This is a genomic window from Serratia sp. CY33525, assembly GCF_052169115.1.
Taxonomy (GTDB): domain Bacteria; phylum Pseudomonadota; class Gammaproteobacteria; order Enterobacterales; family Enterobacteriaceae; genus Serratia; species Serratia sarumanii.
Map to the genome: position 1 here is coordinate 1 of NZ_JBJNLK010000003.1, position 112,211 is coordinate 112,211.

The following is a 112,211-nucleotide window of genomic DNA, read 5'->3' on the forward strand; positions in this document are numbered from 1 at the left end:
GCGTTCGTGCAGCGGCATTATGCGCATGAACACACGCCGTTGGCGGTTTCGCACGCTTTCCATTCGCCGATGATGGCAGCGGCAGCGGCGGCGTTTGGCGACGTGGTGAGTACGGTGGCATTGCGCGCACCGACGGATGGGGTGCGGTTTATTTCCACGCTGACGGGGGAAGCGGCGGCGGGAGGGCTGCAGACGGCGGAGTACTGGAGTGAGCAAATCACTCAGCCGGTGCGCTTCCTGCAGGCGGTGCAAACGTTGCTGGGGCAAGGCGGCACGCCGGACGGCGTGTTTGAAATCGGACCGGGTGCGACGTTGATCAACATGGCGAAGCGTATCGCGCCCGATGTGCGAACGCAGTGGGTCACCTCTAAAGATGAGTTTTATTTAAATTAATACAGGGAGTTACTTGTGAGTAAACGATCGCCTTTATTTAAACATAAGCCATTAGCTTGGGCTAAGTCGGAAGTGAAACCTGCGACGCACATCGATACGCCGATGGGAAAGGTGCCTGACCCGCTTTACACAACGATCTGGGTTGAGCAGGCCCTGCCTGAAATGGGAGAGGTGAACATCGGGCCCCACTTGCTGTTGTCGCGTCATACGGTGCCGCTGAACTTGCCGGAGGGGTGGATCGGTATGGTTGCCGTTGGGGCCGAGGCGGTAGGCGCCGTGCTCGATGAACAAGCGTGGCAGACCGTGGCGGTATTGAGCGAAGGGGAAGAGGAGGATGTCGCGCAGGCGTTAGCCGTGTTGCAGGCAAAACCTGTTCCGCGTTTAGTTCTGTTGAAGCGAACCGGCGCACTGGGTGATGCGGGGTTAAGCGGGTTGGTGCGCACGGCGCGGCAAGAACAACCGGAACGCGTGCTGCGGTATATCGAGTGCCTGCCGGAACAAGTGGCGCTGGCGCTGTCACTGTGTCTTCGTGAGGATATCGAGGAAGAATGCCGCCTTACTGAGTCAGGCGGCATGCAGTCGCCGCGGCTCCAACGCTACCAAACGCAGAAGTGCGACAGCGCGGGAATTCGGGCGGACGCCACCTATGTCATCAGCGGCGGGATGGGGGCGTTGGGGCAAGTCGTCGCCGGCTATTTGGCGAAACAGGGGGCGGCGCATGTACTGCTGCTGTCGCGAACCGCTTATTCCCCGGCGGATTTACCGACGTTGGGGGAAAACGTCGCGGTCGCCAGCCTGGCATGCGATGTGGCGGATCGTCGGCAAGTGGAGGCGATCCCCGCCTGGCTGAATGCGCAGGGTTGGCCGGCGATCTCTGGCGTGATTCATATCGCGGGTCTGTTGACCGATGGCACTTTGCTTAAGCAGACACCGTCAATGCTGGACAATGCGCGGGCTGTGAAAGTGAATGGCGCGCAACATCTGCATGACATCCTGGTGCCCGGCGATTTTATGGTGCTGTATTCCTCTGCCGCCGCGGCGTTCGGTTCCGTTGGTCAAGCGAGCTATGCGGCGGCGAATAGCGGCCTGGACGCTTTAGCGGAACAGTGGGCTCAGGCTGGAGAAAAAGCACTTTCGATTCAGTGGGGAGCCTGGTCTGAAAATGGCATGGCGGTGCGCCATGATGCGGTACGCCGCGCAGAAAGCGCCGGTTTTGGCGCCATCAGCAATACGCTGGGCTGTGAAATGCTCGACAAGCTTTTATCGTCGGACAGCGCCGGCACTTTCCTTGTCTCGCCGATAACATGGGCGCGCGTCAAACTCACAAGCCCGCTGATTGAAGGATTGAAACCGCGCCCGAGCGCTGCTCCGGCGGAGGGCGTCCAGGACGTTCGTCAGATGATACGCGAGGCCGTTTGGGAAACGGTCGGGGAATCGGTCGATGACGATGTCGCTTTGCTGGAGAATGGTCTGGACTCTTTGGGCAGCATGTCTTTGCGCAACCGGATAGCGTCCTCTTTGAAAATGGGGCTTCCTGCGACTTTCGCGCTTGAAAATCCCGATATCAACGCCATGGTGCGCTATGTCATGGCTGAACAACCGGCCATCGGCGCAGCCTTGTCTAACGCGCAGCCGGAACGCGCGACGCCGTCATTGCCGGTATTGGTCATTGGCGCCGGCGTCGGCGGGTTGGGCTTTGCGCGGCAGCTGGAGAAAAATGGCCTGTCCGTCGTGGTTCTCGAGAAAAACGACTGGGCCGGCGGGGTGTGGAAAAGCCTGGCGAATGATGATTCGAAGCTGCAAATAGACTCCCCTGCGTATGACTTCGACAGCAACCATCTGCCGTTAATCGGCGATCATCGGTGGAGTAAAGGATTTCCTGGCCGGGCCGAGATCCTCGAAGGGGCGGAGACGATCGCAGAAACATTGAAAGGGGACGTTATTTTCGGCTGTGAAGTGCGGCAGGTTGAAAAGAAAAGCGAGAACGAATACCTCGTCACTTATCTGAAAGATGGGAAGTCGCACAGCATGCTGGTGTCTGGGGTCGCGGCGATGACAGGGGGGTTGCATCGCCCGGTGCAGCATCGTTTCCCGGACGAAGAGCGTTTCCTCGGGCACGTTGGGCAGGGGATCAGCAACGATACCGCGGTCACGGTCTTTAACGGGGCTTCTGTGGTGATTGTTGGGCACGGCGCATTCGCTATAGAAAATATGCGTACAGCCCTGGAAAACGGCGCTAAGCACGTCACATTGTTATGCCGCCGTCGCAATCTCGTCCTGTCAACGTTTTGCAATTGGCTGCTCAACGCCAACAACGGCGTTATGCCGGTTGCCGACGTCGTCGAGATCATGCGTCCCTTTTATCAGGCATGCGGTATCGATATAGAAACGTTACCGTCGATCAGCCGCGACAAAAGCGGTGATCTGTTGCTCGACCAAACCACGGTTCCGCCGGGATCCGATCTGTTCTTCCTCGCCCAGATGCTGGGTAAACTCACCATCGTCGAGGATGAGGTCGCCAGGATGACCGACAATGGGGCCCTGACCCGGAAGGGGCAAGAGATTAAAGCGGATGTTTTCCTGAAGTGTTTGGGGTCGGATACGGACACCACTTTATTGCCGGGCATATTTGGCCAAGACATGGCGGTGAAAGGGCTTTGGATCAACGGCGATCCCAACCTCTTCACTTACAATGACGGGGCTCAGGTGCCAAGGAAAGTGCGAACGCTGCTTTGCTCCAGCTATGCATTCTTCGTACAAGCGTTTGCCCGCGCCTATATTCATTTCCGAGAGAATCCGTCGGCATTCACCAACTCCCTATCACGCATCATGACGGAGTCCCAAAAAACCACGAATGCGGAACGCATTTTTATGGAGCTATGGGATTTCATTGAGCCAGCCAAAAAAACAGTGGCCGCTCGTACCGCCGAGCTGTATCCCTTCGACCGCTTCCAGGTTGAACGCGAAAATGAATGGCGAAATTATGCTCAGCTGCTGGGCGCTTCAGAGGGCGAGATGACGGCGCTTTGGCAATTGCTGGAGCCCGCAATGTCGATATTGCACCGCCGCAATCCGGCTATGCCGGTAGAGAAGCGCTATATCCATAAGCGATTCGGGGCCATGTCCGTCTATGTCCCTCGACGTCGCCGGGTGTTGTTCCTGTCAGGTCAGGGAACGAATGCCCGGTTAGCGAAATCGCTGCTTGAACGCACGGGCTGGAGTGCTCGTACGGATCTTGAATTCGTCATCCCGGATGCGCCTTATGAAATGCCGGCGTTTACTAATGAAATTCAGCTGCAGCAAATTGGCTTAACACAGCTTGTCGAGAGCGGGGTATACGACACGCAAGGGAAATACAGAGAGTGGAAGGCGGGGTTCGAAAGACTGTGGGAAGAGTTCCATGGGACGGCGCCTCAAGAGATATCCGCGCAAGATCGAGACATATGGCGCTCAACGCTGACTTACGTTAGAGAGCTGACGCAAAATTACGGCCCTTTTGAGGGTATTGCAGGATTTTGTGAAGGTGCTGCAGTAGCGTCTGTAGCGTTGCATCTCCAGCATCTAGGCGAAGACTTGGGGTTGAAGGGCATTAAATTCTTCATTGCGATGTCACCCTGGCGTTCACCGATTCACGAACGTGATGGGTTATTCAATAAGGTGGGCGGATTGCAGCTACCTATGTTGCAGATTGTCGGCGATAACGATATGCCGGTCTTTCTCGCCGAAGCGCCGCATTTCAAACGCGGCTATGAAGGGGCGATGGAATATCGGCACACCGGACAGCATGTGTATCCGCCGTTAACGACGGCATTGGCGCAAAAGTTGAATCAGCTGATTATGCAGAGCGAGCAGTAGCCGTGAAATGACCCTCTCCAGGAAATGGATGCATGTTGGCGAGGGTCTTTTAAAAGGGGATATATGAAAGTTTACGCAATCTCGGATCTTCATATCGACTTTGATGGCAATGCCGAGTGGCTCTTTAATGCATTTGATGCTGACTATACTGAAGATGTGTTGATTGTGGCTGGTGATGTGAGCGATGAATTGAGCAGGCTTGAACAGTGCTTTACCTATCTGGCCTGCCGTTTCAAAAAGGTGCTCTTTGTGCCGGGCAATCATGAGCTGTGGGTTGTGCGCGATCGCATTCTTACATCGATTGAAAAATTTGAGCAGATTTGCCTGCTCGCTGAGCGGTGTGGCGTTTCCATGGATGTCTACCACCATGCCGGCGTATCAATCGTGCCTTTATTCAGTTGGTATGATTTTTCCTTTGCATCACCTACGGATAAATTGCTCAGCAGTTGGATGGATTTCTATGCGTGCAAGTGGCCCGATAATTGGGATTTACGGCACACGACGGATTTTTTCCTTGATAAAAACATCCCGCGACTCAATACGAAAAATGATGTTGTCATTTCTTTTTCGCATTTCTTGCCGTCCGCAAAACTGTTGCCAAATTTTGTTCCCGAGGCGTTTAAATATCTCTTCCCGGTGTTAGGTTCTGAAAAACTGTCGGAGCAGATTTCTATTCTTCAGCCAGATATGCATGTTTATGGCCATAGTCATATCGCCAGAAGTCTCAGAGTCGATGATATCGACTATGTAAATAACGCATTGGGATATCCAAGAGAAAGAGGTCTTGGAGGTAATGGACTGTATTGCCTATATAATTCTACGGAGATTGACCGCAAGGAGGCCGGTTGATATCGGGGGGAGGGGAATGATTTGAAAAGGACAGTGAGGTTGCATGCTCTTGTGGTAGTGTTACGAGCAGATTTATATTCTGCGCGAGTCTTCCTGATCAAGCATGACAATATAATATTGTTAATGAAAGAGTCACTGATAAGAAAGAAGGAAATAGAGTATGTTAGGAAGTAATAAAGACGTTGAGGGAGCTTGGTTTGCCGATCCGGCGCAAGGGAGAATTCCGGTTCAACTTTCTGATATAATAAACGATGTGTTATTGCCTGGCGGAATCCGCATATCGGAACCTCAACGAGAAGCTGAGAGCGGCGAGTATGGCGCCTGTCAGCTTGAAGTGGAAGGCAAGCGAGCATTATTCCGCGTCGCCAACACGACCCCAACTAAACTCGGCCAGTTTGTGACTATATGGAAAAGACCGCATGTGCAGGATGAGATTATGCCCATCGATTTTGACGATGGCATCGAGTTCGTATTGGTGAGCGTTTTTGACCATACTCATAGAGGATTCTTTATATTCAACAGACATGTGCTGGCGAAAAAAGGGGTCATGTCAGTTAAGGGCAAAGAAGGGAAAAGGGCCATTCGTGTTTATGCTCCTTGGGTTAAGCCCATTGTGAAGCAAGCTATTACAACGCAGAAATGGCAGTTGCAGCACTTCGTTTCAGCAACGTGCGGTGACGTGAATGCCAGCAAACTCAAGGCGCTGCTGACCATCGATAGCCTTTTCTAAAAAGACATGCGTATTTTGGCTGTTGAAAGCAGCCACATGTCGCGCAAGGGAAATTATCGGCGCCGCGTTGAACAGCGCTTCAGCGCTGGCCCGCAGGGTGAGGCCCTTGGCCGAATAATCGAACGCAGTTCGATGGAGAGTCCTGTCCCTGAAAAGCAAAAACCCAGCCATAGGCTGGGTTCTCTAAATATGGTGCCCGGACTCGGAATCGAACCAAGGACACGGGGATTTTCAATCCCCTGCTCTACCGACTGAGCTATCCGGGCAACGGGCAGCATTAAACCGTATTGGCCGATGGCCGTCAACGGCTTTATGCATGAAAGGCGTTAAAACGCGTCCGGTTGCTGGCTTTTCAGGCAAAGGGCGCAAAAATTGCGCCTGTTCAGGCTATCTCCTTGGGCTGGCGGCGCCGCAAGCGCGGCTCGCCTAGCTTAGCGCCCCGTTGCGGCGGCACTGCGCCACCTGCAAGATGTCTTCCGCCAGCCGTTTGGCGACCGATACGTCCTGGAGCTGGCGTTTTACCAGCAGTTTGCTCAGGCAGCCTTCCTGAATCAATTCCATTTGCTGGGCCACCATGTCGGCGTCGTCGGCGTCCATTTCGCGCAGCAGTTCGCGGGTCAGCTCCAGCGAGGTCAGCTTTTGCTGCTCCGCCAGCTGGTGGATCGGATGATCCGTTTCCGGGAAAAAGCTGCAGGCGGCGATAAACAGGCAGCCGGGATAGCGGTCGTGCTGCACGTATTCCGCCAGCACGTCATAGCGCGCCAGCAGTTTTTGCTGCGGGCTCAGGTTTTCATCCAGCAGCAGCTGGCGGCGCCAGGTGTCGATCTGTTGGCCGTGGTAGCGCAGGCAGTCGTACAGCAGCGCTTCGCGATCCGGCCAGAACCGTTTGAGATCGCCGGGCTGAACGTCGAGTTTTTCCGCCAGCATCTCTAATGTGGCGGTCGCCAGGCCCTGTTGTTCCAACAGGCCCAGCGCGGTATCAAGGACGTGTTCACGTTGCACTTGTGCTTCCTCCCATTCGCTTCCGATCTTCAGTGTCAGTTATCGCATCACTTTCTGCAAATGCGCGTTGAAGGCTTCTGCCTTCATAAAACCGGTGACCCGCTCGGCCGTCAGCTCCTGGCCCGCCGGATCGAAGAACAGGATCGTGGGTAACCCCAGTACCTGCAAATGCTTCAGCAGCGCCGCCTGTTCCGCGCCGTTGGCGGTGACGTCCGCCTGCAGCAGCACCGCGTTGGCCAGGCTCGCCTGCACCGCCGCATCGCTGAAGGTGTATTTCTCGAACTCTTTACAGGCCACGCACCAGTCGGCGTACAGATCCAGCATCACCGGCTTGCCGCGCGCCTGTTGCAGCGCCAGATCGAGCTGCTCGACGTTGTTGATGCGGGCAAAGGCCAGGTGTTGTTGAGCCGCCTGCTGCGCCTGATCGGCGCCGAAGGCCCAATCCTGCAGCGGCCGCGCGGCGATCACCGCCGCCGCCAACAGCAGCAGTTGCAGGGCGCGCGCCCAGCCGCGCGCGCTTCTCAGGCTCAGAGCGAAGGCCCAGCCGAAGAACGCCAGGCCGAGCAGGCTCCACAGACGCAGGCCCCACAGATCGCCGATCACTCGCTCCAGCAGGAACACCGGCAGCGCCAGGATGACGAAGCCGAAGGCCTCTTTCACGTACTGCATCCACGGGCCGCTGCGCGGCAGCAGGCGGTTGCCGAACAGGGTGACGATCACCAGCGGAATGCCCATCCCCAGCGCGTACAGGTACAGCGTGCCGCCGCCGGCCCACAGGTTACCGCTCTGGGCGATATACAGCAGGATGGCGCTGAGCGGCGCGGTGGTGCAGGGCGAGCAAATCAGCCCGGCCAGGGCGCCCATCAGGAACACGCCGGTCAGCGAGCCGCCGCGCTGGGTATTGCTCCAGTTCGCCAGCCGGGTTTGCAGCGCCGAGGGCAGCTGCAGGGAATAGAGGCCGAACATCGACAGCGCCAGTGCGATAAACAGCACCGACAGGCCGATCAGCACGTAAGGGTGCTGCAGCGCCGCCTGGAACTGCAGGCCGGCGGCGGCCACCACCAGCCCCAGCAGGGTGTAGGTGAGCGCCATGCCCTGCACGTAAACCACCGCCAGCGCCAGAATGCGGCCGCTGCTTTGCGGCCGGTCGCGGCCGAGGATGATGCCGGAGATCAGCGGGTACATCGGCAGCACGCACGGGGTGAAGGCGATGCCGATGCCGATCAGCAGCGCCCACAGCGGCGAGAACGGCAGGCTGGCCGGCGTAGCGGGCTGTTCGGTTGGCGCAGGGGCAGCCGCCGGGAGCGGGGCGACATCGCCGGCGCTGACGGCATCCAGCGGGATGATGCGGGTTTCCGGCGGATAGCAGAAGCCGGCCTCGGCGCAGCCCTGATAGGTGACGCTGAGGCTGGCGTTGGCCGCCGCCTGTTGCAGCGGCACCTGCAGATTCAGCTGCTGTTTGAAAATCGCCACTTCGCCGAAGAACTCGTCCTTGTGGCTCAGCCCTTCGGGCAGGGTAAAGGCGCCCAGCGTCGCTTGCTGCGGCACCAGTTTGATCTGCTGGCGATACAGGTAGTAGCCGGGGCGGATCTGCCAGTTCAGCGTCACCTGGCTGCCTTGCTGTTTGAAATCGAAGGCGAAGGCCTGATCGACAGGCACGAACTGGCTGCCGCCCTTCGGCGCGAACAGCGAAGCCTGCGCCGCCTGCGGCAGGAAGAACAGGCTGCACAGCAGCAAAATCAGTTTAAGGAAGCGTTGATCCATAACAGGTAGTCTTTATCTCCGGCCATCACCGGCAGCACCAGCAGCTCGGGCGTCTGGTAAGGGTGATGTTGTTTCAGGGTGTCGAGCAGGGCCTGCTGACGGCGGCGATCGCTTTTGAACAGCATCTGCACTTCGTATTCCTGTTCCAGTTTCCCTTCCCAGTAATACAGCGAGGTGGCGCCGGGCAGCAGCGTGGCGCAGGCCGCCAGCTTATCGCCCAAGACCCGCGCCGCCAGTTCCTGGGCGCTGGCTTCATCGGGTGCGGTACAGAGTATGACGACAGCTTCGCAATCAGACATCTTCAGCCCTCTCATCGGTTCGAATGGGCACTATACCCTGAAGGCGGATTGGCTAGAAGGCGAGTTTATCGCCAGAAGGAAAACCGGGGCCGCAGCCCCGGTCGGAGCGTTACAGCATGATGCTGCCGAGCAGGAAGCCGAATACCACGGCGAAGATCACGCCCATGGTGCCGGGAATGAAGAACGGATGGTTGAACACGAAGCGGCCGATGCGCGTGGTGCCGGTATCGTCCATCTGCACCGCGGCGACCAGCGTCGGGTAGGTCGGCAGGATGAACAGGCCGGAGACGGCGGCGAAGGAGGCGACGGCGGTCAGCGGCGACACGTTCAGCGCCAGCGCCATCGGCATCAGCGCCTTGGCGGTAGCGGCCTGCGAGTACAGCAGCGCCGAGCAGAAGAAGAAGATCACCGCCAGCAGCCACGGGTGCGCCTGAATGACGCTGCCGGCCGTCTCTTTGATCCAGTCGATGTTGGCCTGCACGAAGGTATCGCCCAGCCAGGCGACGCCGAGGATACAGATACAGGCGCTCATGCCCGCCTTGAAGGTGCTGGAGTTCAGTACCATGTCGGTGTCGACGCGGCACAGCAGGGTGGTCAGCGTGGCGACGCTCAGCATGATGATCAGGATGGCGTTGGTGGTGTTCATCAGCGGCTTGGCCACCAGGCCAAGGCCCGGGCTGTTGATGATGGCGTAAGCCACTACGCACAGCACGCCCAGCAGGAACAGCAGCACCGAGGCTTTGGCGCGCGGTTTGATCTCCAGCGCGTTGTTGCCGCGCAGGGTGATCAGGCCTTCTTCCAGGCGTTTCAGGTACACCGGGTCGTTAGACAGCTTGGAGTCGAACAGCCAGGTCACCAGCAGCGACATCACCAGCACGGCGCAGAAGGTGGACGGGATCACCACCATCAGCAGGTGCAGGTAGCTGACGCCGTGGCCTTCCATCACCGAAGACATGTATACCACCGCGGCGGAGATCGGCGAGGCGGTGATGGCGATCTGGGCGGACACCACGGCGGTGGACAGCGGCCGGCAAGGCTTGATGCCCTGTTCTTTCGCCACTTCGGCGATCACCGGCAGCGCCGAGAGCGAGATGTTGCCGGTGCCGGCGAAGATGGTCAGGAAGTAGGTGACGATAGGGGCGAGAATGGTGATGTGCTTGGGGTTCTTGCGCAGCAGCTTTTCGGTCTGCTGCACCAGGTAATCCATCCCCCCGGCGACCTGCATGGCGGAGATCGCCGCGATCACCGCCATGATGATGGAAATCACGTCGAAGGGAATGCTGCCCGGCTTGACGCCGATCAGCGCCAGGACCAGAACGCCCAATCCCCCCGCGAACCCGATACCGATACCGCCCAACCTGGCCCCTAAAAAGATGGCCAGCAGAACGATAACCAATTCCAAGGCTAGCATAGTGTTTACTCCTTAAAATGAGAGAAATTGAAAATCAAACGTTAAAATTTTGTGGGCGCCGGAAAGTAAAAAGGCACGCTATCCAGAGGATTTAGCGTGCCTTTCAGGGCTACCGGGTAGGTCTGTTATTGTTCATTTTCATCCGTATAGCGTTTGGCTTTATAGGCCGGGTGCATCAGGTTCTCCACGGAGAAGATGTCATCCAGCTCGGCTTCGGTCAGCAGGCCGCGTTCCAGCACCACTTCACGCACGCTCTTGCCGGTTTCGGCACAGATCTTCCCGACGATGTCACCGTTATGGTGGCCGATGAACGGGTTCAGATAGGTGACGATACCGATCGAGTTGAAGACGTAGTGTTCGCAGACTTCTTTATTCGCGGTGATGCCGTTAATGCATTTTTCCAGCAGGTTGTAGCAGGCGTTGGTCAGGATGTGGATCGACTCGAACATCGCCTGGCCGATCACCGGCTCCATCACGTTCAGCTGCAGCTGGCCCGCTTCGGCCGCCATGGTAACGCAAGTGTCGTTGCCAATCACCTTGAAACACACCTGATTGACCACTTCCGGCACTACCGGGTTCACTTTGGCCGGCATGATGGACGACCCCGCCTGCAGCTCAGGCAGGTTGATTTCGTTCAGGCCGGCGCGCGGGCCGGAGGAGAGCAGGCGCAGGTCGTTGCAGATTTTGGACAGTTTCACCGCCAGGCGTTTGAGCGCGCTGTGCACCATCACGTAGGCGCCGCAGTCGGAGGTGGCCTCGATCAGGTCTTCCGCCGGCACCACCGGCAGGCCGCTGACTTCCGCCAGTTTTTGCACCGCCAGCGGCTGGTAGCCTTCCGGGGTGTTGAGCGCGGTGCCGATGGCGGTGGCGCCCAGGTTCACTTCCAGCAGCAGCTCCGCAGTGCGGTGCAGGTTGCGGGTCTCTTCGTTCAGCAGCACGCTGAAGGCGTGGAACTCCTGGCCGAGGGTCATCGGTACCGCGTCCTGCAGCTGGGTGCGGCCCATTTTCAGGATGGTTTCGAACTCTTTCGCCTTGCGGTCGAAGCCTTCGCGCAGCTGGTTGATGGCGTCGATCAGCTTCTGGTTGGAGGCGTACACCGCGATGCGGAACCCGGTCGGGTAGGCGTCGTTGGTGGACTGGCACTTATTGAGGTGATCGTTCGGGTTCAGGTACTGGTATTCGCCTTTTTGGTGGCCCATCAGTTCCAGGCCGATGTTCGCCAGCACTTCGTTGGTGTTCATGTTCAGCGAGGTGCCTGCGCCGCCCTGGAACACGTCCACCGGGAACTGATCCATGCACTTGCCTTTATCCAGTACCTCGTCGCAGGCCTGGATGATCACGTCGGCGATTTTGCGCGGGATGGTTTTGAGTTCTTTGTTGGCCATCGCCGCGGCCTTTTTCACCATCACCATGCCGCGAACGAACTCGGGGACATCGCTGATTTTGCTGTTGCTGATGTAGAAGTTTTCAATCGCACGCAGAGTGTGGACTCCGTAGTAAGCGTCTGCGGGGACTTCACGTGTTCCTAACAGGTCTTCTTCGATACGAATGTTGTTTGACATGAGAACCTTCTCTATGTGTTGCTGCCGAATTAATAATGTGTCAGGTCAAGGCTAATAAGGGCACAGCCTAAATTAATGTTGCCGAAGGCTTGGGGCGTGAAACGATTAACCAAATCGCCCGTTGCTGCCCAGATCATATGCTGGTTGGTAAGAAATGACTGAATCCAGATCACCTTATGGTGTTTAAGGATATGCCCTTTTCCGGTTCTGTGACTTCTTTCACGTTTGTGAACTTTAGCAATAAAAACCGGCTCTCGGTTGAAATGGTGGGGGGATGCCCTCATTGTAATGGTGTCGGCCGTTTACGGCCTCTTTTTTCGCGCCGTCGCCCGTGGCGGCCGCGCTTTACCTACCGATAGGAGAACCAGGTGCGCTGGTTACCGCTACTGCTGATATTTCTGCTGGCTTACATAGAAATATCCATCTTTATCAAAGTCGCCGCCGTGCTCGGCGTGGCTGTCACCCTGCTGCTGGTGGTGTTCAGCTCCTGCGTCGGCATTTCGCTGGTGCGCAATCAGGGCATGAAAACCTTCGTGCAGATGCAGCAAAAACTGGCGGCCGGCGAAAGCCCGGCGGCGGAAATGGTGAAAAGCGTTTCGCTGGTGCTGGCAGGCTTCCTGCTGCTGATCCCGGGTTTCTTCACCGACTTCCTCGGCCTGCTGCTGCTGCTGCCGCCGGTGCAAAAATCGTTGACGTTGAAGCTGATGCCGCATCTGTCGGTTTATCGCCCCGGCGGTTGGACGGGCGGTGACGCCGCTAATGGCAACACCTTCGACGGCGAATTCCAGCGCAAGGACGACGAACGCTCGGTGCTGGAGCACCGCCCGGACGAGGAGCGCAAGCCTCACGATCGTTAAGCAAACGCGGCTCAGGCCGCGTTTTTTCTCTCTGTAGCACCCGCGCGGCCAAAAATGCGAAATTTTTTTCGTTAGCCCCCTTGAAGGGGGCTGGAACGCCCCCATCTCAAATGCCACGAGGCCGGTAATAACAACCATCCGGTGTACAACCCTAAATCTGATAGAGACCTTCTTACAGGAGAGCGTTCAATGAGTATTCGTCCATTGCATGACCGCGTTATCGTCAAGCGCAAAGAAGTTGAATCAAAATCTGCTGGCGGCATCGTCCTGACTGGCTCTGCGGCGGGTAAATCCACTCGCGGTGAAGTGGTTGCAGTGGGTAAAGGGCGTGTGCTGGAAAACGGCAACATCCAACCGCTGGATGTGAAAGTTGGCGATATCGTGATTTTCAACGACGGCTACGGCGTGAAAGCAGAGAAGATCGACAATGAAGAAGTGTTGATCATGTCCGAAAGCGACATTCTGGCAATTGTTGAAGCGTAATTGCGCTTTATCTTCTGAACTGAACGAGTTGAAGGGAAATACCAATGGCAGCTAAAGACGTAAAATTCGGCAATGACGCTCGCGTGAAAATGCTCCGCGGCGTGAATGTTCTCGCTGATGCAGTAAAAGTGACCCTGGGCCCGAAAGGCCGCAACGTAGTGCTGGATAAATCTTTTGGCGCTCCGACCATCACCAAAGACGGCGTTTCCGTTGCGCGTGAAATCGAACTGGAAGACAAGTTCGAGAACATGGGCGCACAGATGGTGAAAGAAGTGGCCTCCAAAGCGAACGACGCGGCGGGCGACGGCACCACCACTGCAACCGTACTGGCTCAATCCATCATCACCGAAGGCCTGAAAGCGGTTGCTGCAGGCATGAACCCGATGGATCTGAAGCGCGGCATCGACAAAGCGGTTGTCGCCGCGGTTGAAGAACTGAAGAAACTGTCCGTACCTTGCTCTGATTCCAAAGCTATCGCTCAGGTAGGCACCATCTCCGCCAACTCCGACGAAACCGTGGGTAAACTGATCGCGGAAGCGATGGAGAAAGTGGGCAAAGAAGGCGTTATCACCGTTGAAGAAGGCACCGGCCTGCAAGACGAGCTGGACGTGGTTGAAGGTATGCAGTTCGACCGCGGTTACCTGTCCCCATACTTCATCAACAAGCCGGAAACCGGTTCTGTTGAGCTGGAAAGCCCGTTCATCCTGCTGGCTGACAAAAAGATCTCCAACATCCGCGAAATGCTGCCGGTGCTGGAAGCCGTTGCCAAAGCAGGCAAACCGCTGCTGATCATCGCTGAAGACGTAGAAGGCGAAGCGCTGGCGACCCTGGTGGTCAACACCATGCGCGGCATCGTGAAAGTGGCTGCCGTTAAGGCGCCTGGCTTCGGCGACCGCCGTAAAGCCATGCTGCAGGATATCGCGACCCTGACTGCCGGTACCGTTATCTCTGAAGAGATCGGTCTGGAGCTGGAAAAAGCCACCCTGGAAGACCTGGGCCAGGCAAAACGCGTTGTGATCAACAAAGACACCACCATCATCATCGATGGCGTGGGCGACGAAGCGACCATCCAGGGCCGCGTTGCTCAGATCCGTCAGCAGATCGAAGAAGCGACCTCTGACTACGATCGTGAAAAACTGCAGGAGCGCGTAGCGAAACTGGCCGGCGGCGTTGCCGTTATCAAGGTTGGCGCAGCGACTGAAGTTGAAATGAAAGAGAAGAAAGCCCGCGTTGAAGACGCCCTGCACGCGACCCGCGCCGCAGTGGAAGAAGGCGTGGTTGCCGGCGGTGGCGTAGCGCTGATCCGCGTTGCAGGCAAAATCGCCGCGCTGAAAGGCGACAACGAAGACCAGAACGTGGGTATCAAAGTTGCGCTGCGCGCAATGGAAGCCCCTCTGCGTCAGATCGTGGTGAACGCCGGTGAAGAAGCTTCCGTTATCGCCAACCAGGTGAAAGCGGGCGAAGGCAGCTACGGCTACAACGCTTACTCCGAAGAATACGGCGACATGATCGCGATGGGTATTCTGGATCCAACCAAAGTGACCCGTTCTGCTCTGCAGTACGCGGCTTCCGTGGCTGGCCTGATGATCACCACCGAATGCATGGTCACCGACCTGCCGAAGGCTGACGCACCGGATCTGGGCGCAGCAGGCGGCATGGGCGGCATGGGCGGTATGGGCGGCATGATGTAATCATCCCCCACACGCTGGTGTGCTGAGAACCCCGGTCAAACGATCGGGGTTTTTTTTATCTTAAAAATCAATAAAAAGAATGTTTGTTTAGCTTGTTATTAGTTTATTGAATGAATTATTGCATTATTTTGCTTTTACCCTAAACCGTTGTCGTTTCGTACCGATATAGCCCCTACCGGGCGGGGAATTTTCCCTCGCCGGTGTGACTGTCAACGGAGACGACTTATGCTGAAAAATATGAAAATAGCCACCTGGCTGATGTTGATGCTGTTGCTGTTGGGCTTGATGCCCATGGGAACCGGCGCCATCGCCTTCTATTTCATGCAGCAAAACGGCAACAGCATCGGCAGGATGAGCACTTTCTCCGACGAGGAAGCGGCGCTGAACCGCAGTTGGCGTGCTTTGCTGCAAACGCAGACGCTGATCGACAACATGGCGTTCGAGCGCATGGCGCAGACGGACGCCGCCGATATCCGTAAGGGCATCACTGAGGCGCGTAACGAGCTGCGCAGCGCCGACGTTGCGTTCAACCTGTTTTGGGAGACGCCGGGCCTGACGGTATCGCGCCCGGATCTGGGCGAGGCGATGAAAACGGTCTATCTGGCGCAGCAGGCGGTGCTGAAGCAAGAGCTGACGCTGTTGGCCGACACGCCGCAGGCGGCGCTGATCGAGCGGCTGCACGCCATGGCCGCTGAGAAGCGCCAGGTGCGCCAGCGGCTGGATAGCCAGTTTGCCGACTACATGCGGGCCACGGTGGCCGCTCATCGTCTGGCGGTGGAGGCGGCGGTGCAGACACAAAAAGTCTTTGCACGCCTGCTGAGTGGCACCCTGGCGGCGATCCTGCTGCTGCTGGTCGCCGTGCAACGTGATTTCCGCCGGCGCTTGATCCTGCCGCTGCGCCAGATTGCCGAACACTTGCAAAAGGTTGGGCGCGGCGATCTGCGCAGCGAGATCGCGGTACGCAACAGCAATGAGATCGGCATGCTGTTCGCCAGCCTGCGGACGATGCAGCAGGAGCTGAGCGCCACCGTGCAGCAGGTGCGTGACGGCGTGGAGTCGATCAATCACGGTACGCACGAGATCGCCGTCGGCAACGCCGATCTTTCCAGCCGCACGGAAGAACAGGCCAGCGCGCTGACGGAAACCGCCGCCAGCATGGAACAGATCACCGCTACGGTGCGGCAAAACGCCGATAACGCCACCCAGGCCGCCGGCATGGTCAATCAGACCGCCGGCATTGCCCGCAACGGCGAAACGCTGATGGCCAACGCGGTCGACAAGATGCGGGCTATTAACGACAGCGCGCGCCAGGTGGGGGATATCACCAGCGTGATCGACGGCATCGCCTTCCAGACCAATATTCTGGCGCTGAACGCCGCCGTGGAGGCGGCGCGGGCCGGAGAACAAGGCAGGGGTTTTGCGGTGGTGGCCGGCGAGGTGCGCAATCTGGCGCAGCGCTGCGCGACCTCGGCCAAGGAGATCAGCAGTTTGGTCGACGGCGTAACCGGCGATATCGCCGTCGGCGTGCGCCTGGTCGAGCAGGCGGGCGAGACGATGAATGCCATCGTCGGCTCGGTGAACCAGGTGACGTCGCTGATGGACAACATCTCGTACGCGTCGGAAGAGCAAAGCAAGGGCATTGAGCAGGTCGGAGTGGCGGTGACCCAGATGGATCAGGTGACGCAGCAGAACGCCGCGCTGGTGGAGGAGGTGGCGACTACCGCCGTCGGCGTGGAGGAGCAGGCGGCCCTGCTGGCGCAGGCGGTGGCGGTATTCCAACTGGCGGAGGGGGAAACGCGTCAGGACGAAGCGCAGGCATCGGCGGCCGTTGCCGGTTGGGCATAACGCCGCCGCACTGTATTTGATGATATTTTTGCCGCCGGGGGCGATTTAGCTGGTAAACTGTTAAGTCATCAGCTGTCGCTCAAGACGTTGGCCCGCTCGCGTGGCAACGGATGCTTAAGAGATGGCATCGCTTTCTGATAAGCTTTTGCGTAATTCTCAACATCGAATGGGGAACAAGATGCGGATTAAAGCCTTACTGGGTCTCTCGGCAGCGATGCTGCTGGCGGGTTGCAGCACCACTCATGAACTGACCGCTGCGGGTCAGCAGATCAAGTTCACCGACAGCAAGCCGGCGGCGGAATGCCAGCTGCTGGGGGAAGTGACCGGCACCCAGAGCAACTGGCTGTCCGGCAACGGCGGTGAAGGCAGCTCCATGCGCGGGGCGGCCAACGATCTGCGCAACAAGGCGGCGGCCATGGGCGGCAACGTGATCTACGGCGCCAACAGCCCGAGCCAGAACCTGCTCTCCAGCTTCGCACCGCTGGACAGCAAAATGGTCGGCCAGGTTTACAAGTGCCCGTAAGGCGCTGAGGCCGCAGCCGCAAAGAGGTAAAAAAAGAGGAATGCCACGGCATTCCTCTTTTCGTTGGGGCATTTGGCGCACGTCACTCCTGCATCAGGCGCAGATCGATCGGCGTTTTGCTCGGTTCGCCGCCCACTTCGCGCGTCAGGCGCGGCACCAGATAACCGGACACCTTGCTCAGCAGCGCCTGCATGATGGCGCGCGCTTCATCGTCGCTAACCATGAAGTGCGCCGCGCCCTGCACCTTGTCCAGCACGTGGATGTAGTAGGGCAGGATACCGGCGTCGAACAGCGCGTTGCTGAGCGCCGCCAGCGTGTCGGCATCGTCGTTGACGTCGCGTAGCAGCACGCTCTGGTTGAGCAGCGTGACGCCGGCGAGACGCAGCTGCGCCATGGCGCTTTGCAGATCGCGGTCAATTTCGTTGGCGTGGTTGATGTGCGTGACCATCAGCACCTGCAGGCGCGAGGCCGACAGCAGGCGGCACAGCGCCGGCGTGATGCGCGCCGGGATCACCACCGGCAGACGGGTGTGAATGCGCAGGCGTTTCAGGTGCGGGATGGCCTCCAGCTCGCCGACCAGCCACTCCAGCTCGCTGTCTTTGGCCATCAACGGATCGCCGCCGGAAAAAATGATCTCGTCCAGTTCCGGGTGTTGGCGGATATAATCCAGCGCCTGCCGCCAGTTGTTCTTGTTGCCCTGATTATCCTGATAGGGGAAGTGGCGGCGGAAGCAGTAACGGCAGTTGACCGCACAGCCGCCCTTGACCAGCAGCAGCGCGCGATTGCGGTATTTGTGCAGCAGGCCCGGCACCACGCTGCGCTGCTCATCGAGCGGATCGGTGGTGAACCCTGGGGCGTTGATGAACTCCTCTCTGGCGGTCAGCACCTGGCGCAGCAGCGGGTCGTTGGCATCGCCGGGGCGCATGCGCGCAGCGAAGGCGCGCGGCACGCGCAGGGCAAACAGCCGGCGGGCATCGCGCCCCTGCGGCAGTTCCGGGTGCGTATTCAGTGACAAAAGCTGCAGTAATTCATCTGGATCGGTAATAACATCGGCGAGTTGATGCAACCAATCTTCTCTATGTGCCGTACTTTGGGTTATAATGTGTGCCATTTTTTTGGCTAAGCTACCAGTTCAAATATTCAGAGGGCCATCATGGCGACTTATTCTAGCAACGATTTCCGTCCGGGTCTTAAAATCATGTTCGAGGGCGAACCTTACGCCGTCGAAGCCAGTGAGTTCGTTAAGCCGGGCAAAGGCCAGGCGTTTGCACGCGTGAAAATGCGTCGTCTGCTGACCGGCACCCGCGTGGAAAAAACCTTCAAGTCTACCGATTCTTGCGAAGGCGCAGACGTGATGGACACCAACATGAACTACCTGTACAGCGACGGTGAGTTCTACCACTTCATGCACCCTGAGTCTTTCGAACAGCATCAGGTTGACGGCAAAACCGTCGGCGACGCGGCCAAATGGCTGCAGGATAACGCAGAGTGCATCATCACCCTGTGGGATGGCCGTCCAATCGCCGTTCAGCCGCCGAACTTCATCGAAGCGGAAATCACCGATACCGATCCTGGCCTGAAAGGCGATACCGCAGGGACTGGCGGCAAGCCGGCTACCCTGAGCACCGGCGCCGTGGTTAAAGTGCCGTTGTTCGTCCAAATCGGCGAAGTGATCAAAGTTGACACTCGCTCTGGCGAATACGTCTCTCGCGTTAAATAAGTTTCAAAGCAGAGGAACCCCCCGCGGTTCCTCTGTTTTATCCCATCCCCGTTCGTTGGCAGAAAACCCGCATGTTCAAGAAAACGTTGTTGGCCGTGCTCTCCCTGTTGTTCCTTTTCTCCCTTAGCGGTTGCAATACGTTTCGCGGTTTCGGCGAAGACGTGCAGCATCTCGGCGGCGCCATTTCGCGCACGGCCAGCTGATCCCGCCCTTTAACCCGATGTATTTGCGCCACAAAGCCGGTGGTGATTCCACTCCCTGCGCCAATTTTGACTAAGCTTAGAAAGCCGTACTTTTTCATCAACGACAAATAAGGACTTTCTTATGCTGAAGAAAAGTATTATCGCGATCTTCTCTTTGATGATTTTGACCTCGTTGACCGCCTGTAATACCACCCGCGGCGTGGGTGAGGACATTCAGGCCGGCGGCAAGGCCATTCAGCGCAGCGCGGAATAATCCGTTCTCCACCCGGCGGCGTTCCGCGTGCGGAGGGCCGCCGCATTTCCTCCTCTTGCCTGAGCGTTAACGCTGCTGCTATCCTGCCGCAGTGCGGGTGAGGTTACCCGCCGTTCTTCACCCCGCTGAACGGGACGACCCGTTTACGCGTCATTATATCGGGGACGACCCCAGTGGAAGGGAGGCCGTCTCATGGCCTGGATTATTCTGCTTATCGCCGGTTTGCTTGAAGTGGTTTGGGCTATCGGTCTGAAATACACCCACGGTTTTACCCGGCTGACGCCGAGCATCATCACCATCGCCGCGATGGTGGTCAGCATGTTGCTGTTGGCCAACGCCATGAAAACGCTGCCCGCCGGCACCGCCTATGCGGTGTGGACCGGCATCGGCGCGGTGGGCGCGGCCATCATGGGCATGGTGCTGTTGGGCGAGTCGACCAATATCGCGCGTATCATCAGCCTGTGCCTGATCGTGGTCGGCATCCTCGGGCTGAAGTTCAGCAGTCACTGATCGGCGGGCTGCTGCACCCAGATCAGCGCATCGGTGGCGAAACCGTAGCCTTTGGCCGTCTGCAATAAGCTGTCGCGTACGCCGGCGTCAAGCGTCGGGGTGCGCGACAGGATCCACAGATAGTCGCGGTTAGGGCCGCAAACCAGCGCGTAGCGATACTCCGGATCCAGGGCAATCACGTTATAGCCGCCATAGAAGGGGCCGAAGAACGACACTTTCAGCGCCGCGACCTGCGGTGAACCGATAAAGTAGGCTTTGCCTTCGCTTTCTTGCCATTGCTGTTTCTGCGGATTGAAGCCGCGATTGATGACTTTCAGCCCGCCGTCGGCGCGTGGGCTGTAGTGGGCGGTCACCCGCTGCAAACCGCGTTCAAAACGATGATCCAGACGCGCGATTTCGTACCAGGTGCCGAGATAACGCTGACTGTCGAAAGGGGTCACGACCTTGATGTCTTTGGGCGGGGAGACGCTGCAAGCGACGGAGAGCAGGGCGGAAAGCATGACGCTAAGCTTTGACCATAAACGCATCGGTGACTCCTGTTTACCGGGGGCGAGTAGACAGTGTAGCCGATGAGCAAAGGGCGGCCAACGGGCGTTGGCCGCCTGAGCGGTTTACAGGGTGACGACGCCGATAACGGTGACCACGCTGAGGATCGCCGCCAGACCGTAGAACACCCATTTGCCGGCCGGTACGTGGATCTTCAGATCGTGCATCGCATGGTGGATGCGGTGCAGGCCGCACCACAGTGGCAGAATGATCATCAGCAGCAGGAACAGGCGGCCGATCAGGCTCTGGCAGAACGCCAGCACGCGCTCGTAACCCAGTGCTTCACCGGGGAACAGCCCCAATGGCAGCAGAATACCGACCAGCAGCACGATGGCCGGTGCGACGATCGCGCCCCACATGCCGCCGGCGCCGAACAATCCCCAGAAAACCGGCTCGTCGGAGCGTTTAGGTGCTTGATTTATCATGTTTCCTCCGGATTAGATCAGGGCCACGGCCAGGATGACCACGCTGACGACGATGGTGACGGCCCACAGCCCTTTCACGATGGGGCCTGGCCCCATTTTCTCGCTGTTGACCACGATATTGGCGGCCTTCGGCGCCAAATCGAACCAGGTTTTGGTGTGCAGCGCCGCCGCCAGCAGGGCGACGACGTTGATCAACAGCACCAGCGGGTTCTGCAAGAAGCCGACGAAGCTGGCCCAGCTCTCGGCGCCACCCTTCAGCGCGAACACGCCGTAGAGCAGCACGATGCTGAACCAGACCGCCAGCACCGAGGTGCCTTCGCGCAGCATGTAGAAACGGTAAAAGCCGAGCTTTTGCCACCAGGTGGGCGTCATGGTGCGCACATAGGGCTTACGTTGAGTTGTCATGGCAATTTTCTCCCTTATTGCGGCTTCAGCATGGCGATCATGAAGTCTTTGGCGCTCTCCACCTTGCCCTGCTGGATGGCGGCGGCGGGATCGACGTGTTTCGGACAGACTTCGGAGCAATAGCCGACGAAGGTGCAGCTCCAGACGCCGTTTTGGCCGTTAAGCTGCGGCATGCGCTGTTTCTTGCCGTGGTCGCGGTTGTCCAGGTTGTAGCGGTGCGCCAGCGTGATCGCCGCCGGGCCGATAAACTCGGGATTGAGGCCGAACTGCGGGCACGCGGCGTAGCACAGGCCGCAGTTGATGCAGCCGGAGAACTGGTGATATTTGGCCATCTGCGCCGGGGTCTGCACGTTCGGGCCGTCTTCCGGCTTGCGATCGTTGCCGATGATGTAAGGCTTGATCGCCTCCAGGCTTTCGATGAAGTGGGTCATGTCGACCACCAGATCGCGCTCGATCGGGAAGTTGCCCAGCGCTTCGACCTTCATGCCGCCGACGTAATCGCGCAGGAAGGTTTTGCACGCCAGCTTCGGCACGCGGTTGACCATCATGCCGCAGGAGCCGCAGATCGCCATGCGGCAGGACCAGCGGTAGGAGAGATCCGGCGCCAGGTTATCCTTGATGTAGCCCAGCGCGTCGAGCAGCGAGGTCTGTTCGTCGTAAGGCACGGCGTAGGTGACGAAATGCGGCTCGGCGTCGCTTTCCGGGTTATAGCGCATGACTTCGATCTTCAGGGTTTGCATCTCAGCCATTTGCCTGCTCCTTATTCTTTTTCTCCTGCGCTTCGGCTTCTGCGCCGTAGACGCGTTTGGCCGGCGGCAGCTTGGTGATTTTCACGTCGCTGTATTCGAGACGCGGCGCGCCCTGCGGGTTATGGAACGCCAGCGTATGCTTGAGGAAGTTGACGTCGTCGCGCTCGGTGCAGCCTTCGTCCAGGCGCTGGTGAGCGCCGCGCGACTCTTTGCGGTTAAACGCGGAGTGCGCCATACATTCGGCGACGTCCAGGCCGTAGCCCAGCTCGATGGTGTACAGCAGATCGGTGTTGAACACGCTGGAGTTGTCGGTGATGTTGACGCGCTTGAAGCGCTCTTTCAGCTCCGCCAGCTTATCGATGGTTTTTTGCATCAGCTCCGGCGTGCGGTAGATGCCGCAGCCCTCTTCCATCGACAGCCCCATTTCGTCGCGGATCTTCGCCCAGTTTTCGTTGCCTTCCTGCTTCATCAGGTTGCTCAGGCGGGTTTCGACATCGCGGGTTTGCGCATCCAGCGCGCTGCCGTTGGCCGGCGCGGTTTCCAGCGCGCGACGCGCCGCGTGCTCACCGGCGACGCGGCCGAACACCACCAGTTCTGCCAGCGAGTTGGAGCCGAGACGGTTGGCGCCGTGCAGGCCGACGGAGGAGCATTCGCCGACCGCGAACAGCCCCTTGATGCGGGTTTCGCAATTCTGATCGGTTTCAATGCCGCCCATGGTGTAGTGCGCGGTAGGGCGCACCGGGATCGGATCTTTCACCGGATCGACGCCGACGTAGGCCTTGGCCAGTTCGCAGATGAACGGCAGCCGCTCCAGCAGCTTTTTCTCGCCCAGGTGGCGCAGATCGAGGTAGACCACGTCGCCGCGCGGGGTGGCGATGGTGCGGCCGGCGCGCCATTCGTGCCAGAAGGCCTGGGACACCTTGTCGCGCGGGCCCAGCTCCATGTATTTGTTCTTCGGCTCGCCCAGCGGGGTTTCCGGGCCCATGCCATAATCTTGCAGGTAACGGTAGCCGTCCTTGTTCACCAGGATGCCGCCTTCGCCGCGGCAGCCCTCGGTCATCAGGATGCCGGAACCGGGCAGGCCGGTCGGGTGATACTGCACGAACTCCATGTCGCGCAGCGGCACGCCGTGGTGGAACGCCATGCCCATGCCGTCGCCGGTAACGATGCCGCCGTTGGTGTTGTAGCGGTAGACGCGCCCGGCGCCGCCGGTGGCCATCACCACCGCATTGGCGCGGATCTGCACGCGGGTGCCTTCCATCATGTTGAGCGCCACCAGGCCGCGCGCCTGGCCGTCATCCACCAGGATATCCAGCACGAAGTGCTCGTCGAAGCGTTGAATTTGCGGGTATTTCAGCGAAGTCTGGAACAGGGTGTGCAGCATGTGGAAGCCGGTCTTGTCGGCGGCGAACCAGGTGCGTTCGATCTTCATGCCGCCGAAGCGCCGCACGTTGACCGACCCATCCGGTTTGCGGCTCCACGGGCAGCCCCACTGCTCGAGCTGGGTCATCTCGCGCGGGCACTGATGCACGAAGTGATCGACCACGTCCTGTTCGCACAGCCAGTCGCCGCCGGCGACGGTGTCGTGGAAGTGGTAGTCGAAGGTATCGTGATCCTGGGTGACGGCGGCGGAGCCCCCCTCGGCGGCGACCGTGTGGCTGCGCATCGGGTAGACCTTAGAGATCAGCGCGATTTTCAGTTGGGGATTGGCTTCCGCTGCGGCTATTGCTGCACGTAAACCAGCGCCCCCGGCCCCAATAATGGCAAGATCGGCGTTAAAGGTTTGCACTGCATTCCTCCAATGTTCTTGTTAAGAACGGCAAGTTAAATATCTATGCTTAAAATTTAGCGAGCTCTTCGGGTGCTAACTAATTGAACCGATTAATGTTGCTTAAAGGTTAAGGATAGATATCTCCCACCAATAATGGGGAATTAACTATACCTAAAGTTAAGTAGTCGAAATTTGATGTGATCGATTGTTTTGTCGATTAACGCTCGACCAACAGGCTTGCCTGCCTTTTCGCGTGTTCGGCGTGCTTTACCCTTTTTAACGCGCTTTTGTCGCCTATTTATCGGAAATTGGCGTTATGGCCGGTTGTGCATCGTGAAGAATTTGTTTGGCTGCAAGGATGCGAGTAGACTGCATCCCCTGTTTGATTTCGGAGTTAATTACCATGAGCGAAACGGCAAGCTGGCAGCCTAGTGCACCCATCGCCAATTTGTTGAAACGCGCAGCGATTCTGGCTGAGATCCGGCGTTTCTTCGCCGATCGTGGCGTGCTGGAAGTTGAGACGCCCACCATGAGCCAGGCGACGGTCACCGACGTTCACCTGTTCCCGTTCGAGACGCGTTTCGTCGGGCCGGGGGCGGCAGAGGGCCTGACGCTATACATGATGACCAGCCCGGAATATCACATGAAGCGCCTGCTGGCGGCGGGCAGCGGCCCGATCTACCAAATGGGGCGCAGCTTCCGCAATGAAGAAGCCGGGCGGCATCACAACCCGGAATTCACCATGCTGGAGTGGTACCGTCCGCACTACGACATGTACCGCCTGATGAACGAGGTGGACGATTTGCTGCAACAGGTGCTGGACTGCGAGAGCGCGGAGACCCTGTCCTATCAGCAGGCGTTCCTGCGCCATCTGGACATCGATCCGCTGTCGGCGGAGAAGGCGCAGCTGCGCGAAGCGGCGGCCAAGCTCGACTTGAGCAACATCGCCGATACTGAAGAAGACCGCGATACGCTGCTGCAGCTGCTGTTTACCGTGGGCGTGGAGCCGCATATCGGCCGTGAAAAGCCGGCGTTCGTTTACCACTTCCCGGCCAGCCAGGCGGCGTTGGCGGAGATCAGCACCGAAGACCACCGCGTGGCGGAGCGTTTTGAGGTGTACTTCAAGGGCATTGAGCTGGCGAACGGTTTCCGCGAGCTGACCGACGGCCGTGAACAGCAGCAGCGCTTCGAGCAGGACAATCGCAAACGCGCGGAGCGCGGCCTGCCGCAGCAGCCGATCGACTACAACCTGCTGGCGGCGTTGCAGCACGGCATGCCGGAATGTTCCGGCGTGGCGCTGGGCGTGGATCGCCTGGTGATGCTGGCGCTGGGCGCCGAGAGCCTGAGCGACGTGTTGGCTTTCCCGGTTGGGATCGCCTGACGTTTCAGGCGCAGAGAAAAGCAAAAGGGTCGGCATTTGCCGGCCCTTTTTTTATCGCGAGAACCGCTTACAGCCCCCCGGCGTCGCGCTTGGTGTTCGGCGCCGGCGTGGACGGCGGCGTACGGCCGTTGTTGGTCAGCCGCGACAGCGTCTCGGTGCGCACCTGGAACGGCGGGTACGGCAGCGTGATGCCGTGCTCGCGGTAGCCCGCCAGGATCAACTGGTGGATCTCGTGGCGCAACGGCATGCGGTGGCCCATCTCGGCGGCGTAAATACGCATCTCGAAGATCTGAATGCCCTGTTGCAAATCGACCAGGTAGACTTCCGGCACCGGATTGTCCAGCACCAGCGAACAGCGCTCGGCAGCGTTCATCAGGATCTTGGTCACCTCTTCGCTATTGGCCTCGCCCGGAGCCGGCACGGTCAGCACCACGCGGGTGATGGCGTCCGAGAGCGACCAGTTGACGAACTGCTCGGTGATGAACGCCTTGTTTGGCACGATGATCTCTTTGCGGTCCCAATCGGCGATGGTGGTCGCACGGGTATTGATCTTGGTTATCGTGCCGGTCAGGTTGCGGATCGTTACGGTATCGCCGATGCGGATCGGCTTCTCGAACAGGATGATCAGGCCGGAGATGAAGTTGGAGAAAATCTCCTGCATGCCAAAGCCGAGACCCACGCTGAGCGCGGTGACCACCCACTGCAGTTTCGACCATTCGATGCCGATCCAGGAAAAGCTGAGAATGGCGCCGAACAGCAACAGCAGGTATTTGGTGATGGTGGTGATGGCGTAACCGGTGCCCGGCGACAGATCCAGGTGCTGCAGCACCGCCAGTTCCAGCAGCGCCGGCAGGTTGCGCACCAGCTGCATGGTGATGATCAATACCAGAATGGCGATCAGCACTGCGCCGAGGGTGATCGGATGGGCGGTTTCCACGCCGTTGACCGTCGAGGTCACGTCCCACAGCGAGATATTTTCCAGGAAGCTGAAGGCGGAGTGGATCTCCGACCACAAAACGATCACCGACACCAGCGCGATCAGCGTCAGGATCGAACGCACCAGCCGCAGCGACTGGGCGCTGATGGTATCCAGGTCTATCTCTGAGTAGTCCATATCCACCGAACCTTCGGTGCTGTTCGGGGTATGCGAGGTTTCGTCTTCGCCGCGGGCGCGCTGGGCCAGAATGTCCGCGCGGCGCTGTTTGGCGCGGTCGAAGGCGATGCGTCGCCGTTGGATCAGCATCCAGCGGCGGATGATGTGGTAGACGACCAGCAGCAGGAACCAGATCGCCACCGAGGTTTCCAGGCGCGCCAGCAGCGCCTGCGCGGTGGTGAGATAACCGACGCTCGACGCCAGCGCCGCCAGCAGCGGCGCCGACAGCAGCAGCCCCCAGAAGGCGCTGTTGAGCATGTTGTCGCCGGAGCCGTTTTTATCCAGATACAGCGGGATGCCGGCGCGTTTGAGGCTGTGGGTGACCAGCGCCAGCGCCAGACACAGCAGAATGAAGCACAACCGCCCCAGCGTGTTGGCGAACTCACGCTCTTTCAGGCTATCGAAGGTGATCAGTGCCATGATCAGCGGCACGATCAGCCAGATCGACATCTTGTAGTAGCGCATGGCGCGCGAAACCTGCTTCGCCGGCCAGCGGAAGTGCACGATGAACAACCCTTGCGGGTGGGCGAAGGCGGCGCAGATCATGCAGATCCACAGGATCGGCAGCGTGGCGGTCACCCCTTTGCCGATCGCTTCCGCCACCGGGTAGTTCCAGGCGCTCTGCAGGCCGTAGCCGAGCGCGGCCCACAGCACCGGCAGCGGCATCGCCACCAGAATCGACCAGAACACGGTGCGCACCGTCAGGAAGAATTCGTCCTGCGTCACCTTGCCGACGCGGCTGCTGGCGCGCTCGAGGAAGGCGTGGTAGTGCTTGCGCGAACTGATGCTGAAAATCACCAGCAGCAGGGCGCCGAAGATCGGGATCAGCGTTTCGCGGCTGGTCACCATCATCATGAAGGCGCCGCCGAGCTGCGACAGCGTGTCCAGCGACAGAACGCGCGTCAGATCGTGCGCCACGTTGAGCGGATAAGAGAAGTTGATCGGATTGACGTCCGGCACCCAGAACAGATAGCGGTGGGTGGCGTCGCGAATTTCGTTCAACGCTTCGATCAACTGGGTGTTGGCCACCTTCAGCTTGGTCAGCTCGAGGATTTGGGTGTCGCAACCGGACAACAACGAGTTCAGCAGCTCGCGCTGGGTGCGCAGCTGGGCATCGACGATGCGCTGCTCCTGGTTGGTCAGCGCGCTGCCGTCGTCGCGCTTGAATTCGCGCTGCGACAGTTTTTCCAGCTGAGTTTCAAACTGCAGGCGCTGCACGCGCAGCTGGGCCATGTCGCCGTCCAGCTGTTGCGGCTTGGGCATTTCCGGCAGCGTCGCCACCTGGGCGCGCAGGGTTTCCCCCAGCGCCGACGACGAACCGAGCCACTGGGCCTGCTCGATGATGGTGCTCAGCGCCTGGCGCACCTGCAGCGTCTGCGCCGCCGCCTGCCGCTGCTGCGATGAAATCAGATCCATGCGCTGCGCCTGGCTGTTCAGCGCGGCGGACAGTTCGCGGTTGATCTGCAGCTGTTGGCTGATGCTTTTTGGCAAATCGCCGTTCTGCTCGGCCAGCTGCTCGGTTTTTTCCAGCGCCTGTTCTGCTTCGCGTTGGCGCTGGGCGTTGAGGTTGTTGCGCAGCGCCTGCAGCTGAACGTCTATTTTCTCGTGGCGCTTTTTATAGACTTCGGCGCGCATGCGCGCCAGCTCCTGCCGGTTGTTGGCCGACAGCTGCGCCAGTTCCAGCTCGTCCACTTTGGCCTTGCGCGCCGCGGCTTCGGTCTGCAGCAGGGCCAGGGCGGCCTGCGCGTACGGCGTGGTCGGGTTGGCGGGCTGCGCCTGCAGGCGGCGCTGCACTTCCGTCAGCGCACGGCGGGCGTCGGTCTGCTGCTGCGGCAGCTGGCCGAGTGAATCGCTGATTTCCCGCGTGCGATCCTGCTCTTGCTGCAGCAGGCGCGCCTGTTCCAGCAGCAGACTGCTGGTTTGCAGGATCTGCTGTTCCAACTCGGCGGCCGGCAGATCGTCGCCGTTCGGCAGGATCTTGTTGCTTTCCAGCACCAGCTGGCGGCGCAGTTCCTGCGTCATCTTCGGGAAATCGTCGATCACCCTCTGATACTGCTCGGAGCGAGTCTGCGACTCTTTACGCTCCGCCAGCCAGTTGAGGGCGCTTTGCAGCGCCTCGGTGGTCTCCGCCTGATTCGGCGCGTTTTTGCTGCTTTCCGCCTGCTTCAGCTCTTGCTTGAGCTGGGTCTCGGTCGGCAGGGGAGCGGCCAGCGCCGGTTGCCACAGCAGGCAACCGAGCAAAAGCGTGATGATCAGGCGCACGGCGTCGATTCCTTTAGAGCGGGGTCTGTGGTGTTTCAGCGGCGGCCGGGATTTCGGCGAACGCCTCACCCATGCGGGTGACGGTGCCGTTTTGCAACTGCGGCGCGAGCTGCACGCTGCCTGCGGTAAACAGATTGATCACCGTGGAGCCAAGCTTGAAGCGGCCCATCTCGGCGCCTTTTTCCAGCGCGATGGCGCCCTCTTCACCGGCGGCCGGGTAGGTCCAGCGTTTGATGATGCCTTCGCGCGGCGGCGTGACGGTGCCGGCCCAAACGGTTTCGATGCTGCCGACGATGGTGGCGCCGACCAGAATTTGCACCATCGGCCCGATGTCGGTGTCGAACACGCAGATCACGCGCTCGTTGCGCGCGAACAGGTTAGGCACGTTGGCGGCGGTGAGCGGGTTGACCGAGAACAGATCGCCCGGCACATAGATCATTTCGCGCAGCACGCCGGCGCATGGCATGTGCACGCGGTGGTAATCGCGCGGCGCCAGATAGGTCGTGGCGAACAGGCCGTTGCGGAACGGTTCGGCCAGCAGGTAGTTGCCGGCCAGCAGCGCTTCCAGGCTGTAGTGATGGCCTTTGGCCTGGAAGATTTGATCGTCGCGGATCGGGCCGAGCTGGCTGATGGCGCCATCGGCGGGCAGCGCCAGCCAGTTGGCGTCGGCGATGATTGGGCGTGCGCCATCGCGCAGCGGGCGCACGAAGAAGTCGTTGAAGGTGGCGTAAGACGCCAGGTCCGGATTTTGCGCTTCCTGCATGTCCACGCGGTAGAAGCGGGCGAAGGCCTTGATCACCAGTTGGGTCAGCCAGCCGGCCCGTTTGTCGGCGCCCCAGCCCGCCAGGCGGGTCAGCGCCAGCTTCGGTAGCCAATATTGCAATTTAATCTTGATGCTATCCAGCACGTTAACCTCGTGAATCAGGGTAAAGGGCGCGCATTGTAACGAGGGCCTCGCCGTCGTCAATGCCCGCCCGTCAGTGTCAGTCTGCGGCGTCCGTGAAGTTCTTGCGAACCTTCACCTGCGCCATGCTTTCCAGAATGCGGTGATAGTTGTCGAAACGCTCTTCCGCGATATCGCCTTTCTCCATCGCCGCGCGGATGGCGCAGCCGGGATCGGTATCGTGGCGGCAGTCGCGGAATTTGCAACCGCCTAAATAATCACGGAATTCGACAAATCCGCGGGTGATTTGTTCCGGCTCCAGGTGCCACAGGCCAAACTCGCGCACCCCGGGGGAGTCGATCACGTCGCCGCCGTGCTGGAAATGGTACAGCCGCGCGGCGGTGGTGGTATGTTGCCCGAGGCCTGATACGTCGGAAACCTGATTTACCAGAATTTGCTCTTCGGACGGCGGCAGCAGCGCATTCAGCAGGCTGGATTTGCCGACGCCGGACTGGCCGGCGAAGATGCTGATGCGCCCGGCCAGCGCCTGTTCGAACTCCGGCATGCCTTCTCGCGTCTGGCTGGAGACTTCCAGCACCCGGTAGCCAATCTTGCGATAGATATCCATCATGCCGTCGACCAGCTTGCGCGCTTCGGCGTCCAGCAGGTCGATTTTGTTGAGCACGATCAGCGGCTCGACTTCGAGCGTTTCGCAGGCCACCAGATAGCGGTCGATGATGTTCAGCGACAGCTCGGGCAGGATCGCCGACACGATGACGATCTGATTGATATTGGCGGCGATCGGCTTCACGCCGTCGTAGAAGTCCGGGCGCGTCAGCACCGAGGTGCGTTCGTGCACCGCTTCCACGATGCCTTTCACCCCTTCATGGGCGCCCAGGCCGGGGCGCCACACCACGCGATCGCCGGTCACCAGCGAACGCAGCGTGCGGCGGATATTGCAGCGGTGCTGAGTGCCATCCGGCGCCTCAACGTCGGCGTGCATGCCGAAGCGGCTGATGACGACGCCTTCCTGCGGCTCGCCCAGTTGGGAATCATCCGGTTCCGGTTTGTTATCAGCGCGCTTCAGACGGCGCTGATGGTTCGCCTGCACGCGGCGTTGCTGACCTTTGGACAGTTTGTTCTTACTCACTGCGCCTCACTTGACTCGATTTTATACCTTTACACGTACGGCGGCGGTTGGGGCCTTCCCCGGCCGCAGCCTTGAACCCGTCGGGGTATATGTCGCCCAGGGCGACCAAAAAGACTATGATACACGCTATTTTATATTAAATAACCGTTGTTAGCCGTCGGCTGCGGCGCGTCGCCACCGGCGGCGCCCGCCGTCTCGTCCGCACAGCGTTTTTCTCTCGGCTTTTAGGCAGGAAACATCATGACAGGAAACGAAAATAACCTGATTTGGATCGATTTGGAGATGACCGGGCTGGATCCCGAGCGTGACCGCATCATCGAGATCGCCACGCTGGTCACCGACGCCAACCTGAACATCCTGGCGGAAGGGCCGGTGATCGCCGTGCATCAGTCCGACGAACAGCTGGCGCTGATGGACGAGTGGAACGTGCGCACCCATACCGGCAGCGGGCTGGTGGAGCGGGTGAAAGCCAGCCGCCAGGACGATCGCGCCGCCGAGCTGGAAACGATAGCCTTCCTGCAGCAGTGGGTGCCGGCCGGCAAATCGCCGATCTGCGGCAACAGCGTGGGCCAGGATCGCCGTTTCCTGTTCCGCTATATGCCGGAGCTGGAGGCCTACTTCCATTACCGCTACCTGGACGTCAGCACGCTGAAGGAGCTGGCGCGCCGCTGGAAGCCGGAAATTCTCGCCGGCTTTAAAAAGCAGGGCACCCATCAGGCGCTGGACGACATTCGTGAATCGGTGGCCGAACTGGCGTATTACCGCGAACATTTCATCCAGCTCTAAGGTGCGAGGGCCTCTGCGGGGAAAAAATGCCGGTTTTAGCCGCTTAATTCGCCAATCTGGCGCTTTAATCGGCAATCAAACAAAAATCGCGTTTTTTTGCTTTCAGGGGCTTGCGGCAAAAAGGATTTCTCGTATAATGCGCACCCCGTACCGATGAAGAATTTCGTAACGTTCCACCATCGATACGCCGGGCGGGAATAGCTCAGTTGGTAGAGCACGACCTTGCCAAGGTCGGGGTCGCGAGTTCGAGTCTCGTTTCCCGCTCCAAATTCAACAATGTCGCGATGCGGCATGATGAATAAATAAAGCAGTATCAAGCAGTACCTATGCGACGCGGGAATAGCTCAGTTGGTAGAGCGCAACCTTGCCAAGGTTGAGGTCGCGAGTTCGAGCCTCGTTTCCCGCTCCAAAAATTCAAAGGTCACGCCAGTGTTTGGTGGCCGGATGCCAAAAGCATCTCAATGCGGGAATAGCTCAGTTGGTAGAGCACGACCTTGCCAAGGTCGGGGTCGCGAGTTCGAGTCTCGTTTCCCGCTCCAATTTTCTCTTCGTTTCAAACTCAAATCCAACGCCTTATCCGGCGCGGGTTTTTGTCCCGTTTTACACGCCTGGTAAAAATGTTGTGAACAGAGTTATCCACAGCCTCTGCACATAAACTCGCCTGCCTGAAAAATCAACGTCATACAAATTAAATATTTATCTATTTGATTTATAAGTTTATTTATTTATCCCAAAACGTTATGCCGATCACTTGCTCTTTTTGTTGCAGTTGAAAGACAACGTGTTTTTATTTTTATGCACAAATCCACAGAGTGAGTCTTCCGGCGCTACGTCCGAATGGCGCACGCCGTCAGGCATCCCTTGGCAAACCTTTTTCCACAGCCCGTATCAGCCGTTTTTTCTGCGCCGTTTGCACCTCGATGCCCTGCGCTTCGCGGCGGGCGAGCTGTTGCGCCAGCGCCCAGTGGATATGTTCGTCCAGCATGGCGTTCTGGCCCAAACGGGTGCGCAGTGCGAGCACGATGCCGTCCTCGTAGGGCGCATTGCCCAGCGCCACGGCGATATTGCGCAGCCAGCGCAGGTGGCCGATGCGGCGTATCGCCGAGCCTTCGGTGATGCGCAGGAATTTTTCCTCCGTCCAGTTGAACAGATCGATCAGCTGCGGCGCATGCAGCGCGGCGCGCGGGCTGAAATCGTCTTCGTCGGTAAGCTGCGAAAAGCGGTTCCACGGGCAGATCAGCTGGCAGTCGTCGCAGCCGTAGATGCGGTTGCCGAGCAGCGGGCGGAACTCCTCCGGGATCGCGCCTTCCAGCTCGATGGTCAGGTAGGAGATGCAGCGCCGGGCGTCTACGGTATAGGGGGCGACGATGGCGCCGGTCGGGCAGGTGGTGATGCAAGCGACGCAGCGGCCGCACTGCTCTTCCTGCGGCTGGTCTACCGGCAGCGGCAGATCGATCAGCAATTCGCCGAGGAAAAACCATGACCCGGCTTCACGGTTGAGAATTAGTGAGTGTTTACCAACCCAGCCGATGCCCGCCTTGGCGGCCAGCGCGCGTTCCATCACCGGCGCAGAATCGACAAAGGGGCGGAAATTCAACTCGCCGCAGTAGGCCTGGATCTGATCGCCCAACTTTTTCAGGCGCTGGCGCAACAGCTTGTGATAGTCGCGCCCCAGCGCATAGCGGCTGACGTAGCCCAGCTGCGGATTTTGCAAGGTGCTGGCAAATGCCGCCTTGGCCGGCAGGTAGTTCATGCGTACGCTGATCACTCGCAGCGTGCCCGGCAACAGTTCGTGAGGGCGCGCGCGCAACATGCCGTGGCGCGCCATCCATTCCATTTCGCCGTGGTACTGTTTGTCGAGCCAGGCCTGCAGCTTCGGCTCTTCAAGGCTCAAATCGGTATCGCAGATGCCAACCTGCTGGAATCCTAGCGATTGCCCCCATTGCTTGATATGTTGGGCGAGTTGATGGAGATCGAGGGGGTGCGTCATGACGGGCCACAGTGAAAAAGCATACGCTGACAGTTTACCACACTCTGTCTGGCCTGCGGATTGGATCCGTCGCTCGGAACCCGCAGCGGCGGCCTCGCTCGGTATTTCTCTTTACGATTTGATGCAGCGCGCCGGTCAGGCGGCCTACGCGCTGGCGCGCAACGCGTACCCCTCCCGCGACCACTGGCTGGTGCTGTGCGGCCACGGCAACAACGGCGGCGACGGCTATGTGGTGGCGCGCCTGGCGAAGGCGGCGGGCGTGCAGGTGACGCTGATCGCCTGCGACGGCGCACGGCCTTTGCCACCGGAAGCCGCAGCGGCCCGCGAGGCCTGGCAAGCCGCAGGCGGCGACATTCTGCCGGCGAACAGCCGCTGGCCGGCGTCTGTCTCTCTCATTATCGACGGCCTGTTAGGCACTGGCCTTGGCAGCGCGCCGCGTGCGCCTTACGACGCGCTGATCGAGGCCGCCAACCGCCACTCGGCGCCGGTGGTCGCGCTCGATATCCCGTCCGGCCTGCTGGCGGAGAGCGGCGCTGTGCCGGGCGCGGTCGTGCGTGCCGCGCACACCGTCACGTTCATCGGCCTCAAACCGGGATTGCTGACCGGCCAGGCGCGCGACTGGGTCGGGCAACTTCATCAGAATGCGCTAGGCTTATCGGGTTGGCTGGCGAAGCAACCGGAACAGATTCAGCGGCTTACCGCTGAGGCGTTGCCGCGCTGGCTGCATCCGCGCCGCCCCTGCGCCCATAAGGGCGAGCATGGCCGCCTGCTGTTGGTGGGCGGTGACCGCGGATTCGGCGGTGCCATTCGCATGGCGGCGGAAGCGGCGCTGCGCAGCGGGGCGGGATTGGTGCGAGTGCTTACTCACATTGAACACGTCGCACCGCTGCTGGCGGCCCGGCCGGAGTTGATGGCGCAGGCGCTGGACGAGGCGACGCTGCGGCAGGCGATGCAATGGGCGGATGTGCTGGTGATTGGCCCGGGGCTGGGCCAGGCTGAATGGGGCAAAAACGCCTTGAACGTGCTGCAAACCAGCGATAAACCGGCCTTGTGGGACGCCGATGCGCTGAACTTGCTGGCATTAAATCCCGAGAAACGGCAGAATCGCGTGATGACTCCGCATCCTGGAGAGGCGGCGCGGCTGTTGAGCTGCAGCACTGCCGACATCGAGAGTGATCGCTTACTTGCCGTGCGCAAGCTGACGGCGCGCTACGGCGGCGTGGCGGTGCTGAAAGGCGCCGGCACGCTGATTGCCGATGAGCAGGGGCAGATGGCGATCGCCGACGTCGGCAACGCCGGCATGGCCTCCGGCGGCATGGGCGATGTGCTGTCGGGTATCATCGGCGGTTTGCTGGCGCAAAAGCTCCCGCTGTATGATGCCGCCTGTGCGGGCTGCGTCGTACACGGCGCGGCCGGCGATCGCGTAGCGGAAAGACAAGGAACAAGAGGCATGTTGGCGACCGATTTACTGCCGGACATCCTTCATTTCGTTAACCCTGAGTGGGCAAAATAGACTTTATCGAATGAAAGAACTCGTTTTACCTCTGCCGGACGAGGCAGCGACTGTCGCTTTGGGCACCACTTTGGCCAAGGCCTGCGATCGCGCCAGCGTCATCTATCTCTACGGCGACCTGGGCGCCGGTAAAACCACCTTCAGCCGTGGTTTCCTGCAGGCGTTAGGGCATCAGGGCAACGTCAAAAGCCCGACCTACACGCTGGTGGAACCCTATGCCTTGCAGCCGCTGGCGGTGTATCACTTCGATCTGTATCGCCTGGCCGATCCGGAAGAGCTTGAATTCATGGGCATTCGCGATTACTTCGCGCAAGACGCCATCTGCCTGGTCGAATGGCCGCAGCAGGGCACCGGCGTGCTGCCGGAGCCGGATCTGGCGCTGCATCTTAGCTATCAGGGCGAGGGGCGAGAGGCGAAGATCGAGGCGATTTCCGCATACGGCAGCCAGCTGTTAGACCGCATTCATGGATCACAGGGATGATGCTGCAATGACGCACGTGTTGAAAAAATTTGCGGTCATCATGCTGATCGCCGTGCTGGGGCCGCTCGGCGCGTTGAACGCGCTGGCGGCGTCCTCGCTGTCCGATATCAAAGTGTCCAACGCCCAACGCGAAGCGACGGTGTCGGTGAGCTTCAATGGCCCGCCGGACTATGCGTTTTTCCCGCTGCACGGCCCGGAACGCGTGGTGCTGGACGTTAACCAGAAGGGCAAGGTCGGCGGTCTTCCGCTCAATTTCAGCGGGCAAAACCTGGTGAAAAGCATTCGTTCCAGCGCGCCGAAAGACGCGCAGAGCGTGCGCCTGGTGTTTGATCTGACCCAGCGCGCCAAAACCCGCGTCGCCACCCGCCAGAACGGCGGCGTGCATACCGTGGTGTTCACCATTACGGCCGAAGGCGGCGCCAATACCGTGGTGCGTAAAGCGCCGGTGCAAACGCCTGCGCCGGTTGCGGTCAATCCACCGCCGCGTCAGGCGCCGGTCACGGTCAGCCAGCCACCGCGCCAGGCGCCGGTCGCGGTGCGTGAAGCGCCGGAGCCGCCGCTGCGCAAAGCGCCGACAGGATCGAATCCCTTCACCAATAAACAGACCGTGGTCGCAGGCACCGCCACAGAGGTCACGCCGCGCAGCAGCCGCGTTTCCGCCGGTTCCGGCGATCGGGTGGTGGTAGCGATCGACGCCGGCCACGGCGGCCAGGATCCGGGCGCCATTGGCCCGAGCGGGCTGAAAGAAAAGAATGTCACCATCGCCATCGCGCGCCGCCTGCAGGCGATGCTGGACGCCGATCCGCAGTTCAAACCGGTGCTGACCCGTACCGGCGACTATTTCATCTCGGTGATGGGGCGCTCCGATGTGGCGCGTAAACAGGGCGCCAACGTGCTGGTCTCCATCCACGCCGACGCCGCGCCAAACCGCAGCGCCAGCGGAGCCTCCGTCTGGGTGCTGTCCAATCGCCGCGCCAACAGCGAAATGGCAGGCTGGCTCGAACAGCATGAGAAACAGTCCGAGCTGCTCGGCGGCGCCGGCGATCTGCTGGCCAACAGCCAGGCTGACCCTTACCTGAGCCAGGCGGTACTGGATCTGCAGTTCGGCCACTCGCAGCGCGTGGGATACGACGTGGCGGTGAAGGTGCTGCAGCAACTGCAGAGCGTCGGATCGTTGCATAAACGCCGGCCGGAACACGCCAGCCTGGGCGTGCTGCGTTCGCCGGATATTCCCTCGCTGCTGGTGGAAACCGGATTTATCAGCAATAGCACGGAGGAGCGGCTGCTGGGCAGTAGCGCGTATCAGGAGAAGATTGCCAGAGCCATTCATAACGGCCTGCGCAGCTACTTCCTGGCGCATCCGCTGCAAGCCGACCCAAAGGTGGAAAACCGACCGCTGGACGTCGCAGCGGCGGTTAACACCTCAACACCAGACGTGCGCCAGCCTGAGCCTATCGTCAGCTCGGCCGGCGCGAGCCGCAGCGTAAGCGGCAAGACCCGGATCCACGTGGTGAAGCGGGCGGAAACGCTGTCCGGCATCGCCGACAGCTACGGCACCACCATGGCGGCGCTGCGTGATCTGAACAAACTGAAAAAAGACGGTGTGTGGGTCGGGCAACGTCTGAAGGTGCCGGCGGGGAAAGCCGCCGCCGTCACCACCACCGTCGCCAAGGCGAAAACGCCGGCGAAGAAAACGTCTAAACATAAAGTGGCCCGCGGGGATACGCTCTCCTCCATCGCTTCTCGCTACGGGGTCAGCGTCGGCGATCTGAAACGGGTCAATAATCTGAAGTCGGACGTCGCGCCGCTGGATCGGACGCTGACCATTCCGCAGGCCTAGCGCCATCGCTACAGGAGCCAGCATGCCTATCCAGGTGTTACCGCCGCAGCTTGCCAACCAGATTGCCGCCGGAGAGGTGGTTGAACGCCCCGCATCGGTCGTCAAGGAACTGGTGGAAAACAGCCTGGACGCCGGCGCAACGCGCATCGATATCGATATTGAACGCGGCGGTGCCAAGCTGATCCGCATTCGCGACAACGGCTGCGGCATCGGCAAGGACGATCTGGCGTTGGCGCTGGCGCGGCACGCCACCAGTAAAATCAGCACGCTCGACGATCTGGAGGCTATCGTCAGCCTCGGTTTCCGCGGCGAAGCGCTGGCCAGTATCAGCTCGGTTTCCCGTTTGACCCTGACGTCGCGCACCGCCGAGCAAAGCGAGGCGTGGCAAGCCTATGCCGAAGGGCGCGAGCAGGCGGTGACCGTCAAACCCGCCGCGCACCCGGTCGGGAGCACGCTGGAAGTGCTGGATCTGTTTTACAACACCCCGGCGCGCCGCAAGTTCATGCGCACCGAAAAAACCGAATTCGGCCATATCGATGAAGTGGTGCGGCGCATTGCGCTGGCGCGTTTCGATGTGGCGATCAACCTCAGCCACAACGGCAAACCGATCCGCCAATACCGGGCGGCGAAAGAAGAGAGCCAGCACGAACGCCGTTTGGGCAGCATCTGCGGCCCGGCGTTTTTGCAGCATGCGCTGAACATCGACTGGCAGCACGGCGATTTGAGCATCCGCGGTTGGGTGGCGGATCCGGCCGGGGCGCGCCAGCTGGGTGAAATGCAGTATTGCTACGTCAACTGCCGCATGATGCGCGATCGCTTGATCAATCACGCTATTCGTCAGGCCTATCAGGATCAGCTGAAGGACGATCAGCAGCCCGCTTACGTGCTGTATCTGGAGGTCGATCCGCATCAGGTGGACGTCAACGTTCATCCCGCCAAGCACGAGGTGCGTTTCCATCAGGCGCGGCTGGTGCACGATTTTATCTACCAGGCGGTAACCACCGTGCTGCAGCAGGCCGGTCAGACGCCGCCGCTGCCGCTGGCGGAAACGCCTGACGAAGCGCCCGCGCCGATCTGGCAGCCGGAGAACCGCGTCGCCGCCGGCGGCAACCATTTTTCTCAGCCTGCGCCGCGCCGTGAAACGCCGCCACCGGCCGGCACCGCCCGCGAGCGGGCGCCGCAGCCGGGTTGGCAAACGACCGGCGGTTACCAGAAACGCGAAGGCGAGCTGTACGGTAAACTGATGCAGCCCGCCGCCGAGCCGCAGGCCGATGCCGCGCCGGCAGTTTCGAGCAAGCCGCCGCTGTTCCCGCCGGCGAAAGCCGCAGCGGAAACGCCGTTGGCGGGCGGCCAACACAGTTTTGGCCGGGTGTTGATGATCCATCCGCCGTGCTACGCGCTGATTGAGCAGCACCAGCAGCCGGCGTTGCTCAATCTGGCGGTAGCCGAACGCTGGCTGCGCCAGGCGCAGCTCAACCCGCCGGCGGAAGGGCTGCGGCCGCAGCCGCTGCTGATCCCGATTAAGCTGACGTTGGAGAAGCGCGAAGCGGCGGCCATTGCGCGGCATCAGGCGCTGCTCGTGGCGATGGGGCTGGATCTGCAGACGGATCACGGCCGTGTGACGCTGCGCGCAGTGCCTTTACCATTACGCCAACAAAATTTACAAAAACTGATGCCCGAACTGTTAGGCTATCTGGCCGAACATCAGGAGATGTCGCCCGCGGTGCTGGCCACCTGGCTGGCTCGCCGTCTTGGCAGCGAACATGAACAGTGGAACACCTCGCAAGCGATACAATTGTTGACCGACGTTGAACGACTTTGCCCGCAGCTGGTCAAATCGCCACCGAGCGGACTTTTACAACCCGTTGATTTACAGGCCGCACTGGCGGCCCTCAAGCATGACTGACACTGAAATGACACCACGTCCCCCGGCTATTTTCATCATGGGGCCGACCGCCTCGGGCAAGACCGCGCTGGCGATCGCGCTGCGCGAACGCCTGCCGGTGGAACTGATCAGCGTCGATTCCGCGCTGATTTACCGCGGCATGGATATCGGCACCGCCAAGCCGAGCGCCGAAGAATTGGCGCAGGCGCCGCATCGGCTGATCGATATCCGCGATCCCGCCGAAGCCTACTCGGCCGCGGAGTTTCGCGCCGACGCGCTGAAGGAGATGGCCGACATCACCGCCGCCGGGCGCATTCCGCTGCTGGTCGGCGGCACCATGTTGTATTTCAAGGCGTTGCTGGAAGGATTGTCGCCGCTGCCGTCCGCCGATCCCGCGGTGCGCGAGCGCATCGAACGGCAAGCGGCGGAGCAGGGCTGGGAGGCGTTGCATCGGCAGTTGCAGGAGATCGATCCGGTCGCGGCATTGAGAATTCATCCGAATGATCCGCAGAGACTGTCCAGAGCACTGGAAGTTTTTTTTATTTCGGGTAAAACTTTAACGGAACTGACTAAAATTTCGGGTGAATCGTTGCCGTATCAAGTTCACCAATTTGCGATAGCGCCGACCAGCCGTGAGTTGATCCATCAACGCATCGAGCTGCGGTACCATCAAATGTTGGCGGCGGGTTTTGAGACGGAAGCGCGTGCACTTTTCGCACGGGGTGATTTGCATACGGACTTGCCCTCCATTCGCTGTGTCGGTTACCGCCAGATGTGGTCATACTTGTCTGGTGAAATTAGTTACGATGAGATGGTTTATCGTGGTATTTGCGCAACACGTCAGTTGGCTAAACGCCAGATGACCTGGTTACGGGGTTGGGAGTCGGTCCATTGGTTGGACAGTGAAAAGCCGGGAGAGGCTTTGGACTCGGTGACACAGGTTGTTAGTGCATAGGTTGGGTGATTGTGTACAATTGCTGAGTATTCAGCGCGCAAATTTTTTACGTCGTTTATTTTAGAGCCGACAGGTTCTTAGTTACAAACAACAAGCAAATAAGGAAAAGATAGAATGGCTAAGGGGCAATCTTTGCAAGATCCGTTCCTGAACGCATTGCGTCGTGAACGTGTTCCGGTTTCTATTTATTTGGTGAATGGTATTAAGCTGCAAGGCCAGATTGAGTCTTTTGACCAGTTTGTCATCCTGTTGAAGAACACGGTTAGCCAGATGGTGTACAAGCACGCTATCTCTACCGTTGTCCCGTCTCGCCCGGTCTCGCATCACAGCAACAACCCGAGCGGCGGTTCAAGCAACTATCACCATGGCAACAATCCGTCTGCGCAGCAACAGCCGCAGCAGGAAAGCGATGACGCTGAATAAAGCGCGTTGCAAGTCAACCATGACGGGGAGCATAAGCAGCCGCGGGCTGTTTATGTCCCCCAAACTCACGGTGAGTGTCCGTTTGAGAGGTTGCACGCTTGTTTGACCGTTATGAAGCCGGTGAGCAGGCCGTACTGGTTCATATCTATTTCTCGCAAGACAAAGATACGGAAGACCTCAACGAGTTCGAATCGTTGGTTTCCTCAGCCGGTGTCGAAGCTTTGCAAGTGGTGACCGGTAGCCGCAAAGCCCCGCATCCGAAGTACTTTGTCGGCGAAGGAAAGGCCGAAGAAATTGCAGATGCGGTGAAAGCCAGCGGCGCGTCTGTTGTCCTGTTTGATCATTCCCTTTCCCCGGCGCAGGAAAGAAACCTCGAGCGCCTGTGCGAATGCCGGGTGATCGATCGCACCGGGCTGATTTTAGACATCTTCGCCCAGCGTGCCCGCACCCATGAAGGTAAGCTGCAGGTGGAGCTGGCGCAGTTGCGTCACATCGCCACGCGTCTGGTACGCGGCTGGACGCACCTGGAGCGGCAAAAAGGGGGGATTGGCCTGCGCGGGCCGGGGGAAACCCAGCTTGAGACCGACCGTCGCCTGTTGCGCGATCGCATCAGCTTGATTCTGCGCCGCCTGGAGCGGGTAGAAAAGCAGCGTGAACAAGGCCGACGCGCGCGGACCCGCGCCGATGTGCCGACCGTATCGCTGGTGGGCTACACCAACGCCGGCAAATCCACCCTGTTTAACCGAATAACGTCTGCCGAGGTGTATGCGGCGGACCAGCTATTTGCCACCCTGGATCCTACGTTGCGGCGCATTGACGTGCCGGACGTGGGGGATACCGTGTTGGCGGATACCGTAGGCTTTATCCGGCACCTGCCGCACGATCTGGTGGCCGCCTTCAAGGCGACGCTGCAGGAAACGCGCCAGGCATCTCTGCTGCTGCACGTCATCGATGCCGCAGATCCGCGCGTCGATGAGAACATCGAAGCGGTGAACACCGTGCTGGCGGAGATAGACTCGGATGAAATCCCTACACTGTTAGTGATGAACAAAATAGATATGCTGGACGATTTTGTGCCGCGTATCGACCGCAACGACGAAAACCTGCCGATCCGGGTGTGGCTGTCCGCCGCCAGCGGAGAGGGTATTCCGTTGCTGTATCAGGCGTTGACGGAGCGCTTATCGGGGGAGATCGCGCATTACGAATTGCGCTTACCGCCACGGGCAGGCCGTCTTCGCAGCCGTTTTTACCAGCTTCAGGCGATTGAAAAAGAGTGGAACGAGGAGGACGGCAGCATTGGCGTGGTGGTGCGAATGCCGATCGTCGAATGGCGTCGTCTCTGCAAGCAAGAACAGGACCTGATTGACTTTATCGTATGATCATATCCTGTTACATTTATGCTTCGCGAAAGCCTGAAGTACCCAATCACAGAATATGGAGCTAAAACATGGCGTGGAATCAGCCCGGTAATAACGGACAGGACCGCGACCCGTGGGGGAGCAGCAATAACAATGGCGGCAACTCTGGCGGTAACAACAAAGGCGGTCGTGATCAAGGGCCACCTGATTTGGACGATATCTTCCGCAAACTGAGCAAGAAATTGAGCGGTTTCGGCGGAGGCAAAGGCTCCAACAGCAATAGCAGCGGCACCGGCACCTCTGGTCCGGGCTTCAGCGGCCGCATTATCGGTATCGCGGCGGTGGCCGTGGTGGTGATTTGGGCCGCCAGCGGCTTCTACACCATCAAGGAAGCCGAGCGCGGCGTCGTGACGCGTTTCGGCAAGTTCAGCCACCTGGTGCAGCCGGGCCTGAACTGGAAGCCGACCTTTATCGACGACGTGCGTCCGGTGAACGTGGAATCCGTGCGCGAGCTGGCGGCGTCCGGCGTGATGCTGACCTCCGATGAAAACGTGGTGCGCGTGGAAATGAACGTGCAGTACCGCGTGACCAACCCGGAAGCGTACCTGTTCAGCGTCGTCAATGCCGACGACAGCCTGAGCCAGGCGACCGACAGCGCCCTGCGCGGCGTGATCGGCAAATACTCGATGGACCGCATCCTGACCGAAGGCCGTACCGTGGTGCGTAACGATACGCAGCGCATGCTGGAAGAGACCATTCGTCCTTACAACATGGGCATCACGCTGCTGGACGTCAACTTCCAGGCGGCGCGCCCGCCGGAAGAGGTGAAGGCGTCGTTCGACGATGCGATCGCCGCGCGTGAAAACGAGCAGCAATATATCCGTGAAGCGGAAGCTTACGCCAACGAAGTTCAGCCGCGTGCGAACGGCCAGGCGCAGCGTCTGCTGGAAGATTCCAAGGCTTATAAAGACCGTACCATCCTGGAAGCGCAGGGTGAGGTGGCGCGCTTTGCCAAACTGTTGCCGGAATACAAGTCCGCTCCGCAGATCACCCGCGAGCGTCTGTATATCGAAACCATGGAAAAAGTGCTGGGCCATACCCGTAAAGTGTTGGTGAGCGACAAAGGCAACAACCTGATGGTGCTGCCGCTGGATCAGATGCTGCGCGGTCAAGGCGCGGCGCCGGAGAGCGGCAACAAGGATACCAGCCTGATTCGCCTCAATCCGAATCCTGCGCCGGCTGCCAACAGCAGCACTCCGCGTACCAGCGGCGGTTCGATTATGGATCAGCGCCGGGCGAATGCGCAGCGTGACGACACCACTCGCGTAGGGAGAGAGTAATCAATGCGTAAGTCTTTTGTAGTTATTGTCCTCGCGGTGCTGGTGGTGCTGTACGCTTCGCTGTTCGTGGTGCAGGAAGGCCAGCGCGGCATCGTGCTGCGCTTCGGCAAGGTTCTGCGCGACGGCGAAAACAAGCCGCTGGTTTATGCGCCGGGTCTGCACCTCAAGATCCCGTTCATTGAGACCGTGAAGAACCTGGATGCGCGCATCCAGACCATGGACAACCAGGCCGATCGTTTCGTGACCAGCGAGAAGAAAGACCTGATCGTCGACTCCTATCTGAAGTGGCGCATCAGCGACTTCAGCCGTTACTACCTGGCGACCGGCGGCGGCGACGTCTCCCAGGCCGAAGTGCTGCTGAAACGCAAGTTCAGCGACCGTCTGCGTTCCGAAATCGGCCGCCTGGACGTGAAAGACATCGTGACCGACTCGCGCGGCAAGCTGATGTCCGACGTGCGTGACGCGCTGAACACCGGCACCGTGGGTGATGGCGAAGAAGTGGCGACCACCGAAGCCGATGACGCTATCGCCTCTGCGGCGGCGCGCGTTGAGCGGGAAACCACCGGCAAACAGCCGCAGGTTAACCCGAACAGCATGGCGGCGCTGGGCATCGAAGTGATCGACGTGCGTATCAAGCAGATCAACCTGCCGGCCGAAGTGTCCGACGCCATCTACCAGCGTATGCGCGCCGAGCGTGAAGCGGTAGCCCGTCGTCTGCGCTCGCAGGGCCAGGAAGAAGCCGAGAAGCTGCGCGCCAGCGCGGACTACGAAGTGACCCGTACCCTGGCGGAAGCCGAGCGTCAGGCGCGTATCACCCGCGGTGAAGGCGATGCCGAAGCGGCCAAGCTGTTCGCCAACGCGTTCAGCCAGGATCCGGACTTCTATGCCTTTATCCGCAGCCTGCGTGCCTATGAAGCCAGCTTCAAGGACAACCAGGACGTGCTGGTACTGAGCCCGGACAGCGATTTCTTCCGCTACATGAAGTCGCCTGATAGCCTGCGCAAGTAAGCGCGGCAGGCAATCTGATCGAGGGCCCGTTTACGCGGGCCCTTTCTCGTTTTTGGGGGATGCATGAACTCAACGATTTGGCTGGCGCTCGGGCTGGTTCTGGTGTTGGAAGGATTGGGGCCGATGCTGTTTCCGCAGGCCTGGCGAAAAATGATTGTGGCGATGTCGCAGTTGCCGGACGCGACGCTGCGGCGATTTGGCGGTGGAATAGTGGTTGCGGGCTGCGTGATCTACTACATGTTGAGCGGCCGCACGGGTCTTTAAAGTCTAGCCCAAAATTTATGCAATCGTATGCTAAAAGTGCTGAAAATCGAAAATTACGGTGGTAGAATCCATTTTTAAGCAATCGGTGATTTTGAAAAATGGGTAAGAACGTCGTCGTACTGGGCACCCAATGGGGTGACGAAGGTAAAGGCAAGGTTGTAGACCTGCTGACTGAACGGGCTCAATATGTTGTGCGCTACCAAGGTGGCCATAACGCTGGCCACACTCTGGTTATCAACGGTGAAAAAACCGTTCTTCATTTAATTCCTTCAGGTATTCTGCGTGAAAACGTCACCAGCATCATCGGCAACGGTGTTGTTCTGGCGCCGGACGCGTTGATGAAAGAAATGGGTGAACTCGAAGCGCGTGGCATCCCGGTACGCGAACGTCTGTTACTCTCTGAAGCTTGCCCGTTGATCCTGCCTTACCACGTTGCGTTGGATAACGCGCGTGAGAAAGCGCGCGGCGCAAAAGCGATCGGCACCACCGGTCGCGGCATCGGCCCGGCTTACGAAGATAAAGTCGCTCGTCGCGGTCTGCGCGTCAGCGATCTGTTCAACAAAGAAACCTTCGCCGCTAAGCTGAAAGAGATCGTCGATTACCACAACTTCCAGCTGGTCAACTACTACAAAGTTGAAGCCGTCGATTATCAGGCGACGCTGGACTACGTGCTGTCTATCGCCGACATCCTGACCGCCATGGTGGTTGACGTTTCCGAACTGCTGGACGGCGCGCGCAAGCGTGGCGATCTGATCATGTTCGAAGGCGCTCAGGGCACCCTGCTGGATATCGACCACGGTACTTACCCGTACGTGACCTCTTCCAACACCACCGCCGGCGGCGTGGCTACCGGTTCCGGCATCGGCCCGCGTTATGTGGACTACGTGCTGGGCATCGTGAAAGCCTACTCCACGCGCGTGGGTGCAGGCCCGTTCCCAACCGAACTGTTCGATGAAACCGGCGAGTACCTGTGCAAGCAGGGTAACGAGTTCGGCGCCACCACCGGCCGTCGCCGTCGCACTGGCTGGCTGGACGCGGTAGCGGTGCGCCGCGCCGTGCAGATCAACTCCCTGTCCGGCTTCTGCCTGACCAAGCTGGACGTCCTGGACGGCCTGAAAGAAGTGAAGATCTGCGTGGGCTACCGCATGCCGGACGGCCGTGAAGTGGACACCACTCCGCTGGCGGCTGAAGGTTGGGAAGGCATCGAGCCTATCTACGAAACCATGCCGGGCTGGAGCGAAACCACCTTTGGCGTGAAAGAGCACAGCAAGCTGCCTCAGGCTGCGCTGAACTACATCAAGCGCATCGAAGAAGTGACCGGCGTACCGGTAGATATCATCTCTACCGGCCCGGATCGCAGCGAAACCATGATCCTGCGCGACCCGTTCGACGCATAATCAGGCTTTGCGGCATTAAACAAACCGGGCGCGTCCCGGTTTGTTTTTATCCTGACTCCCTCCGATTGCGGTTTCACGTCAAAAAATCCTTTCATAAACCCGCCTTAGGGCGCGGGATTCGCTAAATAATTAGCGACGAACTCTCCGGCTGGTTTATTATCCAATGAGTAATCTTTTGAATAGCGCCGAAAAGCGGCGTATCAGACGGGTAAAACGATACCCAGAGGTAAGATGTGCAGTTAACAAGTTTTACTGATTATGGCCTGCGGGCGTTGATCTACATGGCCTCGTTGCCGCAGGACAAGATGACCAGCATCTCGGAAGTGACCGAGGTTTACGGCGTGTCTCGCAACCATATGGTGAAGATCATCAATCAGTTGAGCCGGGTAGGTTTTGTCACGGCGGTGCGCGGCAAGCATGGCGGCATTCGCTTGGGCAAACCGGCCGAGAGCATTCGCCTCGGCGACGTGGTACGGGCGCTGGAGCCGCTCGCGCTGGTTAACTGCAGCAGTGATTTTTGCCACATCACCCCTGCCTGCCGATTGAAGCAGGTGCTCCACCAGGGCGTACAGAATTTCCTTGAAGAGCTGGATAAGCATACGTTGGCCGACATGGTCGAAGACAATCCGCCGCTCTACAAGCTATTGCTTGTCGAATAAAACGACGTTGAGAAGACAAGGCTCAACGTCATCCTGCTGATGACAACGGAGGAACCGCAATGTCACAAGATCCATTCCTGGAACGAGAAGCAGAAAAATACGAATCCCCTATCCCCAGTCGTGAATATATCCTGGCCCATTTGGCGAAAAGAGAAACGCCGGCCAGCCGCGAAGAACTGGGCAACGAACTGGGCCTCAGCGGTGAAGAGCAGCTGGAAGCGCTGCGTCGCCGCCTGCGCGCCATGGAGCGCGATGGCCAGTTAGTGTTTACCCGCCGCCAGTGCTACGCGCTGCCGGAGCGTTTGGATCTGCTGCGCGGCACGGTGATCGGCCACCGCGACGGCTACGGCTTCCTGCGCGTTGAAGGCAGCAAAGACGATCTGTACCTGTCTGCCGAACAGATGAAAATGGCGATACACGGTGACGTGGTGTTGGCGCAGGCGCTGGGCGCGGATCGCAAAGGGCGCCGCGAAGCGCGCATCGTGCGCGTGCTGGTGCCGAAAACCAGCCAGATTGTCGGCCGTTTCTTCATGGACGCCGGTACCGGCTTCGTGGTGCCGGACGACAGCCGTCTGAGCTTCGATATTCTGATCCCGGCGGACAGCGTCAGCGGCGCGCGCATGGGCTTTATGGTGGTGGTGGAGCTGACTCAGCGCCCGACCCGCCGCACCAAGGCGGTCGGCAAGATCGTCGAGATCCTCGGCGACAAGATGGGCACCAGCATGGCGGTGGACATCGCGCTGCGCACCCATGAGATCCCGCATACCTGGCCGCCGCAGGTGGAAAAACAGGTGGCCGATCTCAGCGAGCAGGTGCCGGAAGCGGCCAAGAAGGGCCGCGTCGATCTGCGCAAGCTGCCGTTGGTGACCATCGACGGTGAAGACGCACGCGACTTCGATGACGCCGTGTACTGTGAGAAGAAACGCGGCGGCGGCTGGCGCCTGTGGGTGGCGATCGCCGACGTCAGTTACTACGTGCGTCCGCGCACCGCGCTGGACGACGAAGCGCGCAGCCGCGGCAACTCGGTGTACTTCCCGTCGCAGGTGATCCCGATGCTGCCGGAAGTGCTGTCCAACGGGCTGTGCTCCCTGAACCCGCAGGTCGATCGCCTGTGCATGGTGTGCGAGATGACCATCTCCGCCCAGGGGCGCCTGTCCACGGCCAAGTTTTACGAGGCGGTGATGAGCTCGCACGCCCGCCTGACCTACAACAAGGTGTGGCACATTCTGCAGGGCGATCAGGAGCTGCGCGAGCACTACCATCCGCTGGTCAAGCACCTGGAAGAACTGCACGTGATGTACAAGGTGCTGGATAAGGCGCGCGCCGAGCGCGGCGGCATCGCGTTTGAAACCGAAGAAGCCAAGTTCATTTTCAACGCCGAGCGTCGCATCGAGCGCGTGGAGCCGACGGTGCGCAACGACGCCCACAAGCTGATCGAAGAGTGCATGATCATGGCCAACGTGGCGGCCGCGCGCTTTGTCGAGAAACGCAACGAGCCGGCGCTGTACCGCGTGCACGATCGTCCGAGCGACGACCACATCTCCGCGCTGCGCAGCGTGCTGAGCGAGCTGGGGCTGACGCTGGGCGGCGGCAACAAGCCGCAGCCGAAGGACTATGCGGTGCTGATGGATGAAGTGTCCGAGCGCCCTGACCACGAAATGCTGCAAACCATGTTGCTGCGCTCGATGAAGCAGGCGATTTACGATCCGGAAAACCGCGGCCACTTCGGCCTGGCGCTGGCGTCTTACGGCCACTTCACCTCGCCGATCCGCCGTTATCCGGATCTGGCGCTGCACCGCGCGATCAAATATCAGCTGGCCAAAGAACACGGCGAGCCGAAAGAGCGCTGGACGCCGACCGGCGGCTGGCACAGCGAATTCGAAGAGATGCTGCAGTTGGGCGAACACTGCTCGATGACCGAGCGCCGCGCGGACGAAGCGACGCGCAACGTCGCCGACTGGCTGAAGTGCGACTTCATGCAGGATCACGTCGGTGAAGTGTTCAGCGGCATCATCTCCAGCGTGACCGGCTTCGGTTTCTTCGTGCGCCTGAACGATCTGTTCATCGACGGGCTGGTGCACGTATCAACGCTGGATAATGATTACTATCGCTACGATAATATCGGCCAGCGCCTGATCGGCGAATCTTCCGGCACCGTCTATCGCCTGGGGGATACGGTGGAGATCCGCGTGGACGCGGTGCATATGGACGAGCGCAAGATTGACTTCGCGCTGGTGTCCAGCACCCGCAAAGCGCGCGGTGAAGGTAAAACCGAGCGCGATCGCGCCAAGAAGGGCGGCCAGCGCACGCTGCGCGACAACGGCAACCCGGGGCGCGGCAAGCGCCGCGGCGGCAAACCGCCGGCCAACTTCGAGCCGGACAGCGCCTTCCGCAAGCAGGATGACGCCAAGCCCGCGGACAACGTGAAGAAGGCGAAAAAGAAAGCCAAGAAAGCGTCCGACAAAACGCGGAAAATCGCGGCGGCGACCAAAGCCAAACGCGCAGCCAAGAAGAAAGGTGCCGAGCAGGCTTAACCTGCCGCACATCGTTATCATCGGCCGGTTATCGCCGGCCGCACGAATTTAAAAGAGCATCATGAGCGAAATTATTTACGGCATCCACGCCGTCAAAGCCCTGTTAGAGCGCGATCCGCAACGCTTCCTGGAAGTGTTTATCCTGAAAGGCCGCGAAGATCGCCGCCTGCAACCGCTGATCGCCGAGCTGGAAGCGACCGGCATCGTGATCCAGGTGGCGAACCGCCAATGGCTGGATGACAAGGTTGAAGGCGCGGTGCACCAGGGGATCATCGCCCGGGTGCGCGAGGGGCGTCAGTATCAGGAGAACGATCTGCCGGGCCTGCTGGAAAGCGTGGAGACACCGTTCCTGCTGGTGCTGGACGGCGTGACCGACCCGCACAACCTCGGCGCCTGCCTGCGCAGCGCCGACGCTGCCGGCGTGCACGCGGTGATCGTGCCGCGCGACCGTTCCGCCCAGCTGAACGCCACCGCCAAGAAAGTGGCCTGCGGCGCCGCCGAAAACGTGCCGCTGATCCGCGTGACCAACCTGGCGCGCACGCTGCGTCTGCTGCAGGAAATGAACGTCTGGGTGGTGGGCACCGCCGGCGAAGCCGACCATACGCTGTATCAGAGCAAAATGACCGGCCCGATGGCGTTGGTGATGGGCGCGGAAGGCGAAGGCATGCGCCGTCTGACCCGCGAACACTGCGACGAACTGATCAGCATCCCGATGGCCGGCACCGTCTCTTCGCTGAACGTGTCGGTCGCCACCGGCATCTGCCTGTTCGAAGCGGTGCGCCAGCGCGGCTGATTCTTCTGACGGGGGCTTAGTGCTCCCGTTAATTCCCCCTCTTGTGATCCCGCCTGCGGCAGAAATCTCTGCGCCGACCATACTTACTCCTGACGCTTTTCTCAGGGAGCACTCTCATGGTCTGGACTACGCACACCGTTTTTAACCAACCCAAGCCGCTGGGCAACAGCAACCTGTTTCTCTCCGATACGCCGCTGCGCGAAGCGTTGCAGCGCGAGCAGGGCGGCTGGGACGCCGAGGTATTGGCCTCGCTGGGCCAGCAGCTCGGCACCCAGGAGTCGCTGGAGCTGGGGCGCCTGGCCAATGCCAACCCGCCGGAGCTGCTGCGCTACGACGCCACTGGCCAGCGGCTGGACGACGTTCGCTTTCACCCCGCCTGGCATATCCTGATGCAGGGGCTGATCGCCAACCGGGTGCACAACCTGCCCTGGCAGGAGGATGCGCGCATCGGTTCCTTCGTGGCGCGCGCCGCGCGCTTTATGCTGCATGCGCAGGTCGAGGCCGGCACGCTGTGCCCGGTGACCATGACCTTCGGCGCTACGCCGCTGTTGCTGCAGGCGTTACCGGCCGAGTTTCGCTCCTGGCTGACGCCGCTGCTGTCGGATCGTTATGACGCTCACCTGCTGCCCGGCGGGCAAAAGCGCGGCCTGCTGATCGGCATGGGCATGACGGAGAAACAGGGCGGCTCCGATGTGCTGAGCAATACCACCACCGCCGCGCCGCTCGGCGCGCGCGGGCCGGGTGAAGCCTACCGGCTGGTGGGGCACAAGTGGTTCTTCTCGGTGCCGCAGAGCGATGCGCACCTGGTGTTGGCGCAGGCCGAAGGCGGGTTGTCCTGCTTCTTCCTGCCGCGCATTTTGCCGGACGGCAGCCGCAACGCCATTCGCCTGGAGCGGTTGAAAGACAAGCTGGGCAACCGTTCCAACGCCAGCAGCGAAGTGGAATTTCAGGACGCCACCGCCTGGCTGCTGGGGGAGGAGGGCGACGGCGTGCGGCATATCCTGAAGATGGGCGGCCTGACCCGTTTCGACTGCTCACTCGGCAGCCACGGCCTGATGCGCCGCGGGTTGTCGGTGGCGCTGTATCATGCGCTGCAGCGGCAGGCGTTCGGCAAGCTCTTGATCGAACAGCCGCTGATGCGTCAGGTTCTGGCGCGCATGGCGCTGCGGCTGGAAGGGCATACCGCGTTGCTGTTCCGGCTGGCCCGCGCCTGGGAGAGCCGCAGCAATGAGGGCGAGCTGATCTACAGCCGCCTGCTGACCCCGGCGGCCAAATACAGCATCTGCCGCCAGGGCATGCCGTTCATCGCCGAGGCGATGGAGGTGCTGGGCGGCATCGGCTACTGCGAAGAGAGCGAGCTGCCGCGCCTGTATCGCGAGATGCCGGTCAACAGCATCTGGGAAGGTTCCGGCAACATCATGTGTCTGGACGTATTGCGCAGCCTGCACAAACTGCCGGGCGCGCTCGAGATGCTGCAGTTCGAACTGCAGCCGGTGCGCGGCCAGAATCGGTTGTTCGATCATGCCTGGCGGCAGTGGCAGCAGCGCGCCCGGCAACCGAGTGAGGAGATGGGGCGGCTGCTGACCCAGCAGCTGTTCGATCTGTGCTGCGCCGCGCAGCTGCTGCAGCACGCCAGCCCGCAGGTAGCCGACGCCTGGTGCCATCTGACGCTGGATCACCGCGGCGAGAGCCTGCTGTCGGCCGAGGTGTGCGAACTGCTGCTGAACCGCGCCATCGGCGGTTAGGGAAAAGGGTGGCGCGCGGCGGCGAAAACCTTTTTAATTCAGTCTCACTCTGACAGGAAAATGCACATGGATATTCTCAGCGCGTTGGCGGCGTTCGCCTCTTACTTCTTCAGCGGTTTCGCCATGGTTTTGGTGTTTCTGTTCGTCTATACCCGCATCACCCCGCACGACGAATGGGCGTTGATCAAGGCCGATAACCAATCCGCCGCCTTTGCTTTCATCGGCGCTTGCCTGGGGTATGTGATCCCGTTGGCCAGCGCGGCGATCAACTCGATCAGCCTGCTGGATTACCTGCTGTGGGGCGTGGTGGCGCTGGTGGTGCAACTGCTGTTGTTCGCGGCCGTGAAGATCTACATGCCACGCATCAGCGACAAGATCGAAGCGAACCACCTGGCCGCCGGGATTTTCCTGGGGGGCGTCTCCGTCAGCGGCGGCGTGTTGAATGCGGCTTGCATGAGCTATTAAAGGTATAAGATGGCCGAGGCGCGCCAGCCAAGCGGGTGCGCCTGTTCTTCCATCCGCAGGATGCGGTAATAGCTGGCGCCGTGCTGGCCGGCGGTGCGGGCGATGGCCTGCTCCGCCTCCTGCGGTGAACCGGGCAGATCGTTAAAGGTGATCTCGGCGATTTCACTGAGCGGCGTCACGCGATCGGCGGGCGCCAGTTCGGCGGACTGTGCGCCGGTGCTGAGCAGCCCTACTGAAAGCAGGAGGGAGGTGAGTGCGGTGGAGCGTTTCATGGCGTTCCCCTTCGTCAGATCCTGAATCGCACCCGCAACATGCGGCATGCTGTCCGCCAGTGTGCAACACCCTACTTCAGCCTGTGCAAAGCCAGTGTAAATCTGCTTAAAAAATCCCCGCCTTACCGATACAGGATCGCCTGGGAATACCATTGGCCCGGCACGACGGTTTCGCTGTTCATGATGATCACGTAATACCGGGCGCCGGCGGCGGTGGCCTTGCGCTGGATCTCCGCTTCCACGTCCATCGGGCTGCCGCGCACTACGGCGGTGACGGTACCTATCTTCACCAGCTCGGCGGTCTGCGCGCGGACGATCTCCTGCGCCTGTGCGGTGGGCGGCGGCGGCGGTTTCGGCGTGGTGGTCATGATGCCGCAGGCGGAAAGCTGTGCGGCCAGCGTCAGGATGATGAGTGTACGGACAAGCGTCATGATGACCTCGGAAGAGCCGGTAGATGGCTTCAGTGTAACGCAATATAAGCTGGAACAGATTGAGCTAACGCTGGCTGGCGCAAGTTTGTCATGATGAATTGCCAACAGGTGCGATGAGGATGAACGGATGATCGAAATTCATGACGAGCGGGCGGGCGATATCGCGGTGATCCATGCGGTGCCGGCGGGGCAGTATCATCGGCCGTTGCCGACGGTGTTCTTCTGTCACGGCTATACCTCGTCGAAAGAGGTGTACGCCTACTTCGCCTATGCGCTGGCGCGCGCCGGTTTTCGGGTGGTGTTGCCGGATGCCGATCGGCACGGCGAGCGCTTCGACGGCGATGAGGCGCGGCGTCTGGCCACGTTTTGGGAGATCCTGCGCAGCAATATCGACGAGCTGCCGCAGATCAAGGCGCACTTCGAGCGGCTCGGCCTGATTGCCGACGGGCGTATCGGCGTCGCCGGCGCCTCTATGGGGGGCATGACCGCGCTTGGCGCCTTCGCGCGCTTCCCGTGGGTCCGGGCGGCCGCCAGCCTGATGGGTTCCGGCTATTACCGTTCGCTGGCGCAAACGCTGTATCCGCCGTTGGGCGCAGAGGGCGAGGCGCTCTCGCCGGCGGCGTTTGCGGCGCGCACCGCCGTGCTGGCGGAATATGAGCTGGAGGGGCGTTTGGAGACGATCGCCGGGCGGCCGCTGCTGCTGTGGCACGGCGAGACGGACGACGTGGTGCCGGCGGCGGACAGCCTGCGTTTGGCGGCTGAACTGCGCCGGCAAGGTGCGGGCAGCCGTCTGACGTCGCTCGTCGAACCGGGGGTGAAGCACCGCATCACGCCGCTGGCGCTGTCCGCCACGGCCGACTTCTTCCGCCGCGAGCTGTAGTATGCATCCTGGCGCGATGCCTGGAATTGCACCTCTCTGTGCCTGCTGTTTCGGCCATCGTTTGGCCGAATAAAGGGGAGAATGCCAGCGTGAATTCTTTCAGGGTAGCAAGGAGCAAAGGGCATGATAAAAAACATCGGCAGTGCGGACGGTTTAATGGGAACGATGAAAGCACGCGCCGAGCTTAACTCAGCGGCCTTCAGCGAGATGTTGGGGGCCGCCGACGGCAAGGCGCGGCAAAACAAGGCGAATCCGCTGTCGCGCATCACCGCGCAGACGATGCAAAACGTGACGGCGCTGTTCGCCTCCGCGGCGAAAGCGGCGCCCACTCACCCCGCGGCAGCCGGTGCGCTCTCGTTCGAACAGCGGGCGACGCTGGCGGAAAGCGCAGAGCTGCTGCAAACGCGAACGAACTATCTGCGGACGGCGCTGCAATTGCACAATCCGGGCAAGGCGTTCAGCATGCCGGCGCTGCTCAAGCTGTGATGAGGAAAGCGGAGCGCCCAACGAGCGGCGCTCCGGTGCGGACTGAACGGGCTTTCTGATGAAGCCCTGGGGATTTCCCTGGCGTGGCTTGTCTCTTTAGCGATACAGCTCGGCGCTGACGTGCATCGTGCTGTTGTCGCCCGGTTCGTGCAGGGCGATGATGCGATAAGAGGTCGCGCCGCGTTGATCGGCGATTTTACTGACCTGGCTGCTGGCGTCATCCGGCGAAACCACGTTCTGGTTCAGGGTGATGAAGCCGACGCTCTGGCGTTGATCGGCCTGGTGCGACGTGATCTCCGTGGCGGCCATTACGTTGGCGGAGAACAGGGCGGCCAGCGCCGTTGCGAGAATGATGCGTTTCATAGTGCCTCTCTTACTTTTTGCCGTTACGGCCTGACAGCGAGTGTCGCTGCGGCAAAAAGTCATTTATCTGCATTGAATAACCTGGAATCTTTTTCGTCGCGCTGTCTGCGGCGGATATGGTTAATTTTAGTCCGTTGCGGCGGATTAAAAAGCGGGGTCTTTTGATGGCCTCTTTCAAAAAAAGTGAAATAGATTTGTGACTCAGCGCTGATTTCATTGAAAGATTTTTGAAACCGATGGATCGGCGTACATAGGTTCTCCCACGAGCAAATCGTGCTATTTCCCGTAACGCCTCGCATTAACGCGAATAAAACCTACGCAGTCCTTGAGTTTCCCGCCCTGCGTCAGTATGATTACGCGTCATTTTTCAGCCGCACACTAAACACGTTCCTTGCTTCCATGGGCCGCGGTTGACCCTGACAGGAGGCTGAATAATCCGTAAGGAGCAATTCGATGCGTCATTACGAAATCGTTTTTATGGTCCATCCTGACCAAAGCGAACAGGTTCCGGGCATGATCGAGCGTTACAGTGCTACCATCACTAACGCGCAAGGTCAGATTCACCGTCTGGAAGACTGGGGCCGCCGTCAGCTGGCTTATCCGATCAACAAACTGCACAAGGCTCACTACGTTCTGCTGAACGTTGAAGCGCCGCAGGAAGCGATCGATGAGCTGGAAACTAACTTCCGCTTCAACGACGCCGTTATCCGCAGCATGGTTATGCGCGTTAAGCACGCGGTAACTGAAGCATCTCCGATGGTTAAAGCGAAAGACGAACGTCGTGGCGATCGCCGCGAAGACTTCGCTAACGAAACCGCAGATGATGCAGATGCTGGGGATTCTGAAGAGTAATTGCCGCCGTGACGGCTAATCGTCTGGTTTTGTCGGGCACTGTGTGCAAGGCGCCGGTTCGAAAAGTGAGTCCTTCCGGGATACCGCACTGCCAATTTGTGCTAGAGCACCGTTCGCAGCAGATGGAAGCCGGATTCAGCAGACAAGCATGGTGCCGAATGCCCGTGGTTGTCAGCGGACAACAGTCACAAGCACTAACTCAAAGATTAACGGTCGGCAGTCAGATTACCGTGCAAGGCTTTGTAAGCTGCCATCAAGGGCGCAACGGGCTGAGCAAATTGGTTCTGCATGCCGAGCAGATTGAATTGATAGATTCTGGAGACTAGCCAAATGGCACGTTATTTCCGTCGTCGCAAGTTCTGCCGTTTCACCGCGGAAGGCGTTCAAGAGATTGACTATAAAGACATCGCTACGCTGAAAAACTACATCACCGAAAGTGGTAAAATTGTACCGAGCCGTATCACCGGTACTCGTGCAAAATATCAGCGCCAGCTGGCCCGTGCTATCAAGCGCGCGCGCTACCTGTCTTTGTTGCCGTACACTGATCGTCATCAGTAATCGGCCACTGTCCATTAACGACTTTGAGAGGATAAGGTAATGCAAGTTATTCTGCTTGATAAAGTAGCAAACCTGGGCAGCCTGGGTGATCAAGTTAACGTTAAAGCGGGCTACGCTCGTAACTTCCTGGTACCACAGGGCAAAGCTGTTCCTGCTACCAAGAAAAACGTTGAGTTCTTCGAAGCACGCCGTGCTGAACTGGAAGCCAAACTGGCTGACGTTCTGGCTGCTGCTGAAGCTCGCGCAACCAAGATCAACGAACTGGGTTCAGTCACCATCGCTTCCAAATCTGGCGACGAAGGTAAACTGTTCGGCTCTATCGGCACCCGCGACATCGCTGACGCAGTGACTGCGGCAGGCGTTGAAGTTGCCAAGAGCGAAGTTCGTCTGCCGAACGGCGTTCTGCGTACCACTGGCGAGCACGAAGTGCACTTCCAGGTACACAGCGACGTGTTCGCACAGCTGAATGTAGTTGTGGTTGCAGAAGCGTAATTTACGCTGCTGTTAACCCGGTTAAAACGCCAGCCTCGCGCTGGCGTTTTGCTTTTCTGCGCCCGGCAAAACGCGCTACGCTTGAAGACGGGATAAAAAGGAGAGCGTGCGATGGCAAAGATTACGCTACAGCGGGTTTACGATTTCAGCGCGCCGGCGCCGGAACACTGTTATCTGATAGACAGGCTATGGCCGCGCGGCATCAGCAAGGAGCGGCTGACGGGCGTGCAGTGGCTGAAACAGGTGGCGCCGGATGATGAGCTGCGCAAGTGGTTCCATCAGCATACCGACCAGTGGGCGGTCTTCGAGGTGCGTTATCGCCAACAGCTGGCGGCCAACGACGCCTGGCGGCCGCTGGTGGCGCTGTTACGGCAGGGGCAAGCGCTGACGCTGCTGTATGGCAGCAAAGATACCGAGCACAACCAGGGCGTGGTGCTGCGCGAGTTTTTACTGGCGCAGCTGTAGAGGTTAACGTTCCCGGCGGTAGCTGCCGTCGGCCTGGCGGCGGAACAGCGCCTGGCTGTTGTCCACCGTGGTCACCGACAGCGCGTTAATCATGCCGTTGGCACCGCGTTCGATGCGCACTTCCTGGCCGGCTTTCATGTTGCTCAGCGGCTTGTCGCCGCCTTCCACCTGCGCCATGGCGAACACTTCATTCACCGGCAGATTGTTGTCGCGAAACAGCTGCGCCAGGGTCTGGCCGGGCTGAATTTGGTAACGCTGCCAGTTGCCCGCCGGCGTCGGTTCGTTGGCTGGAGTGGCGCCGCCGCCGTTTTGCCGCTCGGCCTGCAGCGGCACGCTGGTTTCCTGCTGGGAAACCGGGAACGGCTGTCTTTCGGGCGAGTAGGGCCACAGCAGGGCCAGCAGCAGGATGATACCGAAGATCAGCACCCAGCGGCGGTGAAAGTAGGGCAGCGGCTCCATCCAATGGAAACCGTCCGGCAGATGCCAGACTTTGGCCAGCAGCGCTTTGACCTGCTGCATTTTGTCGTTGGCCGGCGGTGGCTCCGATGGCGGTTCCGCGCCTTCAGACGTGGGTGCGGCGCCCGATTTCAGGCGCTGGCTGACGTTCAGCCAGGTGCGCAGCAGCGGCTGGTAGATGCGGGTGGTTTTCCTTCTCCTGGGCGCGATTCTGCCCATGGTGACCTCTCTTCGACGGCGAAATAATGAGCGCGGCGCGGCAAGCGCGTCGCCTGCCCGATATCCTGCTTTCAGTATAGTCCGCTAACTGATTGAAGTGAAAGGCGGCTGAGCGGCAGGGCCGGGGTTTGCGGCTGCGGGCGTTAACAGAAGGTTATTGTTTCTTTTTCTACGACAAAAGTCATCATTCTCCACACAAGATTTTACCCGGCATTGACGCGCTGTTATGCTGCGCTTTCGACTTTTTACAGACTTAAGGAAAACCCCATGACAACCCCTTCTTTTGACAGCGTTGAAGCGCAAGCAAGTTACGGGATTGGTTTACAGGTCGGCCAGCAGCTGCAAGAGTCCGGGCTGGAAGGTTTGCAACCGGAAGCTTTGCTGGCGGGCCTGCGTGACGCGCTGGAAGGGAATGCCCCGGCGGTTCCGGTAGACGTGGTGCACCGTGCGCTGCGTGAAATCCACGAGCGTGCGGACGCGGTGCGCCGCGAGCGCCAGCAGGCGATGGCGGTTGAAGGCCAGAAATTCCTGGACGACAACGCCAAGCGCGACGACGTGACGCTGACCGAGTCCGGCCTGCAGTTCTCCGTGCTGGAGCAGGGCAACGGCCCGATCCCGTCCCGTCAGGACCGCGTGCGCGTGCACTACACCGGTCGTCTGATCAACGGCGACGTGTTCGACAGCTCGGTTGAGCGCGGTCAGCCGGCAGAATTCCCGGTCAGCGGCGTGATCCCAGGCTGGATCGAAGCGCTGACCCTGATGCCGGTCGGCTCCAAATGGCAGCTGTATATCCCGCATAACCTGGCCTACGGCGAGCGTGGTGCAGGCGCGTCCATCCCGCCGTTCAGCGTGCTGGTGTTCGACGTCGAGCTGCTGGAAATCCTGTAATCCCACCGAGGATTGCTCCGGGCGCCTTCGTGGCGCCCTTATTTTATGCGCCGCGCAGCGCGCGCGGGAACAGCAGATTGTTTTCCAGGCTGATGTGCTCCATCAGATCGCCGATAAACTCATCGATGCCGGTGTACAGCGCTCGCCAGGTGGTGCAGGCGCCCTCCGGCGGCGTCACGTTATCGGTGAGGAACTTCACCACTTCCAGCTGCTCACCCGCTTCGTCATGTTCATGCTCCATCACCGAGATCGGTCCGGCGGCCTGCGGCCCCATGCCCTGTTTGATCAGCGGGAACAGGATCTGCTCCTCTTTCATCATGTGATTCTCCAGATCCAGACGGATCAGGTTCAGCTGCTTCGCCAACCCGCGCGGGCAGCTGGGTTTGTCGCCGTGCACGCGTTCGACTTTTTCCGCCATCAGCACCAGTTCGGCCAATTGCTCGCGGTGCCGCTGATGAAAGCGCGGCAGAATGTAATCGATCACTTCACCGAGCGGCGCTGTGCGCCAGTCCCGGCTTTGTTCCGGCGTGGCGGCGAGTGCGGCCAGCGCGTTCTCCAACTGGTCGATGTCCAGCCCTTTACGCTCGGCGGCGCGCGCCAGCGACTGCCGGCCGCCGCAGCAGAAATCCAGCTGATGCTGGCGAAACAGCCGGGATGCCCGGGGAATGGCGATGGCGAGCGCGCCAAGGGATTGGTTGCGGTAATCCATGGTAGTGCCTCTTTAAACGAAGGAATTTTATAACATGTATTTTAAATGCAATTTAAAGGGCGCGCCAGTGGGAAAATAGCGAAGCTGGCCGGGGGATGGCCCCGGCCGGGTGATTATTTCGCGCTTAAATCGATGCGATAGACCGTGAAGCCGATACGGTCATTGCCCTCGGCGGTCATCGGATATTGAGCGTGCTCCTTGATAAACGCCGTCGCTTTGTCCGACGGCGAAGTCTCGAAGCGGATATCCAGCGGCTGTTGGCTGCTGAAGGTCGCCAAACGCCAGTTGTTGTCCGCCTGCGGATGCACCGCGCCGTGCCGTTGGGTTTCGGCGCTGATGTAGGCCGCCAGCACCGAACGGTTCTCATCCGGCGAAGCGAAGGCGATGTGTTTGTCGCCGGTGCCGGCAAACTTGCCGCCGTAGGCGCGGTAGTTGTTGGTGGCGACCAGGAAGGTGGCGTTCGGATCGATCGGCTTGCCGTTGAAGGTCAGCTGCTTGATGCGCTCCGCCTTGTCGTTGATCAGCTGGCATTCGCCGTCGTAGCGTGCCGGCTGGCTGACGTCGATCTGGTAGTTGACGCCGTCGATCACGTCGAAGTTATAGGTGCGGAAGCCGTCCCAGTTGATCAAGCCCTGCGGCTTGGCGCTGTTGACGTCGATCTGGTTGAACTGGCCGGCGGAGCACTCCAGCCACTCTTTCACCTCTTTGCCGCTGGCCTTCACTACTACCAGGGTATTGGGGTAGAGATAGAGATCGGCGGCGTTGCGGAAGGTGAGCTGGCCCTTTTCCACTTCGACGAAGCTGGCCGGATCGTTCTTGCGGCCGCCGACCTTGAACGGCGCCGCCGCCGACAGCACCGGCAGATCGGCCAGATCCGGATCGCCCTGAATGTAATGTTCAACGTAGGCCTTCTGCGCATTGTTGACGATCTGCACCGTCGGATCGTCCTGCACCAGTGCCAGGTAGCTGTACATGTTGCCGTCGGATTTGCCGATCGGCTGGCTGACGAACTCGCGCGTGCCCTTGTGATCGTCCGCCAACACTTTCACCAGCGCGGCGTCTTCCGCCGCCAGCGATTTCTTGTTCTCTTTGTCGTAGATCGGCCGCGCTTCCGCTTTGGCGGCGGTCACTTTCCAGCTGCCGCCATCGTTGTTGAGCTGCAGGTCGACCACGCCGAGATGATCGCCCCATTGGCCCGGCATCACCGCCGGTACGCCGTTCAGCAGGCCTTTATCGATATCCGCGCCTTTGATGTTGGCGAAGTCCTTGCTCGGGAACACCGCATGGGCGTGGCCGAACATGATGGCGTCGATGCCCGGTACCTGGCTGAGGTAGTAGACCGAGTTTTCCGCCATCGCCTTGTAAGGCTCGCTGGACAGCCCGGAATGCGGGATCGCCACCACCAGATCGGCGCCCTGTTTACGCATTTCCGGCACGTAGCGCTTGGCGGTGGCGGTGATGTCGTCCACCGTCACTTTGCCCTGCAGGTTAGCTTTATCCCACACCAGGATCTGCGGCGGCACGAAGCCGATGTAGCCGATGCGCAGCGTATGCGCCTTGCCGTCGCGGTCTTTCACCGGCGTATCGACGATGATGTAGGGCGTGAACAGCGGTTTTTGCGTTTTGGCGTCGACGACGTTGGCGTTGATGTACGGGAATTTGGCGCCGGCGATGGCGTTTTTCAGGTAGTCCAGCCCGTAGTTGAATTCATGGTTGCCGATGTTGCCGACCACGTAGTCCAGCGTGTTCATCGCCTTATAGACCGGGTGCACGTCGCCCGGCTTCAACCCCTTGGCCGCCATGTAGTCGCCGAGCGGGCTGCCCTGAATGATGTCGCCGTTGTCCACCAACACCGCGTTGGTGGCCTGTTGGCGCGCCTGCTGGATCAGGCTGGCGGTGCGCACCAGGCCGAACTTGTCGGTCGGCGTGTCCTTGTAGTAATCGAAGTCCATCATGTTGCTATGCAGATCGGTGGTTTCCAGCACGCGCAGATCGACGGTGGCCGCCTGCGCCGAGGCGCACACCAGCAGCGCAAGCGCGGACAGCGTCAGTGGATGCTTCATCATTTGGGGGCTCTCCATTCCATTATTCGAGTGTTATCGCAGAGGGAAATGTAATTAACATTGCTTGCCACAGTAAACTGTGAAGTGTGGCAGAAAACGGCGGCAGGTAACGCGGGGAAGTTCACAGTTGCGCCCAACAAGATCTGAGGAATTCCCGGGGGTTAGCCGGTTGAGATGGATATTCGGCGTAAAAAAAACTAGTCTGCTAGCAGAGACAGAGGGAAATTTCCCACGGAGATGCAGAGTTGAGGTGCATGATGTTAGAGCGAATTTGCCAACTGTCCCGCGAGGCGGGGGCGGCGATCATGGCGGTGTACGACGGTGAACAACCGCTTGATGTCGCACAGAAAAAAGATGATTCACCGGTGACGGCGGCCGATCTGGCGGCGCATCACATCATCAAGCGCGGCCTGGCGGCGCTGACGCCGGAGGTGCCGCTGCTGTCGGAAGAAGATCCGCCGGCGTGGGAAGAGCGCCGCAGCTGGACGCGTTACTGGCTGGTCGATCCGCTGGACGGCACCAAAGAGTTCTTGCACCGCAACGGTGAGTTCACGGTCAATATCGCCCTGATTGAAGAGGGGCAGGCGGTGATGGGCGTGGTGTACGCGCCGGCGATAGACGTATTGTATCTGGCGGAGCGCGGCAAGGCCTGGAAAGAAGAGAAGGGCGTGCGGCAGGCGATCGGCGTCAGCAATGCGCACCCGCCGCTGGTGGTGGTGAGCCGCTCGCATATCGACGACGAGCTGAAAGATTATCTGCAGCAGCTGGGCGAGCACCAGACCGTGTCCGTCGGCTCCTCGCTGAAGTTCTGCCTGGTGGCGGAAGGCAAGGCGCAGCTCTATCCGCGCTTCGGGCCGACCAACATTTGGGATACCGCCGCAGGGCATGCGGTGGCGGTGGCCGCCGGGGCGCAAATTCACGATTGGCAGGGCAGGCCGTTGCTCTATACCCCGCGTGAATCCTTCCTCAACCCCGGCTTCCGGGTGTCGCTGTTCTGAGTTAGTTCGCCAACAGCTGGTGCAGCTTGGACATCACCTGCTGCACCTCTTCCGGCGTCAGCGCGCCGTCTTTGGCAAACTGAATGCGCCCTTGCTTATCCAGCACCACGATGGCGGAGCCTTTCGGCTGCAGATCCCAGGCCTTGCGCACGTTACCGTCGCTGTCGACGATAAACTGCGACCACGGGAACTCCTTCTTGCTGTCTTCAATGCTGCTGCGCACAAACATCGCGGTGCCCATCAGGGCATCGTCGGTGTTGACGATTGTCGTCGTTTGGTAACGATCGTGTGGTAGCTTCGCCTTCTTGATCGCTTCAATCAGTGGGTCGTTCATGTCTTTGGCGGAGCTGCGGCCGGCAATATGTTGTATCACTCGCACTTTTCCACTGAGCTGCGCGCTGTTCCAGTTCTGGTAGCTAAAATTACCTTCAGCGTAATTGAGCTCTCCTTTGTCGCTGACGCCGACCGGCGCCACGCGCTGCTGGAGCTGGAAGTTGTGCGCGGAAGCGAAAAGCGGGGCGAGCAGCAGGGATACCATCAGCATGCGACTTGTTTTCATGCTTTCTCCTTGTAATGGGGGGAATTTGTGCGACAGCACTTCGACAGCCTAAAGCATAGGATGTGATAAGAGGTCTGTCCTGTTAACCGGATCGCAGATTTTCCCTTGGTTCGCTAATCATCAGATTTTGAAGGGATATCCTGAAAACGTTATAAATTATCATATACAATTCTGTCAAAAAGTGTAAATCCAGTGCAGATCACCGGGCAGAAGTGAACGATCTGGTCTTTACTGGGTCTACTACATGCAATCAAGTTGCGTTCTGAATTTCGAGGCTGCCACCTTTGGCGGCTCGCTGAGCGCATGGATCAACGGGAGGAGCGTAAAAGAATGAGAATCTTCCAGCGTTATAACCCTTTGAAAGTGGCGAAGTACGTTAAGACCCTGTTTCGCGGAAGGCTGTATATCAAGGACGTGGGCGCATTTGAATTCGACGAGGGGAAAATCCTGCCGCCGAAGATTCGCGACAAGCGCCATTTCAGCGTGATGTCTGAAGTGAACCGTCAGGTGCTGCTGCTGCAGGCCGAGATGGGGTGAACACCTCGCTGACAGCGGTAAAAAAATGCGGCCCCGATGGGGCCGCTGATGTTTTTGTCTTATCGCCGTCAAGCTACGGGGTGTCTTCCGGCGCTTTCGGCAGCACCGCCGCCGGTTTGTCGCTCAGCCGGGTGACCAGCAACTGGTCTATCTTGTAGCTGTCGATATCCACCACTTCGAACTTGTAGCCGGCGTATTTGACGAAGTCGGTGCGTTTCGGGATCTTGCGCAGCATATACATCATAAAGCCGCCGATGGTCTCGTAGTTGCCCGCCTGCGGGAACTCGTCGATATCCAGCACGCGCATCACGTCGTCGATCGGCGTGCCGCCCTCAATCAGCCATGAGCTTTCGTCGCGCGCCACGATCTGCTCTTCCTGGCCCTGGCCGACCAAATCGCCCATCAGCGTGGTCATCACGTCGTTGAGGGTGATGATGCCCACCACCAACGCATATTCATTGAGGATCACCGCGAAGTCTTCGCCGGCGGTCTTGAAGCTTTCCAGCGCTTCGGACAGCGTCAGCGTATCCGGCACGATCAGCGCCGAGCGGATCTGCACGCCGCTGCTCAGCACCAGGCTCTGGTTGCCCAGCACGCGGTTCAGCAGGTCTTTGGAGTCGACGTAGCCGACCACCTGATCGATATGGCCGTCGCACACCAGGAACTTGGAGTGCGGATGGGTCGAGACCTTCTCCTTGATGCTCTCTTCGCTTTCGCGCAGGTCGAAGTACACCACGCTTTCGCGCGAGGTCATCGAAGACGGCACGGTGCGCGATTCCAGTTCGAACACGTTTTCAATCAGCTCATGTTCCTGCTTACGCAGCACGCCCGCCAGGGCGCCGGCTTCCACCACCGCGTAGATGTCGTCGGAGGTGATGTCGTCCTTGCGCACCATCGGCAGCTTGAACATACGGAAGATCAGGTTGGCCATGCCGTTGAAGAACCACACCAGCGGGCGGAAGATCATGATGGAGAAACGCATCGGGTTGATGATCCGGACGGCGACCGTCTCTGGTGCAATCATACCGATGCGCTTCGGGGTCAAATCGGCGAACAGGATAAACAGGCTGGTCACCAGCACGAAGGAGCAGATGAAGCTGACCTGTTCCGCCAGTTCGGGCGACAGGAAACGATCGAACAACACCTTGAAGGTGGGAGAGAAAGCCGCGTCGCCGACGATACCGCCGAGGATGGCCACGGCGTTCAGGCCGATCTGCACCACGGTGAAGAAGATGCCTGGGGTTTCTTGCAGTTTAAGCACTCTGGCGGCGTTGACGTTGCCTTCGTCCGCCATCAGCTTCAGTTTGATCTTGCGCGAGGCGGCCAGAGAGATTTCCGACAGTGAGAAGAACGCACTCACCGCGATCAGAAAAAGAATCAGTAAAATACTGTTTAACATAATCTATCCATACGTGCCGACGGGATGCCGGCGCTCTTGAGGAAGGGTAGTACATAGTAAAAAAAGCAGCGATAACAACCAGAAGGGAAGCTATCGGGCCGCAGAAGCGGCCCGCACAGTATAGCAGTTGCCCCACAGGAGCCGCCAGCGGTTAAAAAAGTGCCGCCGGCCGGCATCGGATCAGCCCTGCGGCGGCAGGCAAACGCCGGTGCCGCCCAGCCCGCAGTAGCCTTCCGGATTCTTGAACAGGTACTGCTGATGATCGTCTTCCGCGTAATAGAACGGCAGCGCCGGCGCGATCTCGGTAGTGATGACGCGCTTGTCGCCTGCCGCCTCCATCGCCTGCTGGAAGCGCTGCAGGCTGCTTTCCGCCTCGGCCTGCTGCTCCGGGCTCAGCATATAAATCGCCGAGCGGTACTGGGTGCCGACGTCGCCGCCCTGGCGCATGCCCTGCGCCGGATCGTGATTTTCCCAGAACACCTGCAGCAGCTGTTTGTAGCTGACGACCTGCGGATCGAACACCACGCGCACCACTTCGGCGTGGCCGGTCTGGCCGCTGCACACTTCGCGGTAGGTCGGGTTCGGCGTGTAGCCGCCGCTGTAGCCGGCGGCGGTGCTGTAGACGCCCGGCTGCTGCCAGAACAGGCGCTCAACGCCCCAGAAACAGCCCATGGCGAAGATCGCCACCTCCATGCCTGCTGGCACCTGGGTCATCGAGTGTTCGGTGACCACGTTGAGCGTTGCGACAGGCATTGGCGTGGTGCGGCCAGGCAGCGCGCTTGCCTTATCGACGGTTTGTGATTTATCAAAAAATGGCACCACGGTTGACTCCTGTTGTCACAGTAAGAATTGACCCTACATGGGGGCGGTTCGGTTGTATCTCACCGCGTCTTTGCCCACAATAAGTGGCAAGTTGAGTTTATGTATAAGCTTAACGCAGTATTTTGAGCGCCAAAAGTGAAGAATTCGCCTGTTGCGCGGTGGTGGCAGCGCGGCGGGCGGCGTCCGGAACAAGGTTGAAGAGGGCTGCCGTCATGATAGCGCGGAGTCTGCCCTGGCCCCGGAGCGAACACCATAACAGGAAAGTAAAATCAATAAGGAGAACACGTGCCAAAGTACCCGGTCATGTGCTTGATATCTGTGTTGCTTGCGGCACCTGCGGCCTATGCGGCCAACGTGCGCTTGCAGGTGGAGGGGTTAAGCGGAGAGTTGGAAAAAAACGTCCGGGTGCGGCTGTCGTCGATCACGCCTGAAGAGGTCGGCACCGACGGGCGCTTCCGCGCGCGGGTGGATGAGGCGGTGCGCCAGGGGCTGCGCGCGCTCGGCTATTACCAGCCGACCATCGAGTTTACGCTGGACGATCGGCCGGGGATGTCGCGCCCGGTGCTGCACGCCAAGGTCAATCCGGGCGAACCGGTGCGTATCGCCGGCGCCAACATCGTGCTGGAAGGCGGCGCGAAGACCGATGAGGACTATCTGGCGCTGGTGAAGAAGGGGCGGCCGACCATCGGCGAGATCCTCAACCACGGCAAGTATGACAGTTTCAAAGGCTCGCTCACCGGCCTGGCGCTGCGCAAAGGCTACTTCGACGCCGACATGACCAAAAGCCAACTCGGCGTGGCCGAAGATCTGCACAAGGCGTTTTGGGATATCGATTTCAACAGCGGCGAACGTTACCGCTTCGGCAAGGTGAAATTCACCGGTTCGCAAATCCGCGAAGACTATCTGCAAAATCTGGTGCCCTTTCATCAGGGGGATTACTACAGTTCGGAGGATTTGGCCGAGCTGAACCGCCGTTTGTCCGCCACCAACTGGTTCAACTCGGTGGTGGTATCCCCTGATTTCAACGATGCCAAAGAGAACAAGATTTTGCCGTTGGACGCGCTGGTGACGCCGCGCACGCGCAACACCGTCGAAACCGGTATCGGCTACTCCACCGACGTCGGCCCGCGGGTGAAAGGCACCTGGAAAAAGCCCTGGCTCAACGATCGCGGGCATAGTCTGGAAACCAGCGCCAGCGTGTCGGCACCGGAGCAGCAGCTGGATCTGACCTACAAGATCCCGTTGCTGAAGAACCCGCTGGAGCAGTATTACCTGCTGCAGGGCGGCCTCAAGAACGTCGATCTTAACGACACCAAGTCCGTCACCTCCAAAGTGGTGGCCTCGCGCAACTGGGATCTTTCCAGCGGCTGGCAGCGGGCGATCAACCTGACCTGGCGCTGGGATAACTTTACCCAGGGTAACGTCAGCAACACCACCATGCTGCTGTATCCTGGCGTCAGCTTCAGCCGCACCCGTTCGCGCGGCGGTCTGATGCCGACCTGGGGCGACAGCCAGCGCTACTCTATCGACGTGTCCGACACCTCCTGGGGCTCCGGCGTGGACTTTGCGCTGATGCAGGCGCAGAACGTCTGGATCCGCACCCTGGCCGACAAGCATCGTTTTGTGGCGCGCGGGCAGGTGGGCTGGATAGAAACCAACGACTTCGACAAGGTGCCGCCGGATCTGCGCTTCTTCGCCGGCGGTGACCGCAGCATTCGCGGCTACAAGTACAAAGACATCTCGCCGCGCGGTGACGACGGCAAGCTGACCGGCGCCTCCAAGATGCTGACCGGCTCGCTGGAGTACCAATACAACGTGACCGGCAAATGGTGGGGGGCGATGTTCGTCGACTCCGGTGAAGCGGTGAACGATATCAAGAAGAGCAACTTCAAGACCGGCGCCGGCGTAGGCGTGCGCTGGCAGTCGCCGGTGGGGCCGGTGAAGCTGGATATCGCCGCGCCTGTGGGAGACAAGGACACCCACGGGATGCAGTTCTACATCGGTTTGGGGCCTGAACTATGAGCCTGGTTAAAAAGATTTGTCTCGGATTTCTGGTCGTTCTGCTGTTGCTGATCGGCGGCCTGGCCTTCCTGATAGGCACCACCACCGGTTTGCATATGGTCATCAACGGCGCGGCGCGCTGGGTGCCGGGGCTGGAGATCGCCGGCGTCAGCGGCGGCTGGCGCGATCTGACGCTGAAGGGCGTGAAGTATCAGATGCCGGGCGTGACGGTCAACGCCGGGCAGTTCCATCTGTCGCTCGATCTCTCCTGCTTTAAGCGCAGCTCGTTGTGCGTCAATGCCTTGACCGCCCAGGATGTGGACGTGGCGGTGAACACCAAAGAGATGGCGCCTTCCGCGCCGGTGGAGGAGAGCAGTGAGCCGACCACCAATCTCAGCACGCCTTACCCGATCACGCTGCGCCTGTTGGCGTTGAACAACGTCAAGGTCACCGTCGACGACACCGCCATCTCGCTGGCCGAGTTCCGCACCGGCGCGCAGTGGCAAGAGCGCGCGCTGACGCTGATGCCGACCAAGATCGGCTCGCTGCTGATCGCCTTGCCGAAAACCCCGCAAAACCCGCTGCCGGAAGCGGTGCAGCCGGCGGTCGAGGTGGCGAAAAAGGTCGGCGAGCAGGTTACCGACGCGGCGAAGCCGGCACCTCAGCCGGAAGAGAAGCCGCTGGGCGAAACGCTGAAGGAACTGTTCGCCAAACCGCTGTTGCCGGATCTGCCGGACATCCGCCTGCCGCTGGATATCACCGTCAAAGAGATCAGCGGCGAGCAACTGCGCTTGACCGGCGATACCGACGTGCTGATCACGAGCCTGTTGCTGCAGGCCAGCACGCAGGATCAACATATCCAGCTGGACAACTTCGACGTGAAGTCGCCGCAGGGCACGCTGTCGCTGCAGGGGCAGGCGACACTGACCGGCGACTGGCCGGTGTCCCTGACCGCCAACAGCGCGCTGAACATCGAACCGCTGAAGGGCGAGAAGGTGAAGCTGAACGTCGGCGGCGGGCTACGTGACGAGCTGAAGGTGGCGCTGAACCTGTCCGGCCCGGTCGGCGCCCAGCTCGATGTGCAAACCCGGCTGGCCGAAGCCGGCCTGCCGCTGGCGCTGACGTTGCAGAGCAAGCAGCTGAAATGGCCGCTGAGCGGCGAGGCGCAGTATCAGGTCAACGATTTCCGCCTGCGCTTTAACGGCAAGGCGACCGACTACGCGCTGTCGACGCGCGCCAATCTGAAAGGCCAGGATCTGCCGCCGGCGGTGCTGACGCTGGACGGCAAAGGCAACGTCGAGCAGTTCAAGCTGGAGCGCCTGCGCCTGGCGGCGCTGCAGGGCAATACCGATCTCACCGCGTTGGTGGACTGGAGCAAGGCCATCAGCTGGAACTCGCAATTGACGCTGAGCGGCATCAATACCGCCAAGCAGTGGCCGGAATGGCCGGCGAAACTCGACGGCAAGATCACCACGCGCGGCAGCCTGCACGGCGGCAGCTGGCAACTGCAGGTGCCGGTGCTGCAGCTGGACGGCAACGTGAAGCAGAACAAGGTCACGGCGCGCGGTACGCTGAGCGGCAACGCCGCCGGGCAGTGGAAAATCCCCGGCATCGATCTGGCACTGGGGCGTAACCAACTGAACGTCAAAGGGCAGCTGGACGAGAAGAGCTGGAACCTGGACGCCAACATCGACGCGCCGCGTCTGGACGGCGCGCTGCCGGGCCTGGGCGGCATCGCCAAAGGGCTGCTGAAGCTGCGCGGCAATCTGCAGGCGCCGCAGCTGCTGGCTGATTTGACCGCATCCGGCCTGCAGTGGCAGGCGCTGCGCATCAACCGCGTGAAAATAGACGGCGACGTGCGCTCCACGGATCAGATTCAGGGGCAGTTGGCGGTACGCGTTGAGCAGTTGAAGCAGGATGCGCTGGAGGTCAGCCTGCTGACCCTCGACGCCAAGGGCAGCGAGAAGCAGCACCAGCTGCAGCTGAAGATCGACGGCAAACCGGTCTCCGGCCAGCTGGCGCTGCAGGGCAGTTTCGATCGCCAGCAGCAGCGCTGGCGCGGCAATCTGAACAACACTCGCTTCGATACGCCGGTCGGGGAATGGCGCCTGACGCGCGCCATCGCGCTGGACTACCTGAACACCGAGCAGAAAATCAGCGTCGGGCCGCACTGTTGGCAGAACCCGAACGCCGAGCTGTGCGTGCCCAAGACCATTGAAGCCGGCCAGAGCGGCCAGGCCAGCGTGGTGCTCAACCGGTTCGATCTGGCGATGATCAAGCCGTTCCTCGGCCCGGAAACCGCCCTGAGCGGGGTGTTCACTGGCCGGGCCGACGTCAGTTGGAAACCGGGCGGCGCGCTGCCGGAGGCGAAAGTCACGCTGGCCGGCAACGGCGTCAAAGTGGTGCAGCAGGTGCAGGGCAACGCGCTGCCGATCGCCTTCGACACGCTGACCCTCAACGCCGGCCTGAACAACGGTCGCGCGCTGGCCGACTGGCGGATCAAGCTGACCAACAACGGCCAGTTCGACGGCAATATCCAGGTGGCGGATCCGCAGGTGCGGCGCACCATCAGCGGCAACGTCAATATCACCAACATCTCACTGGCGCTGATCAACCCGGCGCTGATGAAGGGCGAAAGCGCGGCGGGCATGCTGAACGCCAATCTGCGCCTGGGCGGTAGCGCGCAGAAGCCGCTGGTGTTCGGGCGCCTGGCGTTGGATCGGGCGAAGGTGCAGGGGCACTGGATGCCGTTCGATATGACCGACGCGCGGCTGGCGGTGAATTTCAACGGCATGACCTCGACGCTGGAAGGGCTGCTCAGCACCACGCGCGGCCAGCTGAATCTGGCGGGCGACGCCGACTGGCGCGATATCAACGCCTGGCGTGCGCGCATTGCCGCCAAGGGCGATAAGCTGCGGGTGACGGTGCCGCCGATGATCCGCATCGACGTGTCGCCGGATCTGGTGTTCGAAGCCACGCCGCAGCTGTTCTCGCTCAACGGCAAGGTCGACATTCCCTGGGCGCGCATCACGGTGCAGGAGCTGCCGGAAAGCGCGGTGGGCGTCTCTTCCGACGAGGTGATGCTGGACGACCAGCTGAAGCCGATTCAACCGAAGACCGCCTCGATCCCGATCAACAGCAATCTGATGATCCACGTCGGCAATGACGTGCGGCTGGACGCTTTTGGTCTGAAAGCCCGTCTGAAGGGCGACCTGAAGGTGGTGCAGGACAAGAAAGGGCTGGGCCTCAACGGCCAGATTGACATCCCTTCCGGCCGCTTCCATGCTTATGGTCAGGATTTGATCGTGCGTAAAGGGCAGCTGATGTTCTCCGGCCCTCCGGATCAGCCGCTGCTGAATATCGAGGCGATCCGCAACCCGGAATCCACCGAGGACGATGTGACCGCCGGCGTGCGCGTGACCGGCCTGGCGGATGCGCCGAAGCTGGAAGTGTTCTCCGATCCGGCCAAATCGCAACAGGAAGCCCTGTCTTATCTGCTGCGCGGCCAGGGCTTGAGCAGCTCCGGCGCCGACGGTAACGCCATGACCTCGATGTTAATCGGCATGGGGGTTGCACAAAGTGGTCAACTTGTGGGTAAAATCGGCGAGGCATTCGGCGTGAGTAATTTGGCTCTGGACACTCAGGGGGTTGGCGACAGTTCCCAGGTTGTCGTGAGCGGCTATGTTCTCCCAGGCTTACAAGTAAAATATGGGGTGGGCATCTTCGACTCCTTGGCCACGCTGACGTTGCGTTATCGCCTGATGCCTAAGTTGTATCTTGAAGCGGTGTCTGGTCTCGACCAGGCATTAGATTTGCTCTATCAGTTTGAGTTTTAGCGATGCGAATAATTGTCTACGGCAGTTTACGGCGCAAACAGGGAAACAGCCATTGGATGACCAACGCCCAATGGCTCGGCGAGCACGAGCTCGAAGGCTATCAGATTTATAATCTGGGCCATTACCCGGCGGCGATCCCTGGAGAGGGCACGATACATTGCGAGGTGTATCGTATTAACTCATCGATTCTGGCAGAGCTGGACGAACTGAAAAGCAACACCAAGGACTATAAGCGCGAGCTGATTCAGACGCCTTATGGGAGTGCGTGGATCTACCTGTACAAACACAGCGTGGACGGTTACCCGCGAATTACCAGCGGTGACTGGCTGAAGCGTCTCGACGAACAGTAAGAAAAAAAACACCGCTCATTGAGCGGTGTTTTTTCATCGGACGGCGGCAGGCATTACTTCTTGGCAGCGCGTTCGAAGGAGGCGATGATTTCCGCTTTAGCTGCGGCAGCGTCTGCCCAGCCTTCCACTTTCACCCATTTGCCTTTTTCCAGATCTTTGTAGTGCTCGAAGAAGTGAGCGATCTGGGCTTTCAGCAGTTCTGGCAGGTCGTTCACGTCTTTCACGTGATCGTACTCTTTGGTCAGCTTGCTGTGCGGTACCGCAACCAGCTTGGCGTCTTCACCGGCTTCGTCGGTCATCTTCAGCACGCCAACCGGACGGCAGCGGATCACGGAGCCCGGCTGCAGCGGGTATGGGGTTGGGACCAGCACGTCAACCGGGTCGCCGTCCAGAGACAGGGTGTGGTTGATGTAGCCGTAGTTGCACGGGTAGAACATCGCGGTGGACATGAAACGGTCAACGAACAGCGCGCCGGTTTCTTTGTCGATTTCGTATTTGATTGGATCGGCGTTGGCCGGGATTTCGATTACTACGTAGATGTCTTCCGGCAGGTCTTTGCCAGCAGGGACCAGATTCAAGCTCATGTCGGTTTCCTTTAATCATCAAACCAGAAATGGAGTGGCGGCTATTATAGCCAAAACGTCCTCAAAGTACTCTCATTTTTCGGGACATGAAGCTGCACCAGTACTGCATAGTACACACAAAATGTACCACTTTTCGGTCCAGAGCTGAAGTCACAGGTTAGTGGCTATGTTGCTGTGGGTTTGGTTGCTTGTTAGAGCTTACGGAAGTATTGAAAAGCAACTAACAGAGTGCAAGATTTGTTCGTACCAATCTTTCGAAGCAGGTCACATCTGTGGTGTCACAAACGTTCCGTTTTTGATGCTTTGTTAACAAAATAGTTTTAAGTTAACTTTTTACATTTATGTTGACAAATTAACAATAAAAAACATACTCTATGAGAGTACCCGACAAAGAACAGATAGAGCTACACTAGGAGAAGTAATTTTGACACCGAAAATGCCTTGGGAATTAAACCCTGCTTTAGAAAAACAGCACCTTATCACTGTTGCCAAATTTATTGCTGAAGTTCGCAACTCTGTCGTTGATCTTCATGATGAAGATCTGGGGGATACGAACCAATCTTTGGGCTTCAGAGCATATGAATGCTGTCGTAGCCGCATCAACAAGGCAGTGCTTGTAGAAAAGATTTGGCCGTTTCTTTCAATAGTTCGTAAAGGTGGCAAATTCACTTTTGCGATAGGTAAGACTCCTGTCAGATTTTACAAAGGAAGCCCTAGCTGCATAGAAGAAAGACGCCAAATTCCTTGTTCAGAAGCAGTGAAGCAGATGTCTCTTCTAGAACTAGATAATCCAGATTACTCTCGAATTATTTGGTACTTTGTTGTTGAAACTGATCAATTTAAATATGCCGAATCTGTAACATTCGCAGGTTATCTAGATGGTGTACAAGTATCTGCTTACGAAATTCCATTAGATGGTTTAGTCCCTCTCCTGTCTACAATTGGCACATCTAATAATGAAGATGACGTAATTGATAAATCCGTCAAGATCCCTAAACCTAAAGTGTCTCCTAAGAAGCCAAAACAGGATGACGATCAAGCAACAACAGCATTAAACAACGAGTAACTTATGTTCGCTGAATTTATAGGTGATCGTCTACGCTTAGCTCGCCTCTTGAAAGGTTATACACTTCAAGAGGTTGGTGATGCAGCTTGTGTGACTCGCCAAAATATCCATCAGCTTGAAAGTGGTGCAAGAAACCCTAGTGACGATGTTGCAAAAGCACTGGCAGAATTCTTAGGGGTTAAAGAAGATTTTTTCTTTAAACCCTTAGAAACAGAAGTAAAGTCTGAACAATGCCATTTTAGAAAAAGAAAGACCACACCAGTCAATGTAGCTAATCGCGTTTTAGCGTTTGGTACTATATTTGAACAGCTTGTATCTAATTTACATGAACAGCTTGAATTGCCAGAGCCTGACTTTGATATCTTGGAAAAGTATAACATTAGTGCAAAAGCATTTGACGCTTCAATCATTGAGAAAGCTGCTGAAAAAGCCAGGTTACACTGGGGGCTTGGGTTAAACTCCCCGATAGATAGTATGACAAGGGTACTAGAATCAGCTGGGGCTATAGTTGTTTTTATTGATGATCCGTCAGATAAAGTTGACGCATTGTCAATGAATAGAAAATACCCAGTTGTCATAAGGAACACAGCTAAAGACAATACTTGCCGTATGAGATTCGATCTTGCCCATGAGTGCGGACATTTAATTTTGCATCAAGGTATTGAGACTGGTGATTCGAAAACAGAGAAGGAAGCTGATATGTTTGCAAGTGCATTTCTGTTTCCAAGAATTGCATTTGTGAAGGAGTTTCAAAAATGCATGGTAGGCTCTAAACCTATAATTAGAAAAATAATTGAGCTTACATTAGCATGGAAAGTAAGCGCTAAAATGATTATTTACCGGGCCCGCTCTCTAAATTTAATTACTGCTGTAGACTATAGATCATTAAACATTTTCTTAAACAATAAAGGTTATACAAAGAAAGAGCCTTACAATGACTTAATCAACGATAGTGATCCTGAGTTATTGCGTGATGCATTAGAAGTTATGCATCGTGAATTGGGAATAACAGTTGAAATGCTTGCTGATAAATTAGGGCTTACTATGGATACCTTCAGGATTTTCGCACCATACAACATAAGTGATGAAAAAAACAACATCATACCTCTAAGGTTCTAATCTTTTTCCAATAGGCCATATAAACATGGCCTATTGGACTCATCTATTCCTGCCATGTCAACGTACCCCTTTATGTTTGTTATGTAAAAATCTCTCCCATTTTTTATTCAATTTTTTAAAATCTAAATCAATTGAATGCTTTCCTATTCTCTTTCCTTCAAACAAATTTGAATATATACACTCGACATTGAAATGAACTGTTAGATTTTCGGGATTTATCCCCAACTCATCATTATCGAACATGTAATGACAATCCGCAGAAAGTAAGATCCCGTTACTAGTGTCCATGTTATGATTAACGGCGTACTCCTCAATATGACACGCTTGCAAAATGCTAACGAGAACCTGCCCTGTAACCGCACAACGGTAGAAGAAATTATTTGCAATGCGACGTTTAAAATCAATTTGAGCCGATTGTTCTCGCTGGGAAATAGTTGTAACAACGCTCTCAGCATTTAATTTTACATCAACAGTCTCAACGTATACGACTTTTGAGAATATTCTTTTTTTGACAATACCTCGTGAATTAATCGGTTCTATTTTGCCTCTTACTCTTAAAATATGTATCTTATTTTGTGACTTTTTTTCCGTGGTGTTTAATTTTTCATTATAAAATTTATTATATGTATACATAGATATAAACGTGCTTAACTTGCTCTCAGAATACTCTTTATTTCTTGCCCTCTCTATGGCATGAATTTTACTTTCTGCATCTTTACACTCAATAAAATACATTAAAGTATTAAAGTAACTAAACGCTCCCTCAATAACGTGATTATTATAATACTGTGAAGTAAGTTCTTTGTTGAGACATATCCTAGCAGCATCTCCCACTGGCATTTTTTTAATTAATTCTTGGTACAAGTCTTTATTGAAATATCGTGACTCTTGGTTTTTAACTACTTTTGATAAACTCAGGGTATGTGTTTTTAATTCTTCATGTTTGATGGTTGCCTTCTCTAGAACAAAGTTACTAGCAACCTCAACTTTGCCGGGCTTTTCATTTAAATTAGTTGATGAAGAAGAGTATTTGTTAATTTGACTCATTCTATATAATTCAATTCTAGCCTCTTCCTCAATCAATTCTTTTCTTCTTTTCTCTCTTAAAAGCCTAGCCTCTAATTGCTCTTCAGTCATGCCAGAGATATATTCATATGAGCCTTGATGAATATATGAAGTGCTTTTATTTATTTTTCTCAATGAGGATGTTGCTTGTCTGTCAATATGGTTCCTTTGCATTAAAATTTTATCAAGAAAAACCAAGGTAGCTCTCATTGATTCTATTTTCTTTTTTGTATGAATGTTATTTTTCAAAGAATTTAAAATGTCTTTCTTCTTTGAAACTACCTGTTGAGAGGATAGGTTATATAAACTATAAACTACCTTGTCTTCCAAAGAAATTTTTCTTTGTATGTTCTTGTTTTTTTCTGCTGCTTTTTTACTTTCTATTTTCTTTTTAATCCCTGGAAATCTTTTAGATTGTTCTTCAAGGACTAATTTTTGCTTTCTTTCTAGCTCTATATTTTTAGGTTCATTGGACTTAACAAGCATTTCAGTTATAGCGATAGCACTATCACTCTCTGAGGAGTTAATTGCATCCAATAATGCCTGAGCCATGATGCTATTTTTCATATTTCACCAAATCAACAATGTGTTTTCTATATGATTGCAGACTATTGATTATTACTTCGATACGCTATCATAACAAGATGTTACATGGCAAGGTTTACTTATTAACTTTATGACAGGAATTTGATATTATTCAAGCAATAATCGCTAGTGGAAACTAGTGCAACAATGGAATATTATCTTTGAACGATAATCCTTGAAATGGATTTTTTATTTCAATCTCGCTTAGTCTGTTCATCCAGAGGAAAAAGCACCAATTTTAGATACGTATTTGTTACGCGTTGGAATCGCTGACGTAAGTTGATCGATAAAAGAGTGCTGCCTGCCGCTTACTGAATGGATCATTAGTAAAAGCAAGACATCCCCGAATTTTAATTTCTATCGCTCCTAATTCTTGTAATCGAAATTGACTTTTCTTAATTTTTAATTACTGATCAAGTTCTTGCTCAATGTTAGGTGTTTTGCGGGATGGAACTTTACGAGAACCACCTTGGCTTCTAAACCTATCTCTTGCAGTGTTTGTAATGATTTAAGCAGGGTTAACACTTGCTTTGAAGTATCCATCATGAGCGGAGTAAGATTTTCTTGATACTCGGCGATACGTTTTTTCGTTTCAGATTTCGAATGTGTACGCAATGAACGCCGGATCTCTCTACGTTTACCAGATGGAAGAACATTAACTTTTCGGTAATACCAGATCCCATGTCGACTCAGCATAAGAGATGCCATTGAAAATACTCCTTGGTGTCACAAGTGAAATGTACTGAAAGCGTGCATGTCCATTGTTGGAGTACTTTTTACTACTAATCAATTAGTTAGATATAATGTCGTTCTATTATAGCGGACTCTTTTGCGATTTCCTGCCCTTTTCATCGTCGAAAACCCCGCGCGCCGACGCAGGGAGAATTTCCAGATTAATCCCGCCGCGGCATGAAGTTTTGCCTCCGCCTGCCGATAACTTCAACAAACAATAATGAGCCAGCAAAGCTGGCTCCGCGTTTTGCCACCCCTACTACGTCTGATCTCACTATTCTGAAGCCGGGAAGAACTCATGCTAAAAAAGATTACGGTGAAGGCTGGGCTGATCGCCCTGCTGAGCCTGATGACCATGCTGCTGATCATGGTCAGCGTTATTGGCGTCAACGCGATTAACGAAGGATCGCGCTCGATCCATACCTTAAACCAGATCCTCGGCGAAGAGCTGGGCTCGCTGGCCAACAGCTCCAACCTGACGCTGCGCGCCAGAACCGCCGCCTCGCTGGCGGTGCGCCAACGGGAGATCGGCCAGACTGATGTCTCCGACGCCACCGTGGGCCGCATCTACGGTTACCTCGAGCAGTCGAACAAGGAAATGGCGCGCTTTGTCGGCGTCGGCACCGTGACCGAGCGCGGCCGCGAACTCTCCAACCGCCTGCAAAACAGCTACCGCGCCTATCTGGAGCAGGGTGTGAAGCCGATGGCCGCCGCCATCAAGGCCGGCAAGATTGATGAGTATTATCACATTCAGGAGACGCGAATCTCCGCGTTGAGCATCGCGTTTGAAAAGGATCTCAGCGATTTCCGCAGCTTCGCCATGAAGCTCGGCGCGCAGCAGGTGTATGACGCGGAAAGCAATGCCAGTACCAAGATCACGCTGATCGTGGTGGCGGGCCTGCTCAGCGTGCTACTGGCGGTGCTGGCCTGGTTCGCGCTGCGGGTGATCATTCTGCGCCCGCTGGACGAGTCCATCGCGCAGCTGGAACACATCGCCGGCGGCGATCTGACCCACGAGATCCGCGGCGAGGGCGATACCGAGATGGGCCGCCTGGTGCGGGCGATGCAGCGCATGCAGCAGGCGCTGGCCAGTTCGGTCAGCAAAGTGCGCGACGCCAGCAGCCAGATCGACACCGGTTCACGCGAACTGGCGGCCGGCAACCTGCATCTGGCGCAGCGCACCGAAGAATCGGCCGCTTCGCTGGAAGAAACCGCCGCCAGCATGGAACAGCTGACTTCGACGGTGAAAATGAACGCCGAGAACTGCGAACAGGCCAACCAACTGGCGCTGAGCGTGTCCGATATCGCCAACCAGGGCAGCGAGGTGGTCAGCCAGGTGATGAGCAAGATGCAGGCGATCACCGACAGCTCGCGCCGCATCGCCGACATCATCAGCGTGATGGACGGCATCGCCTTCCAGACCAATATCCTGGCGCTGAACGCGGCGGTGGAAGCGGCGCGCGCCGGCGAACAGGGCCGAGGTTTTGCGGTGGTGGCCGGTGAAGTGCGTAATCTGGCGCAGCGCAGCGCCCAGTCGGCGAAAGAGATCAAAGGGTTGATCGAAGCGTCGCAGAACCGGGTGCAGGAAGGCGAGCAGATGGTGGAGTCGGCGGCGCAGACCATGAGCGGCATTACCGGCGAAGTGGGCCGGGTGACGGCGTTGATGCGTGAGATCTCGGCGGCGACGCGCGAACAAAGCAGCGGTATCGAACAGGTGAACCTGGCGGTGGCGCAGATGGATCAGGTGGCGCAGCAGAATGCGGCACTGGTGGAAGAGTCGGCGGCGGCGACGCGCTCGCTGGAAGATCAGGCTCAGCTGCTGGCGCAGAGCATGGCGGCGTTCAAGCTGTAAGGCGATAAGGGTTCGGCGCGGCGCCGAACCCTTGCAAAGAACGCGTTACTCGTCCGGGTTTTCGGCGATGAAGCGTTCCGCGTCTTCTACCATCGACTTGGTGCCGACGAAGAATGGCGCGCGCTGGTGCAGTTTCACCGGCGTGATGTCCAGAATGCGGTTTTTGCCGTCGCTGGCCTTACCGCCGGCCTGTTCGGCCAGGAACGCCATCGGGTTGCATTCGTACAGCAGGCGCAGCTTGCCTTGCGGGTGGCTGGCGGTGCTTGGGTAGATGTAGATGCCGCCTTTCAGCAGGTTGCGGTGGAAATCCGCCACCAAGGAACCGATGTAGCGCGAGGTGTAAGGGCGCTGCGTCGCTTCATCCTGCTCCTGGCAGTACTTGATGTATTTCTTCACGCCGAGAGGGAACTTGATGTAGTTGCCTTCGTTGATGGAATACATGTTGCCGCTCGCCGGGAAACGCACTTTCTCGTGGGAGAGGCAGAACACGCCCAGAGACGGATCGTAAGTGAAGGCGTGGACGCCGTAACCGGTGGTGTACACCAGCATGGTGGACGAACCGTAAACCACATAACCCGCTGCGACCTGGGCGCTGCCCGGCTGCAGGAAGTCTTCTTCGGTCACCGGCGTGCCGACCGGCGTGATGCGACGGTAGATAGAGAAAATCGTACCGACCGAGACGTTGACATCGATGTTGGACGAACCGTCCAACGGATCCATCAAAACGACATACTTGGCATTTTCAGCTCGCTCGCCGTCGAATATCACGATTTCATCTTCTTCTTCGGAAGCGATACCCGCAACTTCACCACGCGCTTTCAACGCCGCTTTCAGTTTTTCGTTCGCGTACAGGTCCAGTTTCATCTGAACTTCGCCCTGTACGTTGGACACCCCGCTGGTGCCCAGAATATCAACCAGGCCGGCCTTGTTGATGTCGCGGTGGATGATTTTGGCGCCCAGTTTAATTGCAGAAAGTAACGCGGTCAGCTCGCCGGTGGCGTGAGAGAAGTCGTGCTGTTTCTCGACGATAAATTCGCCTAACGTTTTCATGACACAATCCCTGAATCTACGGATGGATAGCGGCCTGTTAACAAACCGCCAACGTTTTCGCGTGCAGTGTAGCCCAAAGATGCGCGCTATTCATAGGCAAATCCATTTCTTCTGGACGATTCTGAGCGTTAGAATATGCCGACATTCGATGCACTCACATGAGAAACCTATGCGCATTCACATTCTTGGGATCTGTGGCACCTTTATGGGCGGGTTGGCGATGCTGGCGCGCTCACTGGGGCATGACGTCACCGGTTCGGACGCCAACGTCTACCCGCCGATGAGCACGCTGCTGGAGAACCAGGGGATCGATCTTATTCAGGGTTATGATCCGGCCCAGCTGGATCCGGCGCCGGATCTGGTGATCATCGGCAACGCCATGACGCGCGGCAACCCGTGCGTGGAGGCGGTGCTGGAACGTGGCATCCCTTACGTTTCCGGCCCGCAGTGGCTGCACGATGCCGTGTTGCGCGATCGCTGGGTACTGGCGGTCGCCGGCACCCACGGCAAAACCACCACCGCCGGCATGGCGACCTGGATCCTCGAGGCCTGCGGCTACCAGCCCGGCTTCGTCATCGGCGGCGTGCCGGGCAACTTCGACGTATCGGCGCGCCTTGGCGGCAGCCCGTTCTTCGTGATCGAGGCCGACGAATATGACTGCGCGTTCTTCGACAAGCGCTCCAAGTTCGTGCACTACAGCCCGCGCACGCTGATCATGAACAACCTGGAGTTCGACCACGCCGATATCTTCGACGATCTGAAAGCCATCCAGAAACAGTTCCACCACCTGGTGCGTCTGGTGCCGGGCAAAGGCAAGATCATCCTGCCGGACAACGACAGCCACCTGAAGCAGGTGATGGCGATGGGCTGCTGGAGCGAGCAGGAGCTGGTGGGGGAAGAGGGCACCTGGCGCGCACAGAAGCTGACGCCGGACGCCAGCCATTACGCTGTGTTCCTCGACGGCGAACAGGTCGGCGAAGTGAACTGGGCGCTGGTGGGCGAGCACAACATGCATAACGGCCTGATGGCCATCGCCGCCACCCGCCACGTCGGCGTGCAGCCGGCGGACGCCTGCCGCGCGTTGGGCGATTTCATCAACGCCCGCCGCCGCCTGGAGCTGCGTGGCGAAGCCAACGGCGTCACGGTCTACGACGACTTCGCGCACCACCCGACGGCGATCCTGGCCACTCTGGCCGCGCTGCGCGGCAAGGTCGGCGGCACGGCGCGCATTCTGGCGGTGCTGGAGCCGCGCTCCAACACCATGAAAATGGGCATCAGCAAAAACGATCTGGCGCCTTCGCTCGGCCGCGCCGACGAGGTGTTCCTGTTCCAGCCGCACCACATTCCGTGGCAGGTGGCGGAAGTGGCGGATGCCTGCGTGCAGCCGGCGCATTGGAGCGCGGATCTCGACACGCTGGTGGACATGGTGGTAAAAACCGCACAGCCGGGCGATCACATTCTGGTGATGAGCAACGGCGGTTTCGGCGGCATTCACGACCGTCTGCTGGACGCGCTGGCGAAAAAGCAGGAACCGAAAGTCACCTACTGATCGCTCAGCCGCATCAGCCACATCAAGGGCCGCATTCGCGGCCTTTTTTACGCCCATAAAAAAGCCCTCGCGAGCGAGGGCAACGGGGTTCGTCGGATAGGACGACGAGAGGGTCTCTGGGAAATCGGCGTTTGCGTCAGAACTCGGCAGTGGCAGTGACGAGGGTAATCAGCTCTGCAAAGCCGTTCCCAGAGTTGTTATTTGTAAATCTCGGCGGTGGCGTGGTAGTTGCCTTCGTTACGCGCTTCGATCACGCGGTAGGCGGTCGCGCCTTTCGCGTCGGCTTTGTCGGACAACGCCTGGCGAATGTCGGTCGGCGCGCCGTCGATGCCGCTGACGGTGATGGTGCCGATAGATTGCAGATTGGCGGTCTGATCGTTAGTCACCAGCTGGGCGGCGGAGGCGCCGAAGGAGATGACAGACAGCAGGCCGAATGCAGCGAGAGTAGTTTTCATGTTCATGATAGCGATCCTTGGTCATAACAGCCTGGAAGGGCTTGGCAGCGATTTTTATTCTTGAAGGCCGTTATGACAGCGTTTGATTCCAGAGATGTATTGCCCGTTGCCGGGTAATGCCGGTACTTATTTGTAGATTTCAGCGGTTGCGTGGAAGCTGCCGTCATTGCGGGCTTCGATTACGCGGTAAGCGGTCGCCCCTTTGGCGTCGGCTTTGTCGGACAGCGCCTGGCGGATGTCGGAAGGCGCAGCGGCGACGCCGCTCACGGTGATTACACCGGCCGGTTGCAGTTTTGCGGCCTGAGTTGCATCAATAGATTGTGCTGCGAATGCACCAAAGGAAAGCATGGACAGAACGCTCAGGGTTGCAACGGTAGCTTTAATTTTCATCATCTCACCTCATCGTATTCTTTTATCAGTTCCAACGAACTGTGATTCAGTTCACGAAAATGAGTATACAGCTAGTAACGCGAAAAATTAATAGTTAGCTAACAGTTGCTAGTGAAACTTTAACCTTATGATCCTTATTTTTTATAACTGTAAGGAATAAAAAACGCTCACAAAACGATCTTTTGATGTTAAATTTATGTAATTTCAATAAGGTAAGTGCTTTTGACCAAAAGTGCGGAAGATCACAGTGGGTACTGCTGGTTACATGTAGATGTCATGGAAATGTGTTGCTGAGGGATAAAAAAGCAGTGTTAAACGCGGTTGAGGGCGGGAAAGGTAACGTAAGAGTTAAAGAAGCGCTAACAAAGTGCGGGCTAAAGCCGCACTTTGTTAGCGCCAGGTTTCACAGCTCTTGCTCGAACACGCCCAGAATAGCCTCATGCAGTTTCTGAGCGGTAAAGCCGTTGGACGGGGTGACGAAAATCGTGTCGTCGCCGGCAATCGTGCCGAGGATGCCCTGGGATTTCCCCAATGAGTCGAGCAGGCGGGCGATCAGCTGCGCGGCGCCCGGGCTGGTGTGGATCACCACGACGGCGTCGTTATGGTCGACGTCCAGCACCAGATTCTTCAATGGGCTGGTGGTGGTCGGCACGCCGAGTTCGGCAGGAAGGCAATACACCATTTCCATTTTGGCATTGCGCGTACGTACCGCGCCGAACTTGGTCAGCATGCGCGATACTTTGGATTGGTTAATGTTTTCGAAGCCTTCTTCTTGCAGCGCCAAAACGATCTCGCCTTGAGAACTGAATTTTTCTTCTTTCAATAACGCTTTGAACGTCTTGATCAGATCTTCCTGTTTTGCGGGATTACGCATTTTGCACCGTGGAATGTTGATAGTGGAAGTCATGATTATGCATATAGATGAATTTTTATGCAACAAAGGCCGACCCAAAGAAAATAAGCATGACCGGGCGGCGAGGAAAGGGCGGCATTTTAACAAAATCCGGCCGCGATGAATATGCCCTTTTGGCGACGGAAAATCGGCCCGCAGTGGTAAATAAAATGTTATTAAAATGATGTTGTTCTGATGTTGCGTAAGGGTGTAATGTAACGGCCGGTTAACTTGCTCGTGAATAACCTCGCACTATTTTTGATTAGTGTGCGCTATGCCCTTCATGCGTAAGCGATTTAATCTAAAATGGGCGCGACAGCGGCCGTTTTATTACACCTGCAGGCAAGAATTGGCTAATTTATTGTTTTGAAAGGTGTAATGACTTAAGGTCCGTAACCAACACATTCACGGCGCTTTATATATTTAAGATAATAAAGGAGTATAGGATGAAAGTTGCAGTTCTCGGTGCTGCTGGCGGTATCGGCCAGGCCCTCGCCCTTCTACTCAAAACCCAGCTTCCTTCAGGTTCTGAACTCTCTCTCTACGACATTGCCCCCGTTACCCCAGGCGTTGCCGTCGACTTAAGCCACATCCCAACCGCAGTTAAAATCAAAGGCTTCAGCGGCGAAGACGCGACCCCGGCTCTGCAAGGTGCGGACGTGGTGCTGATTTCCGCCGGCGTGGCCCGTAAGCCAGGCATGGATCGCTCTGACCTGTTCAACGTTAACGCCGGCATCGTGCGTAACCTGATTGAACAAGTGGCGAAAACCTGCCCGAAAGCCTGCATCGGCATCATCACCAACCCGGTTAACACCACGGTCGCCATCGCGGCGGAAGTGCTGAAAAAAGCCGGCGTTTACGACAAGAACAAACTGTTCGGCGTGACTTCGCTGGATATCATCCGTTCCAACACCTTCGTGGCCGAGCTGAAAGGCAAGCAGCCGGAAGAGCTGAACGTGCCGGTCATCGGCGGCCACTCTGGCGTGACCATCCTGCCTCTGCTGTCGCAGATCCCAGGCGTGAGCTTCACCGATCAGGAAGTGGCGGATCTGACCAAGCGCATTCAGAACGCCGGCACCGAAGTGGTGGAAGCCAAAGCCGGCGGCGGGTCTGCAACGCTGTCCATGGGCCAGGCGGCCGCCCGTTTCGGTCTGTCTCTGGTGCGTGCGCTGCAGGGCGAGAAAGGCGTTGTGGAATGCGCTTACGTTGAAGGCGACGGCAAATACGCTCGCTTCTTCGCACAGCCGCTGGTGCTGGGCAAGAACGGCGTTGAAGAGCGCAAGGATATCGGCACCCTGAGCGCCTTCGAGCAGAAAGCGCTGAACGAGATGCTGGACGTGCTGCACAAAGATATCGAACTGGGCGAGAAGTTCATCAATAACTGATCGACGCCGATAGTCAGCCGATAAACGCCGCCGGACGCTGTTCCGGCGGTTTTTTTTGCTCCGCGTTCACGATTTGATGCGCGCCTTGCGATCCAGCAGGCAATCGCTGTGCGGATCGTAATAGCGGCTTGGCCAGATCTCCGAGGGGTGGACGCCTATCGCTTCGGCGATCAGCCATTCCCCCTTCGGCCACGGGCGCGACAGCGCGTTGGCCAGCGTCGATGAGCTTAATCCGGCCTTGCGCGACACTGCCGCCAGCGTGGTGCCCTGCTTGCGTAGCGCCGCGATGATATCTGCCGGATGCCAATCTGGGTTCCTTGAATTCATGTTTACATTCCTTTTCTGATTAGCCAAAGTTGCGTTAGTGGTATAACTAACGGGTCAAGGTTAAGCGCATGAACAACGTGAAACGCTTATTCGGAAACCAGAATACCATTAAATTTCCTAAAAAATACCCAAGTAATTTCCAAAAAATGACGTTGCCCACTATTGCCCAGAGATGATGGCTATGAAAAAAGAGTGGTTTGCCGCCAAGGAACTGACAGGCATCGCAGGATTACCTTCCTCACCACAGGGAATCAATCTGATGGCCCGGCGCGAAGGCTGGATCAGCCGCAGGCGTAAAGGCGTGCAGGGAAAAGCGTTGGAGTACCATATCGACAGCCTGCCTTCAGACGTGCGTAACCTGCTGGTGCTGAAGGAAGACGGGGCGGCATATGACGTAGAGCGTCAGGATCCGCTGGCGGTCTGGATCGAGTATTACTACCATTTGACGGAAAGCGAGCGCGAGAAAATGGTGGCTTTCCTGATGCGGGAAGGGATCGGCGGCCTGCTGGCGCGTATCGACGAAGAGAGCAATACCTAGGCAGGCCCGCGTATGCGGGCCTGATGGTTTTTAAGAAATATTAATTTCTTAAAAGTCGCGTTGCACCGCCAGATGGGCCAGGCCCTCCAGCGCCGTGCGGTGCTCCGATGCCGGCAATGCCTGCAGCGCGGCGATCGCCTTGTCGGCCTCTTCCTCGGCGCGTTTGCGGGTGTATTCCAGCGAACCGCATTGCTGCATCGCCTGCAGCACCGGCTCCAACAGGTGACGGCCGTTGCCTTGCTCAATCGCGCCGCGGATCATGTCACGCTGGGCGTCGTCGCCGTTGTGCATCGCGTGCAGCAGCGGCAGGGTCGGTTTCCCTTCGTTCAGATCGTCGCCGGTGTTTTTGCCCAGGGTGCTGCCGTCGGCGCTGTAGTCGAGCAGATCGTCGATCAGCTGGAAAGCGGTGCCGAGGTAGCGGCCATAGTCTTGCAGCGCCCGTTCTTGCTCAGCGCTGGCGCCGGACAGGATCGCCGACGATTGCGCCGCCGCCTCGAACAGACGGGCGGTTTTGCTGTAGATCACCCGCATATAGCTTTCTTCGCTGATGTCGGGATCGTGCACGTTCATCAACTGCAGCACTTCACCTTCGGCGATGACGTTGACCGCTTCCGACATCAGCGCCAGCACGCGCAGGGATTCCAGGCTGGTCATCATCTGGAAGGCGCGGGTGTAGATAAAGTCGCCGACCAGCACGCTGGCGGCGTTGCCGAACGCCGCGTTGGCGGTGGCTTTGCCGCGGCGCATGTCCGATTCGTCAACGACGTCGTCATGCAGCAGCGTGGCGGTATGGATGAATTCGATCAGGGCGGCCACGGTGACGTGCTTGCTGCCTTCATAGCCCAATGCCCGCGCCGCCAGGACGGCGATCATCGGCCGGATGCGCTTACCGCCACCGCTGATAATGTAATAGCCAAGCTGATTGATGAGCGTGACATCGGAATTCAGCTGTTCGAGAATTGTTGCGTTCACGGCCGCCATATCTTGCGCGGTTAACTCGGTAATTTGCTCTAGGTTCATTGTATTTTTTTCAGCTGTGTTTCTCTTCACCGCGTTGAGATCGCTGCTCACATCGGTACATGGCGGTAACTGTCCCTATGATTGTACTTGAAAAACGGTTCAGATAAACGCCACGAAAGAAACTGCGCTTTTTTTCTTCTTTTTTCTTGTTCTGGTCTTATTCTGCTCTTGTCATGCGCTGCTTTTTTGCGTAGAATTCGCGCCCTATTGTGAATATTTATAGCGCGCTCTGAACTAACACAGTCGGGCACGCGGAAAGCGGAGTTTTATATGTACGCGGTTTTCCAAAGTGGTGGTAAACAACACCGAGTAAGCGAAGGTCAGACCGTTCGCTTGGAAAAGCTGGACATCGCAACTGGTGAAGCGGTTGAGTTTGACCAGATTCTGATGATCGCTAATGGCGAAGATATCAAAATCGGCGTTCCTTTCGTCGATGGCGGCAAGATCAAAGCTGAAGTCGTTGCTCACGGTCGTGGCGAGAAAATTAAAATTGTTAAGTTTCGTCGTCGTAAACACCACCGTAAGCAGCAGGGCCACCGTCAGTGGTTCACTGACGTTAAAATCACCGGCATCAGCGCTTAAGTTAGGAGAGCGGATTAATGGCACACAAAAAGGCTGGCGGCTCGACTCGTAACGGTCGCGATTCAGAAGCTAAACGTCTGGGCGTAAAACGCTTTGGCGGCGAAGCAGTACTGGCAGGCAGCATCATCGTTCGTCAGCGCGGCACCAAATTCCACGCTGGTACCAACGTGGGTTGCGGCAAAGACCACACTCTGTTTGCTTTGAAAGACGGTAAAGTCAAATTCGAAGTTAAAGGCCCGAGCAATCGTAAATTCATCAGCATCGAAGCTGAATAATTTTTCGAGCCTTACGAAATAGATGTAAGCCCCGCAATTCGTTGCGGGGCTTTTTACATTTATGGGTTGCCTGAGGGCAGGCCCGTCAGCGTTGGCGAAGGTGATATGGATACGAAGCAGCAGGTCGGCGTTGGCATTTCTCTGGCGTTAACCACGGCGGTTTGCTGGGGCGCGTTGCCGATTGCGATGAAAGAAGTGTTGGTGGTGATGGAGCCGTTTACCGTTGTCTGGTATCGCTTTACCATGGCCGCCATCGGTTTGGGCGCGATCCTCGCGGTGCGCGGCAAGCTGCCGCCGCTGACGATGTTCCGCCAGCCGCGTTGGCTGCTGCTGTTGGCGATCGCGACGGCGGGGCTGCTGGGCAACTTTGTGTTCTTCAGCTCCTCGCTGCAATACCTGAGCCCGACGGCGTCGCAGGTGATTGGCCAGCTGTCGCCGGTGGGCATGATGTTCGCCAGCGTGCTGATTTTAAAAGAACGCATGCGTATCACCCAGGTCATCGGCGCCCTGATGCTGATTTGCGGACTGATGCTGTTTTTCAACGTCAGTCTGATAGAGATCTTCACCCGGCTGACGGACTACACGCTGGGCGTCATGCTGGGCGTGTGCGCGGCTATGGTCTGGGTGAGCTACGGCGTGGCGCAGAAGGTGTTGCTGCGCCGGCTGGCTTCGCCGCAGATCCTGGTTATGTTGTACACTTTATGTGCGATGGCGTTGTTCCCTCTGGCCAAACCCGAGGTGATTTTCCAGCTGAGCGGCTGGCAATTGGCGTGTTTGCTGTTTTGCGGCGCCAATACGCTGATCGGCTACGGCGCGCTGGCAGAGGCGATGGCGCGTTGGCAGGCGGCGCAGGTAAGCGCGTTGGTGACGCTGACACCGCTGTTTACCCTGCTGTTTTCAGATTTATTGGCGTTGGCCTGGCCCCAGGCATTCGCCGCGCCGACGCTGAACATTGTCGGCTATGTCGGTGCGTTTGTGGTTGTGGCGGGCGCCATGTTTTCCGCAATTGGTCACCGGTGGTGGCCGCGACGGGCAGAACCCCCCCTGGTTGCTCCTTTGAAGCAGCCCGGTGAATGATTTACGGAGACGGTAAATGAAGTTTGTAGATGAAGCAGCGATTCTGGTCGTTGCAGGCGACGGCGGCAACGGATGCGTCAGCTTCCGCCGCGAAAAATATATCCCCAACGGTGGGCCTGACGGCGGCGACGGCGGCGACGGCGGCGACGTCTACCTGCTGGCGGACGAGAACCTCAACACCCTGATCGACTACCGTTTTGAGAAGTCTTTCCGCGCCGAGCGCGGCCAGAATGGCCAGAGCCGCGACTGTACCGGTAAACGCGGTAAAGACGTCATCATCAAGGTGCCGGTCGGCACGCGCGTGAAGGATCAGGGCACCGGCGAGATCCTCGGCGACATGACCCGCCACGAGCAGAAGCTGATGGTCGCCAAAGGCGGCTGGCACGGCCTGGGCAACACCCGTTTCAAATCTTCGGTCAACCGCGCGCCGCGTCAGAAGACGCTGGGTACCGCCGGCGAAGCGCGCGACCTGTTGCTGGAACTGTTGCTTTTGGCCGATGTGGGCATGCTGGGCCTGCCAAACGCCGGCAAATCGACCTTCATCCGCGCGGTGTCCGCCGCCAAGCCGAAGGTGGCCGATTATCCGTTCACTACGCTGGTGCCGAGCCTGGGCGTGGTGCGTATGGACCACGAGCAGAGCTTTGTGGTCGCCGACATTCCGGGGCTGATCGAGGGCGCCTCCGAAGGCGCTGGCCTGGGCATTCGCTTCCTGAAACACCTGGAGCGTTGCCGCGTGCTGCTGCACCTGGTGGACATCGCGCCGATCGACGAATCCGATCCGGTGGAGAACGCCAAAGTCATCATCAACGAGTTGAACCAATACAGCGAAAATCTGGCGCAGAAGCCTCGCTGGCTGGTGTTCAACAAAATTGATGTGATTGGTGAGGAAGAAGCCGCCGAACGCGCCAAGGCGATTGTGGAAGGCATGGGCTGGGAAGGGAAGTACTACATGATCTCCGCCGCCAACCGCGAAGGCGTCAACGCGCTGTGCTGGGACGTGATGAACTTCATCAACACCCAGCCGAAAGCGATGGCGATCGAAGAAAGCGCACCGGAAAAAGTCGAATTCATGTGGGATGACTACCACCGCGAGCAAATCGCGGAAGTGGAAGCCGAAGCGGAAGATGACTGGGATGACGACTGGGACGAAGACGACGACGAAGGCGTCGAAATCATTTACCAGAAGTAATTCGGTGATAAGGGGCTCAGCAACGCTGGGCCCTTGTTATTTAAGCGCCTTTTCCGGCAGCCAGCACTGGGCGTTCAGGCCGCGCGCATCGCGGCGGTTTTCCAGCGTCAAACGCCCCTGGTGCAACTGCACGATGCGGATCACGATATTCAGGCCCAGCCCACTGCCGCCGTAGCGTTGATCCATGCGGCGAAACGCCTGCGTCAGCTCCCCGACCATCTCTTCCTTGATCCCCGGGCCATCGTCGATGACTTGCAGCAGATAGCCGTTGTCTTGCGGCGTTAACTGCACCTGTATCGCGCCGCCTTCAGGGCCGTAACGGTGGGCGTTTTCGACCAGGTTGCGCAGCAGCAGCCGCAGCAGCACCGGATCGCCGTTTACTGTGGCAGTAGCCGGCAAGTGCCAGTCCAGCGTCTGCCCACGTTGGGCGGCCATTTCGTCGAGCTCTTCACGCAGCGGCTGGATCACATCGGCCACCCAATCGACATGCTGATAATGGCCGCGGGCGAAGTCTTGCCCGGCGCGCGACAGCATCAGCAACTGCTCGACGGTGTGCATCAACTGATCGATGCGGGCGATCAGCGCCTGGCTGCCCTTGACGCCCTGTTTCTCCATCAGTTCCAGATGCAGGCGGATGCCGGCCAACGGCGTGCGCAGCTCGTGGGCGGCGTCGGCGGTGAACAGGCGTTCCTGTTGAATGGTGTTGTCCAATCGTGAGAACAGCTGATTGAGTGCATTGGTGACCGCCACCATTTCCTGGCTGTCGCTGGCGATCGGCAGCGGCGTCAGGTTATCGGCAGAGCGCTTTTCCAGCCGTTTCTGCAATTGGTTGAGCGGGCGGATGATCCAACTGATGGCCCAAAACGACGCCAGCAGCGTGACGATCATCATGATCAGCGAAGGCGCCAACAGCGACGCGATGGCCTCGGCGATCTCGCTATCGACGCGTTCGGTACGCACTTTGGCGGACAGGGTTTCGTCCACCAGGAAGCCGATCTGTTCCTGGCTTTCGTGCCACAGCCAGAAGGCGCTGATGAGTTGCGTGACCAGCAGGATCAGCGCCAGCATCAGCAGCAGGCGGCGGCGCATGCTGATCATGAGGAGGGTTCCAGGCGGTAGCCGATGCCGCGCACGGTGCGGATGCGATCCTTGCCCAGTTTGCGGCGCAGGTTGTGAATGTGTACTTCCAGCGTGTTGGAACCTAAATCGTCTTGCCAGGTATAGAGATCCTGCTGCAGGAGTTCACGGTTGACCGTCTGCCCGGCACGCATGATAAGACGCGCCAGAATGGCGAACTCTTTCGGCGTGACCTCCACCGGCTGCTGCTGCAGGTAAACCTGCTGGCTGGAGAGGTTCAGCTGCAGATCGTCCACCTGCATCAGATTGTCGCTGTGCCCCTGGTAGCGCCGCAGGAGGGCGCGCACGCGCGCCTGCAGCTCGACCAGCGCGAAGGGTTTGACCAGGTAGTCGTCGGCGCCGGCGTCCAGCCCGTCGACGCGGTCTTCCAGCGCGTCGCGGGCGGTCAGGATCAGCACCGGCAGATCGATCTGTTGGCGGCGCCACTGCCGCAGCAGCGAGGCGCCGTCGGTGTCCGGCAGGCCGAGATCCAGGATCACCATGCTGTATTGGCTGGTGATGAGCAGGCTGTTGGCCTCCGCCGCCGTGGCGGCGCAGTCGCAGACGTAACCTTCGCCGGTCAGCGCCAGCGCCAGCCCCTGTTGCAACAGTTCATCATCCTCAACGACCAGCAGCTTCATGATGATCCTCAGTTGTTTTGGTAAATATCCCGATACAGGCGGCTTTCGAAACGCACCAGCGGCGCGCGGCGCTGTTTCTGATCCTCCGGCGGCACGGCGTAGCCGGAGAGATACTGCACGAAGGCCATGCGCTGGCCGCTGGCGGTGGTGATGAAGCCCGCCAGGTTGTACACGCCCTGCAGCGCGCCGGTCTTGGCCGACACTTTGCCGTCGACGCCGGCTTCGTGCAGGCCGCCGCGGTAGCGCAGGGTGCCGTCATAGCCGGACAGCGGCAGCATCGAGATGAAGTTCAGCTCGTTGTCGTGCTGCGCGATGTACTGCAGCGCCTGCATCATGGTCGCCGGCGCCAGCAGGTTGTGGCGCGACAGGCCGGAGCCGTCGGCGATGATGGTGTTGCCCAGATCGATGCCGGCCTTCTGGCGCAGCACCTGGCGTACCGCATCGGCACCCGCTCGCCAGGTGCCCGGCACGCCGAAGCGTTCGTGGCCGATGGTGCGGAAGACGGTATCGGCGATCATGTTGTCCGATTTTTTCAGCATGATCTTCAACAGATCGTGCAGCGGCGCCGACTGGGTTTGCGCGATCACCGTGCCGGTGATGCCGGGACGCGTCTGGCGTTTCAAGTGCCCGTCGATCTGGATGCCGGCCTGGATCAGTTCGTCTTTCAGGATGGCGCCCGCATAGCTGGCACCGTCCTGGATGGCGAAGGCCAGCGGCAGCGGTTCGCTGCGCTGCGTCAGGCAGCCGGTCAGGGTAAAGCGGTTCAGCTCGCCCGGCACCACGTCCAGTTCGCAGTACTGCGCGTCTGCAGAGCCGCGCGCCAGGGTGCGCACCTGGCTAAACATATTGACCGGATAATAGGAGGCGACGCGGATAAACGCCATGTCGCCCGGATTCGGCGCGCTGTACAGCGAGACCGAGAAACAGTTGCGATCGACGATGGCGGCGGCCGGCGGCGCGCTGAAGCACTGCGTCAGATCGTTCCACGGCCAGCCGGGCGCCTTGTCATGGCTGGCGAAGACCGAGGTATCGACCAGCACGTCGCCGCTGATTTGGCGCACGCCCTGTTTCTTCAGGACGGCCACCATATTGCGCAGGCTCTGGCGTTTGAAGGTCGGATCGCCGCTGAAGCGGGCGATCAGGTTGCCGCGCAGCACGCCGTCGCGGATATCGCCCTGGCTCTCCAGCGTGGTGGTGAAACGGTAATCGGGCCCGAGTTGCAGCAATGCCGCCAGCGCCGTCAGCACTTTTTGGGTACTGGCCGGCAGCGCCATCTGCTGAGAGTGATAATCGATCGTCGGCGCGCCGGCACCGATTTTCTGAACGACCAGGGCAAGGTTGGCCCCATCAGGCAGATATTGTGTGTACTCTTCAACCGGGGCCGCATTCGCATTCAGAACAAATGCGCAAGCCAATGCACTGACAATTCGTGAAAAACGCATAATCTCGGGATAACAGCTGGATAACGTGCCGTCATACTACGGTGCAATCAGGGAAAAAGTAAACGATGACCCTCAAGGAACTCTAGGCTAAAATGCGTATCAAAATGCAAAACCGATCTTGGCTTGGGCTCCGTTCCGAGTCAGGTTTCTTTTGTTTGTCGCCTGGAGGCGGGTGGCGGTATGCCAACCGTGTTTTCATACGAATACGTCAGGATGACGGTTATTTGAACAGGAAAGATTTAGAGGTATTTATACGATGAACCAAATTCCGATGACCTTGTTTGGCGCTGAAAAACTGCGCGAAGAGCTCGAATATCTGAAAAGCGTGCGCCGCCCGAAAATCATTGCGGACATCGCTGAGGCGCGCGAGCACGGCGATTTGAAAGAGAATGCCGAGTACCACGCCGCCCGCGAACAGCAGGGTTTCTGCGAAGGCCGCATTCAGGAAATCGAAGCCAAGCTGTCCAATGCTCAGGTGATCGATATCACCAAGATGCCGAACACCGGCCGAGTGATCTTCGGCGCCACCGTATCGGTGATGAATCTGGACAGTGAAGAAGAAGTGACTTACCGCATCGTTGGCGACGATGAGGCCGATTTCAAGAAAAATCTGATTTCGGTAAACTCGCCGATGGCGCGCGGCCTGATCGGCAAAGAGCAAGACGATGTGGTGGTGATCAAAACCCCTGGCGGCGACGTCGAGTATGAGATCCTGAAGGTTGAGTATCTCTGATCGAGGCCGTTGGTCATTAATGCGCCAACGTTTTGTAAAGATAGGAAAAAGGCCGCAAGCGGCCTTTTATCTTGGTCAGGCGCATGGCACCTTTTCGTTAACCTGATGGTTATTAACGCGGTAGACTGATCTTGCGCTCTTTCGACGGGCGGTAAAGAATAAGCGTACTGCCGATAACTTGCACATTGCAGGCGCCCGTTTCACGCACGATAGCATCGGCGATCAGGGTTTTGGTTTCGCGATCTTCAGCGGCGATTTTTACCTTGATCAGCTCGTGATGCTCCAGAGCCTGTTCAATTTCAGCCAGCACCCCTTCGGTAAGACCGTTATTGCCCAGCATCACCACCGGTTTTAACGGATGCGCCAGGCCTTTCAGGTGCTGTTTTTGTTTATTATTCAGATTCATTGTCTTTTTTGCTTAAGTTGGGATTGAAAACGGTACATTCTACCGCCATCTCATGTATATCACCAAATCGGTCTTCACCGGTGTGAGTCTACGTGAGCAGCGACCCTGACATAAGACTCTTTTTATGATAGTTGGAAAACGAGATGGCTAATAAAAAGCGTTCGGCTAGCTCCAGTCGCTGGTTACAAGAACACTTTAGCGATAAATATGTACAGCAGGCGCAGAAAAAGGGACTGCGTTCCCGCGCCTGGTTTAAACTTGATGAAATACAGCAGAGCGACAAACTGTTCAAACCGGGCATGACCGTGGTGGATCTCGGCGCCGCGCCGGGCGGCTGGTCGCAGTATGTGGTCACCCAAATCGGCGGTACCGGGCGCATCATCGCCTGTGATATTTTGCCAATGGATCCTATCGTTGGCGTCGATTTCCTTCAGGGCGATTTTCGTGATGAACTGGTGCTGAAGGCGCTGTTGGAACGAGTAGGCGAGAGTAAGGTTCAGGTGGTCATGTCCGATATGGCCCCGAATATGAGTGGCACCCCGGCGGTCGATATTCCAAGGTCGATGTATCTGGTGGAGTTGGCGCTGGATATGTGTCGGGATGTCCTCGCACCAGGCGGAAGTTTCCTGGTGAAGGTGTTCCAGGGAGATGGCTTTGACGAGTACCTACGGGAAATTCGCTCCCTGTTTACGAAGGTTAAGATTCGTAAGCCAGACGCTTCCCGCGCCCGTTCGCGCGAAGTGTACATTGTAGCGACAGGGCGCAAACTGTAGTACCCTAACGCTGTTTGTTAACACAGTTGTAAGATGAGGTTAATCCCTTGAGTGACATGGCGAAAAACCTAATTCTCTGGTTAGTCATCGCGGTAGTGTTGATGTCTGTATTCCAGAGCTTTGGGCCCAGCGAGTCGAATGGCCGTAGGGTGGATTACTCTACCTTCATGTCCGAACTGACCCAGGACCAGGTTCGCGAAGCGCGAATCAACGGACGTGAAATTAACGTTACCAAGAAAGACAGTAACAAATACACGACCTACATCCCTGTCAACGATCCTAAGTTGCTGGATACGTTGTTAACGAAGAATGTGAAAGTTGTCGGCGAGCCGCCTGAAGAGCCGAGCCTGCTGGCTTCTATCTTTATCTCCTGGTTCCCGATGCTGTTGCTGATCGGGGTCTGGATCTTCTTTATGCGGCAAATGCAGGGCGGCGGCGGCAAGGGCGCGATGTCCTTCGGCAAGAGCAAGGCCCGCATGCTGACGGAAGACCAGATCAAGACCACTTTCGCCGATGTCGCCGGTTGTGACGAAGCGAAAGAAGAGGTGAGCGAACTGGTGGAATACCTGCGCGAGCCGAGCCGTTTCCAGAAATTGGGCGGCAAGATCCCGAAAGGCGTGCTGATGGTTGGCCCGCCGGGGACCGGTAAAACGCTGCTGGCGAAAGCGATCGCCGGCGAAGCGAAGGTGCCGTTCTTCACCATTTCCGGTTCCGACTTCGTCGAAATGTTCGTCGGCGTGGGTGCATCCCGCGTGCGCGACATGTTCGAGCAAGCGAAGAAAGCCGCGCCGTGCATCATCTTCATCGATGAAATCGACGCCGTCGGTCGCCAGCGTGGCGCCGGCCTGGGTGGCGGTCACGATGAGCGCGAACAGACCCTGAACCAGATGCTGGTTGAGATGGACGGTTTCGAAGGCAACGAAGGCATCATCGTCATCGCGGCCACCAACCGTCCGGACGTGCTTGACCCTGCGCTGCTGCGCCCGGGCCGCTTCGACCGTCAGGTCGTGGTCGGGCTGCCGGATGTGCGTGGCCGTGAGCAGATCCTGAAGGTGCACATGCGCCGCGTGCCGTTGGCGGCCGACATCGACGCCTCCGTCATTGCGCGCGGTACGCCGGGCTTCTCCGGTGCCGATCTGGCTAACCTGGTCAACGAAGCGGCGCTGTTCGCCGCCCGCGGCAACAAGCGCGTGGTGTCGATGGTGGAGTTCGAGAAAGCCAAAGACAAGATCATGATGGGTGCGGAACGCCGCTCCATGGTGATGACCGAAGCGCAGAAAGAGTCGACCGCGTATCACGAAGCGGGCCACGCCATCATTGGCCGCCTGGTTCCTGAACACGATCCGGTGCACAAGGTGACGATCATTCCTCGCGGCCGTGCGCTCGGCGTGACCTTCTTCCTGCCGGAAGGGGATGCGATCAGCGCCAGCCGTCAGAAGCTGGAGAGCCAAATCTCTACCCTGTACGGCGGCCGTCTGGCGGAAGAGATCATCTACGGGCCGGAGAAAGTCTCTACCGGTGCGTCGAACGACATCAAAGTGGCGACCTCCATCGCCCGCAACATGGTGACCCAGTGGGGCTTCTCCGAGAAGCTGGGGCCGCTGCTGTATGCGGAAGAAGAGGGCGAAGTGTTCCTGGGCCGTTCCGTGGCCAAGGCGAAGCACATGTCGGATGAAACCGCGCGCATCATCGACCAGGAAGTGAAGTCGCTGATCGAGCGTAACTACACGCGTGCTCGCTCGCTGCTGATGGAAAACATGGACATCCTGCACTCGATGAAGGATGCGCTGATGAAGTACGAAACCATCGATGCGCCGCAGATCGACGATCTGATGAACCGCAAAGACGTGCGTCCGCCTGCGGGTTGGGACGATGCGAACAAAGGCAACAGCTCCGACAACGGCGGCACCCCGAAAGCCCCGACGCCGGTAGATGAGCCGCGCACCCCAACGCCGGGCAACACCATGTCCGAACAGCTCGACAAGTAACTGCGGCTGTGTAATAACATCAAACCCCGGTACGCCGGGGTTTTTTTTGCCCGGCGGGCAGTGAACCAGGCAACAGTAAGGTGGACCAACCATGCAGTTAACCGTGCGCGACATGACGCTCAATCTCTCCCATCCGCAGGTGATGGGCATCCTCAACGTGACGCCGGATTCGTTTTCCGACGGCGGCCGCCACAACACCCTGAACCAGGCATTACTGCACGCGCATGCGCTGATTTCGGCCGGCGCCACGATGATCGATATCGGCGGCGAGTCGACAAGGCCGGGGGCGGCAGAGGTGAGTGAAGAGGAAGAATTGGAACGGGTCGTGCCGGTAGTGGAAGCGCTGGCGCAGCGTTTTGAAGTCTTTATCTCTGTCGATACCTCGAAAGCGGGCGTGATCCGCGAATCAGCGCACGCCGGCGCACACCTGATCAACGACATTCGCTCACTTCAGGAGCCGGGTGCCCTGGCGGCGGCGGCGGAAAGCGGGCTGCCGGTCTGTCTGATGCATATGCAAGGGCAGCCGCGCACCATGCAGCAGGCGCCGCACTACGACGATCTGATTGCCGACGTTCAGGCGTTTTTCGAGCACCATATCCGGCGCTGTAACGAGGCGGGGATAACAAATCAGAAATTGCTGCTCGACCCAGGCTTCGGTTTCGGTAAAAATTTGGCGCACAACTATCAGCTTCTGGCGCGGTTGTCGGAGTTTCATCGTTTCGGTTTGCCGCTATTGGTCGGCATGTCGCGTAAATCGATGATTGGGCAACTGCTGAACGTGCCGCCGGATCAACGGGTGATCGGCAGCGTGGCCTGCGCGGTGATCGCGGCGATGCAGGGCGCGCAGATTGTCAGAGTGCATGACGTTAAAGAAACCGTCGAGGCGATGCGTGTCGTCGAGGCAACACTTTCAGCTAAGGGACAGTAGAGACATGAGCGAGCGCAAATATTTTGGCACCGACGGCATCCGTGGCAAGGTCGGGGACAGCCCCATCACGCCGGACTTCGTGCTGAAGCTGGGCTGGGCGGCCGGTAAAGTGCTGGCGCGCCACGGTTCGCGTAAGATCATCATCGGTAAGGATACGCGCATCTCCGGCTATATGCTGGAGTCCGCGCTGGAAGCCGGCCTGGCGGCCGCAGGGCTGTCCGCCTCCTTCACCGGGCCGATGCCCACCCCGGCGGTGGCCTATCTGACGCGCACCTTCCGCGCAGAAGCGGGCATCGTCATTTCCGCTTCTCATAACCCGTTCTATGACAACGGCATCAAGTTCTTCTCGATCGACGGCGCCAAGCTGCCGGACAACGTCGAAGAAGCTATCGAAGCCGAGATGGAAAAGCCGCTGACCTGCGTGGAGTCCGCCGAGCTGGGTAAAGCCAGCCGCATCATCGATGCCGCCGGCCGCTATATCGAATTCTGCAAAGGCACCTTCCCGAGCGAGCTGAGCCTGAAGGGGCTGAAAATCGTGGTCGACTGCGCCAACGGGGCGACCTACCACATCGCGCCGAGCGTGCTGCGCGAGCTGGGCGCCACGGTGATCGCCATCGGCGTTGAGCCGGACGGCATGAACATCAACGAGAAGTGCGGCGCTACCGACGTGCGTCAGCTGCAGGAGCGCGTGCTGCAGGAAAAAGCGCACGTGGGCCTGGCGTTTGACGGCGACGGCGACCGCGTGATGATGGTGGATCACCTGGGCAACAAGGTGGACGGCGATCAGATCCTGTACATCATCGCCCGCGAAGGCCTGCGTCAGGGCCAGCTGCGCGGCGGCGCGGTCGGCACCCTGATGAGCAATATGGGGCTGGAGCTGGCGCTGAAACAGCTGGGTATTCCGTTCGCTCGCGCCAAAGTGGGCGACCGCTATGTGTTGGAGAAGCTGCAGGAGCTGGGCTGGCGTATCGGTGCGGAAAACTCCGGCCATGTGATCCTGCTGGACAAAACCACCACCGGTGACGGCATCGTGGCCGGGCTGCAGGTGCTGACTGCCATGGTGCGCAACCACATGAGCCTGCACGACCTGTGCAGCGGCATGAAGCTGCTGCCGCAGATCCTGGTCAACGTGCGCTTCGCCGGCGATCACAATCCGCTGGAGTCTGAAGCAGTGCGCAAGGTCACCGAGCAGGTAGAGGCCGAGTTGGCCGGCCGCGGCCGGGTGCTGCTGCGCAAATCGGGCACCGAGCCGCTGATCCGCGTAATGGTGGAAGGCGAGGACGAGCAGCAGGTGACCGCGCTGGCGCATCGCATCGCCGACGCGGTGAAATCCGCCGGTTAAAACAGACAGTTAGCCATCGGGCTCGGCACAGCTGAGCCCGAATAGGCGATTGTTGGCGTTTTTTTCCGCAAACGCGCCGGCGGCTGCAAATTGCCCTTGCGCGGGTTGGCGGCTTTGGTTAGTATTCACACCCGCTTCAGTAGGCAGTTTATAAAAACGCCTGCTTGATGAGTGTGAAGCATTTGGCATGCGGTGAGGCCGCAAGGATACGGGTACTACTATGTACGAAGCTCTTCTGGTAATTTTCCTGCTGATTTCAATCGGGCTGGTTGCTCTGATTATGTTGCAGCAAGGTAAAGGCGCTGATATGGGAGCCTCTTTCGGAGCAGGTGCATCAGGCACATTGTTCGGTTCGAGTGGTTCCGGTAACTTTATGACCCGCATGACTGCTGTGCTGGCGACGCTGTTCTTCGTCATCAGCCTGATTCTGGGCAACCTCAGCAGCAACCAAAGCAAGAAAGGCAGCGAGTGGGAAAACCTGGGTCAGCCAGTGAAAACTGAGCAGACAACCGCGCCGGCAGCACCTGCCAAGCCGAGCAGCGATATCCCGCAGTAAGCCGAAAAAGTTTGTAAACGGTGGTTGTGAACTCGAAAGAACAACGGCCGTTAGCAGTAAGAATCAGTACCGAGGTGGTGGAATTGGTAGACACGCTACCTTGAGGTGGTAGTGCCCTAACGGGCTTGTGGGTTCGAGTCCCATCCTCGGTACCAAATCCCAGAGATAACTTGCAATTTTGCGATTATCGGCGTAGTATTTGCCACGTTTTCGGACGCGGGGTGGAGCAGCCTGGTAGCTCGTCGGGCTCATAACCCGAAGGTCGTCGGTTCAAATCCGGCCCCCGCAACCACTTTCCTTTAAGTGTTTATTTTCAAATACACTTTTCGATTGAAATCCGCTTTTCTCGATCAACATTTGAAAATGACACTTGCTCGAAAGTTGTACCGAGGCCGCCTAGCGGCAAACAGGGTCCAGTTGCATAAAGCCCCGATTTTTCGGGGTTTTTTGTTATTTGGCAACAGAATCACTGGGCTATTTAGCCCTTTTTTTATGTCTTGGGGGTGGGCTTGTCCACATTAGAGCAACAGTTAACAGAGATGCTTTCGGCACCCGTAGAAGCGTTGGGCTTTGAGCTTGTAGGCATCGAATTCATTCGTGCGCGCCAATCGACGCTCCGCATCTATATTGATAGTGATAACGGCATCAATGTTGATGATTGCGCTGATGTCAGCCACCAGGTCAGCGCTGTATTGGACGTCGAAGATCCAATCACGGTCGCTTACAACTTGGAAGTCTCCTCTCCTGGCCTTGATCGCCCGATGTTCACCGCAGAGCACTATACGCGTTTCCTCGGTGAAGAAGTCAGCCTGGTCCTGCGCATGGCGGTACAAAACCGTCGCAAGTGGCAGGGTATTATCAAGTCTGTCGAAGGCGAGATGATCACGGTTACTGTGGAAGGGAAAGATGAAGTGTTCGCGCTGAGCAACATCCAGAAAGCGAACCTGGTACCCCACTTTTAAAGTTTGGAAGAGGCAACTAGGATGAACAAAGAGATTCTGGCTGTTGTTGAAGCAGTTTCCAATGAAAAATCCCTTCCGCGTGAGAAGATTTTCGAAGCGCTGGAAACTGCATTAGCCACCGCAACCAAGAAAAAATACGAGCAGGAAATCGACGTGCGCGTCAGCATTGACCGCAGAACCGGCGATTTCGATACCTTCCGCCGTTGGGTCGCCGTAGACGAAGTGACGCAGCCAACGCGTGAAATCACGCTGGAAGCCGCTCAGTTTGAGGATCCGAGCATCGAGCTCGGTGGCTACGTCGAAGATCAGATCGAATCCGTGACCTTCGACCGCATTACCACCCAAACCGCCAAGCAGGTTATCGTGCAGAAAGTGCGCGAAGCCGAGCGTGCGATGGTGGTTGACGCTTTCCGTGAACACGAAGGTGAGATCGTCACCGGCGTGGTGAAGAAAGTGAACCGTGACAGCATCGCGCTGGATCTGGGCAACAACGCCGAAGCGGTGATTGGCCGTGAAGACATGCTGCCGCGCGAAAACTTCCGTCCGGGCGACCGCATTCGCGGCGTACTGTACGCCGTGCGTCCTGAAGCACGCGGCGCGCAACTGTTCGTCAGCCGTTCCAGCTCGGAAATGCTGAAAGAACTGTTCCGCATCGAAGTGCCGGAAATCGGCGAAGAAGTGATTGAAATTAAAGCGGCAGCCCGCGATCCTGGCTCCCGCGCGAAAATTGCAGTGAAAACCAACGACAAGCGCATCGACCCGGTCGGCGCCTGCGTAGGTATGCGCGGTGCGCGCGTTCAGGCCGTGTCGAGCGAGCTCGGCGGCGAACGCATCGACATCATTCTGTGGGATGATAACCCAGCGCAATTCGTCATCAACGCCATGGCGCCGGCCGACGTCGCGTCGATCGTGGTAGACGAAGATAACTGCACCATGGATATCGCCGTTGAAGCCAGCAACCTGGCGCAGGCGATCGGCCGTAACGGCCAAAACGTGCGTTTGGCTTCCCAGCTGCTGAAACAACACCGCGGCGACGATCGTTGGGAACTGAACGTGATGACGGCGGACGACCTGCAGGCCAAGCACCAGGCCGAGGCTCATGCCGCTATTGATACCTTCACCAAGTATCTTGATATCGACGAAGATTTCGCCACCGTACTGGTTGAAGAAGGCTTCTCCACGCTGGAAGAGCTGGCCTACGTGCCGATCAAAGAGCTGTTGGAAATCGACGGTCTGGATGAAGATACGGTTGAAGCATTGCGCGAACGCGCCAAAGCTGCATTGACCACGCTGGCCCTGGCACAAGAAGAAAGCCTGGGCGACAACAAACCGGCCGACGATTTGCTCAACCTGCCGGGTCTTGAGCGCAGCATGGCCTTTAAACTGGCCGCGCGTGGGGTTTGTACGCTGGAAGATCTTGCCGAGCAGGGTGTTGACGATCTGGCTGATATTGAAGGGCTTAGCGATGAGCAAGCCGGTGAGCTGATCATGGCTGCACGCAATATCTGTTGGTTTGGCGACAACGCGTAATAACTGTAGCAGGAAGGAACAGCATGACGACAGATGTAACCGTAAAATCGCTGGCAGCAGAGATTCAGACTCCGGTTGATCGCCTGGTACAGCAGTTTGCTGATGCAGGGATCAACAAGTCCGAGTCGGACTCTGTTACCCAGCAAGAAAAAGAAACATTGCTGGCGCACCTGAACCGTGAACACGGCAGCGCGCCAGGTAAACTCACTTTGCAGCGCAAAACGCGCAGCACCTTGAATATCCCGAGCACCGGCGGTAAAAGTAAATCGGTGCAAATTGAGGTCCGCAAGAAACGCACTTATGTAAATCGCGATACGCAGGAAGCCCAGTTGGCTGAAGCGGCAGAGCAGGCACAGCGTGAAGCGGAAGAGCAGGCACGGCGCGAAGCGGAAGAGCTCGCAAAACGCGAAGCGGAAGCGAAGCGCGCAGCCGAAGAGCAAGCCAAACGTGAGGCCGCGGAGATTGCTAAGCGTAATTCAGCGGAAAAAGAAAAAGTGACCAATCAACATACCGACGAAATGACCAAGCCAGCTCAGGCGGAAAAAGCACGCCGTGAAGCCGAAGCCGCTGAACTGAAACGCAAAGCGGAAGAGGAAGTGCGCCGCAAGGTTGAAGAGGAAGCCAAGCGCGTGGCGGAAGAAGCCCGCCGCATGGCCGAAGAGAACGGCGAGAAGTGGGCTCAGGCAGACGCGGCAAGCGCCGCGGTTGAAAGCGCCGACTATCACGTGACCACCTCTCAGCACGCCCGCGCCGCGGAAGACGAAAACGACGCCAAAGTTGAAGGCGATCGTCGCAGCCGCACCCGCGGCGGCAAAGCCACCAAGCAGAAGAAAGGCAACAAGCTGTCCGAATCCAAAGCGGATCGTGAAGAGGCGCGTGCCGTTACCCGTGGCGGTAAAGGCAAACGCAAGCCTAGCGCTCTGCAGCAGGGCTTCAACAAGCCGGCGCAGGTGGTTAACCGTGACGTGGTGATCGGCGAAACCATCACCGTGGCCGAGCTGGCCAACAAGATGGCGGTAAAAGGTTCTCAGGTCATCAAAGTGATGATGAAGCTGGGCGCCATGGCCACCATCAACCAGGTTATCGACCAGGAAACCGCACAGCTGGTTGCCGAAGAGATGGGCCACAAAGTTATCCTGCGTCGTGAAAACGAGCTGGAAGAAGCGCTGATGAGCGACCGTGATACGGGCGCTGCGGCCGAGCCGCGCGCGCCGGTCGTGACCATCATGGGCCACGTTGACCACGGTAAAACCTCTCTGCTGGACTACATCCGCTCCACCAAAGTGGCGGCGGGCGAAGCCGGCGGCATTACCCAGCACATCGGTGCCTACCACGTAGAAACCGAGAACGGCATGATCACCTTCCTGGATACTCCGGGCCACGCCGCGTTTACCTCGATGCGTGCTCGCGGTGCTCAGGCGACTGACATCGTGGTGCTGGTAGTGGCGGCCGACGACGGCGTGATGCCACAGACCATCGAAGCTATCCAGCACGCGAAAGCGGCGCAGGTGCCGTTGGTGGTTGCGGTGAACAAAATCGACAAGCCGGAAGCCGATCCGGACCGCGTTAAGCAGGAACTGTCTCAGTACGGCGTTATGCCGGAAGAGTGGGGCGGCGAAGCGCAGTTCGTCCACGTGTCCGCGAAAGCCGGTACCGGTATCGACGAGCTGCTGCAGGCTATCCTGCTGCAGGCCGAAGTTCTGGAACTGAAAGCAGTTCGCAGCGGCATGGCGAGCGGCGTGGTGATCGAGTCCTTCCTGGATAAAGGCCGTGGCCCTGTGGCTACCGTGCTGGTTCAGGAAGGTACGCTGAACAAGGGCGATATCGTCCTGTGCGGCTTCGAATACGGCCGTGTGCGTGCGATGCGCGACGAATTGGGCCGTGACGTGACCTCCGCCGGTCCGTCTATCCCTGTGGAAATCCTGGGTCTGTCCAGCGTGCCTGCAGCGGGTGACGAAGCAACCGTGGTGCGCGATGAGAAGAAAGCGCGTGAAGTGGCGCTGTACCGTCAGGGCAAGTTCCGCGAAGTCAAACTGGCGCGTCAGCAGAAGTCCAAGCTGGAAAACATGTTCGCCAACATGACCGACGGCGAAGTGTCCGAGCTGAACATCGTACTGAAGTCCGACGTACAGGGTTCTTGCGAAGCGATCAGCGACTCGCTGCTGAAACTCTCCACCGACGAAGTGAAGGTGAAGATTGTCGGCTCCGGCGTAGGTGGTATCACCGAAACCGACGCGACGCTGGCTGCGGCTTCCAACGCCATCATCCTGGGCTTCAACGTGCGTGCCGACGCTTCTGCGCGCCGCGTGATCGAAGCGGAAAGCCTGGATCTGCGTTACTACTCCGTGATCTATAACCTGATCGACGAAGTGAAGCAGGCGATGAGCGGTATGCTGGCGCCGGAATACAAGCAGCAGATCATCGGCCTGGCCGAAGTGCGTGACGTGTTCAAATCGCCTAAGTTCGGCGCTATCGCCGGCTGTATGGTTACCGAAGGGACCATCAAGCGTCACAACCCAATCCGCGTACTGCGCGACAACGTGGTTATCTATGAAGGCGAGCTGGAATCCCTGCGTCGCTTCAAAGATGACGTTAACGAAGTCCGTAACGGCATGGAATGTGGTATCGGCGTTAAGAACTATAACGACGTGCGCGTCGGCGACATGATCGAAGTGTTCGAAATCATTGAGATTCAACGCACCATCGCTTAACGATTGCACATCTGCTTATATCTGTTTACGGGGGGCCTTTGTGCCCCCCGATTTGTCTGGAGAATCCAAAATGGCAAAAGAATTCAGCCGCGGCCAACGCGTGGCGCAAGAGATGCAGAAAGAGATTGCGATCATTCTGCAGCGTGAAGTGAAAGATCCGCGCGTCGGCATGGCGACCGTTTCCGGCGTAGAAGTGTCCCGTGACCTGGCGTATGCCAAGGTTTACGTCACCTTTCTGAACGTACTGACCGAGAACCACGATCCGGATCTGGTCACCAACGGCATTAAAGCGTTGCAGGACGCTTCCGGTTATATCCGCACCCTGCTGGGCAAAGCGATGCGCCTGCGCGTGGTGCCGGAGCTGACCTTCGCTTACGACAACTCCCTGGTGGAAGGCATGCGCATGTCCAACCTGGTGACCAACGTGGTGAAGAACGACGCCGAGCGCCGTTCCGCCTCAGGCGATGACAAGGAGGATTAATGAGTCGCCCTCGTCGCCGCGGCCGTGATATCCACGGCGTGCTGTTGCTGGACAAGCCGCAGGGTTTGTCGTCCAACGATGCGCTGCAAAAAGTAAAACGCCTGTACAACGCCAACCGGGCGGGCCATACCGGCGCGCTCGATCCGCTGGCGACCGGCATGCTGCCTATCTGCCTGGGCGAAGCGACCAAGTTTTCGCAATATCTGCTCGATTCCGACAAGCGCTATCGGGTGATCGCCAAGCTGGGGCAGCGTACCGATACCTCCGACGCCGACGGCCAGATCGTGCAGGAGCGCCCGGTGAACTTCACCCAGGCGCAGCTCGACGCGGCGCTGGACACCTTCCGCGGCGATATCCAGCAGGTGCCGTCGATGTATTCGGCGCTGAAATACCAGGGAAAGAAACTCTACGAGTATGCGCGCCAGGGCATTGAAGTGCCGCGCGAAGCGCGCAGCATCACGGTGTACGAGCTGCAGTTTATCCGTTGGGAAGGGGATGAGCTGGAGCTGGAGATCCACTGCTCGAAAGGCACCTACATCCGCACCATCACCGACGATCTCGGCGAGCTGCTGGGCTGCGGCGCGCACGTGATCTATCTGCGCCGCCTGCAGGTGGCGACTTACCCGATCGCGCGCATGGTGACGCTGGAACAGCTGAACGCCCTGCTGGAGCAAGCGCAGGAACAAGCGATCGCTCCCGGCGACCTGCTCGATCCGCTGCTGATGCCGATGGACAGCCCGGTTGAGAACTATCCGGAAGTGAATTTGCTGCCGGTGGTGGCGGGCTACGTCAAGCAGGGGCAACCGGTGCAAGTGGCCGGTGCGCCGGCTTCCGGCCTGGTGCGCATCACCGAGGGTGAAGAGCGAAAATTCATCGGCGTTGGCGACATCGCCGAGGACGGTCGCGTGGCGCCACGCCGCCTGGTGGTCGAGCATTTCGACTAACGGCGGGGCTCTGCGTCGCCTTGCGATCGCACTGCGCTAAGAGTAGAATGGCGCAGCTTATGCATTGGGTTGCTGAATTAGAGATCGGCGCCTGTTTTTATTATCTATAATCTGGAGTATTACAATGTCTCTAAGTGTTGAAGCTAAAGCTCAAATCGTAGCTGATTTCGGTCGTGGTACTAACGACAGCGGTTCTACCGAAGTTCAGGTTGCCCTGCTGACTGCGCAGATCAACCATCTGCAAGGCCACTTCTCCGAGCACAAAAAAGATCACCACAGCCGTCGTGGTCTGCTGCGTATGGTTTCTCAGCGTCGTAAGCTGCTGGACTACCTGAAGCGTAAAGATGTAGCACGTTACACCAGCCTGATCGAGCGTCTGGGTCTGCGTCGCTAATCTAGCAAGTTTCAGTGGAAAGGGGCCTATTTTGGCCCCTTTCTTCTAGGAAGCATAAGCAAATCAGGTTAATGTATTACTGATGTTTCCAAACAGGTTCTTCCGTTACAGAGGTTCGCGCGGCTAATGAGAGGCTTTATCTCCCGCCTGAGATAAGGATTGTCATTAGTCGCGAGGATGTAGTGAGAAGGCAAATCGAGTCACAGGCGTGTCGAGTCGTCAATGCGATTGCGCGCCGCTAATCAAGGATATAATTTTGCTGACACCGATCATTCGCAAATTCCAGTATGGCCAGCATACCGTCACCATCGAAACCGGTATGATGGCTCGTCAGGCCACCGCCGCCGTTATGGTGAGCATGGATGACACCGCCGTATTCGTTACCGTCGTTGGCCAGAAAAAAGCCAAGCCGGGCCAGAGCTTCTTCCCGCTGACCGTTAACTACCAAGAGCGTACCTACGCCGCCGGCCGCATCCCGGGCAGCTTCTTCCGTCGCGAAGGCCGTCCGAGCGAAGGCGAGACCCTGACTTCTCGTCTGATCGACCGTCCGATCCGTCCACTGTTCCCGGACAACTTCCTGAACGAAGTTCAGGTGATCGCGACCGTGGTTTCCGTTAACCCGCAGGTGAACCCGGACATCGTTGCGATGATCGGTGCTTCCGCAGCCCTGAGCCTGTCCGGTATTCCGTTCAACGGCCCAATCGGCGCCGCGCGCGTGGGTTACATCAACGATCAGTACGTACTGAACCCGACGACCGATGAGCTGAAAGAAAGCCGTCTGGATCTGGTGGTTGCCGGTACCGCCGGCGCGGTGCTGATGGTGGAATCCGAAGCGGACGTGCTGAGCGAAGATCAGATGCTGGGCGCCGTGGTGTTCGGCCACGACCAGCAGCAAGTGGTTATCGAAAACATCAACGCGCTGGTTGCCGAAGCCGGCAAACCGAAGTGGGATTGGCAGGCGCCTGCGGTCAACGAAGCGCTGCAAGCGCGCGTGGCTGAATTGGCCGAAGCTCGCCTGGGCGACGCTTACCACATCACCGAAAAACAAGAGCGTTATGCTCAGGTTGACGCGATCAAAGACAGCGTTGTTGAAACTCTGCTGGCGCAGGACGAAACGCTGGACGCCGGCGAAATCCAGGACATCCTGGGCAACCTGGAGAAAAACGTGGTGCGTAGCCGCGTACTGCGTGGCGAGCCGCGTATCGACGGCCGTGAAAAAGACATGATCCGTGGCCTGGACGTGCGCACCGGCGTACTGCCGCGCACCCACGGTTCCGCGCTGTTCACCCGTGGCGAAACTCAGGCGCTGGTTACCGCGACCCTGGGCACCGCGCGCGACGCACAGAACCTGGACGAGCTGATGGGCGAGAAGACCGACAGCTTCCTGTTCCACTACAACTTCCCTCCGTACTCCGTGGGCGAAACCGGCATGGTCGGTTCTCCTAAGCGTCGTGAAATCGGTCACGGTCGCCTGGCGAAACGCGGCGTATTGGCTATGATGCCTAAACCGGAAGATTTCCCGTACACCGTTCGCGTGGTGTCTGAAATCACCGAATCCAACGGTTCTTCTTCCATGGCTTCCGTGTGCGGCGCGTCTCTGGCGCTGATGGACGCCGGTGTGCCAATCAAGGCTGCCGTTGCGGGTATCGCGATGGGCCTGGTGAAAGAAGCCGACAACTTTGTGGTTCTGTCCGACATTCTGGGTGACGAAGATCACCTGGGCGACATGGACTTCAAAGTGGCCGGTAGCCGCGACGGTATCACCGCGCTGCAGATGGACATCAAAATCGAAGGTATCACCCGCGAAATCATGCAGGTGGCTCTGAACCAGGCCAAGGGCGCGCGTCTGCACATCCTGGGCGTGATGGAACAGGCTATCAGCACCCCGCGCGGCGATATCTCCGAATTCGCACCGCGTATTCATACTATCCGCATCAACCCGGATAAGATTAAAGACGTGATCGGTAAGGGCGGTTCCGTTATCCGCGCGCTGACCGAAGAGACTGGCACTACCATCGAAATCGAAGATGATGGTACAGTTAAAATCGCTGCGACCGACGGGGAGAAGGCGAAATTCGCTATCCGTCGTATCGAAGAGATCACGGCAGAGATCGAAGTGGGCCGTATCTACCAGGGTAAAGTGACCCGTATCGTTGATTTCGGCGCATTCGTCGCTATCGGCGGTGGTAAAGAAGGTCTGGTACACATTTCTCAGATCGCCGACAAGCGCGTCGAGAAAGTGACCGACTATCTGCAGATGGGTCAGGAAGTGCCGGTTAAGGTACTGGAAGTTGACCGTCAGGGCCGCGTGCGTCTGAGCATCAAAGAAGCGATGGCGCCGGAAGCGGGTTCACCTGCGCCTGAAGCAGAATAACTGTATAGATAGTTTTACAGCTCCCCGCCACGGGGTTGGGAGCTGTTCGTATCGCGCGGGTAGGATGCCCGCGTTTTAGCAAACGGAGGACAGGACGTTCATCCAATGTTTGTCTTCGGGAGTGGGAAATGAAGCCTTTCTTGCGCTGGTGTTACGTTGCGACAGCACTCATGCTGGCAGGATGCAGCAACCATGATTGGCGTAAAGACGAAGTTTTGGCAATCCCGTTGCAGCCAACGTTGCAGCAGGAAGTGATCCTGGCGCGCATGGAACAAATTCTTGCCAGCCGGGCACTGACGGATGACGAACGCGCACAGCTTTTATATGAGCGCGGTGTGCTGTATGATAGCCTCGGGTTACGTGCATTAGCGCGCAATGATTTCTCGCAGGCGCTGGCGATACGTCCCGACATGCCGGAAGTTTTCAACTACCTGGGCATTTACTTAACGCAGGCAGGCAATTTTGATGCTGCCTATGAAGCGTTTGATTCTGTACTAGAGCTTGATCCAACTTACAATTACGCGCGTTTAAACCGGGGCATCGCACTGTATTATGGCGGCCGCTTCCCGTTGGCGCAGGATGATCTGCAGGCGTTTTATCAAGACGACCCAAACGATCCCTTCCGTTCGTTATGGCTGTATCTGGTGGAGCGAGAAATCGATCCCAAGAAGGCCGAGGTAGCGCTTCAGCAGCGCTATGACAAAGCGGACAGAGGGCAATGGGGATGGAATATTGTCGAATTCTACCTGGGCAAGATCAGCGAAAAAACGCTGATGGAACGCCTCAAGGCAGATGCAACGGATAACACTTCGCTCGCTGAGCATCTCAGTGAAACTGACTTCTATTTGGGTAAACACTACCTGAGTCTGGGGGACAAGGACACCGCTTCGGCGCTGTTCAAACTGACGGTGGCTAACAACGTTCACAACTTCGTTGAGCACCGCTATGCATTGTTGGAATTGGCGCTTTTGGGCCAAGAGCAAGACGACCTATCGGAATCGGACCAGCAATAGCTGACGAACACCTATCAGCCTGATGAACATTGGTTTTTAACCAAAGTTATCGCCTTCACGGGCGAGGGCTTTTTTGTTCGTTTTATAATCTAATTTGAGCCGGTTCACACTTTTCAATGAAAATGACTGAAAATTTTCTCGACGAGTTATGTAGACTGGCTGCCATTATTAATGAGGCACGTGTACATGACGACTGAGTTTGAAACCTCTTTTGCTGATCTGGGGCTGTCTGCTCCAATCATTTCCGCCCTGAACGATCTGGGCTATGAAAAACCATCTCCGATCCAGGCTGAGTGTATTCCTCACCTGTTGAACGGCCGCGATGTGCTGGGCATGGCACAGACCGGTAGTGGTAAAACTGCAGCGTTCTCGCTGCCGCTGCTGCACAACCTGCAGGCAGACCTGAAAGCACCTCAGATCCTGGTGCTGGCACCGACCCGCGAACTGGCGGTTCAGGTTGCCGAAGCGATGACTGATTTCTCCAAACACATGAACGGCGTCAACGTGGTAGCCCTGTACGGCGGCCAGCGTTACGACGTGCAGCTGCGCGCTCTGCGCCAGGGCCCGCAAATCGTTGTGGGTACCCCAGGTCGCCTGCTGGACCACCTGAAGCGCGGCACCCTGAACCTCTCCAACCTGAGCGGTCTGGTGCTGGATGAAGCCGACGAAATGCTGCGCATGGGCTTTATCGAAGACGTAGAAACCATCATGGCTGAGATCCCGGCTGAACATCAGACCGCGCTGTTCTCCGCCACCATGCCGGAAGCGATCCGTCGCATCACCCGCCGCTTTATGAAAGAGCCGCAGGAAGTGCGCATCCAGTCCAGCGTGACCACCCGTCCGGACATCAGCCAGAGCTACTGGTCGGTGTACGGCATGCGTAAAAACGAAGCGCTGGTGCGTTTCCTGGAAGCCGAAGACTTTGACGCGGCGATCATCTTCGTGCGCACCAAGAACGCGACCCTGGAAGTGGCCGAAGCGCTGGAGCGCAGCGGTTACAGCAGCGCCGCGCTGAACGGCGACATGAACCAGGCGCTGCGTGAGCAGACCCTGGAGCGCCTGAAAGACGGTCGTCTGGATATCCTGATCGCGACCGACGTTGCGGCCCGCGGCCTGGACGTTGAGCGCATCAGCCTGGTTGTCAACTACGACATCCCGATGGACTCCGAGTCTTACGTTCACCGTATCGGCCGTACCGGTCGTGCGGGCCGTGCCGGCCGCGCGCTGCTGTTCGTGGAAAACCGCGAACGCCGCCTGCTGCGCAACATCGAACGCACCATGAAGCTGACCATCCCGGAAGTGGAACTGCCGAACGCAGAACTGCTGGGTGAGCGTCGTCTGGCCAAGTTCGCCGCAAAAGTTCAGCAGCAGCTGGAAAGCAGCGATCTGGATCTGTACCGCGCACTGCTGACCAAACTGCAGCCGGAAGAAGAGCTGGATATGGAAACCCTGGCCGCAGCGCTGCTGAAAATGGCACAGGGCGAACGTCCGCTGATCCTGCCGCCGGATCCGGTCTTCAAGCCGCGTCAGCGCCGCGAGTTCAACGACCGTGACGATCGTCGCGGTGACCGTGGCGATCGCCGCGACAGCCGTGACGGCGATCGTCCGCGTCGCGAACGTCGTGACGTTGGCGAAATGCAGCTGTACCGCATCGAAGTGGGCCGTGACGATGGCGTAGAAGTCCGTCACATCGTTGGCGCTATCGCTAACGAAGGCGACATCAGCAGCCGTTACATCGGTAACATCAAGCTGTTCGCGTCCCACTCCACCATCGAGCTGCCAAAAGGCATGCCGGGCGAGATCCTGAATCACTTCACTCGCACCCGCATCCTGAACAAGCCGATGAACATGCAGCTGCTGGGCGATGCACAGCCGTTCGAACGTCGCGAGCGTCGTGACGGTGGCAACGGCGGCGAGCGTCGTGGCAACGGTCGTCCGTTCAACGGCGAACGTCGCGAAGGCGGCCCACGTCGTTCCTTCGGTGAACGTCGTGAAGGCGGCAACGGCGGCGAGCGTCGTGGCGGTAACTTCAACCGTGACGGCAAACCGGCCCCACGCCGTGATGACGGCGCACCGGCAGCACCACGTCGTCGTTTCGGCGACGCGTAATCGCTGATTCATCGCTCGCGGTGAAATGCTCTGAAAAACCAGCCTGCGGGCTGGTTTTTTTATGCCTGAAAGTTGCCGTCAAACGTCCCTGAATGGCGTATCATTCATAAGGTTTTTTCTTACGGATGATATGCACGGGAGATGCCATGAGTTGGCAGCAGTTCAAATCTCAATACCTGGTGCGCTTTTGGGCGCCGCTGCCGGCGGTGATCGCCGCCGGGATCCTTTCTACCTACTACTTCGGCATGACCGGCACCTTCTGGGCGGTGACCGGCGAATTCACTCGCTG

The 112,211-nt window shown here is 58.3% G+C and carries 108 protein-coding genes, 6 tRNA genes and 1 pseudogene (1 of these 115 running past the window's edge); 76 read left to right on the top strand and 39 right to left on the bottom strand.

Annotation, left to right across the window (positions count from 1 at the left end):
• The 4 genes and pseudogenes from ACJ8IM_RS08715 to ACJ8IM_RS08730 form a co-directional block, all read left to right on the top strand.
• Positions 1-393, top strand: a pseudogene (locus ACJ8IM_RS08715) (hypothetical protein); the annotation flags it as partial.
• Positions 394-408: 15 nt separating this feature from the next.
• Positions 409-4,248, top strand: a complete 3,840-nt coding sequence (locus ACJ8IM_RS08720) for an SDR family NAD(P)-dependent oxidoreductase (RefSeq protein ID WP_144335922.1) — start codon at positions 409-411, stop codon at positions 4,246-4,248.
• A 63-nt stretch (positions 4,249-4,311) separates the two neighbouring features.
• Positions 4,312-5,097, top strand: a complete 786-nt coding sequence (locus tag ACJ8IM_RS08725) for a metallophosphoesterase family protein (RefSeq protein ID WP_060422775.1) — start codon at positions 4,312-4,314, stop codon at positions 5,095-5,097.
• Positions 5,098-5,257: 160 nt separating this feature from the next.
• The gene (locus ACJ8IM_RS08730; protein ID WP_060422772.1) at positions 5,258-5,827 is read left to right on the top strand and encodes a MepB family protein; all 570 of its coding nucleotides are present in this window, start codon (positions 5,258-5,260) and stop codon (positions 5,825-5,827) included.
• Between the two features lie 190 nt (positions 5,828-6,017).
• Here the strand turns inward: ACJ8IM_RS08730 and ACJ8IM_RS08735 are convergent.
• From ACJ8IM_RS08735 to aspA, 6 genes are all read right to left on the bottom strand, one after another.
• Positions 6,018-6,093 (bottom strand) — tRNA-Phe (locus ACJ8IM_RS08735).
• A gap of 160 nt (positions 6,094-6,253) precedes the next feature.
• Positions 6,254-6,829: a division control transcriptional repressor DicD gene (gene dicD, locus ACJ8IM_RS08740; protein ID WP_033636761.1), complete on the bottom strand. Its 576-nt coding sequence runs from the start codon at positions 6,827-6,829 to the stop codon at positions 6,254-6,256.
• A gap of 39 nt (positions 6,830-6,868) precedes the next feature.
• Positions 6,869-8,593 (bottom strand): protein-disulfide reductase DsbD, encoded by a 1,725-nt coding sequence (locus tag ACJ8IM_RS08745; protein WP_033654881.1) that lies wholly within the window; start codon positions 8,591-8,593, stop codon positions 6,869-6,871.
• Positions 8,569-8,892 (bottom strand): divalent cation tolerance protein CutA, encoded by a 324-nt coding sequence (cutA, locus tag ACJ8IM_RS08750; RefSeq protein WP_004929657.1) that lies wholly within the window; start codon positions 8,890-8,892, stop codon positions 8,569-8,571. Before cutA ends, ACJ8IM_RS08745 begins: the two co-directional genes overlap by 25 nt.
• Before the next feature lie 109 nt (positions 8,893-9,001).
• Positions 9,002-10,303, bottom strand: coding sequence for an anaerobic C4-dicarboxylate transporter (locus tag ACJ8IM_RS08755; protein WP_033654882.1), 1,302 nt, complete (start codon positions 10,301-10,303; stop codon positions 9,002-9,004).
• 125 nt (positions 10,304-10,428) lie between these two features.
• Complete coding sequence (gene aspA, locus ACJ8IM_RS08760; RefSeq protein WP_004929659.1) at positions 10,429-11,865, bottom strand: aspartate ammonia-lyase; 1,437 nt, start codon at positions 11,863-11,865, stop codon at positions 10,429-10,431.
• Between the two features lie 368 nt (positions 11,866-12,233).
• On the opposite strand from aspA, the gene ACJ8IM_RS08765 reads away from it, so the two are divergent.
• The 5 genes from ACJ8IM_RS08765 (at position 12,234) to ACJ8IM_RS08785 (ending at position 17,264) form a co-directional block, all read left to right on the top strand.
• Positions 12,234-12,722 carry an FxsA family protein gene (locus ACJ8IM_RS08765; protein WP_033654883.1) on the top strand — a complete coding sequence of 163 codons (489 nt, stop codon included), beginning with the start codon at positions 12,234-12,236 and terminating at the stop codon, positions 12,720-12,722.
• 189 nt (positions 12,723-12,911) lie between these two features.
• Positions 12,912-13,205 (top strand): co-chaperone GroES, encoded by a 294-nt coding sequence (locus ACJ8IM_RS08770; RefSeq protein WP_004929661.1) that lies wholly within the window; start codon positions 12,912-12,914, stop codon positions 13,203-13,205.
• 44 nt (positions 13,206-13,249) lie between these two features.
• Complete coding sequence (gene groL, locus ACJ8IM_RS08775; protein WP_004929662.1) at positions 13,250-14,896, top strand: chaperonin GroEL; 1,647 nt, start codon at positions 13,250-13,252, stop codon at positions 14,894-14,896.
• Between the two features lie 225 nt (positions 14,897-15,121).
• Positions 15,122-16,741, top strand: coding sequence for a methyl-accepting chemotaxis protein (locus tag ACJ8IM_RS08780; RefSeq protein ID WP_033654884.1), 1,620 nt, complete (start codon positions 15,122-15,124; stop codon positions 16,739-16,741).
• 178 nt (positions 16,742-16,919) lie between these two features.
• Positions 16,920-17,264 (top strand): DUF4156 domain-containing protein, encoded by a 345-nt coding sequence (locus ACJ8IM_RS08785; protein WP_025305007.1) that lies wholly within the window; start codon positions 16,920-16,922, stop codon positions 17,262-17,264.
• Positions 17,265-17,346: 82 nt separating this feature from the next.
• Here the strand turns inward: ACJ8IM_RS08785 and epmB are convergent, their stop codons facing one another.
• Positions 17,347-18,375 (bottom strand): EF-P beta-lysylation protein EpmB, encoded by a 1,029-nt coding sequence (gene epmB / locus ACJ8IM_RS08790; RefSeq protein ID WP_033636765.1) that lies wholly within the window; start codon positions 18,373-18,375, stop codon positions 17,347-17,349.
• Positions 18,376-18,417: 42 nt separating this feature from the next.
• On the opposite strand from epmB, the gene efp reads away from it, so the two are divergent.
• The 4 genes from efp (at position 18,418) to sugE (ending at position 19,950) form a co-directional block, all read left to right on the top strand.
• Entirely contained in the window at positions 18,418-18,984 is a 567-nt protein-coding gene (gene efp, locus ACJ8IM_RS08795; protein ID WP_004929666.1) for an elongation factor P, read from the top strand.
• Between the two features lie 71 nt (positions 18,985-19,055).
• Positions 19,056-19,187, top strand: coding sequence for an entericidin A/B family lipoprotein (locus tag ACJ8IM_RS08800; protein WP_019453400.1), 132 nt, complete (start codon positions 19,056-19,058; stop codon positions 19,185-19,187).
• 121 nt (positions 19,188-19,308) lie between these two features.
• Entirely contained in the window at positions 19,309-19,440 is a 132-nt protein-coding gene (locus ACJ8IM_RS08805; protein WP_033636766.1) for an entericidin A/B family lipoprotein, read from the top strand.
• Positions 19,441-19,632: 192 nt separating this feature from the next.
• On the top strand, positions 19,633-19,950 hold the full coding sequence (gene sugE, locus ACJ8IM_RS08810; RefSeq protein WP_004929669.1) for a quaternary ammonium compound efflux SMR transporter SugE: 318 nt from the start codon (positions 19,633-19,635) through the stop codon (positions 19,948-19,950).
• On the opposite strand, the gene blc is transcribed toward sugE, so the two are convergent.
• The 5 genes from blc to frdA form a co-directional block, all read right to left on the bottom strand.
• A complete protein-coding gene (blc, locus tag ACJ8IM_RS08815) occupies positions 19,944-20,477 on the bottom strand; it encodes an outer membrane lipoprotein Blc (protein WP_033654885.1) in 534 nt (177 codons plus the stop codon). The two genes, sugE and blc, sit on opposite strands and share 7 nt — an antisense overlap.
• A gap of 84 nt (positions 20,478-20,561) precedes the next feature.
• Positions 20,562-20,921 carry a fumarate reductase subunit FrdD gene (gene frdD / locus ACJ8IM_RS08820; RefSeq protein ID WP_004929672.1) on the bottom strand — a complete coding sequence of 120 codons (360 nt, stop codon included), beginning with the start codon at positions 20,919-20,921 and terminating at the stop codon, positions 20,562-20,564.
• A gap of 12 nt (positions 20,922-20,933) precedes the next feature.
• Positions 20,934-21,326 carry a fumarate reductase subunit FrdC gene (frdC, locus tag ACJ8IM_RS08825; RefSeq protein WP_033654886.1) on the bottom strand — a complete coding sequence of 131 codons (393 nt, stop codon included), beginning with the start codon at positions 21,324-21,326 and terminating at the stop codon, positions 20,934-20,936.
• A gap of 14 nt (positions 21,327-21,340) precedes the next feature.
• Positions 21,341-22,075, bottom strand: a complete 735-nt coding sequence (locus ACJ8IM_RS08830; RefSeq protein ID WP_033648713.1) for a succinate dehydrogenase/fumarate reductase iron-sulfur subunit — start codon at positions 22,073-22,075, stop codon at positions 21,341-21,343.
• Complete coding sequence (frdA, locus tag ACJ8IM_RS08835; RefSeq protein WP_033638926.1) at positions 22,068-23,864, bottom strand: fumarate reductase (quinol) flavoprotein subunit; 1,797 nt, start codon at positions 23,862-23,864, stop codon at positions 22,068-22,070. Before frdA ends, ACJ8IM_RS08830 begins: the two co-directional genes overlap by 8 nt.
• A 385-nt stretch (positions 23,865-24,249) precedes the next feature.
• On the opposite strand from frdA, the gene epmA reads away from it, so the two are divergent.
• On the top strand, positions 24,250-25,227 hold the full coding sequence (gene epmA, locus ACJ8IM_RS08840) for an elongation factor P--(R)-beta-lysine ligase (protein ID WP_004929681.1): 978 nt from the start codon (positions 24,250-24,252) through the stop codon (positions 25,225-25,227).
• 67 nt (positions 25,228-25,294) lie between these two features.
• Here the strand turns inward: epmA and mscM are convergent, their stop codons facing one another.
• The 3 genes from mscM to rsgA form a co-directional block, all read right to left on the bottom strand.
• Positions 25,295-28,642, bottom strand: a complete 3,348-nt coding sequence (gene mscM, locus ACJ8IM_RS08845) for a miniconductance mechanosensitive channel MscM (protein ID WP_033648710.1) — start codon at positions 28,640-28,642, stop codon at positions 25,295-25,297.
• A 13-nt stretch (positions 28,643-28,655) separates the two neighbouring features.
• Positions 28,656-29,549, bottom strand: coding sequence for an archaetidylserine decarboxylase (gene asd / locus ACJ8IM_RS08850; RefSeq protein WP_033636775.1), 894 nt, complete (start codon positions 29,547-29,549; stop codon positions 28,656-28,658).
• A gap of 76 nt (positions 29,550-29,625) precedes the next feature.
• Entirely contained in the window at positions 29,626-30,675 is a 1,050-nt protein-coding gene (rsgA, locus tag ACJ8IM_RS08855; protein WP_033654887.1) for a small ribosomal subunit biogenesis GTPase RsgA, read from the bottom strand.
• Positions 30,676-30,915: 240 nt separating this feature from the next.
• Between rsgA and orn the strand changes: the two genes are divergently transcribed.
• From orn to ACJ8IM_RS08875, 4 genes are all read left to right on the top strand, one after another.
• Positions 30,916-31,461, top strand: a complete 546-nt coding sequence (gene orn / locus ACJ8IM_RS08860) for an oligoribonuclease (RefSeq protein WP_033636776.1) — start codon at positions 30,916-30,918, stop codon at positions 31,459-31,461.
• Positions 31,462-31,652: 191 nt separating this feature from the next.
• Positions 31,653-31,728 (top strand) — tRNA-Gly (locus tag ACJ8IM_RS08865).
• 66 nt (positions 31,729-31,794) lie between these two features.
• Positions 31,795-31,870, top strand: a tRNA-Gly gene (locus ACJ8IM_RS08870).
• Between the two features lie 54 nt (positions 31,871-31,924).
• Positions 31,925-32,000: transfer RNA gene (locus ACJ8IM_RS08875), tRNA-Gly, on the top strand.
• 311 nt (positions 32,001-32,311) lie between these two features.
• On the opposite strand, the gene queG is transcribed toward ACJ8IM_RS08875, so the two are convergent.
• Positions 32,312-33,451 carry a tRNA epoxyqueuosine(34) reductase QueG gene (gene queG / locus ACJ8IM_RS08880; protein WP_033648708.1) on the bottom strand — a complete coding sequence of 380 codons (1,140 nt, stop codon included), beginning with the start codon at positions 33,449-33,451 and terminating at the stop codon, positions 32,312-32,314.
• Between queG and nnr the strand changes: the two genes are divergently transcribed.
• The 16 genes from nnr to ACJ8IM_RS08960 all read left to right on the top strand — a co-directional run bounded on the left by nnr (position 33,450) and on the right by ACJ8IM_RS08960 (position 52,111).
• Entirely contained in the window at positions 33,450-34,964 is a 1,515-nt protein-coding gene (gene nnr, locus ACJ8IM_RS08885; RefSeq protein WP_033654888.1) for a bifunctional ADP-dependent NAD(P)H-hydrate dehydratase/NAD(P)H-hydrate epimerase, read from the top strand. The genes queG and nnr overlap by 2 nt on opposite strands.
• Positions 34,965-34,974: 10 nt before the next feature.
• Positions 34,975-35,445, top strand: a complete 471-nt coding sequence (gene tsaE, locus ACJ8IM_RS08890; protein ID WP_025305017.1) for a tRNA (adenosine(37)-N6)-threonylcarbamoyltransferase complex ATPase subunit type 1 TsaE — start codon at positions 34,975-34,977, stop codon at positions 35,443-35,445.
• A 7-nt stretch (positions 35,446-35,452) separates the two neighbouring features.
• Positions 35,453-37,285, top strand: a complete 1,833-nt coding sequence (gene amiB, locus ACJ8IM_RS08895) for an N-acetylmuramoyl-L-alanine amidase AmiB (RefSeq protein ID WP_033648705.1) — start codon at positions 35,453-35,455, stop codon at positions 37,283-37,285.
• Between the two features lie 22 nt (positions 37,286-37,307).
• Entirely contained in the window at positions 37,308-39,191 is a 1,884-nt protein-coding gene (gene mutL / locus ACJ8IM_RS08900; RefSeq protein WP_033654889.1) for a DNA mismatch repair endonuclease MutL, read from the top strand.
• The gene (gene miaA / locus ACJ8IM_RS08905) at positions 39,184-40,125 is read left to right on the top strand and encodes a tRNA (adenosine(37)-N6)-dimethylallyltransferase MiaA (RefSeq protein ID WP_033654890.1); all 942 of its coding nucleotides are present in this window, start codon (positions 39,184-39,186) and stop codon (positions 40,123-40,125) included. The genes mutL and miaA overlap by 8 nt, the downstream gene beginning before the upstream one ends.
• Positions 40,126-40,239: 114 nt before the next feature.
• Positions 40,240-40,548, top strand: coding sequence for an RNA chaperone Hfq (hfq, locus tag ACJ8IM_RS08910; RefSeq protein ID WP_004933678.1), 309 nt, complete (start codon positions 40,240-40,242; stop codon positions 40,546-40,548).
• A gap of 98 nt (positions 40,549-40,646) precedes the next feature.
• Complete coding sequence (gene hflX / locus ACJ8IM_RS08915; RefSeq protein ID WP_004933675.1) at positions 40,647-41,927, top strand: ribosome rescue GTPase HflX; 1,281 nt, start codon at positions 40,647-40,649, stop codon at positions 41,925-41,927.
• 68 nt (positions 41,928-41,995) lie between these two features.
• A complete protein-coding gene (gene hflK, locus ACJ8IM_RS08920; RefSeq protein WP_101455730.1) occupies positions 41,996-43,246 on the top strand; it encodes an FtsH protease activity modulator HflK in 1,251 nt (416 codons plus the stop codon).
• Positions 43,247-43,249: 3 nt separating this feature from the next.
• Positions 43,250-44,254 carry a protease modulator HflC gene (gene hflC / locus ACJ8IM_RS08925; protein WP_033648702.1) on the top strand — a complete coding sequence of 335 codons (1,005 nt, stop codon included), beginning with the start codon at positions 43,250-43,252 and terminating at the stop codon, positions 44,252-44,254.
• A gap of 63 nt (positions 44,255-44,317) precedes the next feature.
• A complete protein-coding gene (locus tag ACJ8IM_RS08930; protein ID WP_004933666.1) occupies positions 44,318-44,518 on the top strand; it encodes a DUF2065 domain-containing protein in 201 nt (66 codons plus the stop codon).
• Positions 44,519-44,616: 98 nt separating this feature from the next.
• Positions 44,617-45,915 carry an adenylosuccinate synthase gene (locus ACJ8IM_RS08935; RefSeq protein ID WP_033654892.1) on the top strand — a complete coding sequence of 433 codons (1,299 nt, stop codon included), beginning with the start codon at positions 44,617-44,619 and terminating at the stop codon, positions 45,913-45,915.
• Between the two features lie 233 nt (positions 45,916-46,148).
• Complete coding sequence (gene nsrR, locus ACJ8IM_RS08940) at positions 46,149-46,574, top strand: nitric oxide-sensing transcriptional repressor NsrR (RefSeq protein WP_033636784.1); 426 nt, start codon at positions 46,149-46,151, stop codon at positions 46,572-46,574.
• A 59-nt stretch (positions 46,575-46,633) separates the two neighbouring features.
• Positions 46,634-49,108, top strand: coding sequence for a ribonuclease R (rnr, locus tag ACJ8IM_RS08945; protein WP_049212695.1), 2,475 nt, complete (start codon positions 46,634-46,636; stop codon positions 49,106-49,108).
• Between the two features lie 61 nt (positions 49,109-49,169).
• Positions 49,170-49,901 carry a 23S rRNA (guanosine(2251)-2'-O)-methyltransferase RlmB gene (rlmB, locus tag ACJ8IM_RS08950; protein ID WP_004933653.1) on the top strand — a complete coding sequence of 244 codons (732 nt, stop codon included), beginning with the start codon at positions 49,170-49,172 and terminating at the stop codon, positions 49,899-49,901.
• 116 nt (positions 49,902-50,017) lie between these two features.
• Entirely contained in the window at positions 50,018-51,646 is a 1,629-nt protein-coding gene (locus ACJ8IM_RS08955) for an isovaleryl-CoA dehydrogenase (RefSeq protein WP_033654894.1), read from the top strand.
• Between the two features lie 66 nt (positions 51,647-51,712).
• Entirely contained in the window at positions 51,713-52,111 is a 399-nt protein-coding gene (locus ACJ8IM_RS08960; protein WP_033636787.1) for a DUF350 domain-containing protein, read from the top strand.
• Here ACJ8IM_RS08960 and ACJ8IM_RS08965 read toward each other — a convergent pair.
• Both ACJ8IM_RS08965 and bsmA read right to left on the bottom strand, forming a co-directional pair.
• Positions 52,108-52,383 carry a DUF1471 domain-containing protein gene (locus tag ACJ8IM_RS08965; RefSeq protein WP_033638652.1) on the bottom strand — a complete coding sequence of 92 codons (276 nt, stop codon included), beginning with the start codon at positions 52,381-52,383 and terminating at the stop codon, positions 52,108-52,110. The two genes, ACJ8IM_RS08960 and ACJ8IM_RS08965, sit on opposite strands and share 4 nt — an antisense overlap.
• A gap of 122 nt (positions 52,384-52,505) precedes the next feature.
• Entirely contained in the window at positions 52,506-52,814 is a 309-nt protein-coding gene (bsmA, locus tag ACJ8IM_RS08970) for a biofilm peroxide resistance protein BsmA (protein WP_033648696.1), read from the bottom strand.
• Positions 52,815-52,941: 127 nt separating this feature from the next.
• Between bsmA and yjfP the strand changes: the two genes are divergently transcribed.
• Complete coding sequence (gene yjfP, locus ACJ8IM_RS08975; RefSeq protein WP_033654895.1) at positions 52,942-53,694, top strand: esterase; 753 nt, start codon at positions 52,942-52,944, stop codon at positions 53,692-53,694.
• Positions 53,695-53,817: 123 nt separating this feature from the next.
• Positions 53,818-54,180 (top strand): hypothetical protein, encoded by a 363-nt coding sequence (locus tag ACJ8IM_RS08980; RefSeq protein WP_033654896.1) that lies wholly within the window; start codon positions 53,818-53,820, stop codon positions 54,178-54,180.
• Between the two features lie 96 nt (positions 54,181-54,276).
• On the opposite strand, the gene ACJ8IM_RS08985 is transcribed toward ACJ8IM_RS08980, so the two are convergent.
• Positions 54,277-54,543, bottom strand: a complete 267-nt coding sequence (locus ACJ8IM_RS08985; protein ID WP_033654897.1) for a DUF1471 domain-containing protein — start codon at positions 54,541-54,543, stop codon at positions 54,277-54,279.
• A 10-nt stretch (positions 54,544-54,553) separates the two neighbouring features.
• A complete protein-coding gene (locus tag ACJ8IM_RS08990) occupies positions 54,554-54,760 on the bottom strand; it encodes a hypothetical protein (protein WP_125863085.1) in 207 nt (68 codons plus the stop codon).
• A 236-nt stretch (positions 54,761-54,996) separates the two neighbouring features.
• Between ACJ8IM_RS08990 and rpsF the strand changes: the two genes are divergently transcribed.
• From rpsF to ACJ8IM_RS09015, 5 genes are all read left to right on the top strand, one after another.
• Positions 54,997-55,395 carry a 30S ribosomal protein S6 gene (rpsF, locus tag ACJ8IM_RS08995; protein WP_004933634.1) on the top strand — a complete coding sequence of 133 codons (399 nt, stop codon included), beginning with the start codon at positions 54,997-54,999 and terminating at the stop codon, positions 55,393-55,395.
• Positions 55,396-55,403: 8 nt separating this feature from the next.
• Complete coding sequence (gene priB / locus ACJ8IM_RS09000; protein ID WP_049233092.1) at positions 55,404-55,721, top strand: primosomal replication protein N; 318 nt, start codon at positions 55,404-55,406, stop codon at positions 55,719-55,721.
• Between the two features lie 4 nt (positions 55,722-55,725).
• Complete coding sequence (rpsR, locus tag ACJ8IM_RS09005) at positions 55,726-55,953, top strand: 30S ribosomal protein S18 (protein WP_000135199.1); 228 nt, start codon at positions 55,726-55,728, stop codon at positions 55,951-55,953.
• 39 nt (positions 55,954-55,992) lie between these two features.
• A complete protein-coding gene (gene rplI, locus ACJ8IM_RS09010; RefSeq protein WP_004933629.1) occupies positions 55,993-56,445 on the top strand; it encodes a 50S ribosomal protein L9 in 453 nt (150 codons plus the stop codon).
• 111 nt (positions 56,446-56,556) lie between these two features.
• On the top strand, positions 56,557-56,910 hold the full coding sequence (locus tag ACJ8IM_RS09015) for a DUF488 domain-containing protein (protein ID WP_033654898.1): 354 nt from the start codon (positions 56,557-56,559) through the stop codon (positions 56,908-56,910).
• A gap of 3 nt (positions 56,911-56,913) precedes the next feature.
• On the opposite strand, the gene ACJ8IM_RS09020 is transcribed toward ACJ8IM_RS09015, so the two are convergent.
• The gene (locus ACJ8IM_RS09020) at positions 56,914-57,585 is read right to left on the bottom strand and encodes an OapA family protein (RefSeq protein WP_033654899.1); all 672 of its coding nucleotides are present in this window, start codon (positions 57,583-57,585) and stop codon (positions 56,914-56,916) included.
• Between the two features lie 267 nt (positions 57,586-57,852).
• Between ACJ8IM_RS09020 and fklB the strand changes: the two genes are divergently transcribed.
• Positions 57,853-58,473 carry an FKBP-type peptidyl-prolyl cis-trans isomerase gene (gene fklB / locus ACJ8IM_RS09025; RefSeq protein WP_033654900.1) on the top strand — a complete coding sequence of 207 codons (621 nt, stop codon included), beginning with the start codon at positions 57,853-57,855 and terminating at the stop codon, positions 58,471-58,473.
• A gap of 43 nt (positions 58,474-58,516) precedes the next feature.
• On the opposite strand, the gene ytfE is transcribed toward fklB, so the two are convergent.
• Positions 58,517-59,182 (bottom strand): iron-sulfur cluster repair protein YtfE, encoded by a 666-nt coding sequence (gene ytfE / locus ACJ8IM_RS09030; RefSeq protein WP_033648691.1) that lies wholly within the window; start codon positions 59,180-59,182, stop codon positions 58,517-58,519.
• A 113-nt stretch (positions 59,183-59,295) separates the two neighbouring features.
• A complete protein-coding gene (locus ACJ8IM_RS09035) occupies positions 59,296-61,248 on the bottom strand; it encodes a bifunctional 2',3'-cyclic-nucleotide 2'-phosphodiesterase/3'-nucleotidase (protein ID WP_033654901.1) in 1,953 nt (650 codons plus the stop codon).
• 254 nt (positions 61,249-61,502) lie between these two features.
• On the opposite strand from ACJ8IM_RS09035, the gene cysQ reads away from it, so the two are divergent.
• Positions 61,503-62,243 carry a 3'(2'),5'-bisphosphate nucleotidase CysQ gene (gene cysQ / locus ACJ8IM_RS09040; RefSeq protein ID WP_033654905.1) on the top strand — a complete coding sequence of 247 codons (741 nt, stop codon included), beginning with the start codon at positions 61,503-61,505 and terminating at the stop codon, positions 62,241-62,243.
• Between the two features lies 1 nt (position 62,244).
• On the opposite strand, the gene ACJ8IM_RS09045 is transcribed toward cysQ, so the two are convergent.
• A complete protein-coding gene (locus tag ACJ8IM_RS09045) occupies positions 62,245-62,802 on the bottom strand; it encodes a YtfJ family protein (RefSeq protein ID WP_033636799.1) in 558 nt (185 codons plus the stop codon).
• 330 nt (positions 62,803-63,132) lie between these two features.
• Here ACJ8IM_RS09045 and ACJ8IM_RS09050 point away from each other — a divergent pair, with 330 nt between their 5' ends.
• Positions 63,133-63,339 carry a DUF1107 domain-containing protein gene (locus ACJ8IM_RS09050; protein WP_033636801.1) on the top strand — a complete coding sequence of 69 codons (207 nt, stop codon included), beginning with the start codon at positions 63,133-63,135 and terminating at the stop codon, positions 63,337-63,339.
• A gap of 73 nt (positions 63,340-63,412) precedes the next feature.
• On the opposite strand, the gene ACJ8IM_RS09055 is transcribed toward ACJ8IM_RS09050, so the two are convergent.
• The gene (locus ACJ8IM_RS09055) at positions 63,413-64,738 is read right to left on the bottom strand and encodes a hemolysin family protein (RefSeq protein ID WP_033636802.1); all 1,326 of its coding nucleotides are present in this window, start codon (positions 64,736-64,738) and stop codon (positions 63,413-63,415) included.
• A gap of 180 nt (positions 64,739-64,918) precedes the next feature.
• Positions 64,919-65,557 carry a peptide-methionine (S)-S-oxide reductase MsrA gene (gene msrA / locus ACJ8IM_RS09060; protein WP_101455852.1) on the bottom strand — a complete coding sequence of 213 codons (639 nt, stop codon included), beginning with the start codon at positions 65,555-65,557 and terminating at the stop codon, positions 64,919-64,921.
• 306 nt (positions 65,558-65,863) lie between these two features.
• Between msrA and tamA the strand changes: the two genes are divergently transcribed.
• Genes tamA through ACJ8IM_RS09075 form a run of 3 tightly spaced genes read left to right on the top strand, consistent with a single transcriptional unit; the run spans position 65,864 to position 71,747 of the window.
• Entirely contained in the window at positions 65,864-67,582 is a 1,719-nt protein-coding gene (gene tamA / locus ACJ8IM_RS09065; protein ID WP_194243329.1) for an autotransporter assembly complex protein TamA, read from the top strand.
• Positions 67,579-71,397, top strand: coding sequence for an autotransporter assembly complex protein TamB (gene tamB, locus ACJ8IM_RS09070; RefSeq protein WP_033654903.1), 3,819 nt, complete (start codon positions 67,579-67,581; stop codon positions 71,395-71,397). Before tamA ends, tamB begins: the two co-directional genes overlap by 4 nt.
• Before the next feature lie 2 nt (positions 71,398-71,399).
• Complete coding sequence (locus ACJ8IM_RS09075; RefSeq protein WP_033648686.1) at positions 71,400-71,747, top strand: gamma-glutamylcyclotransferase family protein; 348 nt, start codon at positions 71,400-71,402, stop codon at positions 71,745-71,747.
• A 53-nt stretch (positions 71,748-71,800) separates the two neighbouring features.
• On the opposite strand, the gene ppa is transcribed toward ACJ8IM_RS09075, so the two are convergent.
• Entirely contained in the window at positions 71,801-72,331 is a 531-nt protein-coding gene (ppa, locus tag ACJ8IM_RS09080; protein WP_004933594.1) for an inorganic diphosphatase, read from the bottom strand.
• A 424-nt stretch (positions 72,332-72,755) separates the two neighbouring features.
• Between ppa and ACJ8IM_RS09085 the strand changes: the two genes are divergently transcribed.
• A complete protein-coding gene (locus tag ACJ8IM_RS09085; RefSeq protein WP_144337658.1) occupies positions 72,756-73,397 on the top strand; it encodes a peroxidase in 642 nt (213 codons plus the stop codon).
• Positions 73,398-73,400: 3 nt separating this feature from the next.
• Complete coding sequence (locus ACJ8IM_RS09090; RefSeq protein WP_033654904.1) at positions 73,401-74,516, top strand: XRE family transcriptional regulator; 1,116 nt, start codon at positions 73,401-73,403, stop codon at positions 74,514-74,516.
• Positions 74,517-74,573: 57 nt separating this feature from the next.
• Here the strand turns inward: ACJ8IM_RS09090 and ACJ8IM_RS09095 are convergent, their stop codons facing one another.
• Positions 74,574-76,148 (bottom strand): HNH endonuclease signature motif containing protein, encoded by a 1,575-nt coding sequence (locus ACJ8IM_RS09095; protein WP_072265371.1) that lies wholly within the window; start codon positions 76,146-76,148, stop codon positions 74,574-74,576.
• A 420-nt stretch (positions 76,149-76,568) separates the two neighbouring features.
• Positions 76,569-76,874: a hypothetical protein gene (locus tag ACJ8IM_RS09100; protein WP_144337661.1), complete on the bottom strand. Its 306-nt coding sequence runs from the start codon at positions 76,872-76,874 to the stop codon at positions 76,569-76,571.
• A 322-nt stretch (positions 76,875-77,196) separates the two neighbouring features.
• Here ACJ8IM_RS09100 and ACJ8IM_RS09105 point away from each other — a divergent pair, with 322 nt between their 5' ends.
• The gene (locus ACJ8IM_RS09105) at positions 77,197-78,750 is read left to right on the top strand and encodes a methyl-accepting chemotaxis protein (RefSeq protein ID WP_033655298.1); all 1,554 of its coding nucleotides are present in this window, start codon (positions 77,197-77,199) and stop codon (positions 78,748-78,750) included.
• Positions 78,751-78,795: 45 nt separating this feature from the next.
• Here ACJ8IM_RS09105 and fbp read toward each other — a convergent pair whose 3' ends face one another.
• Entirely contained in the window at positions 78,796-79,800 is a 1,005-nt protein-coding gene (gene fbp, locus ACJ8IM_RS09110) for a class 1 fructose-bisphosphatase (protein ID WP_004933587.1), read from the bottom strand.
• 169 nt (positions 79,801-79,969) lie between these two features.
• Between fbp and mpl the strand changes: the two genes are divergently transcribed.
• The gene (mpl, locus tag ACJ8IM_RS09115; protein WP_033636810.1) at positions 79,970-81,349 is read left to right on the top strand and encodes a UDP-N-acetylmuramate:L-alanyl-gamma-D-glutamyl-meso-diaminopimelate ligase; all 1,380 of its coding nucleotides are present in this window, start codon (positions 79,970-79,972) and stop codon (positions 81,347-81,349) included.
• A 197-nt stretch (positions 81,350-81,546) separates the two neighbouring features.
• Here the strand turns inward: mpl and yhcN (ACJ8IM_RS09120) are convergent, their stop codons facing one another.
• From yhcN (ACJ8IM_RS09120) to argR, 3 genes are all read right to left on the bottom strand, one after another.
• A complete protein-coding gene (gene yhcN, locus ACJ8IM_RS09120) occupies positions 81,547-81,810 on the bottom strand; it encodes a peroxide/acid stress response protein YhcN (protein WP_033648684.1) in 264 nt (87 codons plus the stop codon).
• A gap of 120 nt (positions 81,811-81,930) precedes the next feature.
• Complete coding sequence (gene yhcN, locus ACJ8IM_RS09125) at positions 81,931-82,194, bottom strand: peroxide/acid stress response protein YhcN (RefSeq protein WP_033638655.1); 264 nt, start codon at positions 82,192-82,194, stop codon at positions 81,931-81,933.
• A 403-nt stretch (positions 82,195-82,597) separates the two neighbouring features.
• The gene (gene argR, locus ACJ8IM_RS09130) at positions 82,598-83,068 is read right to left on the bottom strand and encodes a transcriptional regulator ArgR (RefSeq protein ID WP_004933572.1); all 471 of its coding nucleotides are present in this window, start codon (positions 83,066-83,068) and stop codon (positions 82,598-82,600) included.
• A gap of 464 nt (positions 83,069-83,532) precedes the next feature.
• On the opposite strand from argR, the gene mdh reads away from it, so the two are divergent.
• Positions 83,533-84,471: a malate dehydrogenase gene (mdh, locus tag ACJ8IM_RS09135; RefSeq protein ID WP_033636811.1), complete on the top strand. Its 939-nt coding sequence runs from the start codon at positions 83,533-83,535 to the stop codon at positions 84,469-84,471.
• Between the two features lie 66 nt (positions 84,472-84,537).
• Here the strand turns inward: mdh and ACJ8IM_RS09140 are convergent, their stop codons facing one another.
• Complete coding sequence (locus tag ACJ8IM_RS09140; protein WP_033636812.1) at positions 84,538-84,798, bottom strand: helix-turn-helix domain-containing protein; 261 nt, start codon at positions 84,796-84,798, stop codon at positions 84,538-84,540.
• A gap of 181 nt (positions 84,799-84,979) precedes the next feature.
• On the opposite strand from ACJ8IM_RS09140, the gene ACJ8IM_RS09145 reads away from it, so the two are divergent.
• Positions 84,980-85,336, top strand: a complete 357-nt coding sequence (locus tag ACJ8IM_RS09145; protein WP_033655297.1) for a DNA-binding protein — start codon at positions 84,980-84,982, stop codon at positions 85,334-85,336.
• Between the two features lie 48 nt (positions 85,337-85,384).
• On the opposite strand, the gene ispB is transcribed toward ACJ8IM_RS09145, so the two are convergent.
• Complete coding sequence (ispB, locus tag ACJ8IM_RS09150) at positions 85,385-86,356, bottom strand: octaprenyl diphosphate synthase (protein WP_033636815.1); 972 nt, start codon at positions 86,354-86,356, stop codon at positions 85,385-85,387.
• A 270-nt stretch (positions 86,357-86,626) separates the two neighbouring features.
• On the opposite strand from ispB, the gene rplU reads away from it, so the two are divergent.
• From rplU to cgtA, 4 genes are all read left to right on the top strand, one after another.
• Entirely contained in the window at positions 86,627-86,938 is a 312-nt protein-coding gene (gene rplU / locus ACJ8IM_RS09155; protein ID WP_004933561.1) for a 50S ribosomal protein L21, read from the top strand.
• Between the two features lie 17 nt (positions 86,939-86,955).
• Positions 86,956-87,213, top strand: a complete 258-nt coding sequence (rpmA, locus tag ACJ8IM_RS09160) for a 50S ribosomal protein L27 (protein WP_004933559.1) — start codon at positions 86,956-86,958, stop codon at positions 87,211-87,213.
• A gap of 105 nt (positions 87,214-87,318) precedes the next feature.
• Positions 87,319-88,290, top strand: coding sequence for a DMT family transporter (locus tag ACJ8IM_RS09165; RefSeq protein WP_033655296.1), 972 nt, complete (start codon positions 87,319-87,321; stop codon positions 88,288-88,290).
• Positions 88,291-88,306: 16 nt separating this feature from the next.
• Entirely contained in the window at positions 88,307-89,479 is a 1,173-nt protein-coding gene (cgtA, locus tag ACJ8IM_RS09170) for an Obg family GTPase CgtA (RefSeq protein ID WP_004933553.1), read from the top strand.
• A 36-nt stretch (positions 89,480-89,515) separates the two neighbouring features.
• On the opposite strand, the gene pmrB is transcribed toward cgtA, so the two are convergent.
• Genes pmrB through dacB form a run of 3 tightly spaced genes read right to left on the bottom strand, consistent with a single transcriptional unit; the run spans position 89,516 to position 92,678 of the window.
• The gene (gene pmrB, locus ACJ8IM_RS09175; protein ID WP_033655295.1) at positions 89,516-90,577 is read right to left on the bottom strand and encodes a two-component system sensor histidine kinase PmrB; all 1,062 of its coding nucleotides are present in this window, start codon (positions 90,575-90,577) and stop codon (positions 89,516-89,518) included.
• Positions 90,574-91,236: a two-component system response regulator PmrA gene (pmrA, locus tag ACJ8IM_RS09180; RefSeq protein WP_033655294.1), complete on the bottom strand. Its 663-nt coding sequence runs from the start codon at positions 91,234-91,236 to the stop codon at positions 90,574-90,576. Before pmrA ends, pmrB begins: the two co-directional genes overlap by 4 nt.
• 8 nt (positions 91,237-91,244) lie before the next feature.
• Positions 91,245-92,678, bottom strand: a complete 1,434-nt coding sequence (gene dacB / locus ACJ8IM_RS09185; RefSeq protein ID WP_033648675.1) for a serine-type D-Ala-D-Ala carboxypeptidase — start codon at positions 92,676-92,678, stop codon at positions 91,245-91,247.
• A gap of 256 nt (positions 92,679-92,934) precedes the next feature.
• Between dacB and greA the strand changes: the two genes are divergently transcribed.
• A complete protein-coding gene (gene greA / locus ACJ8IM_RS09190; RefSeq protein WP_004933539.1) occupies positions 92,935-93,411 on the top strand; it encodes a transcription elongation factor GreA in 477 nt (158 codons plus the stop codon).
• Positions 93,412-93,523: 112 nt separating this feature from the next.
• Here the strand turns inward: greA and yhbY are convergent, their stop codons facing one another.
• On the bottom strand, positions 93,524-93,817 hold the full coding sequence (gene yhbY, locus ACJ8IM_RS09195) for a ribosome assembly RNA-binding protein YhbY (RefSeq protein ID WP_004933536.1): 294 nt from the start codon (positions 93,815-93,817) through the stop codon (positions 93,524-93,526).
• Positions 93,818-93,960: 143 nt separating this feature from the next.
• On the opposite strand from yhbY, the gene rlmE reads away from it, so the two are divergent.
• The 18 genes from rlmE to yedE all read left to right on the top strand — a co-directional run.
• A complete protein-coding gene (gene rlmE / locus ACJ8IM_RS09200; RefSeq protein WP_004933533.1) occupies positions 93,961-94,590 on the top strand; it encodes a 23S rRNA (uridine(2552)-2'-O)-methyltransferase RlmE in 630 nt (209 codons plus the stop codon).
• A 56-nt stretch (positions 94,591-94,646) separates the two neighbouring features.
• Positions 94,647-96,578, top strand: a complete 1,932-nt coding sequence (gene ftsH / locus ACJ8IM_RS09205) for an ATP-dependent zinc metalloprotease FtsH (protein ID WP_004933529.1) — start codon at positions 94,647-94,649, stop codon at positions 96,576-96,578.
• Positions 96,579-96,669: 91 nt separating this feature from the next.
• Positions 96,670-97,506, top strand: coding sequence for a dihydropteroate synthase (gene folP, locus ACJ8IM_RS09210; RefSeq protein ID WP_033648673.1), 837 nt, complete (start codon positions 96,670-96,672; stop codon positions 97,504-97,506).
• Between the two features lie 4 nt (positions 97,507-97,510).
• Complete coding sequence (gene glmM / locus ACJ8IM_RS09215) at positions 97,511-98,848, top strand: phosphoglucosamine mutase (RefSeq protein WP_021504256.1); 1,338 nt, start codon at positions 97,511-97,513, stop codon at positions 98,846-98,848.
• 220 nt (positions 98,849-99,068) lie between these two features.
• A complete protein-coding gene (secG, locus tag ACJ8IM_RS09220; RefSeq protein WP_004933519.1) occupies positions 99,069-99,404 on the top strand; it encodes a preprotein translocase subunit SecG in 336 nt (111 codons plus the stop codon).
• 68 nt (positions 99,405-99,472) lie between these two features.
• Positions 99,473-99,559 (top strand) — tRNA-Leu (locus ACJ8IM_RS09225).
• 60 nt (positions 99,560-99,619) lie between these two features.
• Positions 99,620-99,696: transfer RNA gene (locus ACJ8IM_RS09230), tRNA-Met, on the top strand.
• A 217-nt stretch (positions 99,697-99,913) separates the two neighbouring features.
• Positions 99,914-100,366: a ribosome maturation factor RimP gene (rimP, locus tag ACJ8IM_RS09235; protein ID WP_028127574.1), complete on the top strand. Its 453-nt coding sequence runs from the start codon at positions 99,914-99,916 to the stop codon at positions 100,364-100,366.
• Positions 100,367-100,387: 21 nt separating this feature from the next.
• Positions 100,388-101,896 (top strand): transcription termination factor NusA, encoded by a 1,509-nt coding sequence (nusA, locus tag ACJ8IM_RS09240; protein WP_019453340.1) that lies wholly within the window; start codon positions 100,388-100,390, stop codon positions 101,894-101,896.
• Positions 101,897-101,919: 23 nt separating this feature from the next.
• Positions 101,920-104,607, top strand: coding sequence for a translation initiation factor IF-2 (gene infB, locus ACJ8IM_RS09245; protein WP_033652759.1), 2,688 nt, complete (start codon positions 101,920-101,922; stop codon positions 104,605-104,607).
• Between the two features lie 70 nt (positions 104,608-104,677).
• Positions 104,678-105,088 carry a 30S ribosome-binding factor RbfA gene (gene rbfA / locus ACJ8IM_RS09250; RefSeq protein ID WP_004933508.1) on the top strand — a complete coding sequence of 137 codons (411 nt, stop codon included), beginning with the start codon at positions 104,678-104,680 and terminating at the stop codon, positions 105,086-105,088.
• Positions 105,088-106,032 carry a tRNA pseudouridine(55) synthase TruB gene (truB, locus tag ACJ8IM_RS09255; RefSeq protein ID WP_033652760.1) on the top strand — a complete coding sequence of 315 codons (945 nt, stop codon included), beginning with the start codon at positions 105,088-105,090 and terminating at the stop codon, positions 106,030-106,032. The genes rbfA and truB overlap by 1 nt, the downstream gene beginning before the upstream one ends.
• A 124-nt stretch (positions 106,033-106,156) precedes the next feature.
• Positions 106,157-106,426 (top strand): 30S ribosomal protein S15, encoded by a 270-nt coding sequence (gene rpsO, locus ACJ8IM_RS09260; RefSeq protein ID WP_004933502.1) that lies wholly within the window; start codon positions 106,157-106,159, stop codon positions 106,424-106,426.
• Positions 106,427-106,682: 256 nt separating this feature from the next.
• Positions 106,683-108,800 carry a polyribonucleotide nucleotidyltransferase gene (gene pnp, locus ACJ8IM_RS09265; RefSeq protein ID WP_033636825.1) on the top strand — a complete coding sequence of 706 codons (2,118 nt, stop codon included), beginning with the start codon at positions 106,683-106,685 and terminating at the stop codon, positions 108,798-108,800.
• Between the two features lie 128 nt (positions 108,801-108,928).
• Positions 108,929-109,813, top strand: coding sequence for a lipoprotein NlpI (gene nlpI / locus ACJ8IM_RS09270; RefSeq protein ID WP_033636826.1), 885 nt, complete (start codon positions 108,929-108,931; stop codon positions 109,811-109,813).
• 122 nt (positions 109,814-109,935) lie between these two features.
• Positions 109,936-110,010 (top strand): protein YrbN, encoded by a 75-nt coding sequence (gene yrbN / locus ACJ8IM_RS09275; protein WP_223182019.1) that lies wholly within the window; start codon positions 109,936-109,938, stop codon positions 110,008-110,010.
• Complete coding sequence (locus tag ACJ8IM_RS09280; RefSeq protein WP_033652762.1) at positions 110,000-111,922, top strand: DEAD/DEAH family ATP-dependent RNA helicase; 1,923 nt, start codon at positions 110,000-110,002, stop codon at positions 111,920-111,922. The genes yrbN and ACJ8IM_RS09280 overlap by 11 nt, the downstream gene beginning before the upstream one ends.
• A gap of 146 nt (positions 111,923-112,068) precedes the next feature.
• Positions 112,069-112,211, top strand: partial view of a selenium metabolism membrane protein YedE/FdhT gene (gene yedE / locus ACJ8IM_RS09285; protein ID WP_016929320.1) — the start only. It continues 1,072 nt past the right edge of the window; only the first 143 of its 1,215 coding nucleotides appear in the window; it begins with the start codon at positions 112,069-112,071; the stop codon falls past the right edge of the window.

What these genes read in the sequence shown, in the direction of transcription:
- ACJ8IM_RS08725 (WP_060422775.1), top strand. Translation starts at nt 4,312, where the DNA reads ATGAAAGTTTACGCAATCTCGGATCTTCATATCGACTTTGATGGCAAT.
- ACJ8IM_RS08730 (WP_060422772.1), top strand. Translation starts at nt 5,258, where the DNA reads ATGTTAGGAAGTAATAAAGACGTTGAGGGAGCTTGGTTTGCCGATCCG.
- ACJ8IM_RS08745 (WP_033654881.1), bottom strand. Translation starts at nt 8,593, where the DNA reads ATGGATCAACGCTTCCTTAAACTGATTTTGCTGCTGTGCAGCCTGTTC.
- cutA (WP_004929657.1), bottom strand. Translation starts at nt 8,892, where the DNA reads ATGTCTGATTGCGAAGCTGTCGTCATACTCTGTACCGCACCCGATGAA.
- ACJ8IM_RS08755 (WP_033654882.1), bottom strand. Translation starts at nt 10,303, where the DNA reads ATGCTAGCCTTGGAATTGGTTATCGTTCTGCTGGCCATCTTTTTAGGG.
- aspA (WP_004929659.1), bottom strand. Translation starts at nt 11,865, where the DNA reads ATGTCAAACAACATTCGTATCGAAGAAGACCTGTTAGGAACACGTGAA.
- ACJ8IM_RS08770 (WP_004929661.1), top strand. Translation starts at nt 12,912, where the DNA reads ATGAGTATTCGTCCATTGCATGACCGCGTTATCGTCAAGCGCAAAGAA.
- groL (WP_004929662.1), top strand. Translation starts at nt 13,250, where the DNA reads ATGGCAGCTAAAGACGTAAAATTCGGCAATGACGCTCGCGTGAAAATG.
- ACJ8IM_RS08780 (WP_033654884.1), top strand. Translation starts at nt 15,122, where the DNA reads ATGCTGAAAAATATGAAAATAGCCACCTGGCTGATGTTGATGCTGTTG.
- ACJ8IM_RS08785 (WP_025305007.1), top strand. Translation starts at nt 16,920, where the DNA reads ATGCGGATTAAAGCCTTACTGGGTCTCTCGGCAGCGATGCTGCTGGCG.
- epmB (WP_033636765.1), bottom strand. Translation starts at nt 18,375, where the DNA reads ATGGCACACATTATAACCCAAAGTACGGCACATAGAGAAGATTGGTTG.
- efp (WP_004929666.1), top strand. Translation starts at nt 18,418, where the DNA reads ATGGCGACTTATTCTAGCAACGATTTCCGTCCGGGTCTTAAAATCATG.
- ACJ8IM_RS08800 (WP_019453400.1), top strand. Translation starts at nt 19,056, where the DNA reads ATGTTCAAGAAAACGTTGTTGGCCGTGCTCTCCCTGTTGTTCCTTTTC.
- ACJ8IM_RS08805 (WP_033636766.1), top strand. Translation starts at nt 19,309, where the DNA reads ATGCTGAAGAAAAGTATTATCGCGATCTTCTCTTTGATGATTTTGACC.
- sugE (WP_004929669.1), top strand. Translation starts at nt 19,633, where the DNA reads ATGGCCTGGATTATTCTGCTTATCGCCGGTTTGCTTGAAGTGGTTTGG.
- blc (WP_033654885.1), bottom strand. Translation starts at nt 20,477, where the DNA reads ATGCGTTTATGGTCAAAGCTTAGCGTCATGCTTTCCGCCCTGCTCTCC.
- frdD (WP_004929672.1), bottom strand. Translation starts at nt 20,921, where the DNA reads ATGATAAATCAAGCACCTAAACGCTCCGACGAGCCGGTTTTCTGGGGA.
- frdC (WP_033654886.1), bottom strand. Translation starts at nt 21,326, where the DNA reads ATGACAACTCAACGTAAGCCCTATGTGCGCACCATGACGCCCACCTGG.
- ACJ8IM_RS08830 (WP_033648713.1), bottom strand. Translation starts at nt 22,075, where the DNA reads ATGGCTGAGATGCAAACCCTGAAGATCGAAGTCATGCGCTATAACCCG.
- epmA (WP_004929681.1), top strand. Translation starts at nt 24,250, where the DNA reads ATGAGCGAAACGGCAAGCTGGCAGCCTAGTGCACCCATCGCCAATTTG.
- orn (WP_033636776.1), top strand. Translation starts at nt 30,916, where the DNA reads ATGACAGGAAACGAAAATAACCTGATTTGGATCGATTTGGAGATGACC.
- nnr (WP_033654888.1), top strand. Translation starts at nt 33,450, where the DNA reads ATGACGGGCCACAGTGAAAAAGCATACGCTGACAGTTTACCACACTCT.
- queG (WP_033648708.1), bottom strand. Translation starts at nt 33,451, where the DNA reads ATGACGCACCCCCTCGATCTCCATCAACTCGCCCAACATATCAAGCAA.
- tsaE (WP_025305017.1), top strand. Translation starts at nt 34,975, where the DNA reads ATGAAAGAACTCGTTTTACCTCTGCCGGACGAGGCAGCGACTGTCGCT.
- amiB (WP_033648705.1), top strand. Translation starts at nt 35,453, where the DNA reads ATGACGCACGTGTTGAAAAAATTTGCGGTCATCATGCTGATCGCCGTG.
- mutL (WP_033654889.1), top strand. Translation starts at nt 37,308, where the DNA reads ATGCCTATCCAGGTGTTACCGCCGCAGCTTGCCAACCAGATTGCCGCC.
- miaA (WP_033654890.1), top strand. Translation starts at nt 39,184, where the DNA reads ATGACTGACACTGAAATGACACCACGTCCCCCGGCTATTTTCATCATG.
- hfq (WP_004933678.1), top strand. Translation starts at nt 40,240, where the DNA reads ATGGCTAAGGGGCAATCTTTGCAAGATCCGTTCCTGAACGCATTGCGT.
- hflK (WP_101455730.1), top strand. Translation starts at nt 41,996, where the DNA reads ATGGCGTGGAATCAGCCCGGTAATAACGGACAGGACCGCGACCCGTGG.
- hflC (WP_033648702.1), top strand. Translation starts at nt 43,250, where the DNA reads ATGCGTAAGTCTTTTGTAGTTATTGTCCTCGCGGTGCTGGTGGTGCTG.
- ACJ8IM_RS08930 (WP_004933666.1), top strand. Translation starts at nt 44,318, where the DNA reads ATGAACTCAACGATTTGGCTGGCGCTCGGGCTGGTTCTGGTGTTGGAA.
- ACJ8IM_RS08935 (WP_033654892.1), top strand. Translation starts at nt 44,617, where the DNA reads ATGGGTAAGAACGTCGTCGTACTGGGCACCCAATGGGGTGACGAAGGT.
- rnr (WP_049212695.1), top strand. Translation starts at nt 46,634, where the DNA reads ATGTCACAAGATCCATTCCTGGAACGAGAAGCAGAAAAATACGAATCC.
- rlmB (WP_004933653.1), top strand. Translation starts at nt 49,170, where the DNA reads ATGAGCGAAATTATTTACGGCATCCACGCCGTCAAAGCCCTGTTAGAG.
- ACJ8IM_RS08955 (WP_033654894.1), top strand. Translation starts at nt 50,018, where the DNA reads ATGGTCTGGACTACGCACACCGTTTTTAACCAACCCAAGCCGCTGGGC.
- ACJ8IM_RS08960 (WP_033636787.1), top strand. Translation starts at nt 51,713, where the DNA reads ATGGATATTCTCAGCGCGTTGGCGGCGTTCGCCTCTTACTTCTTCAGC.
- ACJ8IM_RS08965 (WP_033638652.1), bottom strand. Translation starts at nt 52,383, where the DNA reads ATGAAACGCTCCACCGCACTCACCTCCCTCCTGCTTTCAGTAGGGCTG.
- bsmA (WP_033648696.1), bottom strand. Translation starts at nt 52,814, where the DNA reads ATGACGCTTGTCCGTACACTCATCATCCTGACGCTGGCCGCACAGCTT.
- yjfP (WP_033654895.1), top strand. Translation starts at nt 52,942, where the DNA reads ATGATCGAAATTCATGACGAGCGGGCGGGCGATATCGCGGTGATCCAT.
- ACJ8IM_RS08980 (WP_033654896.1), top strand. Translation starts at nt 53,818, where the DNA reads ATGATAAAAAACATCGGCAGTGCGGACGGTTTAATGGGAACGATGAAA.
- ACJ8IM_RS08985 (WP_033654897.1), bottom strand. Translation starts at nt 54,543, where the DNA reads ATGAAACGCATCATTCTCGCAACGGCGCTGGCCGCCCTGTTCTCCGCC.
- ACJ8IM_RS08990 (WP_125863085.1), bottom strand. Translation starts at nt 54,760, where the DNA reads ATGAAATCAGCGCTGAGTCACAAATCTATTTCACTTTTTTTGAAAGAG.
- rpsF (WP_004933634.1), top strand. Translation starts at nt 54,997, where the DNA reads ATGCGTCATTACGAAATCGTTTTTATGGTCCATCCTGACCAAAGCGAA.
- rpsR (WP_000135199.1), top strand. Translation starts at nt 55,726, where the DNA reads ATGGCACGTTATTTCCGTCGTCGCAAGTTCTGCCGTTTCACCGCGGAA.
- rplI (WP_004933629.1), top strand. Translation starts at nt 55,993, where the DNA reads ATGCAAGTTATTCTGCTTGATAAAGTAGCAAACCTGGGCAGCCTGGGT.
- ACJ8IM_RS09015 (WP_033654898.1), top strand. Translation starts at nt 56,557, where the DNA reads ATGGCAAAGATTACGCTACAGCGGGTTTACGATTTCAGCGCGCCGGCG.
- ACJ8IM_RS09020 (WP_033654899.1), bottom strand. Translation starts at nt 57,585, where the DNA reads ATGGGCAGAATCGCGCCCAGGAGAAGGAAAACCACCCGCATCTACCAG.
- fklB (WP_033654900.1), top strand. Translation starts at nt 57,853, where the DNA reads ATGACAACCCCTTCTTTTGACAGCGTTGAAGCGCAAGCAAGTTACGGG.
- ytfE (WP_033648691.1), bottom strand. Translation starts at nt 59,182, where the DNA reads ATGGATTACCGCAACCAATCCCTTGGCGCGCTCGCCATCGCCATTCCC.
- ACJ8IM_RS09035 (WP_033654901.1), bottom strand. Translation starts at nt 61,248, where the DNA reads ATGATGAAGCATCCACTGACGCTGTCCGCGCTTGCGCTGCTGGTGTGC.
- cysQ (WP_033654905.1), top strand. Translation starts at nt 61,503, where the DNA reads ATGTTAGAGCGAATTTGCCAACTGTCCCGCGAGGCGGGGGCGGCGATC.
- ACJ8IM_RS09045 (WP_033636799.1), bottom strand. Translation starts at nt 62,802, where the DNA reads ATGAAAACAAGTCGCATGCTGATGGTATCCCTGCTGCTCGCCCCGCTT.
- ACJ8IM_RS09050 (WP_033636801.1), top strand. Translation starts at nt 63,133, where the DNA reads ATGAGAATCTTCCAGCGTTATAACCCTTTGAAAGTGGCGAAGTACGTT.
- ACJ8IM_RS09055 (WP_033636802.1), bottom strand. Translation starts at nt 64,738, where the DNA reads ATGTTAAACAGTATTTTACTGATTCTTTTTCTGATCGCGGTGAGTGCG.
- tamA (WP_194243329.1), top strand. Translation starts at nt 65,864, where the DNA reads ATGTGCTTGATATCTGTGTTGCTTGCGGCACCTGCGGCCTATGCGGCC.
- tamB (WP_033654903.1), top strand. Translation starts at nt 67,579, where the DNA reads ATGAGCCTGGTTAAAAAGATTTGTCTCGGATTTCTGGTCGTTCTGCTG.
- ACJ8IM_RS09075 (WP_033648686.1), top strand. Translation starts at nt 71,400, where the DNA reads ATGCGAATAATTGTCTACGGCAGTTTACGGCGCAAACAGGGAAACAGC.
- ppa (WP_004933594.1), bottom strand. Translation starts at nt 72,331, where the DNA reads ATGAGCTTGAATCTGGTCCCTGCTGGCAAAGACCTGCCGGAAGACATC.
- ACJ8IM_RS09090 (WP_033654904.1), top strand. Translation starts at nt 73,401, where the DNA reads ATGTTCGCTGAATTTATAGGTGATCGTCTACGCTTAGCTCGCCTCTTG.
- ACJ8IM_RS09095 (WP_072265371.1), bottom strand. Translation starts at nt 76,148, where the DNA reads ATGAAAAATAGCATCATGGCTCAGGCATTATTGGATGCAATTAACTCC.
- ACJ8IM_RS09100 (WP_144337661.1), bottom strand. Translation starts at nt 76,874, where the DNA reads ATGGCATCTCTTATGCTGAGTCGACATGGGATCTGGTATTACCGAAAA.
- ACJ8IM_RS09105 (WP_033655298.1), top strand. Translation starts at nt 77,197, where the DNA reads ATGCTAAAAAAGATTACGGTGAAGGCTGGGCTGATCGCCCTGCTGAGC.
- fbp (WP_004933587.1), bottom strand. Translation starts at nt 79,800, where the DNA reads ATGAAAACGTTAGGCGAATTTATCGTCGAGAAACAGCACGACTTCTCT.
- mpl (WP_033636810.1), top strand. Translation starts at nt 79,970, where the DNA reads ATGCGCATTCACATTCTTGGGATCTGTGGCACCTTTATGGGCGGGTTG.
- yhcN (WP_033648684.1), bottom strand. Translation starts at nt 81,810, where the DNA reads ATGAACATGAAAACTACTCTCGCTGCATTCGGCCTGCTGTCTGTCATC.
- yhcN (WP_033638655.1), bottom strand. Translation starts at nt 82,194, where the DNA reads ATGAAAATTAAAGCTACCGTTGCAACCCTGAGCGTTCTGTCCATGCTT.
- argR (WP_004933572.1), bottom strand. Translation starts at nt 83,068, where the DNA reads ATGCGTAATCCCGCAAAACAGGAAGATCTGATCAAGACGTTCAAAGCG.
- mdh (WP_033636811.1), top strand. Translation starts at nt 83,533, where the DNA reads ATGAAAGTTGCAGTTCTCGGTGCTGCTGGCGGTATCGGCCAGGCCCTC.
- ACJ8IM_RS09140 (WP_033636812.1), bottom strand. Translation starts at nt 84,798, where the DNA reads ATGAATTCAAGGAACCCAGATTGGCATCCGGCAGATATCATCGCGGCG.
- ACJ8IM_RS09145 (WP_033655297.1), top strand. Translation starts at nt 84,980, where the DNA reads ATGAAAAAAGAGTGGTTTGCCGCCAAGGAACTGACAGGCATCGCAGGA.
- ispB (WP_033636815.1), bottom strand. Translation starts at nt 86,356, where the DNA reads ATGAACCTAGAGCAAATTACCGAGTTAACCGCGCAAGATATGGCGGCC.
- rplU (WP_004933561.1), top strand. Translation starts at nt 86,627, where the DNA reads ATGTACGCGGTTTTCCAAAGTGGTGGTAAACAACACCGAGTAAGCGAA.
- rpmA (WP_004933559.1), top strand. Translation starts at nt 86,956, where the DNA reads ATGGCACACAAAAAGGCTGGCGGCTCGACTCGTAACGGTCGCGATTCA.
- ACJ8IM_RS09165 (WP_033655296.1), top strand. Translation starts at nt 87,319, where the DNA reads ATGGATACGAAGCAGCAGGTCGGCGTTGGCATTTCTCTGGCGTTAACC.
- cgtA (WP_004933553.1), top strand. Translation starts at nt 88,307, where the DNA reads ATGAAGTTTGTAGATGAAGCAGCGATTCTGGTCGTTGCAGGCGACGGC.
- pmrB (WP_033655295.1), bottom strand. Translation starts at nt 90,577, where the DNA reads ATGATCAGCATGCGCCGCCGCCTGCTGCTGATGCTGGCGCTGATCCTG.
- pmrA (WP_033655294.1), bottom strand. Translation starts at nt 91,236, where the DNA reads ATGAAGCTGCTGGTCGTTGAGGATGATGAACTGTTGCAACAGGGGCTG.
- dacB (WP_033648675.1), bottom strand. Translation starts at nt 92,678, where the DNA reads ATGCGTTTTTCACGAATTGTCAGTGCATTGGCTTGCGCATTTGTTCTG.
- greA (WP_004933539.1), top strand. Translation starts at nt 92,935, where the DNA reads ATGAACCAAATTCCGATGACCTTGTTTGGCGCTGAAAAACTGCGCGAA.
- yhbY (WP_004933536.1), bottom strand. Translation starts at nt 93,817, where the DNA reads ATGAATCTGAATAATAAACAAAAACAGCACCTGAAAGGCCTGGCGCAT.
- rlmE (WP_004933533.1), top strand. Translation starts at nt 93,961, where the DNA reads ATGGCTAATAAAAAGCGTTCGGCTAGCTCCAGTCGCTGGTTACAAGAA.
- ftsH (WP_004933529.1), top strand. Translation starts at nt 94,647, where the DNA reads ATGGCGAAAAACCTAATTCTCTGGTTAGTCATCGCGGTAGTGTTGATG.
- folP (WP_033648673.1), top strand. Translation starts at nt 96,670, where the DNA reads ATGCAGTTAACCGTGCGCGACATGACGCTCAATCTCTCCCATCCGCAG.
- glmM (WP_021504256.1), top strand. Translation starts at nt 97,511, where the DNA reads ATGAGCGAGCGCAAATATTTTGGCACCGACGGCATCCGTGGCAAGGTC.
- secG (WP_004933519.1), top strand. Translation starts at nt 99,069, where the DNA reads ATGTACGAAGCTCTTCTGGTAATTTTCCTGCTGATTTCAATCGGGCTG.
- nusA (WP_019453340.1), top strand. Translation starts at nt 100,388, where the DNA reads ATGAACAAAGAGATTCTGGCTGTTGTTGAAGCAGTTTCCAATGAAAAA.
- infB (WP_033652759.1), top strand. Translation starts at nt 101,920, where the DNA reads ATGACGACAGATGTAACCGTAAAATCGCTGGCAGCAGAGATTCAGACT.
- rbfA (WP_004933508.1), top strand. Translation starts at nt 104,678, where the DNA reads ATGGCAAAAGAATTCAGCCGCGGCCAACGCGTGGCGCAAGAGATGCAG.
- truB (WP_033652760.1), top strand. Translation starts at nt 105,088, where the DNA reads ATGAGTCGCCCTCGTCGCCGCGGCCGTGATATCCACGGCGTGCTGTTG.
- rpsO (WP_004933502.1), top strand. Translation starts at nt 106,157, where the DNA reads ATGTCTCTAAGTGTTGAAGCTAAAGCTCAAATCGTAGCTGATTTCGGT.
- nlpI (WP_033636826.1), top strand. Translation starts at nt 108,929, where the DNA reads ATGAAGCCTTTCTTGCGCTGGTGTTACGTTGCGACAGCACTCATGCTG.
- ACJ8IM_RS09280 (WP_033652762.1), top strand. Translation starts at nt 110,000, where the DNA reads ATGACGACTGAGTTTGAAACCTCTTTTGCTGATCTGGGGCTGTCTGCT.